The organism is Bacillus cereus group sp. N11 (assembly GCF_016483605.1).
GTDB lineage: Bacteria > Bacillota > Bacilli > Bacillales > Bacillaceae_G > Bacillus_A > Bacillus_A toyonensis.
Map to the genome: position 1 here is coordinate 345,419 of NZ_JAEHBN010000001.1, position 115,343 is coordinate 460,761.

The window sequence follows — 115,343 nt, forward strand, 5'->3', positions numbered from 1 at the left end:
CTATAGTTGCCTAGTCATCTTCTCTACATCCATTATAAGTGGAAGAGCATTACGAAAAGAACCCTCTAAAAACTTTCTCAAATACGTTTAGCTACAAAAATATCAATTCTTCACGTATATTAATTACCAGTTATCACATCTATTATTTATTTTGTCGTTTTATTGTTAACTACTTACAATTACATATCACAGTGTAGCGCTTAAAAAAGTTTGATTACATTAACTCTATAAACCTAGATAAAATAATAAATAGAAAAAGTGGGTTTTGAAAAAGATTGATTATTACTTGATCCTTGTGCCATTAAAGCGTGCAATTACGAATTTGGCAAAGGTAGTCTAGTTATCAAATAGCCCTCTCCCTCTCAGATTTGCGGAAACTGGCTCCTTTCCTATCTCACGTGCCCATATAGATAACTGGCCGATATGATGGATTTCGTGGACAATGACATGGCGTATTAACTCTCCGTGTGTACATTCAATGACTCGGCGCCTAATTGGTGCGTCTCTTGAGTTAATCGGCTCTTCCTTGAAGTCAGCTTTTGAAAGTTTCCGAGAATCCATTTCATTTGTCCAAGAAGTCACAAACGGCTTCACTTTCTCGCGGTATTGAGCTGAAAGATTTTTCACTTTTTGTAAGCTGGCATACTCTTCAAACACTGGTTCCTCAGGGACTGATTCGCCGCGCAACCCTAAGATCCACATATATTCCACATCTACAATGTGAAATAGGGTATGTAGTATACTGCCGAACCCACCGACCCGTTTCTTTACTAGTTCTTCAGCCGACATGTCTTCGCACCATGTAAACCAATCATCACGAACTTGCCAGTTATATTGAAACAGTTTCAACATCACAGCAACCTCCATCTTTTAGATTAATATTTACTATTCACCAAATGGCTTCAAAATCCCTATTTTAATACTACCTCTTAAAAACCTGTTAAACTCTTATATAAACTGGACTTCAAATTGAACGTTCAATTTGAAGTTAAAGAATGAAAAGAAAAAACTAAATCATTTTATAATAAATAACCGTTGCATCTAACTCACCATCCGGAGAAATTGCATACCCCGGTATTTTACCGGATTCTTGAAAGCCTAATGACTTGTACAATCTATTGGAATGATCTCCTTGTCTAGTATCTAATACTAAAAGAGATCTGTTTTCTAGTTTCGCTCTTTCCTCTGCTTTTTGCATAAGTGAACGTCCAATACCGTTACGTCTAAAATTCGGATGAGTCATTAACTTGCAAATCTCAGCTCTATGGGTCCCGTTAGGCTTTGTAACTAAATGTAATTGAACACTTCCTGCCACTTCATTGTTTATTTTAGCAACATACAATATTACTTCTGGTGCTAATACCGTTTGCCAATAATTTGTTGCTTCTTTTTGTTCCAGTGGAGGTAAAAAACCAATTGATGCCCCATCATCTACAACCGTTGTCAAAAGTTTAGAAAGATCTTCAATCTCATTTTCTAGTTGCTTCATTTCTTCAATTACTAAATTTCGCATTACTTTTCCCCCTTTTGTTTTCATTTTAACAATTTTTATAGCAGGAATAATTAAATATTAAGATGAAATTAATTAAGATACGATTTTTTAGAGAAAGGATCACTATATGAAATATATATTAGACAGGAAATACGCAAGAAAATTACTGGATTGGGCATATGAACAAAACCCAGGTCCTTGGTTCGAACATTCAATTCATGTTGCCAATGCAACTGAAAAAATAATTGTAGAACTTATAAAAAACGGGTATGACTTAGATGTTGATATAGCATACAATGCCGCTCTCCTGCATGATATAGGAAGATATAAAGGTTTTACTAAATCTGTTATTCATTCCTATGATGGTTACATGTATATGAATGATTTAGGGTATACAGGAAACGCCGTTATATGTGTGACGCATTCATTTCCTTGCAAAAATGAGCATATAGATATCGCAGCAGAGTGGATCCTTGTTCCCGATTATATGAAAAGCCGGTTAATTGAAATATTGAATGAACATTGTGACTATGACTTATACAATAAAGTAATTACTCTTTGCGACGCTCTTGCTGATGCAGATGGTTTTACTACGCTTGAAAGAAGATTGGTTTCTGTTGGTTTACGTCATGGCACAACCTCTCATACTTCTTTACATTGGAAAGGATTCTATACAATTAAGAATGAATTAGAATCTTTAATTGGGAAGAGCATATACACCCTTCTCCCTGATGTAGAGAAATCAATTTATAAGAATACAGAATATTAAAACAATCATAACTTAAAAACGATACAATTTGTAAGTATGCTTCTAAAAAACTCATTTAAAAGTGGAGGGATTACTTATTAGTAAAATAGGATTTGACTTAATAAATCATGAAGGTAACTTAAATATTGGATATGAAGATATAGTTGATATCTCTAGGAAATGTAAATTTTCTAACTGTTCACATACAAATGAACCACAATGCGCGGTTAAAAAAGCCATGTCTGATGGAATTCTTTCTGAAGAAATATTTAAAAATTATTATAGACATTTAAACGAGGCACAATATGTTTCTAAGCAAAGAAATAAAACAAAAGCTATCGACTATATGAAGCAATTGAAACTTTTTCAAAAAAATTAGGATAAACTAGAAAACCCTCCTTAAAATAATATTTTAAGGAGGGTTTTCTAGTTTAATGACTTTGATTTTTTAATTCCACCATACACTCTTGTACTAAAGTTACTGCTTGACTCATTGCAGCTCCGCCAGCAAACGCGGTCGAAACACCACAAGCTTCTAAAATTTCTTTATCAGAACATCCTTGGTCAATACATCCCTTTGTATGATAAATCGTACAATATTCGTCTTGTGTTGCTAAACTAATCCCTAATGCAATAAGCTGTTTTTCTCTTTTAGTTAATGCACCCTCCTGAAAACACGCTTGTGTAAAAGCGTTATAGGTTTCTGCAATTTCAGGAATTTGTTGTGTGAAATTCCCAATACCTTCTTTGTAATGAAGTAATACATCATTTATAGAGCCAAATTGTTGATTTTCCATCGTATATCCTCCATTCATTTTATTTACACTTACTTTAGTATGAGATAAAATGAATGATATATACAAATACTCACTTTAAAAATAGAAAGAATTTTCAGTTTATTAAACTTTTAAATTTACACGTTTACAGTTTCAGCCCATCATCCACCGACATTTTTTCTTTAGAACTTTTCCTTTCTCCCTCTTTACTTCGCTCTTCCCAAATCGTTAAACCTTCCATTCCTACTTTTTTAGGATCAAATACTGGATCTTTCCCTTCTTTTTTCTGCGCCTCATAATCTTTTAACACTTTTAATGCGGTTTTGCTTAATAATAGGATTGCAATAAGGTTTAACCATGCCATACTACCGATTCCTAAATCTCCAAGATTCCATAAAAGTGAAGCTGATTCTACGCTACCGATGTATACCATAATTAAAAATCCAATTTTTAAAACTGGTTTTAACCATCCATATTTCAATCCACGATCTAAATAAGTGAGAGTCGTTTCTGCGATATAGTAATAAGCAAGCAAAGTTGTAAATGCGAAGAAGAAGATTGCGATTGAAATAAATATTGGACCAAATCCAGTCATAACAGTTTCAACTGCTTGTTGTGTATAAATAGGACCTGCTTCTACCTTGCCTATATTTTGTACAATTGCACTTTTCCCTTCAGGTATAACATTGTACATACCTGTTATTAATATCATAAGCGCTGTCGCTGTACAAACTACAATCGTATCGATATATACAGAAAACGCTTGAACTAACCCTTGTTTTGCAGGATGCGATACTTCTGCAGCAGCCGAACTATATGTTGCCTCTCCAACACCTGCAACGTTTGAAAACACCGCTCGCTTTACACCCCATGCAATTGCTGCACCAACGATCCCGCCAAACATTTCATTTACACCAAATGCACTTGAGAAAATTAAAGCAAACATACTTGGAATTTCTGTTACATTTGCAATTAAAATGATGCATGTAACAATTACATAGCCAATTGCCATAAAAGGTACTAACATTTGTGACACACCAGCAATTCTTTTTACTCCCCCAAAAATAATCGCTGCTAGTAACACAACTAAAAATATACCTGTTACATATTTACTAATACCGTTAGAGTTTTCAAATCCAACAGCGATACTACTCGATTGAATACCTGGTAATAAAACGCCGTATGAAAGTGTTACAACTACCGCTACAATGACTGCAAACCATTTCATTTTTAAACCTTTCTCAATGAAATATGGTGTACCACCACGATATTCATTTCCTACTTTACTTTTATATACTTGAGATAATGTTGATTCAACAAATGCGCTAGCGGCTCCTAAAAGTGCCATCACCCACATCCAAAATACAGCGCCCGGTCCCCCAAAAGCTATTGCTGTTGCTACCCCTGCGATATTACCTATTCCAACCCTTCCTGATAGAGCCAAACAAAATGCTTGGAAGGATGATATTCCAGTCTCTGAACTTTTCCCTTCAAAAAGTAGCTTAATCATCTCTTTAAAATAACGAATCTGTAAAAAACGAGTCGCAATGGTAAAATACACTCCTGCTCCTAATGCGAAAACAACTAAACCTATACTCCATACTTGCCCCACTAACCACTCTACTAACTTTTCCATCCAAATCCCCCTTATCATTCTTTTGAAAAAGTAATTTTCATATAAGAAAACGGACAACCTTTATCCCACATTCCAGTTGTCCGCTTCTCATACTATTTCATCATTCTTTTATCTCACTATTCATCGTCTGCAAGACTCTCACAAACTAGTTTTTCACTTAATATTTACCCAAACGCTCTTCACTTCTGTATAATTATCAAGCGCATAGGAACCTAGTTCGCGCCCAATACCAGATTGCTTATATCCACCAAATGGTGCAGCTGCATTTTCTAAGTTATAATCATTAATCCATACTGTTCCTGCCTTTAATTTATTGGCAACTTGATGTCCTGTTTTAATATTTTGTGTCCATACGCCTGCTGCAAGTCCATATGAAGAGTGATTTGCCCTTTCGATTACCTCTTCTGTTGAATCGAATGGAAGTACAACGACAACCGGTCCAAAGATTTCTTCCTTAACAATTGTCATATCATCAGTAACATTTGTGAATACGGTTGGCTGAACAAAATAGCCTTTTTCAAATGCACGTTCACCACCAGCTGCAACAGTAGCACCTTCCTTCTTTCCTTGTTCAATATAATGCAGCACACGCTCTTGTTGTTTTTTAGATACGAGTGGCCCCATTTCTGTATCAGTTTCCATCCCAGCTCCAAGTTTAATATTATTTGCCCTTTTTACTAACTCTTCTACTACCGTTTCATAATGCTTCCGATGAACGAATACGCGGGATCCCGCACTACAATTTTGGCCATGATTATACATAATCCCTTGGAATGCACCATTAATCGCTTCTTCTAAATCAGCATCTTCTAAAATGATATTTGGTGACTTACCACCAAGCTCTAACGTTACATGTTTAATTGTTTCTGCAGATTGACGCATAATATATTTTCCCGTAACAGTGGATCCTGTAAAAGCAACTTTATTAATATCATGATGATTCACTATCGCAGCTCCTGCTTCAGGGCCAAAACCTGGTACAAAGTTTACAACACCGTTTGGAAAACCAGCTTCTTTAAAAAGTTTTGCTGTATATAGCAACGATAAAGGTGTTTGTTCTGCAGGTTTTAATACAATCGTACAACCAGTTGCAAGTGCAGCTCCCATTTTCCAAGAAGACATAACGAGCGGAAAATTCCACGGAATAATTTGACCTACAACACCAACTGGTTCATGGCGTGTGTAATTTAAGTAATCTTTTGAAATCGGAATTGTTTGTCCGATAATTTTTGTAGCCCAACCTGCATAATAACGGTAGTTTTCAACCGTCGCTGCAATATCATCTTCAAGTGCTACTTGATATGGTTTTCCATTATCTAATGCTTCTAGCTGTGCTAATTCTTCTTTATGTTCTTCAATTAAATCCGCTAGTTTATATATAAGATGTGCTCTTTCAGCAGTAGTCATTTCTGTCCAAGGGCCTGATTCAAAGGCCAATCTCGCAGCTTTTACTGCGACATCAATATCTTCTTCTTGTGCTTCACATACGACAGCTAGAACATCCTCTGTTGCTGGATTATATGTTTCAAACGTCTTCCCGCTAATAGAAGGAACAAATTCACCATTAATAAACATTCTAATCTCTTCATTTAAAAACGCTTTTACTTTTGGTTTTAGCTCAATGTTTGTCGTTAACATATATACACGCCTCCCTATTTAAACAGCTGCATGAGCTGCGATTTCGGATAATATCGTTTGAAGCTTTTGATCTTCTACTTCAGTTAATCCTAATCTCGGATAACGAGAAGGTCCTCCAACTTGCCCGTGTAATTCCATTGACCGTTTAACAATTTGTACATATTTCCCTGATCCTTCAAGAAATTCACAAAGAGGTAAAATCGCATCGTTTATCTCCCATGCTTTTTCTAATTCACCATTTTGAAAATGCTCATACATTTTCGTAACGAGTCCTGGTACGATATTTCCTGCAACTGAAACCCATCCCGAGGCACCAACTAGATAAGACTCCATAACTAAATCTTCAGATCCGCAGAAAACTTGAAAAGCACCTTCGCCTTGTCTTACTAAATCTCTTGCTTTACGAATATCTCCACTAGACTCTTTAATATGTGTAACATTTTCACACTCTTTTCCAATTCGAAGCATTAACTCTGTACTCATATCAACACCAGAAGTAAATGGATTATTGTATAACATAATTGGTATATTTACAGCGTTTGAGATTTCTTTAAAATGAAAATAAATTTCCTCTTCCTTCGGTTTACAATAGTAAGAGTTTATAATTAATGCGCAATCCGCTCCGTGTGCTTCTGCATGTTTCGTATATTCAATCGTTTCTTTCGTCGTTTCTGCTGCAGTTCCAACAATGACTGGAATACGGCCATCGACTTCTTTTAATACTGTTTCTACCATGTTAAATCGTTCTTCTTTTGATAAACTAACAAACTCCCCTGTACTTCCATTAATAATAATTCCAGCTATCTTTTGCTCAATAAAGTAGTTTACGTTTTGTTTTACACCTTTCCAATCAATCTCTTGAAATTCATCCATTGGTGTTATTAATACTGGAAATGCCCCTTTAATTTTTTGCATATTTATCTCTCCCTTTAACATTTTATTTTAATAAAAAACCTGTTGGAAATGGATCAGTAGGGTCTAATAGAAACGTCTGCATCCCTGTAATAAAACCTCTACTCTCAAAACGGAAAATATATCCTAGTTCTTCTTTCTTCACTTTTTCTACTGTTATAAAGCTATTAAATATGCTTTCATTTTTAAAAGGTTTATCCGTTATATACTCATTATTAAATAACGCATGTACATAGGACACAATAGTAGAAACAAAGCCCGGAGAACGGACAATAAAGTTATCTTCATGAAATGTAATCGACTTTATATGTTTCTCTTCTGTTTGCGAAGAATCTACTAAAATAAGTCTTTTTATAAGCGACTGTTTTTGTATCGCTTGAAGTGTAGCTTCCCCCCATTTCTTTAATTCAGAAATATTTTTAATACCAATTTCTGGTGAATACGTATCCTTTTCTACAACTGCATATACTTTATCAGCCTGTATAAGAGAGTAACGTATATTACCAATCTTCAAATCTTTCTCAACCATATAACATAGTTTACTTTCAAACGACACCGATATCACTTCATCATCCACTACATAGGCATGGACTGAAAATATTCCAGATAGTGTTTCAATTTTGTATTGATTAGACTCTCTCTTTTTTAAATATCCACTTTCTAGTAACATCGTTATTACTGCGACAATACCTCCATAATGAAGAGGAATGGTTCCTTCATGATTAAAAAATAACACAGCTGCATCCACTTCCTTATGAATAGAAGGAACGACAATACATCCATTTAACCCAATAAAACCACGTGGTTCATTTAATAAAAGCTGCATTTCTTCTGCTAATTCGCCTGAAAATTGTTCATTTAAATGTTCTAAACTGTAGTAGTATTTGCATGGTACGTCCTTTATTACACGAAACGCTTCGCCAGCTACGTGCACATCTACTGCTGTATACATTTTTTGAATGTTCATTTTACATCCTCCGTTTCATGTTCCATCGGCGGAATTAGCAAAAAGCCTTCTTTCAGTGGATCCTTTTCATTGTAGAAAAATCTATGCATCCCCATAAGCCAAGCTGAGCCGGTAATCTTTGTTACTACCGCTTCAATATTTTCTACATATGTTGTATTCATGACACATCCTTTAAATAGTGAACCTACAATACTCTCATGAACAAATTCTTCATCGATGTCGATTTTTTTATGAGCGTATAATACAGCTAACTTCGCTGATGTTCCTGTACCACATGGAGATCGATCAATTCCTCCTGGCGGAACAACAACTGTATTTTTCACATGCGCACTTTTATGAGTAGGATCTGTATAAAATTCAACATGTGTTAATCCTTTTATAAACGAATACTCTGGATGAATAATTTCAAACTTCTCATTTATTGTGTTTCGAATATGAATCGCCTTATCAATAATTATGGATGCATTTTCTGGTACTAACTCTAAACCTACTGACTTCGCATCGATAATGGCATAAAAATTCCCTCCATACGCAATGTCAGCCTCTACAGTTCCAATTCCTTCGACTTGTACAGTAATATTTTTCAGTAAAAAAGCTGGTATGTTACAGAATGAAACTTCTTTCGCCTTTCCATTTTGAACAGTAATATCCACTTCAACTAAGCCGGCTGGTGTATCAAGCTTTAAAGAAGTAATCGGTTCAACTATTGGAATTAAACCTGATTCAATTAAAGCTGTACACACACCAATTGTATCGTGACCACACATCGGTAAATATCCACCTGTCTCTATGTATATAACGCCTATATCAGCTTCAGGATGACACGGATCTGTTAACAATGCTCCAGACATTACATCATGACCACGCGGCTCATTCATTAACAATTTGCGAATCCAGTCATATTCCTTTTTCATATGTAACATCTTCTCTGCCATCGTCTCTCCAATTAACTTAGGAAGTCCGCTAATTAATGTCCTCGTTGGATTCCCGCCCGTATGTGTATCAATCGTCGTAAAGACTTTTTGTGACCTCATCCGTTTAACACCCTTTCTGTAAAACGACTCAAACGAAGTGGTTCAATAGGAATAATTGTTTCTTTTTCATTTAATAACTCTTCAATCACTTTCCCAGTAACTGCCGCAAGACTAATTCCATCACCTTCATGTCCAGCTGCAATATAATAATTTGGAATATGATCCACTCGTGAAATAATTGGCAAATGATCTTCTGTCCACGGACGTAAGCCGGCATATGAACGAATCACCATCATATCTGCCATTTTCGGATAAAAACGAATTGCTCTGTTCGCAATGCATTTAATAACCTCGTTGTTAATTCTCGTATGAAATCCTACAAACTCTCGACTACTACCAATTAAAAAATTTTGGCTTTCTGTCGGTTCAAATACAAGAGCTACCCCGTATTTTTCAGTTAAAGCATCCACTTTTCGTTTTCCGCCAAATTTAGAAATTAAATAACCAAATTCCATTACTTTACGGCAACCTACATGTTGTTGCCTTGAGGCTACAATAATATGCCCTTTTCTCGGTTCGATTGGAATATTTACATCTAACATCTGCCCGATTTTAGGAGCCCACACACCGGCTGCGTTCACAATTTGCTTCGCAGTAAACGTCCCATTTGTCGTTTCTACAATAAAGGAGCCGTCTATATCTCTTTTCATTTCTTTTACTTCTGTATGATTAATCGCTTTCGTACCCATTTTTTTCGACTCTGCTAAAAGTGAAAATGCAAGGAGATATGGATTTACAGTAGAATCAGTTGCGCATTCTAAACCACCCAATAAATCATCCGCAAAAAATGGTGATTCCTCTCTTATATCTTGCCTATCAAGCATTCGAAACGGTAACCCAGCATCTTTTTGACGATTCACCCATTGCTGCGCTGCCTCCATCTCTTCGTCTGATTCACAGACTAGAATACTTCCTGGCGCCCTATATTCAAATGAGTGCTCCAACTCCTCACTTAAATCTGTTACTAATTTTTGACTTACTAATGACATTTGACTATCAAACCCTGGGTCTTTATCAATCGCCAAAATGTTTCCGTCACACCGTGAAGACGTCCCACTGACAAACTCACCTTTTTCAATGATTGTTACGTCTCTTCCGTATTTTGAAGTGTAATATGCAATAGAACATCCTATAATTCCACCACCTATTATTAAAACGTCACAGTGCCTCACAAAACACCCCTCCTTTCACTTACATCTCTCATTTTCTTTTATGCAATTGACGTGCCAACTCTACATATATACACTTTTTATAAATAATATTTTTATTTGTAAAAATATTTTAAATTTATCGTAAATAGGTGTATTATTTTTTTATCACTGTCTAAATTTTTATACATATCAGGAGGACGCTATGACATTTTCATTTCCAACAATCAAAGAGTTTATGAAAATTTTGTCTATCGATTGTACAAGTAGCATGAAACACATTAACAAAGTAGATGGGACATTTTATTACCTCCCTTCTACTACAGAAGAATATAGTTGCGGCTATATATATGAGGACGACTCGTTCACTACTTTAATTGATGCACTTTCACATGCATTAGCCGTTGTCATCATTAACAAAAACGAAGAGCCAATATGTTGTATAACGGCTCAGCAAATGATTCCGTTTCTTTATAAGTCTTACACTGAGCTACAATCTTTTTATAACACTGTAATTCAAACGACTGATTCTTCTGTTACAGTCATTGATGAAAAAGAATGTGTCCGTACGTGGACAGATGGTGCTGAAAAAATCTTTTCGGTTAATCATAATGAAATTATTGGACAACCAATTACTCGTTTTTTTGATTATAAAGACTTGGAAATCTTGCAATCATTGCATGACGGAAAAAGTATAATCGCTCAATTCCATCAGCCTCGTCCTGATTTGTTCGTATTAATAAATTCAAACCCCGTTTACTGTAACGATGAAATTATAGGAGCAGTCGTTTCAGAAACAGATGTGACAAATCAAGTTGTATTGAATGAAAAACTATTTAATATGTCACATGAAATGCACCGATTAGAGCAAGAAGTAGCAAAATATAAAGATACATCCGATCCTTTCCTCGCGATGAATGGAAAAAGCCCTGTTATACAAAGGACTATTCAATTAGCTAGAAAGGTCTGTTCAGTGAAATCAACCGTTTTAATACTCGGCGAAAGCGGTGTCGGAAAAGAAGTATTTGCGAAAGCAATACATGAAGCAAGTGAGGTAGCAAAGGCGCCTTTCATTTCAATTAACTGCGGCGCAATTCCAGAAGCTTTATTTGAAAGTGAATTATTCGGATATGAACGTGGGGCGTTTTCTGGAGCGAATAGTAAAGGAAAAAAAGGTAAAATAGAGCTCGCTCAAGGTGGTACTTTGTTCCTTGATGAAATAGGTGAAATGCCTCTCGATATGCAAGTGAAACTTTTACGTGTATTGCAAGAAAGAAAGTATTATCGAGTTGGTGGAGAGAAAGAAATAAATATTGATTTCCGTATTATCGCTGCTACAAATCGTGATTTACAAGAAGAAATGCGAAAAGGAACTTTCCGAGAAGATTTATACTATCGTTTAAATGTAGTTAGCTTACAGATTCCACCGCTGCGAGAAAGACGAGAAGATATTATTGAATTAACATACTCTTTCTTAAACGATTTTTCGATTAACTATAACAGACCTATTCGTGACTTACCTTCAAGCATTATGCATGAACTACTTCATTACGATTGGCCTGGTAATATTCGTGAACTTCGAAATGTAGTTGAGAGACTCGTAGTATTTGCGACAGACGGTATTATAAAACAAGAATATTTACCATTTCATACAAATGATACTATAGACAATCATACGTCTCATTCCCTATTACTCAGCAATAATCATACGATTCTTTCTTTACAAGAAGAGATGGATGAGCATGAGAAAAAAGTAATTGAAAGAGCTTTACACATTTTAAAGGGGAATAAATTAGAATGTGCGAAACAACTTGGGGTAACGCGAGCCACTTTATATAATCGTTTAAAAAAACTTGGGTTACAATAAAGTGAAGCATTAATCAGTGGTGGTTTTGTTCATCCCCACTTGATTATCAGCCCTCACCAATCAGGCTTTTACGGACAGTTGATCCCCCTCCTAACTTCTTTACTTTCGCTGGATTTTGCGGTGGGGTCTTACTGCCCGTTAATGCGGGATAATTCTTAACTCCTCTATATTGGCATAGTTTTTGCATTATAATTTGTGCAAACCGAACTAGAGGAGGAATACATATGACGAATAAAGAGAACTTAATTGTTTGTCGTTGTGAAGAGGTTACATACGGACAACTTCAATCGACAATTGCTGAATATAAATGCTCGGCAAGAGAATTAAAACTAAGAACACGTGCCGGTATGGGATTTTGCGGTGGCCGCACATGTAGAATGATGTTAGATCGAATGATTGAAAGTGCAAATCCTGACGTAACTCCTAATGAAATACCGTTAAAATATCAACCACCAATACGTGCTGTTACCTTTGGAGCGGTGGGTGATAATAAATGAGTAGAATTACACATCACCCTATTTTAGGTAGTTTACATAATAGTCAGCGCATCACTTTTCAATTTAACGGGCAACAATATGAAGCATATGAGCATGAAACAATTGCTGCTGCCCTGCTAGCAAATGGAATACGAACGCTACGCGTACATGAAGATAGCGGGAACCCGCGAGGTATTTATTGTAATATCGGTCATTGTTCAGAATGCCGTGTGACAGTAAATAATCAAACGAATGTACGCGCATGCTTAACAGTTGTAGAAAACGATATGATTGTTGAAAGCGGAAAACAGCATCCAAATATCGTGAGAGAGATGGTGAAAAAGCGATGATCGATGTAATTATTATTGGTGCAGGGCCGGCAGGATTATCAGCTTCCATCTCTTGTGCACGTTTTGGACTTAACGTACTTGTTATTGATGAATTTATGAAACCTGGCGGGAGATTGTTAGGACAGTTACATCAAGAGCCTACTGGAGAATGGTGGAACGGAATTAAAGAAGCAAAACGTCTTTACGAAGAAGCCGAATCACTGTCAGTCGATATTCGGTGCGGTGTTTCCGTCTATAATTTAGATAAAGATGATAGTTCTTGGTTCGTACATACAAATATCGGTACGTTAGAAGCTCCGTTCGTATTAATTGCTACTGGCGCTGCGGAGTATTCTATCCCCCTTCCTGGCTGGACACTTCCAGGAGTTATGTCAATTGGAGCGGCTCAAGTTATGACAAATGTTCATCGCGTGCAAGTCGGAAAAAAAGGAATCATTATTGGTGCTAACATTTTATCATTCGCCATTTTAAATGAATTGCAATTAGCTGGAATTAAAGTGGATCATATCGTACTTCCTGAAAAAAGTGAGTTAAGCCAAAAAGCTGGTGAACCAGAAGAAGTTTTGAACTCCCTTTTAAATGCAGCTCATCTCGCTCCTTCTGCTTTTTTGCGTATAGGTAGCCGTTTTATGAAATATGATTGGATTCGAAAAGCCAGCTTAAACTTCTATCCAAATAACGGAATGAAAATAAACGGGACACCACTTCATCTTCGGAAAGCTGCACTTGAAATTATTGGAACAGATCAAGTTGAAGGTGTTCGTGTTGCTACTATTGATTCTAAAGGAAACATTATGAATGGATCAGAGAAGATATATGAGGCAGATTTCGTTTGTATCGCTGGAGGTTTATATCCGCTTGCTGAGCTTGCTGCTGTAGCTGGATGCCCTTTCCATTACATCCCAGAATTAGGTGGACACGTCCCTCTTCATTCCGAAACAATGGAAACCTCTCTTCCAGGTTTATTTGTAGCCGGAAATATTACTGGGATTGAAAGTGGGAAAATCGCGATGGCGCAAGGGAGTGTCGCTGGATATTCAATCGTAAAACAAGCTAATATAAAATCAAATTCAGTTGAACAACACTTACAACAAGCAATCCAACATGTTCACACCGTACGCCATCATGCTGCGATTCAGTTTAATCCAATGATTGATGCTGGTAGACGAAAGATGAATGAAATTTGGCGTGATTATTCCACCACATATGCACATACTAAAAAGAGCTGCTGAGATTACTCTCAACAGCTCTTTTCACTACTCATCCGAGTTATTAAATTTCGCTAATGCATAAATGCCTTCTTCATCATCTAATTCAAGTTGTAATCTTGCTGCGAATGAATTGACATTGTATTCTCTGTCAAGTAATAAGCGTAGTGCCTCGATTAAGTTCGCTTGAATTAAAATTTGTTGACGACCATTTACCTCTACTTCAGCAGAGAAACCATACTCATCATCATACATTAGTTCAACTAATACTTCTTCTGGACCCACTTGTCTTTTTTCAGCGATATATACGCAAAGCGCATTTATAAGCTCTTGCTCAGAAATTTTTATTGTTTCCATGCTACTTCATCTGCCTTTTTCTTACGTTGATCTTTGAAGTATTTAAATGCACGAACTGCTAACATTACGATACCAGCCATTACTAACATATTTACCATAAACGCTAATACAGAACCAAGAGCTCCCATATTTGCAAATAAGCTACCCATTAGTAAACCACCAAGACCACCTAGTAATAAACCTTTCATAAAGCTTCCTTTATTACTTTTTGGCGCTGTGTTTGCTGCTTTTGTTTTTGAATCTGGATTCGTTTTTTGAGAATTCACGTTTGAGTCTTTTTTGTTTAAATCAACTTTTGACTTTTGACCTGAACTTGGTGTAAATGATTTTTTACCAGATTTGTAACTCTTCGCTGCTGCGTGATCTACAAACATGAAGCTACTAGCTCCAAAGATAACCATGAATGCTGTCATTACTGCTACAAGTTTTTTCAACATATTATATCCATTCTCCTTTTATATAGATATATGTGAAATCTATCTTTCTTGTAAATTTAGAATGATAGATTTGTTTTTAAGAACATTTTAAAGGTTCTTATGAACTTATTATATGAACTTTTGTCTAAATATGCAAGTATTATTTACTTCTTACAGTTTCATGACAAAGGAAAAATTAAGCAAAAACAGAATTGACTTTAAATGAAACAAAACATATTATAAGTTCATAAGAACTTTTTATTATTTTGGAGGTGAAAAGATGGAAACATTTCATCTCACACGAAACGAAATGGCAACCCTCCTTCTATCACTTAGAGGATGGAATACGAAAAAACCTCTCGGTATTTTACAAGAAGCTTGGGCAAAGTCGCATAAAAAAGATATTGAAAGCGGACAAAGCGTAACTGCTTTTATTACTACCGCACTTTCACCTATTTTCGAAAAACTAATTAAGATTGACGATACGGACGTTGGTTTTTCTTTAAATGAAATTGTTGCACTTGGTAATCAGATTGAAAACACAAGTTTCTCTGTAACTGCGATGCAAAACTGGGTGAAACGAGATATAAAAGAAATGATTGGCTCTCCTCAAAAAGGGAAAAAATATTCAATTGAACAAGCAGCCTTACTATTTATTGTCGAAGATTTAAAAACAGCACTTGATTTTGAATCCATTCGTAAGCTATTACGCCTTATTGTAAATGACCCAGCCGATCGAAGTGATGATTTAATCAATCCTGTTCATTTATATGTAGCATACTCTTCTCTATTTGAAGAACTCAATCAAGGGAATTGCTTACAATTAAATGCAACAGATACCGTTCATACAATTGAAAATATCGTAAAAGAAAAAGCTGATAAAATCGCAAGCAAGTTCGATCAAATTAATAACGAACAACGCGAAGCAATTCGTAACGCTATTATTATTGCGACCCTTTCTGTACATACCGCATATGTACAAATGTTAGCGAAACGTTACGTAACAGCAACGTTATTTTTACAAAACTTAGATGTGAAACCGTAAAAAACAAGCATCCCCCTGTCCTACGTATATGACAGGGGGATGCTTGTTTTCAATCAATATAAACTACACAAATCATTTTACATTTAAGTTTCGTTCTACAATAGCTCTTGATTATGTAAAAATCATTACTAACCTAACATTCAACAATGTTCATTTCTTTCTATTAAATTCCTATCAGATTTTCTCGATAAACTTAATTACTTCATTTTTATAATTATATTTATCATTAATTTCTTGTAATAATTCAATATCATGCGTATGAGTTTTTCCTGTCTCTAGCAGCTCACGGTATAAATCAATATAAGGAAGATTTTTATTAGTGGCATTTTTATATTCCTTTTCTACATCGTAAAAAACCTTTTTAAACCTCACATCAGTAATCCCTGCCTCATCAATTTCAAGAATTGCATACTGAGCACGTAAGTCAGAGTTTAGCTTATTCCACTTGTAAAAAGGTTGTCCAACTGTTCCTGGGTTAATAATTAATTGATCATTGCTACTATAGCGCAACAATTGATGGTGGGTATGAGCGTAAATCGCAATATCATAATCACAATCAAATAACCGATCAAACTGTTCTTGATTATTAGTGGGCCATAAATCCCCTCCGTAATTTTTATTTTGTAGATTATGACTAATACTTATTGATAAATCATTAACCTGTTTTGTTATATGTAATGGTAAATTTTTAATATGATTAATATAGTTTTTATCCAAGTTTTCACATTGATACTGAACTAATCTAGAAACATAAATATCGGTTGCGTTATCAATATCAATGTTTTTATTAAGAACGTCAAGAAAGCTATCTTCCCAGTTTCCTTGTACATAAGTATCAACGTTAACACTATCTAACATTTCAAATAAATCATTCGATCCAGGACCAGGCATAATTAAATCTCCTAAAAACCAATAATCAGTCACACCTTCTTTCAAAGAATCTTCGATAACTGCTTTTAAAGCAGTTGCATTTCCATGTACATCTGCCAGTACAGCAATTTTATGTTTCATGTATTTCATCCCCCTAAATTAACATTATATTCCGAATTAACTGCGTGTATTTTTCTATATTGTTTCTTCTTTCTTAACTCTGTGCATATCATACACTTTCACTTGATTCTCTATATACGATTTTTCTTTTTTAAATCCAGCTTTCTCATAACAACGAATGGCCCTCTTATTATCTTCCCTAACTTGTAATACAACAGCTTCTATATCAGGATTTAAAAATGATTTACTAATAAAATACTTTGTAATCTCCGTTCCAAGCCCTTTTGAATATAAATTCGAAACACCAATGAGGATAGAGTATTCCATCACGTACGCATCTTCATATTTCTTCTTTTTTAATCCGACTCTCCCTATTACTTCATCTTCTACTACTATTACATGATAGCTCGCATAAGACCGCGACAATTTTTCAGTCCAATACTGCCGAAGCTCTTCAATTGTATATCGCTTAAATGATTTCACATCTGCTATATTATGTAACTCTTCATTGTTATACCATTCTAATATAATTGATAAATCATCTATTTGTAATAAACGTTCATGCCAATCCATATTTTCACCTCATCTACATTTCAAATTACTACACCTAATTAAAAAAAATACGCATATTCTTTTTTAGGCAATTTTACTATCTCTTGAATAAAATTCGATTTTTCTAAAATGTCATCTAGCTGCCCCTCACTATACACATAAATACCACCTACGTATGAACTGTAAGCCTTTTTCTCAGTTATTACCACTGCGGTGCTATTTTCCTTTTTATAATCGCCCTCTTTTCCTTTTTCAAATGACAAACTTTTAGTTGCTGAGAAATAAAGATAGATTAATGCTGCTATTTCTATGTCATCTGATTTTGCAAAGCACTTTATTTCATTTATAATCATTTCATCTTGTAATGGAAGAAAGTCCTCTATCTTCTTTCTTTTATAAAAGAAATTTTGTAGCTCAGGAGTATGGAACGAAAGATTTTTCTCCTTTATCTTTTGAAATATGGATTGCAACAATAAATCTTTCCCTACTACAAACGGATGGCCAAAGCCATTATTGTAAAGCCCTTCTTTCATTTTCATTAGTTGTTCAATGTATGGGATTCCTTGTTCTGCAATAACAAGTTTACCGTTAATAAAACGCATACTAGCAATCAATCCTTCTATTCGTAAGCACTCGAATTCAAGCGAGGAATAATATAAATCTCTATTCCAAAAATCTAATTGATCCATTCCTAATGAATTAAATAATAGTTCATCTATAATTGGAAAAACTCCATCTTCTGTTAAAGCTTTCGTTACATCATCTAATAATCCAGGAGTTTGGTTTAAAATCGCGCGTATTTTTTCATCCTCCTGAATGATTCGTATCGTCCACTCACCATGATCTTCACCTGATATTTGCTGAAAACAATGTGAATACGGACCATGTCCAAAATCATGTAGAAGAGCTACAGTAGATACTAGCTTTCGTTCATATTTCGATAAATGTATATCACCAATCTCAGTAAGGTGTTCGATCACTTTATTTACTAGTACATATACACCTATCGAATGTTCTTCCCTCGTATGTATTGCGTTCTCATGTAAAAAATAAGTATGTCCTTGTTGTTTAATATAGGCCAACCTTTGAAATGCTTTTGTATCTATCAATTGAAGGATATCTATATCATGAATAGAGATTGGGCCATAAATTGGATCTGCAACATGCATACATTCTCCTCCTATTTTGTAAATTAAAACCTATATTATTATACTTAATTTTCAGTCTATTTTCATTAATATATGAGAAATTTTTAATGAACTTTTCATTATTTCCGCATGAAAATTTGGCTTATATCCTTTTCTATAATACTTATACGAGACATAAAAGAATTGAAATAGCAATCCCTTATATAAATAAGGTATAATCTACATATAGTGAACCTTTTATATCATTAAGTAAAAGGACATACATTCAAAAATCCATACATTAGAAGGTGCAACAATGTTAAGTAGTTTTATTCACTCAGTATTAACGTTTTTTGAAGGATTAGGTTATTGGGGCATTATGCTTGGACTAATGATCGAGATTATTCCAAGCGAAATTGTTCTCGCTTATGCAGGATACTTAGTATTCAATGGTAGCATCTCATTTATAGGTGCAGTTGTATTTGGTACTATTGGCGGCGTTATTGCTCAAATCTTTATTTATTGGATTGGACGATATGGTGGACGCCCTATATTAGAACGTTACGGAAAATATATTTTCATTCATAAAAAACAAATCGATGCTGCCGAAGATTGGTTTAATCGTTACGGAACTGGCGTAATTTTCACAGCTCGCTTCATTCCGGTAGTGCGTCATGCGATTTCAATCCCTGCTGGTATTACAAAAATGCCATTACTACGTTTCACTACGTTAACGGCACTTGCAATCATCCCTTGGTCTATTATTTTTATTTATTTAGGTGAAAAACTAGGTGAAAACTGGGAGAATATTAATGATATTGCTGGACCGTATGTGAAATCATTCGCTATCGGTGGCGTCGTACTTATTCTTTTATATTTCGTAATAAAAAAGTGGACAAAAAAACGTAAAAAACTTGCTTAAGATAATAAAAAAACCGCTAAAAATTCATTCAGAATTATAGCGGTTTTTATTATAGGCTTGATTATGTATTAAAAATTGTATTATTTCCTCTTTATGCTTCAAGTCTGCCATTTATAACCCACTCCTAATAACACCTTCTAGAAATTGTATGAAAAGCCCCCATATTTACATGGATAAGCAACAATTTAGGCATTCCTTTCGTATATTATCCCAAAAAGGAGTGATTTCCCCAATGCACTGGCAACAAAAAATACCATACTTAATTGGACGCCCTATCGGCATTTCCTTCATGAATGGGCAAGGAACTACTGGGGTATTATGTTCAGCACATGATGGCCAATTATATGTGTATGAATACCTTTACCAATCTCAGTTCGCGATGAAACATTATGATTTCAGACAAATTCAAGATATACACGCATTTCCGAATTGCCCACATCAAAATCCTCTTTATTAAAAAACAGGAACAGCTCATAGCCGTTCCTGTTTCTAAGTTGTTATTTCTCAGAGTAAAACTTCTGCACAGCTTCATCAAAATAGATCCAGCCTTTCCAGCCTAGATGAATCGTATCTTTTAAGAAATACTTATCATATTCATGGCTAGAGAAATCGACTACTGGATACCCTGCTTTCTCAACTTGCTCTCTAACCTTTGTATAATACACTTCACGGCGTTCTTTCGGGAAACCAGCGTAATCATACCAAGGTCCATTTACAGGTACAGAGATAAAGAGTGGCTTAACATTTTTTTCTTTGAAAAGATCTAAAACAATTTGTAAGTCATCATATTCTGGTGATTCATCATACGATTCATTTGCTCTAAAATTTTTTAGGCCTTTTAATTTTTTCTTTAAATTATGTTTATAGTAATACGGGTTTTCAATTCCAAATGTATTTGTAGTAGACTCCGCTTGCCCTTCTTGTTCCGCATGTTTACGTGCATTCTCCCAAGAAATTGAACGTAGTCCCATATTTATTTTCTCTTTCATCGGTTCAATCTTAAATAAAGAATTAAATAAATCTCTATGATCTAAAATGTTTCGGTACATATAAGCAAGTGGTTTGGCTAGACCTGCTTTTATGTTATGTTTCGTATCATTATAAACAATACCTTCTAATGAATTTTTTAATATATCATCCTTTTGAACAACTTTATAATCTAATAGTCGTTTCGCGATCTGCTTCTTCATTTCAGGTTTAATGTCATCATTAAAAATAAAATGATATGCTTGTTGTTTGGAGAAATTATTAGTAAAATCTCCTTGTGATACACCCGTTTTTGTAAACCATTGTGGCGAAAGAACAAAGACGACTTTTTTACCTTCCAAATCATCCATTGTAGACGTCATATTTAAAATGTGAGCTAAACTTTGCGTACCGCCAGTTCCAATTAAAAATGGTGTAAAACCTGCTGGATTTACTTTGAAATAGTTAGATGGATGGTATGCATCCATTCGTAAAAATTCAGATGAACCGTACATCGGTAAATACTGCGAATTCTCTAACATTTTCTGTTGTAAGAAAACACTTTGTAGTTTTTCTTTTTGTAAGGACGTTGCCGCATCTTCTATTTTTTTATCACTAATTAGCGATACTAAACTTTTAGACGGAATAAGCAATACAATGAAAAAAAGTACACAGGCTAAAATAATTGGTCCGAAAGCATGCTTCATCTTCATTAAATATTCCTCATTCCATTACTATTAAATTGTAACCCTTGTTTTTGACACGTCATCTTTTCTCTCCTTTTTCTCTATACATGTTCCATTCTATTTATCTATTATATACATGTATGTATTTCCTTCCTTGTTCTATTAAGTCCTATACAAATAGCGCAAGCAAATGTTTCCATAGAAACACGTTAATTATACAAGATTCTACATAAATTTCACACTGGAATTTTAGTAATAATTTTATTTTTAAACGTCGAAAAAACAAATGAAATGTCTATAATTCATCCGATTATGTATTACATAAAAAAAAACAGACCACCACATACGTGAAGTCTGTTTCTCCATCACTTTATTTTTGTACATCTGCCCATTTTAAGCTTGTAGCTGGACCGAATTGATGCACATATAAGTCTTTCACATATGGTTTTTGTAAGTAAGATAGACCGCGCTGGAATACCGGTGCAATTACTGCATCATCCAGAAGCATTTTTTCAGTATCTTGCAGTGCTTTCCAACGTGCTTTTTCATCGTTACCTAATTCAGTTTTAATCTTCTTAATTAACGCATCATATTCTGGATTTGCATACCCTGTATTATTTACAGTACTTCCTGAAAGGAATACTTCTAAATAAGTCATTGGATCTGGATAATCAGGTAACCAGCGTGATAACGACATTTCATATTCTTTTTTCTTCTCTAACGCTAGTTTTTGCGTATGTGGTTGTAATTTCACATTTACTTTAAGCCCAGGTAAGTTTTTCTCAAGCTGTTCTTTAATATATTCGCCTACTTTTTTAAAGTTTTCTAAGTCATAGTTTAATAACTCAAGCGTTACTTCATTCGTTCCTGTTTCTTGCTTTGCCTTTTCCCAATATTCTTTTGCCAGTTTTACGTCTGTCTTATTAAATTCGCCTGCTGTACTTCTAAAGTCTTTCTTGTCTGGACCTTTTAAAAAACCTTTTGGTACATAGTAGTTTGCAGCAACAGAACCATCATTTAAAAATGAAGTCGCAAGGCCCTTCTTATCAAACACTGTACTTAGTGCCAGACGCGCATTTTTATTTTTAAGAATCGGTACATTTTCATTGAAACGGAAGAAATACATGACTGGATCTGTATATTGTTTCAGTTCCTTATTCGTTTTATATTTATCTACAAATTCTGTAGAAATGACCGCTCTATCAACCTTATTTGTTTCATATAAATTTACCGCAGTCGAAATTTCTTTAACAATTTGATAGTTTACTTCATCTAGCTTCACTTCTTGTTTATCCCAATACTTATCATTTTTCTTCATTGTAAAGCTAGCTTCATGTTTCCATTCTGATAATGTAAACGGTCCATTATATACCGTTTTATTTGCTTCTAATCCGTATTTATCACCTTGCTCTTTCGCATATTTTTCATTAATCGGATAGAAAGATGGCAAAATGAGTAGTTTCGTAAAATATGGTACAGGATGTTCCAGCTCTACGACAAATGTTTTATCATCCTTTGCTTTTACTCCTAATTCATCTAATCCTAGTTGTTTCTTATTTATTTTCTCCGCATTTTTCACATCATACGCAATATATGCATATTGAGAAGCTGTATCTGGATTAATAAGCTGCTTCCAAGCATATACGTAATCGTGAGCCGTTACTGGATCTCCGTTAGACCATTTCGCATCACGTAAATGAAATGTATAAGTCTTTCCATCCTTACTAACCTCATATTTTTGCGCTCCGGCTTCAATTACTTCATCATTTTTCGATAATCGGAATAGCCCTTCCATTACGTTATTCAAAACGTTAAATGATACCGCATCTGTTACTTTCCCTGAATGTAATGATGGAATTTCACCCGTTTCTAGTAGCTGCAATACTTTTTTCTCATCTTTCGGCTTTGTAGCTGTTTTTTCTTTTGCGCAACCAACTAAAAATGAAGAAACTAATAGAGTACTAACTAACGAGTAGCGAACTACCTTTTTCATTTCCAAACCCCCTCTATTTTTTACGGTAAGTAACGGCGAGCACCAGCGTATTCTTCTATATATCCTGGTGTATTTAACGGGATTATTTCAACTGATCTTTCAGCTCTTGGTGAGTGAATCATATTACCATCACCAATATACATTCCAACGTGATGGACACTACCTTTCCCTTGATCATGCGCAAAGAAGATTAAGTCTCCTTTTTGTAAGTTTTCTTTATCAACGGCAACCCCTGCTCTTGATTGCGGTCCAGAATCGCGCGGTATTGTAATACCGTGCGATTTATAAATCGTATGTGTGAATCCAGAGCAATCAAATCCAAACCCACTTGTACCAGCCCATATATATGGTAAACCTAAAAACATTTTCCCTGTGTTGATTAAATCATCGGCTGTCGGTGTTGGAATATCATCTTGAGAACGGTAAACCGCTCCATCATTTTTTCGTAGCCATGCTTTCTGTCCATTTGGCAACAATACGCGGTATGAAATGGTATCTTCACTTAGTAGCGGCAGTCGCGTATTATAGCTAACTTCAAATGCTTTTTGTTTTTCAGAAGGATTTATATATAAAATTGCGGTCGGTTTCGTTACTAATACGAACGGTTCGTTTGTTTTATCTGCAAACTCTTGATTATACGTTAATTGTTTTTCCGGCATCCATCCCGGGTAACCTTCTTCATTTCGCGGTGTCGGTTGTCCGTGTACTAACACTTTTACCCAGTCACCTTTCTTTTCAACAACCGTTACTTCTTGACCGAGTAGTGTTTGCGTTTCTAATTTATTTGCATTTGTTAACCATAGTTTTTCATCGAGCGTCATTGATTTCGTCCATTTCCATAAATCAACTGGATTTGTTGCACTCGGTGCATCAATTGGCCGTAACGAATCAGGTGCAGTCCATAACGTTGCGGCAGATACATCTATAAACGCTTTGCTATCTTTCTTCTCTTCAGCATTTGCCGATGTAAACGATGAAAATATAAATAAAGTTGTTAATAATGCAGTTCCTACTTTTTTCATATATATCCTCCTTAAAAGGTAAGTTACTAGTCATTTTTTCTAAGATTACATATTCACTTTAGAATGAAGGTTTACCTTTGAGCCGGAGTAAGTCATTCCTTCCGGTTCTTCCACTAACCATAGCGGTGCATCAAGATCGAAATAATGAATATTTGGATGTGCAGCAGCTAAGTGTGCTACAGCACTAACGGAAAGTGAAGATTCCATCATACTGCCAACCATACATTTCACACCTGCCGCTTCTGCAATATCTGCAATACGCCACGCTTCACGTATACCACCGCATTTCATTAATTTAATATTAATTAAGTCCGCGTAGCTTCCTTGCACGAGTTTTAATGCGTCACTTGCTGAAAATATACTTTCATCAGCCATAATAGGCGTTTGTACATTTTCTTTCACGTACTTTAATCCATCCCAATCTTTCGCGTGAACTGGTTGTTCAATGAATTCTATATTTAAATTACGATTTTCCATCTCTTTCACAATAGAAACCGCTTCTTTTGGATTCCATCCTTGATTTGCATCTAATCGTAACGTTGTATTTTTTGGTACACTATTTCGAATCGCCTCAATACGCTCTAAATCTAAATGCACAGATTTACCAACTTTAATTTTTAAAGTTTGAAATCCTTTTTCTACATGTTGCTTTGCCTCTTTTGCCATAATAATAGGATCATCTACACTTACTGTAATATCTGTATAGATTTCTTTCTTACCGCCTAATAATGCGTAAAGTGGAACGTTTTGATATTGGCAATACACATCATATAAAGCGATATCAACCGCTGCTTTCGCACTTGTATTTCCTATACAACTCATTTGGATATGCTGTAATAACTGCTGAAATTGAATTATATCTTGACCAATTAAGCATGAACGCAGCGGCCCTAATATAGCTTCCTCAATCCCACTAGCGAAATCTCCCGTAATAACCGGTGTTGCGGCCGCAGCTCCTTTACCAACAATTCCTTCATCTGTATGAATAAACACATCAATACTTTCAATTTCAGTTACGGTACGAAGTGCGGTTTTAAATGGAGTATGAAGCTTTACACAACGACGCTTCACCTTTATATCCGTAATTTTCATTTCGCTCATCCTTTCGTTGTCCAATAAAAAAATCCAGCCGCAAGAACTTCCTTACGGCTGGATTTTGTCTATGATTGAGTAGACAAAGCAGCAATCTGATTATATTTTTTTTGCGCATCTTTTAGCGCTACTAATAATGCCTTTTGAGATGAACCGAAATAACGATCTTTTATTTCTGTTACTAGCGCTGGATCATTAATATTTTTATGTAGAAATAAATATTTAACGAATTGAGATGTTAATGCAATTGTCGCTGAGCAATCTGCATCTACAATTTCCCCTGTCTCCTTCACAAGTACAAATGCTACAAAATAGCTTTTAAACTTTTCCGTAATGGGATTATTTTGAGGCGCTTTCGCATCCCCTACGACATAAATTGTATTTGAAGCATACACAGCTATCTTCCTTTCTTATACGAGGATAACGGGTTTCTTAATAGTCGTACGAGCGATAAACTTAACGTTCATTAAAAAATGTATCCGCTTATGAATATTATATAAAATTATCAGAATTTTAACAACATTTATCTTTACACATATTCCATAATTATGGATAATTGTGAATTCCATTGATGTAATGGCTTCAACTGTACATCTTACATTATGTTAGAACTCCTTGTACCATGCAAAAATTTAGCTTTTCTGTTTTCGTACTTCATTTACAAATAAAAAACAGTTAGCCAACGCTAACTGTTTCATTACTTTGGTAATACGAAAATCGTTTCATTTGACTTAGAAAATTGGTACTCTTTTCTCGCAAACTTCAAAATTTCCTCTTCATTATCCGTTAAATTCTCAATGTTAGTCTTTAGAAACGATTGATCCTTCTTTAATGTAACTAATTGTTTCTTTTGATTTGTAATCGTATCTTTTTTATTCATTATTATCTCTTGCTGTTTCGTTAAAATATATTGAACATATAAAGTAGTCACTGCAATAAAAAGAACCATTAAAATAAGTCGTCTTAACTTCTTTTTATTTATAGTACGATTGTCACTAGGTTGTGATAGTTGCTCTGGTATATTAGGAACATTTACTCTTTTGAGTTTCCTCATTTCAAGTCCCCCTAACCCATATTTTTCACTACCATAGGCACGTTTTCTTACTAAACTAAATTCTATTCTTATAAAATAAGTTCCTTCACAAAAATATCTCACAAATTAACCAATTAAAGATAGCATTCGACGACATTTCCATATTTACATCGAGATTTTTTATGTATGCTGCAATAAAATAGTAGTTTATGTTATTCTTTTTCTACTATTGTAGAAGAGTTTTTTTACTTAGCACTTTACTTTATCTCCTCAACATAAGGATTCACATATAAATCAATATCAAAATCAGCTTTAATACTGTTAGCAAAATCAATTACTGGATTATCTAAATGAAAAGCTGGTGTATGACCTTCATTTATTTTAATTACAATAGTGAATCTACATTCTAATCCAAATTCTCTTTTTAGTTCATTAATAATGGCTGACTTATCTTTTAGTTTTAGAATTAATTGCTCCATTACATCTCCTACATCTAATGATTCCTGATATCCTGTACTTAGTTGCCAAGATGTATAGTTTCTTGTTATGTTTTCAGTTTCGTTTGTTTTTCTAATTATGTCCCCTTTTTTATAACTTTTAGTTGGGCTTACTTGCAATCTTTCAGAAACAACCTCTACTGGAAATTCATCTCCAGACAGATTGAAATAAACCATTACTTGCGTTTCATCCATTAATCTCACACCTTTATTAAAAATAAATTATTATTTAATTCAATCGTTCCATTTTACTACAGACTACAAGTTGAATTTTATGCCAACCTATAACTACTTTTAATATTAATATGAATCATTCTACAATTACATCTTTTTATCAATATATAATGTTTTTATTTTTATAAAGTAATACTTTAATCAATGTGGGTTATGTTCATCCCCACTGATTATCAGCCCTCACCAATCGGTCCAGCCCCACTCCCACCTAACTTCTTTGCCCCAGCCGAGTTTTGAGGTGGGAGTTTTACTTCCCGGCAAATAGCGGGATAAACTCTATTACTAACGGCGCATTACTTCACCATTTAAATTGTTTACATAATACTATTATTTTTATAATTTATTATCCCAATAAAAAAACAATCCATCTAACAAATGGATTGTTTTTACGTTTCATTTTTATAATTCTTTAAATAATTTAATCGTTTTTACCTTAACTGAATTGGATTTATAATAATGAAATAAAAATATATATTAAAAAACCGAGCACACTATGCATATCAAAAAATAGCTGCCTAATAAACATTTATCATTTGAAAGGTTAAAATGTATTTTAACCTTTCATTTGAAAAAAATACGTATAAACCCTCTAAAATGAGCAGACTTATCATACTAATCTATAACAATTTTGTCTTCTCCCCTTACCTGTTTCCTTTAACACATATGATTTTAAAACAAGGGCAGTTAATGAATCCGTTAATGTTTTATATGATAAATTAGACAATGCCAATAGATCGTTTGTATATAACATTCTATGCTTCTCTAATAATAATAGTACTAATCGTTCTGACGGTTTTAATGTCTCATCACTTTCTAGTATAAAGTCTATATTTTTCATTTCTCTAATTATTGCTCCTTATATAAAAAAATACTTTAAATGATTATTTAATATAAAAATAATACATAACAAAATTTGAAGTATACTAAAATAACATCATTTTAAAACACTATTATACTATAACATAGAAAAAGCATTTCCCAAAATAGGAAATGCTTTTCTTAATTCACTTTCTTATATTGCTTATATGATTGTTCCAAACCTATATTATATTTCGTGTTTTTATCCGTCCAGTCTTCTCCTAAATTACCTGGCCATCCTGATGTATTAGCGACATATTTTAATAACTCCCAATCTTTTAATCCTTTTTTCACAACGCGCTCATATGATTTGACCATATTAGTGATTGCTATTTTTGCATTGATTTGTGAATCCATTAAACTTTCTTCAGATAAAGAGGCTGGTGCTAATCCGCCCCGATGCAATTGGAATAATCCAAATGATGTGCCATTATCCCCTATTGCTTTTCGATTCAATTTTGTTTCATGGTCTGCGATAGATAGTGGAATCCAATCTGGAATATCATACCTCTTAGCAACTTCACCAATTATTTTCTTATTATTTTGAATCTCTTTATACTTCTCATATTTTGAATAAAGAGCATTCGTTCTGTTACTAACGTAAGTAATATGAATATATATTGTAACGCTTTTTTCATCATTTCATCTCCTGCTTTGTGTATGTTTCACTTCCTACTCACACTATAAAGCCTTTATGTGACATTCATTTGACGAAATGATATGAATGATGCATAAGTTAATAATAAATTAAGTTTTTCTAAAATCACTTAAACAAATAAAAACGGTTAGCCACCCATGTTCTAAACATGAGTGGCTAACCGTTTTCGAGTGTCTTTTTAATAAACACGTTCTACCTTATATATTTCTTGCAATATGTGGTTTACTGTAATGACTCGTTCCGCCGCCACCTACTACTACTTTACCGCCTTTTCCAAAGATTAATAATTTACTTGAACCATCTGCAAGAAGTACTATTACTTCCGCATGATCACTTGTAGCTACATAGATTACATAACCGCTTTTTGAAATACACGTTTCCCAATTCTCATCAAATTCTGATCTAACTACCCGATTAGAATACACTTGATTTTCAATTCTTCCTTGTTCTTCGTTTTCCAAATTTATTCTCCCCTCTTCCTTGAATAGTTGTATATATTAAAATAGCAGTCCTGTTTAAAATAGTGACCGATTTTAACATAAATAGTATATGTAGGTAGTAGGAGAATGCTTGGACAATGAAAACGTATCAGCATTTAAAAATTTTACAATCGAAACTTCTCTTTAATCATTTCCGCTACTTCTTTTGCACTCAAGTAAGTATTATTAATTTTTATATACTCTTCTTTTTCAATTTCACCATGAAAAGAGTTTAATCTATGCTTTTTCATCGTTTCTTTTAAATTATTTTCAGACCATTCAATATCTCTTTTTTTCGGTTTATGTTCTAATCTATGCGGACTTTTATTCCGTTCTAATCTTTCATCTAATTCCGCTTCCAGCTCTACAAAATATACCGTCCCACCTTTTGATTCAAAAATACTTACTACATGATGTATATAATCCCAATCGGATTGGAGGTCAAATGCCCATACATAAGTAAAAATCATTCAGATAAATCACTTTTAGATACTTCTTCAAATATTTCATTACGAAATAAACTTACTAGTCTTTTTGCTTCTTTCGTACTGTAATCAAAAATTGGACTTACTAAATCAATTGTCATATGGTTATGAAAAAGTTTTAAACCGGTTAATGTTGCTAATTCTTGCCCCACTGTCATTTTCCCAACTGCTTGTGGGCCAAATATTAATATGAATTTCATTTATTTCCCTCCTATCTTTCTCTATAAACAATTACACAAAATAGAAAATAAGGCAGTCGATTTCGTATCGATTGCCTTATTTTTATTAATAGTTTCTGTACTATTTTTTTCGTACAGCTTCAAACGTAATCATTTGATCTGCATTTGACGGCTCTTTTTCATATACATAGTCAGCAGAGCAAGTAATGTTAGAAAAACCAATACTTTCTAAAAGGAGTTTAAACTCTTCTATACCATACCACCGCATTGCAAAACGTTGTAGTTCTGTTTGTACTAACTGTCCTTTACTCCACTTTTCATATTTTAAATATGATACAGCAATTTGGTTCAGCCAATCCATTTCAATTGATTTCTTTTCTAACGTAATTCCGTCTCCGTTTGGCAGAGAAAAAGTCGATGTGTGAATTTCACCTACCTTCCAGTCATACGGAAGTATAAGATCTACAATTAAGCGCCCACCTGTATTAAGATGTTCATACAAACATTTCAAAGCATTTATAGAATCCTCACGATTTTCAATTAAGCAAAAGGATCCAGTAGGAATGATAATCGCCTCATACTTATGTGGTAGTGAAAATTGTTGTAAGCTTCCTTCATATAAATTAGGATGTAAGCCTCTCTCTTTACACCGCTTACGGCAAGAATCTAGCATTTCAGGTGAATAATCTATCCCATCAATGTTAAAACCAGCTTCAAGAAATGGAATAATGACACGTCCTGATCCTACAGCTGCTTCAAGAATTCTTCCTTTACAATTTTTCAAACGTTCTTTGTAATACTCAATATCACCATGTAAAGAATAACCGACAGGCTTTGTGTAATCATAAAGTTCTGCGCAAAGTGTACTATAAAAACTAAACATTTATTTTCTCCTCCGTTTTATACGTACGGAAGATTTCAATTCAATTAATCTTCCTGTACCTTTAATTTTAATGAAAATTCGAAAGAGCTGACTGTCATACTATATCACTCGCTTTCCATAGAATATAATCACATTGTATAATATTTCCTTCAAAATGAATATATAGAAATCGAAAATTCAGACTTATTTCGAAAGGATGATATGATGAATTCATTAATTGGATTTCTTTTTCTTCTTATCACTTTTAATGCTCTAATTTTCTTTATTGCAAAGAAGTATAGGCGAATATGGAAAATTGCCAGTGGCATTTTCATCCTTTCTTCCCCCATCATTTTCTTCGCGACTATGCATGTAATTGGTGAAAAAGTTGGAGATGGTTTCGCTGGAGGTGTTGCTGGGCTTACCTTTAGTGGAATTTTAATCCTAAATGCAATTGTTTTATTTGTTGTAAGTATTTTTAATAGAAATTCATAATTGCCTCCTCGTATTGATAAACAATTACACCCCAAAATTTAAAGAGCTTACTATATAGTAAGCTCTTCATTAAAAATCATTTATTTCACAATCGGTAATATTACTTCGCTTAATTTTACTGTAAGCTTCGTACCCGCTTTCGGTCTAATTGTATAATCATAGTCACTAGCAATTAAAACGATCCCAATTTGATGTCCTGCTTTAAATACATAATCATCTGGCTGCATGTCCCATGTAAATGTATAATCTTTTCCAGGTTGAAGCGCTGTTGAATTTTTTATACTATTTAAGTTTTGCGGGTCCATCCAACCTCTCGTAACGATTTCAGGCTTTGCTCCACCGTAATCAACAAGTAAAGCTGTTAAATTTGCTACAGAACGGTCAATATTTCCTTTGAATGAAACTTGCGGTGTACCGCTTATTCGTATATCTTTTTGCAACACCGGCATTGTATACACTAGTCGATTTGCTACTTCTAATTCCGGGTTTGCTACTAATTGGTTTGATTTCATTTTTGCATCATCTACGAATGAGAAAACCTTATTAGCAGATCCCATACTTAATGGCAAATTGACTGCTTTATTACTTAAATACATTCGGATTTTTGACGGCACAGCCGCTGGATCTGGCCAATTTTTTAACCTTTCCCATGTTTTATTTTCTCGTTGTACATCAACCATTGGTTCATCCATAATTCCATTTTCAATTCCGTACAACCAATAATCTAACCATTTATTTTGTGTTTGCTGCCAGTTATTACTTGATGTTCCGCCGTGTCCACCTTGATGTAACCACATTTTACGAGGTACATCATTTTCTCCAAGCGCATCCCACCATTGCGCGAACTGCTTCGTTTTTACGTTCCAATCGTTTAAACCGTGAACGACAAATACGCTCGCTTTTACATTTTTAGCATCTTTCACATAGTTACGTTTATCCCAAAAATCATTATAATTACCAGTTTTCCGGTCTTGTCCATCAGTGAGCTCTTTTATAACTTGTCCGCAAACTTCAGGGTTTTCCCTTGTTAGTACTGCTTCTGCCATATTATCTGTATCTTCCCCTTGATACCCACCTGGTGCAATGACTGCGCCATTTGCACGATAATAATCATACCAACTACTAATCGCTGCGATTGGAATAATTGTTTTTAACCCTTCAACTCCAGTCGTCGCAACAGCATTTGGTAACGTACCATTATAAGAAACCCCTGTCATACCTACATTTCCAGTAGACCAATTTGCATTTACTTCTTTTCCATCTTCTGTATATGCTTTCGCACGCCCATTTACCCAATCAATGACAGACTTTGTCCCCAATATTTCCTGTTCGTCTCCAGTCGTAGGACAGCCATCTGATTTTCCAGTACCGATACTTTCTCCTAAAATAACTGCATAACCTCTTGGCACGTAATAGTTTCCGTACGAACCAAGATTAACCGCTCCATACGGTTTTCCTTCATACGCATACAATTCTTCATCTACATTATATACAGGAACATCTTTTAATCCAGCTCGATATGGACTCATTTCATAAATAACAGGAACTTTCACATTCGGATCAGTTTTTGGACGCATAACCTTTACTGATACACGATCCTTTTTACCATCGCGATCACTATCAACTTCTGTTTCTACAAACAAATTTTCAATAATCGCTTCATCAAGTGAGTAAATAGGTTTTGTCATCCCATTTTCTAATTCAATTTTTGTGTTCGAATGTAATGCTTCTGAAACTTTTCCATTTAACTTAACGCCATTTTCATTTCTAGTGTTTGTTTCCTTATTTTCTGCATACGCAGTGATAGTAGAAACTCCTGATGTAATTGATAAAGATAAAATAGCTGATAGTGTAATTGCAATTTTCTTTTTCTCCATGCCCTTCCCTCCCCAATACTTCTCTTCTTACTATACAACAAAATTACTGAAAATTCAGTTTATATTTTATACAATAACTTGAGAAATTTGTAGAACATTCTCCCTACGAGCTTTCAAAATTATATAGTTCCACTTAATACTGTCTTATAATCATAAAAAAGCATCGTCTCCTATTGAAAATAGACGATGTTTTTTAGTTTTTAATTAGCCCTTCTTCATATAAATATCAAACTGTATCTCTCCATCTATAGTAGAGACTCCATATTCAAAACCATGTCTTTCTAAAATACTTTTCACTATCGCTAATCCTAATCCTGTACCTGATTTTTCTTTACTACGAGAAGATTCTAATACATAAAATGGTTCCCAAATTTTATCGATATCTTTAATTTGTTCAGCATGAATACCATTTTGAATTTGAAAATATATACCATCGTTTCTATTTTGTAAATAAATTTCCACATTTTGATTCGTTGTATATTTAATCGCATTAGAAATTAAATTTTGAAACACCATTCCCATTTTATTTAAATCTGCATAAATGATTGTATCACCAACAGTATTGTTCACTTGCAAATTGATTTCTTTCGATTCCAGTTCAATCTTATGTTTATCTATTATACTTTGGACTAGTGGCTCAATAGGGAATTCTTCTTTTTGTAATATATCTCTTTCTAGTTTAGAAAATCGTAATAACTCTTCAACTAGATTTGAAATTTGATCAGTTTGTTTAATAATTGTATCTACGTACGTACCATCATCTAACCCATCTTTTATTCCCATAGAATATGCTTTTACTAATGCTATAGGTGTTTTTAATTCATGAGTGATATCACCCATAAATTGTTTTAAATGTTCATTACGATCTGTTAAATCTTGATGTGCTTCATGCAATTTATCACTCATAATATTGATACTATTGGCTAAGTCTCCTATTTCATCGTTCGTTTTCACTTTCGTTCTTTTAAACTTCAAACGTGAAATTTCTTCTGCGACATCACTTAATTCTTTCAATGGTGTCGTGATTGTTTTTGAAAGTATCCACACAAGTAAAATAATGAGAAGGAGTGAGAAACACAAAATGTATAAGTAAAATGTATTTAACGTATTAATAATTTCATTTGAATTTGCAATAGAAGTCCCAATTAAAATTATCGTATCATCTTTCGCAATATACTTAGCAAAAAAGCTTGCTTTTACCTTTCCTTGATCATATAGTTTATTCGATTGCCCTTCCGTTTTCACTTTTATGACTTCGTCTTTCGTAATCCACAGTTTATTTAATGTTACCTTCTTTCTCATAAGTTTTGTGTGTAGTGCTTCGTTCATATCAACTATTGACTGGTTGATTGGCGTATACACAATTGAAACATTACTTTCATTTTCAATTGTATGGACAACATCTTCTAAATCTTTTACTGATGTATTTTGTATTTGCATTGTAAATTTATTTAAGTTTTCACGTGTTTTATAAATATTATATTTCGGTAAAAGATAATTAATTAATAATAAAGAGATCATAAAAATAAGAATAACCGTTAAAGAAATGCTGAAAAATAGCTTTTTTCCAAGTTTATTCACTTTGTTCCTCCAGACTATAACCTAAACCACGATGCGTCTTTATAATATTCTCTCCGATTTTTTTACGCAATCTCCTCACATGTGTATCAACCGTTCTCTCTTCTCCAAAATAGTCAAATCCCCATACGATATCTAACAATTTTTTACGCGTTAAAATCATTCCTTTATGATTTAAAAAGCACTTTATTAATTCTAGTTCTGTTTTTGTAATATCTAATTCTATATCATTTTTATATACTTTATTTTTGGCGAAATTTATCTTTACATCTTGCACTTGAATTACATCATCCTGTTGTACAAGCTTTTTCGCTCGGGTAATTAGTACTCCTGGATGAAATGGTTTTTTCACATATTCATCTGCCCCGCTTTGAAGCGCTGCTAATTCATCTTCACTTTCACTTTTCGCCGTAAGCATTAACACTCTTACACTTGAATTCTTTTTTATTCCCTGACAGACTGTAATACCACTATGTTTCGGCATCATCCAATCTAAAATAGCTAAATCTATTTTCTCATCATAAAAAATTTGAAGTGCTTCCTCTCCATCTTTTGCTAATAAAACTTCGAAACCTTCTTTTTCAAAATAAGCTTTTAAAATTTTCAACATATCTTGTTCATCATCTGCAATCAATACTTTCATAATTTATCCTCCATTGCTTTTAAACAAAAACCAATTGTATCATACAACTTCTTTGTTACATGTATGTGACAGAAAAATATTTAAACCTTTTGAGGGTATAGTAAAGATGAGGTGTTGTATTATGAAAAAAAAAATCGGGGTCATTTCTCTTCTTTTCTTCCTATTATCAACAAATGTGCTCGCAAATACAAATCAACAAATTGAAGTGTTTGATTGCAAAAAAGAAATGGTCATTCAAAAACAATCTTTAGATCCAGCAATCGAAAAAGAAGCTGTTCAATACGCTAAAGCAATAACTGGACCATTTAAAAACTTAAATGTCGTTCCGAAAGATGGACATATGATAAAAATCCCTTTATCTAAACCTGTTTCTATTGCCAATCAATGGTTACATACTACAATAGACGAAGTACTTATACTGCTCCCACAAAATGAAAAACCTTATATTATGCTATATGATGATGAGAATAATCCGCATTTTTATTATGTGAAAGGTGATCCAAATAGATTATTGAAACAAATGAATGTTACATTATAATTTAAGAAAGATCCCACAAATATCATTTGCGGGATCTTTCTTTATCGGTTAACAACTTGATTTTCATTTAAAAAATGCATAACCTGTCTTTTATGATGGTTATCATGATCTACAAATTCTTTAATAATATATATAAGAGAATACGGCGTTCCAGTATGAGGACAATGTGATACTCCATTGGCAGTTACAGGTTTCTTTAGATTTCCAGCAGGCAATAATCTAATTTCTTTTACGAGTAACTCTCTTTTTGTTTTTGCTTCTTCAAGAAGTTTCATCTTAGATATACCTGATTTGGCATAACTAGATGCTATTTTATTATATGTATTAAAGTCAGGGAACTCCACTCCCTGTCCTTCTCTCACTGATGGTAAGACCTTACTTAAAAGACATTCATCCCAATTCATAATATGAGATACAATCTCACCAATAGTCCATTTCCCCTCTGATATTGGTGCCACCCACAATTCTTCTTTCATACCTTTCAATGTATTTAACCAAATTGAATATTCATTGAAATCATGAATAATTTTATTTTCTCCCATCATCCAATTCCCCATTCTAATAATAGATTCAAATAAATTATATCATCAATCCACATAAAAATAGAACAAAAGTTCTGTCAGAGTGGATAAATAATAATTCACTACATCCTTTTATATAAGTTCAAATAATGGCTCGCTCCTACATATTTTTTCCCTTTCACAAATCCACCCGAAGTATAAAATTTGTCACCCTGTTCCGTATCTGTATTTTAGACAACGATATTAAAATATTTTTTAGCATCACTTAAAATTCGCACTAACAGTAACCTTCCTAATCCTTTCCTTCGGTATTCTTTTGCAATATAAAATCTCCTTACCCTACCAATCTTATTATTTTCTGTATATGGATCCTCATTTAGCCCTCCTATTCCAATTAACTTTTCCCCTTGAAAAATACCATATAAACATTCTCCAGTTTTATTAAATACATTTATTTTGTTTTCATATTCATTTATTAATTTTATTAGGAAGTTAAAACCTCCTTCCTTACTGTCCTGAACGAGATGACTAATTTCATATTTCATTAAATTTTCTATTTGTTGAATATGTATATCTTTCAAGTAAATTCCCTCCCTTAATATAAAAATATATAAAAATGCTCAAGAATCATTTATTCTGAGCATTTTTATGGTTGTTACCTTATTCAATTCGTAGCATGCGTATTCTGCACTTCAGACAATATCCCCTTCAACTCCATTAAATCATCAATTACTATATCCGCACGAGCCAGTTCATCTTCTTGTGCAAAATCAAAATTGCATCCAATCGCAATTAAACCGTTATCTTTCGCTGCATTTATATCAGATAGTCGGTCTCCAACTACGGCTGCTTCTTTTATATCATATTTGTTCAAAATATTTTTGACTAAGTCACTTTTATTTAGCGATTGTATTTGTTCAATACTACATGTTTCAGTAACCCACTGATCCAAAGCATAATAAGATACGATTGCTTGTAAGTATTCTTTTAAGCCATTACTAGCAATGTATATTGAACAATTATTTTCTTTTATGTGCATAAATACTTCTTTTACATTTGGATATAAAGCACCTTTTCCGCTCTTTATGTTTTCAATTAATCTTTCCAAAAAATATGCGTCTGTTTGTTCTCTCGCTTCAATAGAATGGTCTGGTAATAACGTCTCCCAAACTTTCGGTAACGGCACACCCATAATTTCACGATACTTATCAATTGGCGTTACTGCATCCCATAATTGTAGTGACCGTAAATGATTAAAAGTATCATCTAGCGATACTTCTAAAATTTTATCTGTTTGAAATAACGTTCCGTCCATATCGAAAATTAGTGCTTGAAACATGTCATCCTCTCCTTACATAAGCTGCAAATATTCATCAATATCTTTAGAAATTTGTATAAAAGCTTTATCCCAAAATTCATAGCTTGTTATATCTATTTGAAAATGTTTTTTCATCAGCTCTTCTACTGGAGCTTTTCCTGTTTCTCGTAGAAATTCTTTATACTTTAAATGGAATGTACTTGAGTTTTGCTTCGCTATTTCTACTAAACTAAAACTTGCTAAATATCCAAATGTGTACGGATAATTGTAAAAAGGAACATCCGCAATATAAAATTGAATATATTTCATCCACACGAACGGCTGATATTCACTTAAAGCATGTCCATATACTTCTTCTTGTGCCAATATAGATAACTTCTCAATTTCGTCAGCACTTATGGGACCTTCTTTACATTTTTCATAAAAATTCTTCTCAAATTGAAATGATGCTCGAATGGCCATAACATAATTAAAAGTATTTCTTATTTTCCAGCTAAGTAATGACTTTTTCATATCTATACACTTTGTTGTTTCAATTAAATAGTTTATGAGTACTGTTTCAAAGAAAATAGACGCGGATTCAGCCGTACTCATTGGCAAATAATCATCTAAGAAAGAAGTAGTTTGTTCAAAACTCATATTATAAAAATGCCAAGCATGTCCTAGTTCGTGGACAAGTATCCTTACACTATCGATACTTCCGTCATAACGCATTGAAATACGGGATTCTTTCTCACTGAAAAAAGGAGCGCAAAACCCACCTGGTGGTTTATTCTCTCTCGGTTCACCATCTACCCATCCACTTTCTATCGCATTACGTGCAAATTCTGCTAATTCTTCATCAATAGCTTTTAATGCATCATATATGTTTTGTACTGCTAGTGAAAAAGGAATAATAGCCTCATTATTTTCCTTTATTGTCATAAGTTCATGCCATGTAATGGAATCTTTCCCTATTTTATACATGTTTAAAGCACTAACTAATTTATCAAGATTTTCTTCTGTCGCATTCCACATTTGTAATAATACAGTTTCAGAAATACCATTCACATGAAGAGATTGTGTTAAAATCTCTCTATCTTCTTTTTCATTACTCTTTGTATTACGCAATCTCCCTATTTGATTTAATACAGTAGCAAAGACTTCTTTTTCCTTATGTAATGCATTTATTAGTAGCACAAATACTTCTAATCTTTCCTTTTCATTATCACTATTCATTGCAATATGATTTGCTTGACCAAATGATAATTGTTTATTATTGTGCTCTATTTCTATCTTATTTCTTAATTGTATGTACATATTTTCCCACGCATTAAGTTCATCTTTTATGAACCTAGTATTAATATTATCAGAAATTTCCACCTCACTTTGTTGTATTACTTGCTGTACTTCACTTTTTAGTTCCTTTACTTTCACAGTCAATATAGTATTATCAGATGAGACACTTTCTTCAGCCGATCGGCAATACAAATAGTTTTCTGCCTTTTCAATAGCCTGTATAAGTTTTGAAAGGATTTCCACATCCTTTGTCACTATATATTGTTCTTTCAACTCTAATATCGGAAATATAATATCTTCACACGAATATAATCGATCTAAATCCCACCTAGCAATTTCATGCATTTTTATAGCCGCCTCCTATTTTTACAAATAGTTACAGATATTTCTCCCTACCCAATTATATATGAAACTACAATTTTTTAATATCTTTAAATATTTCGTTTTTTGATGAGCAGGACTAGATTTATATTCGTTTCTTTCACCACTCAATCACAAATAGCATAAACACATGAATGATACGATGTGTAAAAAAGACAATAAAGTTATTTACTTTTAAACCTAAAACAAGCATAACCCCGTTCTAAATTTAGGACGGGGTTAAAATATAGTTGTATAATTTTCGATATAAGATACTTCACTGTACTTAAAAATATAACAATAAAGTCGTTTGAAAATCTAAGTTTTATTCAACAATAGCGCCTATTGTTGAATAATGTTCAATTTTAAACGAATAAAGCCATTAATATTAAATTTTGATAGCCGTCATCCAATTTTACACTCTTTGCTTTTCTACCCTCTTCAAAAAATCCTAGATTCTTATATAACTGGATTGCACCTAGATTATCTTCCATTACCTCAAGACAAACTTTTTCAATCTTACTGTTATTTTTAGCCCAATTGATTAACGTTTCTAGAAGAGCTCTTCCAATACCATAATTTCGATATTCAGGTAGTATGGTCATCGCAAAAGCCCCTTGATGACTAATTTTTTCTTTGTTTCCATTCTTAAAATCGATTGCACCGACTAACTTACCATCAACTTCAGCAATAAACTGTACATAATTTGGATTTTCATAATAAGCTTTTAACGTTTTTTGAATAGCATCAACACTCATCTTTTTTACACCCTCAACCGTACTTAGCATGTATGGAGCATTTATTAAAGCTTTTGAAGCAGCATTTAGCATTCTTTCTGCATCCTGTTCTTTAGCTTCTCTAATTATTACTGTTTTTCCATCCTTAGATTTATAAGTAAAAACATTAGTTGATAATATATTACACACACCCTTTCGGAATATAATTAATCGGATTTTTTAAATATTCCACAATTCTTAAGTAAGAGAAAGTCGTATCACCTTTTTCTGTAATCGCCCTCCTTTAACTTAATAACAATTATTTCAAATATTTTTAATTTTGACAAGAAATCGTTCGTTATATAGCTCGATTGTTGAATAGAATGACTAGCATTTTTTAAACGACTTTATTATTTCTTTACACGATGACTGATATAAGTATCACTTCACCAATACCATATCGACCAATTATCACAGATTAAAAATAAAAAAGGATTGATCAAAAGATCAATCCTTTACTCTACTTCATTTAAGAAAAATAATGTTATAACACCAGGTCCTGTATGTGCACCGATTGCTGCACCAATTGTATTTACGATAAATACTTCGCAGCCGAATCTTTCCGTAATTAATGCTTTTAACGCTTCAGCTGTTTCTAAATCGTCGCCATGAGTCATACCGATTGTTTGAGCTTTAAGGTCTTTTCCGCGCTCTTCCATAATATCTACAATTCGGCCAAGTACTTTCTTTTTCCCTCTTACCTTTTCAAGTGGTACAAGTTTTCCTTCTTCCACGTTTAAGATCGGCTTAATGTTTAATAAACCGCCGATAAAACCTGCTACTTTACTTAAACGTCCACCTCTAACAAGGTACTGTAAGTCAGCTACAGTGAAGATATGTTCCATATGGTTCATTAAAAAAGCGACACGTTTTAAAATATCTTCTTTTGATGCGCCGTCTTTCGCCATTTTAGCAGCTTCTAAAACGACAAGCCCTTGACCAAGCGAAGCACATTTCGTATCGATAATTTCTAAATCTAAATCTGCATATGTTTCTTTTACTTCCTCTTTAATGACAATTGACGATTGATATGTACCAGACAGTTCAGATGAAAAAGCTAAATATATACAAGGATTACCTTCTTTTGCATAAGAAATAAATTTTTCTTGGAAAGTTTCAAGTGAAGGCAATGATGTTCTATAAACAGCGCCTTCTCTCATTTTTTGCAATAATGTAACTGACTCTAATGTAACTCCATCTAAATACTCTGTTTCTGCTTCATCATATACACGGAGTGGAATTAAATCAATATCATATGCTTGCAGCAATTCTACCGGTAAATCCGCCGCACTATCCGTAATGATTTTAACACCCATTTTTAAACCTCTATTCTGTTATAAATATAAAATAATAAAATAAAAATAGTACTTTTAAATTATATACGTAAAACTTAAATGAAGAAAGGAAAACACTTTATATTGTATGCACTATTCTTCAAAACTTGAACTGTTAATAAAAATCATGCAATTTTAACCACTTTTTCCTGAAATTATATTATGTATAATGAAAATAGTAAAAGTTTTCTGAAGGAGGAGGCATATGAGTATTCAACTGGCTACATATAATGATCTAGAATGGATTAATAATCAATACGAATCAATAGGATTTGTACGGAGCGATTTAAAGCGAGATAAAGTTGCAATCATTACATACAACAATGAGTACGCAGGTGTTGGACGACTAGTCAAAATAGATGATAATACTATAGAAATGGGTGGGATTTTTATTCTCCCAAAATTTAGAGGTCTACAATTAGCTGGGGAACTTGTTTCATTTTTAGTAGAAACTGCGAAAAAATTACAAATACAAAATGTGTATTGTCTTCCTTTTGAGGAACTAGAAAACTTTTATAAGAAATATGGCTATACTGAGGTCGATACTACGAAAGAAGTTGTCCATCCAATTATTCTAAAAAAATATAATTGGTGTTTAAAACATTATGATAAACATGTATTACTGTTTAAATTGTAAGTTTTCTATAATGGGGGTGGATACACTTTGTGTTACACCTCATGTTTTAACAAAGATTTATCCATTTCATCTATTAAAAGAATTAGTTTTTTAAAGCGATCCATCAATTGTATTTCATATCTTTCCCAAACGCTTATTAGCAAGCTCATTTACAAACTTGCTAGCATTATTTTTAAGTTTCTCTAATACATTTTCCTGAAGAAATTTTTAACTAATTGATGTAGAGATGATTAATTATCTAATCCGCACCCAAACTTCCTGTTCTTGTAACAATTGCACAGTTAATTCCAATACAAGGTTTTGTATTAACTGATACGCGTTATCATGCGGTGTACTTCGTTCCGATATAAATTCAATACATTGAAAAATATAACCTTCTACGAGTAAGCTCCCTTTTTCAATTTTAGATGGATTATTTCCTTTCCTTATTATTTTTGGTAATAAAAACTCTTTTTTTGTTAAAATAATTTCCTGTGACACCTCTTTTATTTCTATAACTTTTTCTTTAAATACCACTTTTTCTCGTAAATTAATTTCACCTTTATACTTCCCTATTTCTATTGGGAATTTCGCAGGTATATAATTATTTACTCCTCCTTCATCTTCCTTATCTAAAATTATTCCGTGTATAGGAATCCACGAAGATGTTCCTACCCAATTCTCTTCCATATTACTTTTTATTTTTTGATTAGAAAGTTCTAAAAGCACTCTCTTTTCATAAAGGTTTGAAGAAACTAAATTACAATTAACTTCTCCTTGATAATGTTGCACTGTAGTTAATAACTTAGTATCCAATTCACGACCCCTTTCATCTTTTTGATTCCGAAATACAAATACTTCTTGATTTTTCACATTCATATTAGGGAATTTTATAAAACTAGTCACATCTGAAATAATAGAAAATGGGGTTTTTACTACTTTTGAACGTACTAAGGTCTCTATTTTTGATTCTGAATCTTGACGTTTTTTCTGTGACTCTGTTTCTTTACTCTTTTTCTCGGATTTAACTGCTTCTTCTTTTTTTGACTTTGTTTTTTTACTTTCTTTCTCTGATTCAATTGTTTCTTCTTCTTTTTTCGACTCAGTTTCTTTACTTTCTTTCTCTGATTCAATTGTTTCTTCTTCTTTTTTCGACTCAGTTTCTTTACTTTCTTTCTCTAATTCAATTGTTTCTTCTTCTTTTTTCGACTCAGTTTCTTTACTTTCTTTCTCTAATTCAATTGTTTCTTCTCCTTTTTTCGACTCAGTTTCTTTACTTTCTTTCTCTAATTCAATCGCTTTATCTCCCTTTTTTGATTCTGTTTCTTTATTTTCTTTCTCTAATTCAATTGTTTCTTCTTCTTTTTTCGACTCAGTTTCTTTACTTTCTTTCTTTAATTCAATTGCTTTATCTTCTTTCTCTGATTCTGTTTCTTCAATTTTTTCCTTTTTTCTTATTTCGCGTGCATCATCTTGAACATTCAGCTTTTTCCCTTTATAAACTTTGTTCCATATTTCCTGACCAACCCATGGATTTTTCATCACCATCCCCCCGTCTAATGAAATTCATAAAAATATGTTTTTTGTACGCGACCATTTCATCATTATATATGTTTTATAATAATAAAAAAGACATTGTCTTTTTATCAAAGACAATGCTTTTTTAGTTTTATACTTGTACTTGTTGTACTTGTAAAACTTTTAAAGTAAGATCTAGTACAATTTTTTCACGAAGAGTATCAAATGGTTCGTTTAGGTCTGTTGGACAAGGTGAAAAGTCTAATTCAAAAAATTGAGCACTGACTAATTCGCAATACGGTTGTTCATTATAAAAAACTGTATTTTCGAAGAAGTATTTGTCTAAACGTGGTAGATCACCATTTTTAGGATTAATAAAGTGAGAAGTAGTATCTGAGGAAGCAGCCACTATAGCTAGTGATAGAAAATCACCAGCTGTTAAATCAGCAAAACCAGAAAATGGAACATTAGCAATGCGGTCATATAGCACTCCATTACACTCGTCATTTGCATATTCAATATTTTTACGAATATATCCTTGTACAAATAACTTTGCTCTTGTAACTCGACGGTAAGGTGTACCTGGTACTGGTTCGAATGCTACAGGAACTAACTTACATTGTGTTAAAAATGCATTTTTTAAGATACGTTTAATTTCAACCGCTGGAGGATCTAATGAAATATCAGATTCTACAACAATTTGAATTGTTCTTTCTGCTAATACAACCGGTATTTTTACAATTGGTGCTCCCGGAGTAGTAATTGGCGTTGCAGGTGCATCACTTAATGGTGTTTGGGTTTGTCCTACTACCTGACATGGTACATTAATTGGACATTGTTCACTCATATTTTATAATCTCCTTTATAATAAAATTTAGAGTTTTTTAACTCTCTTTACTGTATATGTACTTTTTCTATTAATGCGTGGGTTTGTATCATAGTCACTTTTATCAATTGCATAGTAAAAGCTTCAATTCCTCTTGATAGTTAAAAATACATAAATTAATATATGGAGCCTATACTGATATCTACCTATATAAAATAGAATTTCTCGACTTTTTTATGATAGAGCTAATAGGTGTTCCAAAATTAATTTTTCAAGAGTCTTTTATTCTATCTAACAAAGAATACATTTAATAAGAACCATCTGCCAACTTAATACTATCCACAAAACAGAACATCACGACTATTGTCCCCTTTATAAAAAATAAAAACCGGCTAAAAAAGCCAGTTTTTGTACTCAATAGATTATAAAATCTCCTTATTATTGAAATAATCATTTTATTCCCTAATATTTCCATAGGAGTTTTTAACAATGCTATCGAAACATTCCAGTCATTTGTCTTTCCCTTTTTAAATTCTTTATTTTGTACAACTCTTACAATCTCTGCTCATTCATCTATTATCCACAAAATAAGTATCATACGCCTTATCAAAAACATATCCTAGCTTTTCTGCTAGTTTGGCAGATGTCGTATTCGCTGCATCCCAGTTTGGGTATTTCCCCTTTTCTAAACAATCCAATATTAACGCTGCACTCACTACGGTCGCCAAACCTTTTCTTCTATGGTTCAGATCCGTCGCAACTTCAATTTCTATCCCCTTATCGTAAATACTATACGAGGATGCACCACATATAACTTCTCCGTTATACAAAATGCTATAACCTATACCTCGATTTAAATAATCTTCTACCGATTGAAATTGACTTGTAAAGTCTTCAGAAAGCTTATGTAGTGTAGAATCATTTGCAATATGCACATCTATTCTTCTTAACTCATATCCTTTTGGAAGTGTTGACATAAAAGATTGTAATTTTGAACGGTCAAAAACTTCCGAATTACGTTTGAATTTATAGCGTAAAAACTTATCTATTTTTCTTTCATAAAATATTTCTAAACGCTTTTTCCATTCTTCACTATTTACGATTACTAACATTTTTTCAGGAATATTACGTAATAACTCTTCTGTTTCTTTCACATTTGGATCTCCAGTATAAAATGTGAAAATCCCTACTGTAACTTGTGCTACTGTCGGATTTTCTAGATCGTTTACCCAGGCTCTTCCCATATGTCCTTGTAAATAAGAAAGTAATATAACATTATTAAAATCTTCGAACATGGAAACTAATTTTCTTCTAGTATGTATATTCGCTTCATATATCATTTACATTCCTGCTTTCTACAAATCAATATAACTCTACATTTTCATGAGGTAACTTATACCCTTTTTACACATCCATTTATTCGGCATATAAGCAAACACCCATTAGACTTAACTTTCATATAATTATAAATTATTCACAAATACAAAATCATTATAACATCAAATCAAAAAATATAAATTCACTTTTTCAATTTTAAAATATACATCTTATTATCCAAATGAAAACTATTTGTTGATAAAATTTTAACCATATACCAATCCAGTTGAATCGCTGTAAGATTGATTAATAAATAAGCTTTTTAAGGGGGATTATAAAATGACTGATTTCTATTCTCGCCTTTCAAAAAGTGACGCCGCTCTTATGCGTATGGCTCATGGCGGGGTTCAACTAATGAACTGGTTTAGCGTTGCAGCAGAATTACAGCGTGACTGGCGAAATGATGTTGAAGGCTTTGGAGCTTTACTTGCTAAACACCTTCCAAGTTATCAAAATATTATAGGAAGCTATATGGGAGCTCAAAAGGAATTTAGTAAATAAATTACTCAATTTTGGATAACTATGTAAACATAATAAAAATAGCAACAGCTATGTACATAATTAAGAAAAGGGCTGCTTCAATAGCCCTTTTCTTAATTGCTTTATCAATATTGTATGCTCTTCCGTCACTTTATTTAAATCAATTACATACTATTCCCCTAGCTTTTCTGTAATGGCTTCTTTCATATTTTGCTGCAAAAGACCGCATTATAGGAGATTATCCATAACAAATCATAGTACAACTAACCACTCTATTTACTTCTAACACCGTACATACGACAAAAGTGATTTTCCCGCCACTATAACGCTCCCATTATATGTAAAAACCCTCCTGTATTTTAAGAGGGTTAATCAATAGATACGTTATAACTCCTTCTTAGAAATAAAGGATTCCGTCTCACCATTTTTATATACTTTAGTCAATTTAACAACTGATTTGTACGTGTTATCATCATCGTTTATCATTTTTTTCAGCTCTTCTATTTCAGCATTACCAGTTCCACTCTCTATTTTTAAGCAGTTCGAAATGGAAAGGTATCCGCTTGATGCCAATATAAAAATAAAAATCGTATCAGGAAAATTAATAAATAACAATCCGTAGTTTAAAGGATCTCCAGCTGGATGCGATAAAAGCAGTCGAAAACCTACCAGTTCAGGCACTTGAACGAAATCTTTAGAAACAATTGCCTCACCTACTATAGTAATTTGCTTTACTACATTCCCGAGTTCATCTGTAAATTCAGTACATCTAGGTGGATTAATTGTGGTTGCTTGGAAAGACACATTTAATTCAGGATTGTTAAAATCAAAAAAGATTGTACTACCCTCCGTTAAACATTGCGGGCAAACATTTCCTAGCAAGCTAAAGTCCTCTTCAATATATTTAACTTTCGATTTACAACTACACACTTTTCCTATTCGAATTGCATCAATCTTTGAACAGTCTACAAATATTACCTCATTGTCTTGTTGTACAAATGATACAATGCCCTTCCTCTTGTTAAATGAAAGAAAATAAGATACATCGATTTCGTTTCCAGCTATTACGATACTTTCAACTTGAGTAAAAGGTTCTAGACTTTGTAAAAATTCACATATACTATTTTGACAACACCCACAATTTCCTTTCGGCTCGCAATCCACTTACATTCAATCCCTTCCCTATATGTTTTTATCTAATACATATAATATGAGCGGAAGATAAGAAAAGCTTGGACAATATAATATTAACGTAAGGAGATAGTTAACTACTCATTAGATTAATAAGGGAATTACACCAATTATAAGTAATAACACATATTTTTTACTATAAATACGTATAACAATTTCATCTTTCATGAAAAAAACGTTATAATAAGGTGTAGCCTCTACGATTACGTTATAAAGGAGATTAAAACAATGGCTAAAATTAAAGTATATCAAGCAAAAGAAGAAAATATGGACGCAGTAAAAAACATCATTGATGTTGAGGAACAAAACCCAACTGCTGAAAACTTACAAAATCTATACGCATGTGTATTAGAAACTGAAGATATGGCATTGCCTGAATCATACATTGAAGAAGATATCTTAATTGATTCTATGGAAGTTATGGTTAATGCTTCTCAAAGCAAACTAAGAGACTTAGGTACATATGATGTAATCGAAGTTCAAAACAAAGGTAAGAAAACACAAATTTTATTATTAGCAGACGAAGAATACGAAATCATCGAAGGCTAATTTAACACCGTACATACGACAAAAGCTCCTTTCAAATTTGAAAGGAGCTTTTTCATTAAGATTTTGATGTTTCACTCTTTATATTCTTTTGTTCTTTCTGCAACACCATGCGCTCATTTCCCATAAAGAAAATGAATACGAATGCTAAACCAGCTGGTACCAATGCCCACATGAATGTTTGAACTATTGAACTAGAAAGAGCGTCAATAATTTTATCTAATATTTGTGGCGGAATTTGAGTTCTAGCCGATTCTGATAAAATGGCTCTTGAATCTCCTAAAGCGTTTGAATTCATTCCCCCGCCCATACCTTTAAATGCTTCTTCTAATTGTTCTTGGAAACCTGTTCTTTGGATCATTCCGAAGATTGTAATACCAAGTGTCATACCTAATGAACGAATAAAGTTACTCGTTGAAGTCGCAGATCCGCGCTGTTCCATACCAAAGTTGTGAATTGAAGCCATGCTTAGTACCGAGAATGAGAAACCAACTCCGAATCCGATAATAATCATGTAAACCGTTAATATTGCCCGACTTGTTTCAGGCGTTAACGTGCTTAATAAGAATAATCCGATTAGCATAATAACAGCAGAAATAATCATAATGTTTCGGTAGCTAAGCTTTGTCGTTAAAAATCCGCCTAACTGTGCTGTTACGACTGACCCTAACATCATCGGTAAAAGTAACAATCCTGAGTTTGTTGCAGTCCCACCATATACACCTTGAATAAATAACGGAATGTACACAGTTGCTGACATAAATGCAGCTCCGTAACATAATGCAATAATTGTACTCATTCCAAACAGACGTTGTTTAAACATCTCAAATGAAATGATTGGCTCTTCTACTTTTCGTTCGATATAAATAAATGCGATTATTAAAATAGCGAATCCAGCAAATAAACTTAAAATAAAGCTAGAATTCCAATCATATTTTTGTCCGCCAAGTTCAAGTGCAAACATTAAAGAAACTACTGCACCAACTAAAGTAATTGCGCCGAACCAATCAATTTTTTGTTTTTTATGAACTCGTGATTCTTTATAAAAGAATGTAATAAAAATAAGTGCTAAAATGCCAAGCGGTAAGTTAATATAAAATACCCAGTGCCAACTAATATAATCTGTAATATATGCGCCAAGTAATGGCCCGAAAATACTTGATAATCCAAATACTGCTCCGAATAATCCACCCATTTTCCCGCGCTTTTCAGGTGGGAAAATATCAAACACGATAGTAAACGCGATCGGCACTAATGCCCCGCCGCCAATACCTTGAATGGCACGATAAATGCCTAATTGTGTAATATTTTCAGCAGTCCCACAAAGTGCCGAACCAATCATAAAGACGATTAAACCGAAAATAAAGAATCTCTTTCTTCCATACATATCTGATAGTTTACCGAAAATCGGCATACCTGCCATTTCTGCGACCATATAGGCAGAAACGACCCATACAAAGTTTTCAAGACCTCCTAAGTCACCAACGATCGTTCCCATCGCTGTTACGACAATGGTATTATCCATTGATGCCATTAAAATACCTAGCAATAAGCCCGCCACAATAAAGCCAAGCTTATTATTCTTCTCAACCATATCTCTTGCTCTCCCTCGCATTACTTATATTTGTTTATGTTCTTTTACGACTGCATTACCTTTTTGATTAAAACTAGTATGATATTCTACAACACTAATTTCACATCCAGAACCAATGGTAACGTTGTTTCCTCTTACTACTTCAGCAATTGTATGTTCTAAATAAATATCATCCCCTTCAACAATTGAAGTTTGGAGGTTTCCAGCATGACTAGTAAAAGGAATAAATCTTGATTTCTTACGCACTGTAATCTTTTTGCCACCGATTTCTCTTACTTTACTTCCTTCATAACGAAGTGAGATTTCAATATGTTCAGCATTAAGCAAACCATCACTTTCAAGACCACCAGTTAGTGATAATTCTTCTACTTCAATATCTCCCTTCACATTTAAAGCACCTTTCACATCTACGAAATCACCTGAAAACTTCCCTGTAACATCAATCATACCTCTAATTTTTGTTTTTTCAATATGAGCATCACCATGCATTTGTGTATTACCATATACTTTTACATATGCTGCATCTACATTTCCTTGTACTTCACTATCTCCATACACGACATAGTTTTTAACTTTCATATTGCCACGCACATCACTTGTGCCATATGTTTTAAACTCATTACAACTCATATCATTCGCAATTGTCCCTTCACCGCGAATCTTCACTTTGTTATAATCTCCGCCCGCTGAATTACCAGAACCATTTACTGTGAGACTATGTTGATGTTCCATACTGATTTCCCCCCTCCGTTAAACTTGCTTAATTTCTTTTACATTTGCGCTTTTATCAACAGTAATAACACCGCTATATTCAATCAGTTCAATCTCACAGTTCGGTCCTACTGTTACATTGTTTCCTCTTACTGTTTTTATGTGAGCATAATCAATATCGATATTGTCACCTTCTAACAATTCAGCTTCTAACTGCAAGCCAAATACTGATTTAAATAGTCTACTAAATGTACTCAATCTATGTCTTACTTTAATCATTTGGCCGCCAATTTCTTTCGCTCTACATGTACCGTGAATATTTATATTAATCTCATCTGCGCTTAATAAACCACCGATTGTAAATTGTCCTTCTGAAGAAAAAATATCAACTTCACAATTCCCATCAATCGTCGCTTGACCGTTGATTTTAAATTCTTCACCCTTAACGTTTCCACCTATCGTACCTTTTCCTGCAATTTTTAAACTATTCGCCTTTACATCTTGTGTAATTGTTGCTTTCCCATCAATTCGCATCGTTTCTGTATTAACTGTACCATCGACTTTACCTGATCCACTAATTCTTGCGTTGCTACTGTTCAAATCACCAGTTACTGCACCATAACCATTACATTGAAATTCATCACATTCAACATTTCCGTTTACAGTGCCTTTTCCATTTAGTTGTACTTTATGAAATTCACCGCCATTGGATGAACCGTAACCATTTATAATTAAATTTTCTGTACGCATTATTTCTCCTCCACTACAACAGTTTAGTTTTTAATACTTCGGTATACTTCATAATCGCTTCTCGTAAAATAATCTTCGTTCCCTTTTCAAAAATTAAATCCTCAATATTTGATACTAAGAAACATGTAGAAATCCCTATTTTTCGAATCATAACTAAATCACAATTTTTATGTTTGATTGCTTCATAATTTTCTCGTAAAACTTGCAGAACCATTTTTCCTTCTTCTAAACTAACTTCTCCTGATTGTAGTAACTCTTCTAACATATACACATAAAGAATATCTACAAATCGAAAGTCTGTCGTTTTGTTCGTTTGCTCAATAAAAAATTGTAAAACAGGTTCTGATGTAATCCCTTTACGGATGAGATCTTCTTTCGTTAAAAGGATTTCTGTCACACTCGGTGAAAACATATTTGCTAATTCATCTAGTGATAAATCTTCTTTCATCGTTTGGATTTTATCAATACGCTCTAAAATCTTTTCTTTCGGAAAAAATGTCTCTTGACCAGTGAATGTTGACTTTCGTACAAACCAATCTTCCGGAATTAAATTTTTTCTCTTCCACCTGTATAACTGTCCGTATGAAATACCTGTAAGCTCTAATAAATCTTTTTTTGAAATTAAATCTGTACTCAACTGTATAACACTCCTTCCTAACAACAATGTAACATAACACTGTTACGTTGTAAATGGAATTATACTACAAGTAGCGTAACAATGTGTAAAACAAACTTGTTTCACATAGAAAAAAGGCTCTGACACATCTTCTGAAAAATGCGTAAGAACCTATATATATCAAGACTTAAACCATATTTCATAAAAATCAATCCAACCTTGCGAATTAATCATTATATTTTGTACTTTTTCATGTGTACTTACCTCTTGTTTGTTACGATATAAAGGAATAATATGAATTTGACGTAACAATGTGTCCTCAAGATCGCGTAACAGTGCAACTCTTTTCTCTACTTGTTCTTGTTTAAAATAAGGGGACAACATTTCATGAAAGTTCATGCTGCTATGCCCATGAATAAAACTGTTTTTTGTCAGAAACATATATAGCAAACTATCTTCTATTCGTTCACTAATTGTTGCGCTATCATGCATGATATCAGCTTTTTGTATCGTACTTATTTGCAATAGTTCTTCTATTTCAAGAAAATTAATCTCTACACAAATTCCATATTTCGCACACTCTTTTTGTATCCATTTTGCATCTTCAACGTGATCTCGTCCTTTAAATGTATACAGTTGTAGCACTTCATTATGATAAATACTTCTTTTCATTAAACTTTCTATATCTTCCTCTATCTCTACTATGCTGGCCTTTGCTGATATTAGTTCCTTTGCCACTTCTCCACGTTCTCCACCGAGTTCTTGAACGATTATATCGCCATGAATGATTTTATATAACGCTTTCCGAAATAACTTATCTTGCATTGGTCCTTCTTTCGTAAGATTGCATGTTACATAAGTCACGTTCGACTCAAGTCGAGACAGTTCTTTATTATGTTTCTCTTTATCTTTATACTGTGCCTTTACTAAAACATCATATGTATCTACACTTTGTTCTACATTCCACAACTCAACGCGATCTAGAAAAGGTCTCTCACGAAAATATAAATGATGCGCTTCCAGTATAAACAGATCTTCATTACTTTTGTATAACTGAAAAGGTCCTGTCCCTATTAATTTTCCTGCTTCATCTTCACTTACGATAGAACACTGTTCTAAACTTAGCATATGTAAAAACATCATATTTTCCGTATGTAATTTAATTTCTAAAACATATTCACCAACTGCATGAAAACTTTCCACATGCTGTAACATCCATGCGTGCGGGTTGTCTACAGCTGTCATGAATCGATTCAATGAATATATAACATCATGTGCAGTAAGGCGTTTTCCATTATGAAAGTGAACTCCTTTTCGTAAATAAAATGTCCATATTTTTTCTTCATCATTATATTCCCAGTGAAAAGCAAGTCTCGGCTCAATAGCAGTTCTTTCTTCATTGATATATACGAGTGTATCAAAAATATGTTTAACCATATGACATTCCGAGCGCATTGTAGCGTAAACTGGATCTAAAGCGATGTCCAGATTCATTTGTACTTGTAAACGGAGTACATCTTTTCTCCCTTCAGAAGTCATTTCAATTTTATGACCAAATATAGAATCAACCCAAGACTGGTATTCTCTCTTTACTGATGGAAAATGTGCGCTATAGCGTTCCACAAATGAGATCCCGCTTTTCACATCCCCTTTTTTCGTTATTTCTTTTCCTCTATCTAAAATCAATGGTGCCGGATTCTTTTTAAATATTAATTTAGAACGATTTCCTCTCCCGCGACCTGGAAACCAAGCGATCCAATGTAACTCTTCTAATTTTTTTATAATTAATTTACTATTACGCTCTGTACAAAATAAAGTTTCAGATATATTTTGCACTGTTATCTCTAATTGTTCTCCTTCTCGTTTCCCTTTCCCATAGGCAAACCATAATTCAATGTATTGATCTAAAATAAACATCATAATCCCCCTAAAAGGTGAAAAATACTCCCTTTTATTTCTACCCTTTTTCCATTTCTCCTTTCATCTTATCATTTCAATATAGAAAGGAGGAAATCAAATTGAACCATCTCTTACTACGTTACAATAAACCTATTATCATTAGACTGTGTGGTGAATTATTAACCCGAACAACGGAATCAATGTTAGCCCTCATTATGATTATATACGTTAATAAGATGTTAAACGGCAATATAATGATGACTATGCTTATTTTCGGACTACAACCACTTTCAGACATTGTCTTTACACTTATTGCTGGGGGCGTTACTGATAAATATGGGAGAAAAAAAATTATGTTACTCGGCCTATTGCTGCAAGGTGTTGCAATCGGTAGTTTTATTTTTGCTCAATCCATTTTTATATTTGCACTGTTATACGTCATTAATGGTATTGGTCGTTCTTTATACATTCCAGCTCAACGTGCGCAAATTGCCGATTTAACAAAACAAAAGCAGCAAGCAGAAATTTTTGCTCTCCTGCAAACGATGGGAGCAATTGGATCCGTAATCGGTCCTTTAATTGGTGCTATCTTTTATACTACTCACCCTGAATATTTATTTATGATGCAAAGTATTACACTTATGATATATGCAATAGTTGTTTGGACGCAGCTCCCAGAAACTGCTCCAGCAATTACAACGCCAAAACAAACACTTGAAGTAGCATCATCTCCAAAACAATTTGTACACAAACATTACGCTGTATTTGGACTTATGGCTTCTACACTTCCTATTAGCTTTTTCTATGCACAAACGGAAACAAATTATCGTATTTTCGCAGAACATGTATTTCCAAATTTCGTATTCATACTCGCATTTATTTCAACTTGTAAAGCCATTTTGGAAATCATTCTACAAATTTTCCTCGTAAAATGGTCTGAACGATTTTCCATGACGAAAATCATCCTTATTTCTTACGCCTGCTATACGATAGCCGCAATTGGCTACGGGCTTTCATCAACAATCTCGTCACTATTTTTCACATTACTCTTTTTAGTCATTGGAGAAAGTATTGCTTTAAACCATTTATTGCGATTCGTTTCAGAGATCGCTCCTACAGATAAACGTGGATTGTATTTTTCGATTTATGGCATACACTGGGATATATCTCGAACGTGCGGTCCTGTTATTGGTGCAGTATTATTAAGTAAACTAAACGGTAATATGCTATTTTATATTTGTGCATGTTTCTTAATAGTTGGAGGTATTGTTCAGGCACTTTTTGTTCAAAATTTAGAACGTAAAAAAATAAAGGGAAATGTCCAAAAAGATAATTCGCAACATACCCCTCAAGTTTTATAGGATGCTACTTTTTTAATAGATCGATATCTCTTATTAGATGAATTATAAAAAACGTTATCCTTCCCTATAAATCTATAGGTAGATAGCGTTTTTTTACTTGCTTTGTATTTTTTTCAAAAATATAATTGAATTATTTCGCCATATGAAAGTATGTATCATAAGGTCGGAAACATACCTTGTTTACAATTGAATACACCTCACTTTTAAAATAAGTGAGGTGTTCTGGAGATTATTTGATTTTTTATCCTGCCATTTTATTAATACTATCCTCTGGCGAAAATACCGAAATATGATATACCTTACCGATCGATTTTGGAATGATGAATTTTAACTCGAACTGATTGTTTACTTTATATACATATATTTGATCTTCACCATTTACTTTAACTGAAGTTGGTTTTCCTAACGCCTTTTCAATTTCTTTTAATGTAATTGACTTTAGTTCTGTTTGATATGAACGTACATCAAAAACTTGTGATCCTTTATTAAAACCGAAGACAACATTTTTATTTGTAAAGGTTGCGTACATTCCGCTCCCTGCTTGTTCTGTTTTATCTGCTTTCCCCCATGCTTTTTCTATTTCTTCGATATCTCCTGTATGAGCAGCAAATGGAACATTAGGTACTTTCCCTTCTTTCGCTAGTTCAAATAATTCTTTAACATAGTTAATTGATTTTTGGTTAAGAGTTGGACTTTTTGAATCTGGCCCTGTTGAAGGTTTTGTTGAATCTTGATTTTTGGGGTTATTCGCTGACTCGTTCTCTTTTTGAGGTGCAGTTCCTTCATTCTTTTGTTCCGTATTTTTTTCAGATGTTGGGTTCGTCTGTTTCTTTTCCTCATTATTCGTACAAGCCATCAATGTTAATACACATGTTAAAGTGAACAATATTCTCAAATGCGCTTTCATATTTTACTACCTCCCATTCGTAAACACTCTATAACATGATTTTTATCTTACATTGATTTCAAACAGGTTGAGATGTGTTGTTTTTCCTTACTATACACCTTCTCTTCTTACATGCTTTATCCTTCTTCTGTCACCTTGAATAAAGTACGTCACAAAAACGCAAAAAACCAACAGAAACTACGTAACATTTCCCTGCTGGTCTCATATTTTTAAGGTTTGAAATTTAATTACATCATTTCTTATTAGTAAACATATGATTCTCTCTACTCTTGTTTTAATGAAGTTGTATAATTTTTCTTTATAATATCTTTTATATGTATGATAAACGATATAAGGAATATCACTGCTAATACACCATTTATCCAATAATATGTATTTTCTTCTGTGTATTTATTATAAAACGATTGAACATTAAATAATAACAGAAACAGAGAAAACAAAGCAGAGCTTGCTAGCATGCCAAAACTTTTCACGAAATTCACCTCTTTTCTAAAATTTATGACCTTTATAATAATACATTTATATAAAAAGATTTTCAAATAGCAGATGAACTTATCTATACTTTAGTATAAATTAAAAAGAACCTGAAATAATACAGATTCTTTCCAAAATAACATATGTAGATAAGCTTTAAAAGCAAAACTAAGAGGTAAGTTTTACTTTCTTTACGTATGTAGAAATCGTACTTTTTACAGTTTCAAAATTATGAGCAAATGTATTATCTCCACTCAGTGCCGTTATACATGTTAAACTTGCCGCTTTAATAAAATGTTTTACATCTACAAGCATTGAATTAGCCCCCATGAATTTAATTATGCTCATTATAACAGATGTATTCCGATTGAAACATGGAAGAAATAAACAACCCTTCGGAAAATTCCATTTCCCCTCAACTTTTTAGCATACAACATACATGTACCTTTATTATATAATTAAAAAGCTGTCCAATATTGGACAGCTTCAAATATGTATATTACACTTCGATTGACTTACCATCTTCTACAATATGATAAAGTAAGTGCGCTAAATGATGAATTGGACCATATTCTTCCTCTTCTTCATTTGTTTCACCTTGGAATTCAAGATCATTTAAGTATAATGCTAAAAATTGATAGTATAATTTCAAATCAAATCCGTAGCAAGCACTTGGCTCTTCGTGATCTCCTTCATATTGTAACATTAAGTATTGATCATTTCCTTCTGCATCTTCTGCGTCAAAGAATACGAAGAAACCAACGTTTGTATCTAAATCAAATAGATGACGAGTACCTTTTTCTGTTGCTTTATTGAAGTCCTCTTCACTTAATTTATGTACTGTTGTCGCTTTTGCATTATCTTCTTGATGGAAATTTACTGTATATGATTTCAATGCTGACACCTCCTGATTGTATAACAGTAGCATATCAGATTAGGCCATATAATTCAAAGGGACTGCTTACAAATGTAAACAGCCCCCTGTATTCATTTTCGCATCGCCCGGAATATAAAGCTTACGATGAAAATCAAAATAATCGCACCTATTAAGGCTGGAACAATCGCATATCCACCTATAATAGGTCCAAATTTACCAAGTAACGCTGTACCAAGCCAAGAACCGACAATACCAGCAATAATATTACCAATTACACCGCCAGGTACATCCCTTCCAGTAATTAAGCTTGCAAACCAACCTAATATACCACCGACAATTAAAGACCAAATCATATGATAACCTCCTTTATAATTCACCAATCAAACTATAATCAGAAACAATTGCTTACCATTAGTTATGTTTCATTTTTCATAAGTTATTCATACAGCTCAACTATTAGATTATTTGAGAACGAAGCTCACTGGACAAATGATTTTACAACTTCACATTTTACATATTAGGGACAATCAGGCTTTAATATCGTCCTCATAAATTCTTCTTTAAAAACTGGATAATTAAAACCAACCGCAATTTTTTGTACAGGCCTATTATCAAACGTCGTTGGCTCAGCTATTTTTCTAAAATCCGCAACACTTTGTCCTCTCGTTACATCATTCGTCGTACTAATCCAAACTGCTGATTTTTTATATTCGAAAATATCATCATTTATAAACGAAATAAACGGCAGTAAATCATGAATAGGACTCCCAGTAATACCCGGGTATTCCTTTTTATAAAAGTTCTCATAATAAAAATCGATCATTGGTTTAATGAGTTTCGCCTGTCCCGTTCCTTCTTTATTAATAATATCAAGCATTTCAGGAGTAATAAGCGCAGCCTGTGTTACATTTAACGGATATATAGTAGCGTTCTGCGCATACTTCATAACAATATTCGCCGCAATTGGATCGCCATAAAAATTCGCTTCAGACACGGGTGTAACATTACCTGGAAATAAGAAAGCGCCTCCCATAATATAATAAGAACAAATACGATTCATTACATTTGGATATAATAAAAATAACGTTGCAAGTGTTGTTAATCTTCCTGTCGCCACAATAACTATATCTTCTGGACAAGGCTCAATTAATTTAATTAATTCACAAAAATTTTCCCGTTTACAAATTCTCATTTCAGGTGGAATAATTGGCCCTAAACCGTGATCCCCATGAATTTCCGGGAAGAATAAAGGCTCTTCAGCTGTCATTGGTCTAGCAGCACCTTCGATGATTTTCACTTCTGTAGCATAGTATTTTTCTAAAAAATATACATTCTCTGTAACGATTTCTCGCGATACATTCCCATACTCTGCGACAATTCCTATAATATCTAATTTACAAGTTTTATTTGCATAAATTAACGCAACTGCATCGTCAATACCAAAGTCTCCAAAAAAGATAATTTTCTTATTAACAATCCTCACCTCTCTTCAGCATAATCTACTATTATTATTATGTGAAAAAGACAAGGCGGTGAAACGCTGCAAACTAAAAAAGCCGCCTATTTATTGGCGACTTCAATCTTTTTATAAGACAAATATGCTAATACATTCTTACTTGAATCGTATTTTGGATTGTTTCCTTTTCTCGGTTCTCTCATATGCGTTTTTTCAAATCCAGGAATGTCCGGGATTTTCTCCATAAATTCAAGCATTTCTTCTTCAGTTCCTTCAATACGTACGCGAATCATTATTGCAATTCCTCAATTCTCATTTTCTCAGTACTAAGTATAACGCACTTTGAAAAGACTTCAAGAAATTTATCTTTTTAATGTTGTACTTTTTTTACAAATAAACATAGCCATTTCAGTATAGAATGACTTTACTTTATTATTTTCAAATAGAATATGAAAGTATTCCTTCATTTCGTTTGGTGTTTTCATCATACACTCTGTTAATTTTTCACGCTTTTGCATAGGTACTTCCAGCATGTCACACCACCAGTCGAAATCAAACTTTTTATCGAAAGTGAAGCATGACTGCATTTGCAAACCATTTTTTTCTAATAAAGTAATCCATTCTGTCTTTTTCAAAGCTCTTTCATGACTCGGATCACGCTTTTTTTCTATAAAATTATAAAATGTATCATATTCATTATTTTCTGGCGAAACATTATCTATTAAAATAAATAATCCATCTTCTTCTAACGTTCGATTTACTTCATAAATAAATCGCGTCGGATTTGTAAAATGATGTGCTGCAATCCTGCATGTAATTGTATCAAATGCTTTATCAGCAAATGGCAATTTTTCAGCATGTCCAACGATAAAAGATACATTGTCATGCCCATTACCTAAAATGAATTTTTTCGCATTCTCTAACATTTTTTCAGTTAAATCTAATGCAACTACTTCTTTAAACAATGGTGCTAATAAATTTGCAACATGTCCACCACCAGTAGCAATATCAAGAAGACGATTATTATGACGAGGTTCAACTTGTTGAACTACATATTGTAAATCCAGTCCTTTTGCATGAATTTTACTTTTTACATACTTTTCTGCATTATTACCAAACTGTTGTTTCATAAGCTCTTCCTTACTCATTTTATCATCTTCCTTCTATTGTTATTAACATATATGATTCATATAATAATTAAAGTTCTCTTTATGTATTTTCAAATCCTCTTTTCAGCTCACCTCTTGTAATACAGACAGACCATCGTCAAAATGATATGAATATTACTTTAAAACAAAAAAGGTTATGGGAACTAATCCCCTAACCCAACTAAATATCTATTACATCTTTATTTCCTCATATATATCTATGTAATATAAATCCTCTTTCAACTTCATAATAACTTCTACTTCATTATAAGTAGCCTCTCGAGCATGTAAACCAAATTGATTCATGCCAATCCATATCCACCCAGGTGTATGATGAAGTATATCGATATTAAAACCATCTAACTTAGTAAGCTCCGATTTAATAAATGTATCTTTAATAGCGATTTGTTTGTCTATTAATCCATATTCTTTTCCATTTTCAAATAGCGATATAATTTTCCCTAAAATCGGATGTTCCCGAACAATAAAATGATAGTCCCTTTCATCTACATTCGCCACAATCAAACGAAAATCAGATACATCAGTCCCAAAATTCGGCATATTCATTTTTTCACCCCCTTAATTAGCTTCAATAATATCATAACAAATGAATATTTAAATAAAGTTAATAAAATGTAAAAAATAAAAAAGCTGACTTCCCTTTAGGAATCAGCCTTTATATTTTAGTTACCTTTATACTTTTACAACCTATTACAATGTTTCCTTTTCCTCATCATTTCCAGAAACTAAATTTCCTATAGCATCTGCCGTTACTTCTACCACAAATTCACAAATACCTGCTACAACTTCTCCAATTACTTCATCCATCTTTTTCCCTCCTTATTTTATGTAACTTATTTGTAGTATAGAAGAGATTGGTTATTTTTAACTATCGGAAAAGGTGACAAAAACATTACAGATTTGTAAGCTATTTCAACATGCTAACATTTTTACTTCTACCTTTTGAAACCCAAAGTATGATTAACAGGTATATAGGCCACCATAATATAAAGCAAGTAATACATTCGATAGAGGAGGCGTGCAAAATCTATTACGTAAAATTAATTAAAGGAAAATCATTCTATGCGTTTGATCATCGTTACTTAGTGTCTGAAGAAGAAGAGGTTTCAGAAAAAATTTATAATTACTTACGACGTAATGAATTTTTCGAAGTTCGTAAAGAAGAATATTCTGCTTAATGTAGGAAGGGCATCAAGAAATACACCACCTACTCTTGGTGCTTTTATATTATTCCCCTATATTCAACCCTATTCTATTACTATCTTCTAATATACGTCCAATCTAATCCGTCATTACCTTCATATTTTAATATATGAGGAGGTGACAACCATAACTCATATCATTGATTACCAAGCTATTCAGCCAATAAATAAAACTGACGCAACTACTTTTACAATTCCCGATTCCCCAAACAAAGCAATTCTAGCAAATATTGAATTAAAAATTCCAATAAAAGATTCACGTGATAATCGAGTAGAATTAATTGCTACAGTTGGAGTTAAAGGTATAACTGATATATCACAAATATTGTTTAGGGTTTTCCGTAACAACATTGAAATTTTCAACACACAAGTAAGTATTAGATCTACAGATTCTGAACAATATTACGTTGAAACATTTCAAACAATTAATAAAAATATAAGCTGTGGGATTCACGAATACACTTTAACTGTGGAAAATTTAACAAGTGCTGCAAGTGCAGATGTTATTGGCCCCCTCACCTTTAGTGCATTAGCAATTGGACAAGGTCATAATAGTTATTAAGCAACTCTATTTACAAAGTGTATTTTAGAAAAGTGAGACGTACTATTACGCTCTTGCTTTTTTTATTTTTTATATGTAATTAATTCAAAGTTCATTTTATTTTTAATGCTTATTTTATCAACTCATAAATCCAATTTTCGCCAAATCAAAAAGATTGAAATCCACTAATGAAACACGTAATATAGACTCTGACTCGAAAAAAGTTCGTAAAAAAATACTACATAAATAAGGAGGTTTTATATACGAGTTTTTCACTTTAAAAGACGGAGAGGTTTTACATTATGTGGCGTAATAAAAATGTTTGGATCGTTTTAATTGGGGAGTTTATTGCTGGTCTAGGTTTATGGCTTGGTATTCTTGGCAACCTAGAATTTATGCAAAAATATGTCCCTTCTGATTTTATGAAATCAGTTATATTATTTATCGGACTATTAGCAGGTGTTCTTGTTGGTCCAATGGCTGGTCGGGTCATCGATCAGTATGATAAGAAAAAAGTTCTTCTTTATGCTGGGTTTGGTCGGGTTTTAAGTGTTATTTTTATGTTTTTCGCTATTCAATTTGAAAGTATAGCCTTTATGATCGCCTTTATGGTTGCACTTCAAATTTCAGCCGCATTTTATTTCCCTGCATTACAATCTGTAATTCCACTCATCGTACGTGAACATGAGTTATTACAAATGAACGGTGTACATATGAATGTTGGTACAATCGCTCGTATTGCAGGTACTTCACTAGGTGGAATTCTTTTAGTTGTAATGAGTTTACAATATATGTATGCCTTCTCAATGGCTGCATATGCTCTATTGTTCCTTTCAACTTTCTTTCTACAATTTGAAGATAAAAAATCAACAGTGCCAAGTAAACAGGCTGCAAAAGATAATAGTTTTATGGAAGTATTTCGTATTTTAAAAGGAATTCCTATTGCTTTCACAGCACTTATATTAAGTATCATCCCACTATTATTTATTGCTGGTTTTAATTTAATGGTTATTAACATTAGTGAAATGCAACATGATCCAACGATTAAAGGATTCATATATACAATTGAAGGTGTTGCATTTATGTTAGGTGCCTTCGTTATTAAACGTTTATCTGATCATTTTAAACCTGAAAAATTACTATATTTCTTCGCAGTTTGTACCGCTTTTGCACACCTTTCATTGTTCTTTAGCGATATAAAATGGATGGCTCTTACATCATTTGGTTTGTTTGGCTTTAGTGTCGGCTGTTTCTTCCCTATTATGTCGACAATTTTCCAAACGAAAGTAGAAAAAAGCTATCACGGCCGCCTCTTCTCATTCCGTAATATGTTTGAGAGAGTTATGTTCCAAATTGTCTTACTTGGAACTGGCTTCTTCTTAGATACGATTGGGTTGCAATATATGGTTCTCATCTTCGGAGTCGTTTCGTTGTTGATTATTTCTATTTCCCTTTCTAAACAGAAACATTATGAAAAACAACCTTCGCAATCTGCGAATTTATAACGTAAACATTATTGGGCATGGATTCAGTTTTATACTGGGCCATGCCTTTTTGTTTTATAAAAAACCATTTAATATGTTAAGTGAAACGATTTAAAGGAGTCCCCCTTTCGCTTTCGAATATAGTATATAAATAATAAATAAAGGAGTTGCAAAAATGTATGATGGCATGCAGTTATTTATTATCTTTATTTTTGTAATAATTATATTTAGCATCCTAAACTTTTTAACCATTTCCCTTTCTCAACATAGCTTTAAAAGGCGAATTGTGGCAGGTTTCGTTTTCTTATTGTTAACTCCCATTGTCTTTTTGACTACTACAGCATTCGCTTCTTTATTCGATAAAAGTGGATTTAGCGTAGGTACGTTAGCCTTTATTATTGCAAGTGTATATATTTTAAATGGAATAGTCATCCTACTTTCCTCCTCATTTATCCTCAAAAAGGCATAGCCAAAATTATACTGATAGGCATGAATAACTAGTAATACGCTAAATTCATGTCTTTTATTTTTGCTATGCTTTTCCCAATTTTTATGTGAAATTAAGTAATTCTTTAAAAAAATTTAAACTTTATTTATTACAATATTTCTATCGTATTCGCACGTTTATTAGCCATAATAAGAAAGGAGCACAAAATGAAAAAATATCTACTTATATTTCCTATACTGATCGTTTTACTTAGTGGCTGCAACAAGAATGATATATACGGTTCTTGGGAAGTCGTTGACAATAAAAACGGTGAATGTCCTGTATATTATAAATTTGAAACAGTTGTCAAAAAAGAAAATAAAGAGGAAATTGTTCAAAATTTAGTAGAAATGCAAACTACAAATAAAAAAGAAGATTTATATAAAGGTTCATTTGTCAAAAATTCTAATGTATATCACATTGATTATGGCAACTCATTTACATCAGATCAAACTTTAAAGGTTGTCGATGATACATTAAATGTATATTTTTTGACAGCTGAAAAATTATGTACATATAAAAAGAAATGATTACATTTCAGATGAGACGCAGGAAATATTTTCTGCGTTATTTCACTTTAGAAAGCTTTCTCAAAAACATTTCCCTCTTTTTAATCTTTTAATTTGAATGTATAATTGCTTAATAATCTAAATAATTTCACTGTGAGGTGCTTATTATGAGAAGTTTAAGTCCCTTACTTATATCAACAATTTGTCCCGTCATCCTAATCCGCGTAGAAAGATATAATAGACATTTCAATTAACCATTCTAGCCTATATACAGCTTCCTCTTTCAAAATAGACTAACCCTTCCTCTAAATTTCTCAATCGTTTTAATTTTCATAAAAAAGTGATAAAATGTAAACATGTGTTTTCAGAATAATTAAATACGTAGAAAGAAAGCACTGTTTTTAGGAGGGGTTTTGATGACTTACACGTTAGCAACTAGAATGAAAGCATTCCAATCTTCTATATTTAGTGAATTAGGGGCCTATAAAAAAGAGAAAATTGCAGCAGGTCATAAAATGATTGATTTAAGTATCGGAAATCCTGATATGCCTCCTGCTGATTTCGTAAGAGAAGCAATGGTACATACAGCAAGTGAAAAAGAAAGCTATGGATACACATTAACAGGTATTCAAGAATTTCACGAAGCTGTAACTGAATATTACAATAACACTCATAACGTTTTATTAAATGCTGAAAAAGAGATTTTATTATTAATGGGTTCACAGGATGGACTCGTTCATTTACCGATGGTTTATGCAAATCCAGGAGATATTATATTAGTTCCTGATCCAGGATATACAGCTTATGAAACAGGTATTCAAATGGCTGGTGCAACATCGTACTACATGCCATTAAAGAAAGAGAATGATTTCTTACCTAACTTACAAGTTATCCCTGAAGAGATCGCCGATAAAGCAAAGATGATGATTTTGAACTTCCCAGGGAATCCAGTTCCAGCAATGGCACATGAAGATTTCTTTATAGAAGTAATCGCATTCGCGAAAAAACATAATATTATTGTTGTCCATGATTTTGCTTATGCTGAATTTTATTTCGATGGCAATAAACCAATTAGCTTCCTCTCTGTACCCGGTGCAAAAGAAGTTGGCGTAGAAATAAACTCTTTATCAAAAAGTTATAGTTTAGCAGGTAGCCGCATTGGTTATATGATTGGAAATGAGGAAATTGTCGGAGCGCTTACGCAATTTAAGTCTAATACAGATTACGGTGTATTTTTGCCTATTCAAAAAGCAGCATCTACAGCACTAAGAAATGGTGCGGAGTTTTGCGAGAAAAACCGCACCATTTATCAAGAACGTAGAGATACTTTAGTCAATGGGTTCCGAACGTTTGGCTGGAATGTCGATAAGCCAGCTGGCAGTATGTTCGTATGGGCTGAAATACCGAATGGATGGACTTCTCTAGAATTCGCTTATGCATTAATGGATCGTGCAAATGTCGTTGTAACACCAGGTCATGCATTCGGACCTCACGGAGAAGGCTTTGTACGTATTGCTCTTGTTCAAGATAAAGCGGTATTACAACAAGTTGTTGAAAACATTAGAAATAGCGGCATTTTTTCTCTTGAAAAAATAGAGGAATTAGTTAAAAATTAGTTACTACTCCCCTGCTTAACTTTAGCAGGGGTATTATTTATTGGAGGTACTTTCATATGCACATTAAAGATACACTACCCCATCGTTATCCATTTTTAATGATTGATAAAGTAACAAGTATAAAACAAGGTGAATCCGTGACAGGATACAAACTCATTACAAATAACGAATGGTTTATAAATGATACGCAAAAACATATGCCTCATATGTTAATTGTAGAAGCACTTGCTCAGCTTAGTGCATTTGTAAATACAAGTGACTCTGAAGGATTAGGCTTTCTCTCCTCATTAGATGGAGTTGAGTTCCATGAGAAAGCATACCCTGGTGATAAACTTGATTTACATTATGAGCTAACACGTAACCGTCGAGGGTTTGTTCTCGGTACAGGTACGGCAACAGTTAACAGCCACCCTATTGTAACTATAAAAAAACTATTAATATATCAAGCAGATTAATCACTATTTGATCCGCCCGGGATATCTATCCCACGCCAATTGGGCTTATAAGATAAATATATTACGTAGTTAGGAGTAGGAAAATGGAAAGAACTATCGGTATCGATGCTGGAGGAACATTAACGAAAATTGCTTATATTAATGAAAAAAAGGAATTAGCTTTTGAAAAGTTTTATTCACATGAACAAAATAAAATTATAGATTGGCTTCAGAGCAATAATAGAATGAAACAAATATGTATTACAGGGGGTAAAGCGAAACTATTACAACAACTACTTTCAGATGCATATACACTAGTAGAGCTAAACGAATTTGAAGCTACTCTTGCAGGTGTACGATACATATTAAAAGAAGAAAAACATTCTATAAACAACTTTATTTTAACCAATATCGGTACAGGTACTTCTATCCATTACGTTTATAATGACCATTATATTCGCGCTGGAGGAACTGGAGTTGGCGGAGGTACTATTATGGGACTTTCAAAATTATTAACAAATATTGATCATTTTGAAGATGTAATCCCTCTTACAAACATAGGTTCTAGAAAAGAACTAGATATTACGGTGGGAGATATTTATGGTGGTATTCTCTCTCCTATTGATAATAGTTTAACTGCAAGCAATTTTGGTAAAGCCGCTATTACAGACTCAAATTATAGTAGCTCAGATATAATCGCTACTGTACAAGGACTTGTCGGTGAAGTCGTTACTGCATTAAGCCTTCAATTCGCCGAAGCAAAAAACATTGACCATATTATTTATATTGGTTCGACTCTATGTAATAATGTACACCTTCAAAATATTATTAGTAGCTACACAAAATATCAAAATAAAACACCAATCTTTTTACAAGATGATGGTTATAGTGGTGCAATTGGCGCTTTACTTCATGCTACAAAATAAAGAGGCTGACTTTTGTCAGCTTTTTTTGCAATGGTACTTCAAATTCAATAATTGACTCTTCGTTCTCTCCAATTCGCTCCACACTAATTCTATTAATCACACAATTTAATTTCTCATGAAAACTAGGAATACTTTTAACTACTTCAGCAGCTAGCTCAGCACTTTCTTTTCTCCCGACTGTTACATGTGGGATATACGGAATGTCTTCTTTCAAAAACTGTAATAAAGGTCCTGTATACAGGATATTACGTAGATCTTCTATTTGTTCTTTCCCTTTTTCAACTCGTAAAAACAAATATGCTCCTTCACTCGTTATTTGATTCGCAAATTCAATTTCTATATTATATATCTTTTTTGATACATTCAAAATATGTAATTTCAACTCATCATTTGAAATAGGACTTTCAAACGGAAATACAATTGTAACATGCGGTGGGATTAATCCGAATAAAGGATCATGCTCTAGTCTAATGTCCTCTATTTCATGGATGGACATGTTCTTTAGAAAAAGTAAAATGGTACGCATTTTTATATCCCCTACTTCCCCTTAATTTTTTATATTTATCATATTGTATGGCAGCCTGTACTTCAACAAATTGTTTTGCTTACATCTAAAAATAAAAAACTTCTCAAATGAGAAGTTTTCATATAGCAGGATTATTATTTTCCCGCCAAACTTTCCTAAATTTTATATAACAAGCAATTCTCCATGGAATAATATACGAAACGGCAACGACATAAAATAATAAACCAATCGTTTGTGGATCCAAATCAACAATATATTGCCTTGAACCGTATCTTAAAACAACAAGTGCAATAAAAGTAATTAGAAAAGCTGTGCTTTTTTTCGTATAAATATTCCCATCATCTCTTCGTTCGTAATTTGTTAAAATTATAAGTGGTACGGCGAAAAGAATCCCAATGCATGCTGCTAAAACTACTTGTAAAATAGCTGGATGTACGGGACCAAAAAACCATATTATCCCTGGCGTTAAAAATAGTAATGGCCACAAAATTCGTTTTCCTGTTCCTTTTATCGGTTTGTACATAGAACGGTAACGACGCCAAAATATTAGTAGTGCAATGCATACAAAGACGGTTATTAGTGAAGAAGTGTCTCCCATTTGTTTTTCCTACTCTCCCAAAATATATACTTAATTACACTTTAAATGGTTTGCTCAAATGATACTTTTCGAATAAATATACCGCTAGTCACGATATAGACGATAGTTAAAACAATTGAAATGACAATAAAGTATGGGATATCTATTAAAGATAGATTAGATGTAGAATTTAAATCCTGTATTCCTACTTCTGCATAAAGTACACTATTCAATGATATAAAAAATGTTCCGCCTATCATAAGACCAATCCACTTAAAACGTTTCTTAATCACTACTGCTACTTGAAAAAAAGTTGCAATTGTAACATACAATAATAGTTGTACAATAAACTGTTTAACTGATTGTTCTCCTAAACTAATATTTACTGTTCTATACAATGTATTTTGTAAAATAATCACTTGAAGGAATGAGAAAACCGCAGCTTGTAATATGATATAGCAAACTGATCCAATGAAAAACTGTAATCTCGTTACTCCAAATGAAACTGCTAAACGAAACACATCATCCTGTATAATAAAAGTACTTACTACTATAAACAATGTAATTACAATCGAAGGATTATTTAATATATGTTGTAAAAATCCTTCTCTTATTTCTTTTAACTCCATTACACTTGTGATCCCTTTTATAAGTAAAGCTGTAATCCAAAATATTAAAATTGCTTTATAATGAAATTTTATATGTAACTTTAACTGCTTCATTATCATCGTCATTTCACTTCACCACCAGTTATGTGAATAAATAATTTTTGTAATGTAATTCTATCAACTACTAACCCTTCTATTTCAAGAGAGTAATAATCTTCATTAGAAAGTTTTTCCCATATAATAGTAATCCCCTTATTTCCATAAACTTCTCGATTTAAAACTTTTTTATTAATTAAGAACTCATCCACTTTATCTTTTTTCCCCGAAATAATATGTCCTTGTTGTAATAAATCTTCCACTGATGATTGAACAACTAACCTTCCTTCTTTTATGATGATTACCTCTTCAATTACATGAGTTACTTCTTCTACTAAATGTGTTGATAATATAATTGTTCGAGGATGCTCACCATAATCTTCTAATAGTAAACTATAAAACAACTCACGATGCGCTGCGTCTAAACCTGTAGTTGGTTCATCAAAAATAGTAATTGGTGCTCTACTTGCTAGTCCTTGTATTATTCCAACGACTGTTTGCATGCCATGTGATAGTTTATGGTATTTCTCTGTCATATTAAGCTGAAATTTATCAGCAAGTTTTTCAGCGTACTCTCCATCCCAATTTTTATAAAACATGCTACACATCTTAAAAATTTCTCTTACTTTATAACTTAAATGAGCTTCTTCTTTCACTCTAACGAAACAAATATTTTGCATCGCTTTACTATTTTCAAATACATTTTCACCTAATATTGATACACTTCCACTACTTGAAATAATTTGTCCTGCGAGTAAATTTAATAGTGTCGTTTTCCCTGCTCCGTTCCTTCCAAGCAAACCATATATTTTATGCTCTTCCAATGAAATAGTTACTTCATTTACAGCTATTTTCTTTTTATATTTTTTCGTTAAATCTTTCGTTTCAAGTGCAAACATTACTCTTTCCCCTCCTTCGTAATTTTTTGTATCATATCCATCAATTCGCCTTTTGATATTTCTAGTACTTTTGCTTCTTCCCACACTTTAGGTAAATACTCTGTCATAAAAGTATTTTGTCTTTTTTTTAGTACGACTTCTTTTGCTCCCTTTGCAACAAACATCCCGATCCCTCTCTTTTTATATAGAATCCCCTCATCTACTAATACATTTACCCCTTTAGCTGCAGTAGCTGGATTTATTTGTAACATCTTTGCAAATTGATTTGTCGATGGAACTTGTTCTTCTTCAAGCAATATATCTTTTAAAATATCAGATTCAATAGTTTCCGCAATTTGTAAGTATATTAACTTATTTTGTTCTAGAGTAGGTTTCACAATTTCACCCCTTAGGTTCATAGGTTCATTACTTATGTAATTAACCATATCACATAGCAATTATTTTTTCCATAAATTTCTTATATATAAAAAGAGAATCATTCGTTTAAGAATGACTCTCTTAAAAAAACCGTAGTTTCAACAATTATTTCAACTGCTGCACTGGATATTTAGTGAAATAAGATTTACGAAAATCTTTATCATTCACAAGCATTTTAATGTTTTCGTTATTATCCCTAAGGAACTTTACTACTTTATTTTTATCCCATATATCTTTTTCTTTTAGGAAATCATCAAATTTCCCATAGAGGATTGATAGTATATCTTCCCTCTTTATCGTAAACATTTTATTTTCTACTTGAAACTCGTAACCTTTTGCATTTGGTACTAAAACTGCAAGATAAATCACGTTAAAGAGAAAGTTCTTTTTCATCGTATCTTTCCCATCAAACCAATATGTCTCAATCATATCCTCTGTCAGATTTTCATGCTCTTTTGCGCCATAGTTCACTTTTATACTTTCATTTTCTAAACTTATACTTTGAACTGTTCCACCACCGGGTAAATTTTTAACAATTGCAACCACATCTGAATTATTACCAACGTACGTTCCAGTATATTTCTTAAAATCATCTGACCTAACATCAGATATATCTTTTATTCTTTCTCCGTTAGAACAAGCCGTCATAAATAAAAAAATTGTTAGCATAACGAGCACATTACGATGCATATATTTCATTTAGCACCCCCCATTTTTATCGATATTTCGTTACTTACTATACTGCTTTTCAAATCCCTTTTAAATATAAGCATTTTAATCAAAATTAAAAATTTTCAATTTTTAGGTTTACAATTATCCATTAATTGTATATACTTACTAACGTAAGAAAAAAATTCTAAAAGGAGGTCGAAGAAAATGATGAAATTACAATTACATGCATTAACTTTTGCGTTAGCTGCACCTTTGTTTTTCGGACAATTGAATATGAATTCGACCACCCTAATGGAGAATTGAAGAACGTACATTATTTCTTTTAATTCATAAATTCGCCACAGGAGGTCGTATATTTTCCTGTGGCTTTTTCACGCCCAGCCGTAGGAGAACTGTATCTTCCTGTGGTTTTTTTGTGCGGTTTTTTAGTCTCTTACATTATTTTTTAAAGAAAGGAGCAACATTCAATGACTATTAGCGTATTGTTTTTAAGTATTACGATTCAAAGAAATAGACGTTCCAATACGGAACTGCTTCATAATGAGCGAATTGAAAAAGCTATGGATGATGTTAAGGAGCGCCAAGTGCTTTATTGTGATCACCTGTAATTCCTTTTCGAAAGGAGGAATTCATTTATGACTTTTCATATTTTCTTTTTTACGACTGCACTTCAGAAAAACACTTTATCTGAAGATGAAATCATTCGTAAACAACAAGTAAAACAAACAACTGATAAAATAACTGACATTAAAATTTCATACTATACACAAATGTATTAAAAATATATTTTAAAGGAGCAATATCTTCATGAAATTTAAAGCATTCTTTTTAACCATTACCATTCAAAAGCGTAAACTTTCACAAAATGAGGTTTTACACGATCAACACGTTCAAACTACTATGGACGAAGTAAAAGAGCTTCAATCTTCTTTTTACAATCGTCTGTTCTAAATAAATCCTAAAGGGGTAATAATTCAATGAAATTTAAAGCATTCTTTTTAACCATTACCATTCAAAAACATACTTTTTCTGAAACTGAAATGCTTCACGAACGTCAAATTAATCAAGCTATGGATTATGTAAAAGAAAGACAGAGTCATTACTGTAGTCATTTGTAATTCCCATTTGAAAGGAGGAATTCACATATGAAGTTTCACCTTTTCTTTTTAACTATTACGATTCAAAAAGAAACGATTTCTCAAAATGAATTAAAACAAGAGCAACAGTATAAACAAATTATTGATGAAATTCGTGATTGTAAAAGTAAATATTACACTCACCTATAATTTATATGAATTAACTTGAAAGGAGTCGATTATGATGTTGATAGTACGGTGTAAAGAAATGATTTGGATAGTTCAGAGGGATTCCACATAGTTTTATAGACCTTAAATCCCACAAGTTTACCGTTAAATGTGATATATAAAAAACATATAATAAAATCGCATTAATACACTTTTTTATATTGATTAACAAACGAAAGATACACCACTTAAAAAGCGGTGAATCTTCCTCAACATATACTATTTTCGATTATTTCGTTTCGTTTTAAACAATCTTACTAAGTTTGAAACAACTGTTTTTGTTACTGCATAAACTGGTACTGCTAAAATCATTCCGATAATTCCCGCGAAATTACCTACCCCTAAAATTAAGATAATAATTGTTAACGGGTGAATATTTAATTTCGAACTCATAATACGTGGTGAAATAATATTACTTTCAAACTGTTGTACTATTGTAACAATAATAATTACGTACAATGCTTGCATCGGAGATACGAACAAACCTACAATAACAGCTGGTGCCGCACCGATAAATGGACCTAAGTTAGGAATGATATTTGTAAATGCTGCAATAATTCCTAAAACAAAAGCGTACGGTAAATCGATAATTAAATAACCGATGAAAGTAAAAGCACCAACAAATATACAAACGAGCGCTTGCCCTTGAATATATGCAGATAACGTTTCATTCGTTTCCTTTATGATACGAAGTCCTTCTTCACGGTAAGACTCTGGTAATAAGCTAACCGCTTTTCCTGGAAAGGCATGCCCATCTTTAAACATGTAAAATAAAATGAACGGTACTGTAAAGATAACTAACGCAACGTTCGTGATGATACCAAATAAAGCCGTTGCACTCGACGTAATTGTATTTGGTATATCCTTTAAGTATTCAATTGCATTTTTTTCAATTGTTTCAATGGAAACGTAATTTTGTGTAGATAACCATTCAAACAATCTGTGATGTGATAAATCTTGTATGTATACTTTTCCCTCTTTTATATACCCTGGCATATTTTTCACTAAATCCATTAACTGTTGTGAAATCGTCGGAACAACTACTCCAACGCCAACCGCAGTTAATGTGATGATAAAAAGATATAACAGTAGAATCGCTAAATTTCTAGGTACTTTTTTATTCTCCAAAAAGACTAATACAGGATTAAATATGAAGTATAAAAAAAGCGCGATTAAGATTGGGAAAAACAATGTTGATATGAAGATACCAATTGGTTGAAATAGAAACGATATTTTTGTGCAAATAAATATGATTCCTACAACCATTAGCACTTCTAATGTCCAAAAGTGCACTTTCGATTTCAAACAAACGTCCTCCTTTAAACTAGCACTTCTCTTTATTGTACCAAATTAAACTTTAATTTCACATAATATTTTCCTTTACAATATTCCAAAATACCAATAAATACACTACAATGAGAATACATACAAATTTGCAGGTAAAGGTGATAAAAATGACACAATGCATCATTTGCAGAAAAGATACGAAAGAACTGAGTGAACAATATGTCATCCCAGAAATATTATGTGGCTATTATTTCACAAACTCAATTTGTGATACTTGTCATGAACAAATGACAACAAATATTGATCGCCCTTTAATTAGGCATAAATTAAGTCAATTTAAGATTGAGCAAATGAAAAAACAAATCGACTCGCCTCTCTATACAAATGAGCATGGTGAGGAACTTGCGGCGGCTGAGACAGATGTTGTTGAAGTAAGTGATGAAATACTTTATTCCAATGCATTAATTATGAAACTATGTAAAAAGCACGATATTTCTCTACATAATGAAATTTGGAAAGAAGAACGTGTAACGAAAGTAGCTAGCTCTATTCAACGTGAATTACTTTTAGATAACCGTAAATACAAAATGAGCGTATTAAAAATGGCTTACGCTTTCGCTGTACAAACAATTGATGGCTACTTTGAAGATCCAGATGCAATTGATATTTCTAATATTCTATCAAATGCCGATTTCATGGAATTAAAAGAAAAGAGTATTGTTCGTGACTTAAGCAAAAGTTCATTATGGAATACATTAAATACAAATAGTGAAAACCATTACTTTATTTTACTTAGCGATAAAGACGGCCTATTCTGCTTCATTCGTTTGTTTGACATCTTTGATGTTGTCGTTCATTTATCAGAAAAGCGATATGAACTTGCATCGCCAATTGTAGGCGTAAATAATGTGAATAAGCAAGAATTTTATGTCCAAACTTTAAAACAGTATATGGATGGGTTATTTAAAGAAACACCATCTACTATTTAATCAAAATCAGAACATACGGTCTCCTTTCTTCATGAAAAGACACTGTGTTATAATGAGTATGAAAAGAACAATACAATCACATAAACTAATTATAAATTGTATATAAATAAAAAAGACTAGTGTGCGGCTACACACTAGTCCACGTAACTTAGCAGATTGGATTGTTCACTTATCCTATTTGTTTCTTACAAACAAAACAACCCACATTCTATTGGCTTAGGTGGGTTGTTATTTTTTGAGCTTGTCTATTAAAACGACGACGAACGTTAACAATGCAACGAGAAACAGTCCACCCTGCAGTAGCAACGCTATTTCACTCATGTATTATCACCCCCCTCCTATTCGGAGAAGTGATAATTGAACAACCAACCGTACCTTAAGTTACTATTTAATTTTACCATATTTTCTGATAGTTTACGATGAAAACCCGCATGCGAATCGCCTGCGGGTTTTTTCTCATTATTTTTTTAATGCAAATGCATCAGCTATCATTTCACCAACAATTTTATTTTCTTGTTTCTTCTCATCTTTCAATAAAGGGAATAACAGTTCTGCCACTTCATATGCCTCTTCTAAATGAGGATATCCCGATAAAACAAATGTATCAATTCCTAACGCTTCATATTCTTTTATTCTTTCCGCTACCGTTTGCGGATCTCCTACAAGCGCAGTGCCTGCACCACCTCTTACAAGTCCGATTCCAGCCCATAAGTTTGGGCTTATCTCTAACGACTCCCTTGTTCCTTTATTTAAATATGTCATCCGTTTTTGGCCAACTGAATCATATCTTGCAAATGTCTTTTGAGCAAGCTCAATCGTTTGATTATCTACATATTGAATTAAACGTTCTGCCTCTTCCCATGCTTCTTCTTCTGTTTCTCTTACAATTACGTGCAACCTGATACCGAATCGTACCGTACGCCCCTTCTCTTCTGCAAGTTTTCTTACTTCCTCTATTTTCTCTTTTACTTGCTGAGGTGGCTCTCCCCACGTTAAATATACATCACTATGTTCAGCTGCAACTTCTTTTCCAGCAGCTGATGACCCTCCGAAATATATAGGAGGATACGGTGTTTGGACTGGCGGGAACACGACTTTACTTTCTGTAACTTTAATATGTTTTCCTTCTAATGAGATCGTTTCACCTTGCAAGGTCGATTTCCAAACTTTTAAAAATTCATCCGCTGCTTCATACCTTTCGTCATGTTTAAGATACAATCCATCTCCTTGTAGTTCAACGGGATCTCCTCCAGCTACTACATTAATAAGTAATCGACCATCTGAAATTCTATCAAATGTAGATGCCATCCTCGCTGCAACTGTAGGTGACATTAATCCTGGTCTCACTGCTACTAAAAATTTTAGTTTTTCTGTTTCAGCAGCAAGAGCTGAAGCTAACACCCAAGGGTCTTCACATCCTTGACCAGTTGGAAGTAAAACACCTGTATATCCTAAATAATCAGCTGCCGCAGCAACCTGCTTATAATAACCATATTCAGCTGCTCTTCCTCGTTTTGTCGTTCCTAAATATCGACCATCTCCATAAGCCGGAATAAACCATAATATTTCCATACTCTTGCACACCCCTTATTTATTTTGAAACGCAAACTAAAAATATGTATATAAATTACCCCTAATAATTTACATATTAATTCCCTGTCTCACCTTTAAAACTATCTCGCCACCTTAAAAACTTCACTTCTAGTAAGCGGACGAGTGAATCAGAAAACTTCCCGACGAATGCAAAGATTATAATACCGACAAATACGATATCTGTATTTGAAAATTGCCTTGCATCCATAATCATATAACCGATACCTTCTGTAGATCCCATAAGTTCTGCTACTACTAAACTCACCCATGCAACACCTAACGATAACCTTGCTCCTAGTAAAAGGTTAGGCAATGCAGCTGGTAAAATTAGTTTCGTAATTAATTTTCGTTTATTAAACTCTAATACTCTCGCAACATCAAATAACTTTGAGTCTACACCTCGTATCCCTAAAAACGCATTTACGTATAAAGGAAAAAATGCACCGTCCGCAATTAATAATACTTTCGATGTTTCGCCAAAACCAAACCATAATACGAAAAGTGGCGCAACAGCTAAATGAGGTACAGTTCTTAACATTTGCACAGATGGATCTAAATATTGCTCACTTCTCGTTGAAAATCCAACAATCGTTCCTAAAATAACCCCTAAGCCCCCGCCAATAAAGAAACCAGCTGCGGCCCTGAATACACTAATACTTAAATGGCCGAATAACTCTCCTGTTTTAATAAGCTCTTGGAAAGCTAGAAAAATATCTAATGGTGTTGGTAAAACTGTTTTAGTGACAAGACCGAATACGCCAGCCAACTGCCAAATTATTAATATAATAACCGGTATAGTAATCGCCCTTACTAAAACTTTTATATTTAACTTCCGCACCTTCTTTACGCTGTTTTTCTCAATCATTATACTCGCTGGTTTCATAACAGCTTTCGTATTTTCCACTTTACAAAACCTCTTTTCACTTCGCTTTCAACGCTTTTTCTACGAAAGAATTATCTACAACTTTTTCCGTCTTAATTTCTTTCTTTATAGAACCGAGCTTATATTGAAATTTCGCTGTCTTTTGTTGTTCTGCTATTATTTCCTTCGTTACCGGAACTAAAATTGGTTTGTCGTGATTAAAAACTTCTTTTACGATTTCCGCATCTATCTTTTTTACAGAAGTGTATACTTTTATTGCTTCATTTAAGTTAGCATCTTGCCATACACGTGCTTTCTCATAAACTTTGAGAAATTTCTCAACTAATTCTGGATGTTCTTTCGCAAATTTTGTTCTCGTAATTAAAAATTCTGGTGAAGAGACATCTAATGTTTCACCATCTGCAATCACTTTCGCGCCCTTATTTACCGTATGTAACGAAATAAATGGATCCCAAATCGCCCATGCATCCACTGATCCTGATTCGAATGCAGGCTGTGCTTCATCTGGTTGTAATTGAATGACATTTACATCTTTTGCATCAATACCTTCTTTATCAAGTGCTCGATATAATAAATTAAAGGCACTACTTCCTTTTGCTACTGCAATTTTTTTACCTTTTAAATCTTTTATACTCGCAATCTTGCTATCTTTTTGAACGAGAATTCCAGTTCCTTTTCTCGCATAACTTGTATTGGCGATTTCGGTAAATCCAATACCTGCTGCTTGCGCTGAAATGACTGGAGAATTCCCTACTTCACCAAAATCTAATCGGTTTGATGCGATTGCTTCAAAATAAGGAGGTCCACTTTGGAACTCTGTCCATTTCACTTTAACTCCTTCTTTTTTAAACTCCTCTTCAAACCACCCCTTTTTCTTTGCTAGTAATAGTGGACTTAATCCTTGCTGTATACCAATTTGTATTGTTACATCTTCTTTCTTACTACTTGCTGTACTTTTTTCGCATCCTAATAAAAATACTGATATAGCTAAAGCAAAAGAAAGAACTTTAAATTTTTTATACATATAAAATCACCCTTTTCCTATATACTTGTTTGAATCAATCCTCCATATTCAAACTGCTCTAATACTTTCGTTCGAAGTTGTTGGAACGATTGTGAAGTTTTATTTCGCGGATAAGGCAACTTATTTTCAATCACTTTATGTATTTCCCCTGGTTTTGCACTCATAATGATGATTCGGTTTGAAAGATATATCGCTTCATCTATATCATGTGTAACGAATATCATTGTTGTTTTCTTCTGCTCCCAAATATTTAGCAATACTTCTTGTAAATGACTTCGAGTAAACGCATCCAGCGCTCCAAAAGGTTCATCAAGTAATAATACATTCGGATCTCTTAACAAAGCTCTTGCTATCGCAACACGTTGTGACATCCCACCTGAAATTTCTTTCGGATACGATTTTTCAAAGCCATCTAACCGAACGATTTCAACCCATTCTCTCACTTTATCTTTCACATACTTATCTTTTAACGACAAATCTGCCGCTATATTTTCTTCAACTGTTAACCATGGAAAAAGCCTATGTTCTTGAAAAATAAAACCTTGTTTCTTACTTGGTTTTACGATGCGCTCGCCATCAATAGCAACTTCCCCTTCAAAATCATTATCTAAACCTGCAACAATTTTTAATAATGTACTTTTTCCGCACCCACTCGGACCAATTATTGTAACAAAATCCCCTTTCTCTAATTGAAATTGAATATTTTTTAAAACTTGAACACTACCTGCTGCTTTCGCAAATTTCTTAGATACCCCTTTAATTGAAACTGTCACACGCTCACCCTCCCTACTATGAATCATTTGGATTAATTGATTATGCTGTTATGTAACTAATAAAAAAACCAAAGGCATTTTATCAATAGATAAAATGCCTTTGGTTTCTCCAATCAGCCACTTGTTATAGAATTAACTACATATTATACAAATATTTCCGATAAGTCAACTAGGTTTTAATGAACATTATTTATTTTTAAAGATAGTAGCAGTTTCTATTATAATTTTAGGAAGCAACTCTTGAATGGTATCCGTCAATGTATGAAGAGCTTCTTTTACAAATCCATCTTCAAAGTTTTCTATCGGCTCCGGTAATTCATCCTCATCTAATATGAAATATTCTCCATTTGGAAGTACCATAATATCGATAATTAAATCTTCGAAGGAAACTACTTCTTCTGTTATTTGTGTATTTTTTACGATATTAAAATAGGCGCCTACATAATTCCCTTCCTTATCTCTCCATACGTATAAATTGTAAGGACGATCTTCCCAGTAGTATGCAATTGTGTAACTTCCTTTTTGAATAGTTAACTTTGTATCGTGTGCCGTCATTGTAAATGAATACTGGACCTCGTGAAATAACACGATACTTTCCGATTGTTTTTTCAGCAATAAGCAATCGTAATCCACTATTGTCGAATCATACCGAATTTTTCTTTCTGTAATTTCAATTTTTGATGTACGTAATTGATTCATTATTTTGTTCCCCTTATGCTATTTCTATCCTTAATTATATCCATTTATATAGCAATTAAGAAGTATATAGTTGTTTATATTGTTGTCTACAATTACACAATAAAACTCCCTCTTATTTTAGAAGGAGTTTTTCACTATTCATGACTTATAAGTTTTAACCTTTCAGAAATCGCATTATAAAATTTCCGTTCCTCATCAACATTTAAGTGCACACGATTTACTGTTTTAGAAAAACCATATAACACCTGCGCTTTTACTGGCTCTTTTAACGTTATTTCAAAAGTAGCAGGTTCTTTTATGAACTCCATAACAGTTGCATCCAATACCTCTTTCTCTTCTTTTGCTGTTAGTGATTCCCCCTTGTAGAACGTAATATTATCAATTTGTGTAAATGGCAAAACGATTTTCTTTCCTAATCCGATTTGAATCATTACTTGTTTTTCTGTTATGATAATTGGACTTTTACGTATCGCTTGTATTTCAGCTATAAAATAAATCATCGCATATACGTTTAAAATAAGTAAAATCCAAGCTATTACTGGATTCCATTGATGAAGTAAATAATGAAAACCGATACTTTCAATTGCTGTTGCGTGAATTATCATGATATAAACACCTATAGCACCGGTGTTTTTATGGTAGGAATAGGTAAATTCGTCATCTGGTACTTTTGCACGCCAAGATAATAACGCATAATAGATTAGCTTACACTCAGTAAGCATGATATTTATAACTTTACTTCTTTTCATAGTGTCATCAAATGCTGCATCAATTGAATAAGAGAATGAAGAATACTCTTTTTTATGTGCTTTATATTTATTAATTATTTTAGGAAGCATTGTCACGATTTTATATAGAAGGAACAATTGTAAAGCTACAAATGCAATTTCCCCCGTCACTACTATATAAGAAACGAATGAAAAAGCTTGTAAATAGTCGCTTGGAATTATAAATCTCGCAAATATATATCCAGCTATTACGACAGGAAAGATATACGTTAACGAGTATCTTTTTCGAATAATAAAGAAATACGTAATGACTGGAATTACAAACATACAATCTAATAATGACCCAAGCACTACTTCTTTTGGAGCAGCTGGTACAATGGGAAGGGCATACAATAAATAGTTGGATAACATAATGCAAGATACGAGTCCAATCCAAATGCCTTTTCGCCTTCGCGATAGTGTGACACTCATACGTTCACTCCTTTATTTAAACACCTCGTTTAAGTGGTCTTTATAAAATGAAATAGCACGTTCAAATTCTTTTACTTCATCTACTTTCACGACTGTTTCAAGTAATAATTTCATTGCGGATTCATGTTCGTTTACATTATACTTTGCTAATGATAAAAATACTCTCATCGGATCGTTCTCAGGGAATTTCTTTACTCCAGCTTCTAGTACCACAATTGCCTTTTCATACTCTCCAATGCAACGATATGTACTCCCTAAACCGATATAGGCACCGCAAAGGGATTCACCATCAAGTCCATGTGCGATCGCCTGCTCATAATACGGAACTGCTTCTGTTTCTAATCCCATGACATCGTGTATCCATGCACATTGGTACAGTACTTCTGCATCTTTTGTAAAGTTTGTTAATCCTATAAGTATTTCTCTAGACTGCGCATATTTCTTTTCATTTCTAAGTTTAATAGCTTGCTTTAATAAATGTTCCATAGAATCCACTCCTCACCAATTATTCTGCGTATAGCTCTTGATTGGTTTATGCTTCACATTCGTGTAAAAGTAAAATTCCCACTAATTAAAGTTTCGCTTACCCATATACTATGCGGATTCATTCTTATCTAAAAACTTAATTTTACAAAGCAGTAATACGATTACATAATATCTCTAAGCTTTTGACAATTTCTTTCGCTGTTTCATCTTTCCCTTTACATAACTTTCCTTTACCATCTTGTCCAATTACATAGTGTACAGCCCCGCGCGAATATAAAGAATGTGGTGAATTTGCTATCATTACATTCGCCTTTGCTTCTTTCATTCTATTTTTCGCTCTCTCAAACAGTTCTTCTTCACTTAAATCACTTTCAAGCTTAAAACCAACGAGTACTGTTTCCGGATCCCATTGTTTTATTTGCTTCAAAACTTTTGGAGCTTTTTGAAAATGTATAATTGGTGCTATATCACTTGAAATTTTCCCATTCATATTAAGAACATTGCCATCTTGATCACAAATCTTTTCCACAACCCAATCTGATCCAGCCGCTGCCATAATAACCGCATCGACTTTTTCATGCGTAATGATACTTTTCATTTTATCTTGCAAATCAACAATTCCCTCAAATGGATGTAATTCTAATCCTCTATTTACATCGTTCGGTTTCTCAGCGAAATAACCGTGTAAATATATAACGTGTGCCCCTTTAGCTATAAGTTCTTCTGCGATTATTCTTCCAATCGTACCTTTAGCCATATTCGTATGTCCGCGTACTTGATCCCATTTTTCTAAACAACCACCGCTTGTAATTAATACCTTTTTCCCCTTCATTGTAACCATCCCTTACTGATTTTTCTTAAGAAACCATTCTGTTCCAAAGTCAACTATATCACGTTGCTTCATAAGACGGCTCGTTGCATTACCTATTTTCCCCATTGTTACAGTTCCTTTTCGCTCAAACTCTACACCAATTTCTACAAACGTATCTGATTCGTAATCCATTTCAACAAATTCTTTCCATACTCTTTCACCGTTTTCTATAATTGGTGCTCCTACTTTTATTAATTCACATGCACCAGAACGTACTTCAGATAAATGAACAGACGTATTCGAGTCATAGCCAACACCAATTAATAATATGTACCCATCAAAATCGTATATTTTTTTTAATGGTGATTCCTCTCCCAAACTCATCGATAGCGAATGATTCATTGTTATTTCCTCTGCATGTTTCCCCCATGCAGCAAAACTTCCTAATGGATGATTACTTCGTACTACATTCGGGTATGTACGAAAACATTCAACTATTTTCCCCATTCCTCTTGTTGGTGTTATACGTGGATCAAATGCTGGGACGCTATCACGTATAATTTGCCACCAATCTTCAGGTACAGGCGGTCTTGACCAATGTTTCGGATCAGATAAATCCGAAGATTGTGTTGGCATTATAATTGTTCCTTCTTCTGTAACGACTTTCATTAAAGCTTCTACTACTGCAACCACTCCGCCAGATATCCAGCCGATAGAACTTAATGATGAATGAACAATAATTGTCATTCCTTTTTCGACTCCTAGTGCTTTTAAATCGTTTGTAATTGTTTGAATTGTATTCGGAAATTGTGTACTCTCAACTATTTCATTCATTTTCATAACGGTTCCCCCACTAACCACGTATATTAAAATTTAAACTTTTATATAAATATATTATCATATTTTTCTTAATTTTTAACTTGATCGTATTCAATACTACAAAAAAATGGTAGTATTATTACGTAAAAAATAGTTAAATTATGGTATATTCATTTGAATTAATAAAAGAAGGTGAACAAATGAAAAAAATTCTATTTCCTTTTCTACTATTTGGGCTCATTTCTTTACATGCATGTGTTTCTATTAACAATGACTATGAGGGGTATTGGGTATTAGAAAAATCCAGATATAATGAAGGCGGATATGGGCCATTAAATTTATATGAAAAAGCACAAAAAGATCCAACTATGATTCATTACTCAAATGGTAGTATTAGTGAAGGAAAAAGAATGGTGTATGTAGCATTTGGAAAAAAGTATAAAAACGATAAAATTACAGTAAAAGAAGTACAAGACGAAAAAGACACATCTGTTATCGTATTACATATTGAAAAAGATAAAGGGCAAGATGAAAATCCCGTTTTATATATTGGTGCACCAAAACTTAGAAATACTATTAAAATTGTAGATGAAGATGGAAAGAAAATCTTTGAAATGAAGAAAGATGAAAGTGTTACATCACAGCAATAAAAAGTTACCATTTCAATTTACACTTTATAGATAGACGAAAAAGCCCATCAAAAATGATGGGCTTTTCTTTTCATTTTATCCTTCAATCGTAACCCCAGTAAACATCGATAAGTTTCCCGTTATTTTCTCACCAACTCGTAAAAATAACCCTGCCGCTCTCCCACTAATACAATGTGAGCCAATTAATAATTTACCAGTATACGGACCATCCCATGTATCAATGGTATAGTCAGGCATTTCTATGTATTGCTGATATATTTTCCGTTGTTCAAAGTAATATTCCGTTTTATCTTCAGCTAATAGTTCATCATTTTCGTATATAGATACGCCCCCACCTTCACGTCCATATAAAGGTTTAGAAACAAATGATTCATTTCTTTCTTTAAATGGCTTATTTGTAAAATATGTTGGTAAGAAGTATTTATTAATAATAACACGCTCTTCTTCTTCAAAGAAAACCGCTTTTTCATAAAGCTTCCAAATTAATGCAAGCACATTTTTATTTTGCATTACGAATGCGGCTGGTGGATTAATAATTTTCACTCTTCCTTGCGCTATATGATTTAAAAACTGCAGACCAATTCTTTTTCCATTTTTATCAACATCTGTAACTAAATATTCAATTGGATACAGTCGATATAAATAATGAATTCGCTTGCCATTTGGCGTATATATTCCATCATCTGTAACTACAATATCTTGAATTCCTATATATTCCGTGGGCTGATTTAGGCAATAACTTCTTAAAAACTGGACTGTTTGATGGTCTTCATCGTGCCAATCATAGCTACTAAAATATATCGTTTCTTCAGGATCAATATTATAGTCATGTTTAATTTGTTCCCATGCCTGTACAATATGCTCCTCAATATGATTCGGGTGATTCACATCGTGATAACGGCACAACACTTCATTTGCAACAGAAGGTTCTAAATATCCTGTTGGTGTATCACAATTCACTTCTATTAATTTAATAACATCACCATTTACGATAAAGTCGAGCCTTGTAAAATAAGAAAACAAACCAGTATGTTTCATTCTCGCAATCTCCCACGTTTCAGGCGGGAATCCGAGTTTTTGAAAATCTTCTGTCGTATGTACAATATATTGATACGTTCTATATAACACATACATTATTTCTTCTGTCGCTTTCGAAATAGCGGTATATGTGTTTACCGACATACGAAACATCCCTGTTGCCATATACTGATTCCACTCTTCATTCTCTAATAGACTCGGCCACGTAAAACCATTCCTACCAGCCTCTTCCGCAAGTGAAAACCATATTTTCATATACTCTTTCTGTTCTTGTTCTGTATACATGACTCTATTATCCTTTCTCTTTATGATCCGGCCGGCGCTTTTGCGTTCCCAATTCCACTTGAACCAGGATTTACTTTCGGCGTTTGTGTCGTAGATGATTTAGATGTATTTGTATCTGGCGTCACTTTATTTGATGGATTGGGCTGTTGTTTATTTAAATCCACTTTCTTTGAAGAATCGTTGTTGCTAGTAGTTCCGCCGTAATAACCTCCGCCACCGCTGCCACCAGTTCTCCGTTCATCTTTTTCACGATAAGAAAGAACATTGTTTGTATATGGTTTCTTCATTACATTTGGTTTGACTGTATAGTTCATATTTGAGGTTTTACTTGCTAATAAATATCCTGCTACGAACGGTAATATCGGTAAGTGAGAGTTTTCTTGATACGATGAAAATGATGGATTATTTTCCTTGCATAACTCATCTTTTTCTACATTTTCAGTAGTTGGGGCTTTATCATCACAATTTAATGGTTCTTGTTCGCTCCCTTGCTTCCCACCATCCGTTTTAACAGCGGTATTTTCTTGTTGTACATTTTCTTCTTCATAGTCACCACAACCTGTTAATAAAAAAGATGACACGCCAATTGAAGCAGCGACTTTCAAAAATTTATTTTTTTCCATTCTCATGTGCTATACACCTAATTTCTTTTATCTATATTTTTCCATTTAACTATATTATATAATGCAAATATCACTTTTTACAAACTATACTCAATATGCATATTTACATATTTTCATGCTATTTATTCCCTAAATGAAAATGAAATATTATAATAGCCGAATTGTCTATCTGTACACCTAAATAAAGTGAAAGACGATTTTGTATTATGTCGTCTTTCACTTTATTTATTTTTTATATACTAAACGTCTCAATAAAATTTCTAATGGTCCATTAAGATTATTTTTTTCCATTATTAAAGCTACTATGACAGACAATATCCAAATACATATTGCTATCAATGCAGCAAAAGCGTTACTTACATGCCCTCCTAAATCAAATGCTACTGGTGATAAAAATATAACAAGCAGTGCTTCATTTAAAACAAAAAATGTTAATGAACGTTTTCCTAGAGCGATTAATGCAAGGCTAAAGTACCCTGGATTTTTCAATCTACTCCCTATTATCCCGAAACCTGTTGCATATGCTAATCCTCCAGCAATTCCAGTTAAAATATGGATTCCATTTATCATTCCAGCTGTAAATACAGTTGGATACCATATAGTCCCTATAAAAGATAAAGGCAAAGCACCTATTAAAGAAATTGCTAATCCTATAGTTGTTATAAAATATAATTTTTTTAACTGTTGCTCTGGTTTTATTAATAACTTATATCTAGCAATCCACAAACCAAGAATTATAGAAGGAAGAATTGGGAACATAAAATGGATGAGTACAGGTATAATAGGAAAGAAAAGTAATCGTATCATTGTAGTACTAAGATACGTGTCTTTTGCCGAAACATCTGGTGAAAAACCATAATCACCTATTGATTGCATATTAAGTCCCCATATTATTGGAATAAAAATGGTATACAATATAGCGATAATTATAAACGTTCGAATTAATGTTTTCATTTTACACTTTAATAGTGGACTAACAAAAATACCCGCTAAACCATAGGCCATAAGAATATCTTGCCCTCCAATTAAGACCGCTAACACAATCCCAAACAGTATTAAATACAAGGAGCGTTTTCTTACTATTTTTACAGCCTGAATTTCATTTTTCCCTTTTGATATTTGCCCTTCAAATGCTAGAACTAAACCGTAGCCTAATAATACGGCAAACATTGCTCTTGCACGGTTATCAATTATGAATATACCAAAAAGATTTACAATTTGATCAAAGAAACTACTGCTTTCCACTCTATGCATAATTCCAGGATCTGCAGCGTACAAATACAGCGGTGCATGAGCAAGTACGATTAACAGCAACATAGTACCCCTTGCTAAATCTAATGAGACTGCACGCTTCTTTTCAAGTGTTCCATCACATATTGAACTGCTCATATTTCACTTCCTTATTATCAAATAAACATCCCAAGCTTTCTTACATATTTGCTATTACAATTAGAACGGATAAATACAAAACAGACTATCTCTTCAAACCCTATTCCGGATATTATATTCTAAGATTATTTCAATATGTTTTTTTTTAAAAATACAAATGAAATCTTTCTATCCCCGGATATTTTTCTCCTAAACTTTTAATCTGAAAACCTATTCTCTTATAAAATTCAACTGCCTCATTGTCTGTTTCTGCTTCTACATAAGTCAACTGATGCATCGTTACTACTTTCTTTATCATTTGCAATGCAATTCCCTTATGACGATATTGTGGAGCGACTGCTATATGGCATATTCGTGCTTTCGTTGCGCCAATTACTTCAATACCTATACAAGCCTTTTCTTCATATTTATATAATCTACCTTTTTTACCTTGATAAAATAATACTGCTTTCTTTAAGCTTGTTTCACTTGGACCGACTGCATACTGTAATACGTTTAATACTGAATCCCTTCCAATTTGTTCAACACGTTGCAAATTCATATCTTCATCCCTTTCTAAGAAAAAAGATTAGCTCTTTATAAAAAAGAGCTAATCTCATTACGCTGTTATTTTTTCTTCTTTTTTCACAACGACCGCCACATAACTATGGAGTATCATTCCGACAATAACGAGACTCATTCCAACCCAAGATAAAGATGATGGAATTGGAGCAGAAAGCCAAATAAGCTCTCCTACTAAAGCAAATAAAACTTCACCGGATTGTGTCGCTTCAACCGTTGCTAGCTTTTGCGGATCATCTTTCACAAGATCTGTCGCAAAGAAAAATAATACTGTCGCGATTAAACCTGAACTAACTGCTACAATAAAACATTGAAAAACTTGACTACTTGACGGTAATCCACCTGTTGATACTTCGTAACCAGATAGTAAAAACCAAAATGGTAAACTTGCTAATGTCATCCCGAGAACTCGCTGGAATACATCTAATTCCCCTTTACATACTTGCATCATTTTTCGATTTCCAAGAGGGTACGCAAACGCCGCAATGAGAACAGGAACTACACATAAAATGGTTTCACGAATTCCTAAAGAAGAAGCATGTTCTACTTGCATGAGTACAACACCGAATAAAATAATACCCGACATTACTAATTCTTTCATCGGAAGTTTTTTATGTAATGGGTCTACCGCAAAAAATGGTGTTAACAAAATCCCTGCGACTATCGTAATTTGCCATGTTGATGCAACAAGCCACCCTGGTCCAAATGCGCCAGCAAAACTAAGTGGTGCATAAAAAAGACCAAAACCTACAATACTCCATACCAACCATTCTTTCGGATTGTTTTTCATATATTGAAAGAGTTGCTTTAAGTTGCCTCTATACATGACAATAAGTAGTAGCATTGGTACCATAAAGTAATACCGTAATGATGCACTCCAAATCCAACTTCCACCTTCTAAGTCCATCGCCCGGTTTAAAACAAAGGTAAAGGCAAAGAAAAATGATGCCAATATCCCTATTGCAATTGCTTTCATTATAAAACCCCTTGTTTAGTTTCTTCTTAATACTATACAACAAAATGAATATAATTAAAATTCACGCACTTTAACTTACATGTAATCTAGCTCTATATAATTTTCTTAACTGACCAATATGCGCTTGATGATACCGATTATGATCAGCTACATGCCATATGCCCCATCTTATTGTCGCATTTTCGCCCTTTTCATAAAAAACTTCCCGTGTTAAATCATTTTCTGTTAGTTTCATACATTCTTCATAAAGTGAAACTTTAATCAGTGGGGGTTTTGTTCATCCCCCACTGATTATTAGTTTAACCAATCGGGCTGCCCGTTAATGCGGGATAAAACAATTGTTGCACTGCTTCATAATCTTGCATTAACTCTTGTAACGTGTGTTTTCTTAAAACTGGCAGTTCTCCCACTTCATTCAACATAGGCCCATATTTATTTTTTAGTGCAGTGGAACTTCTTCTCCCTTTAAGTGATACACCCAATGTAAATCGACAACTGCTAAATGCTGAAGTAGCTGTCCGATGCTATTTTCATTATTTTCAGACCCTTTAAAAGATAATTCCTTCTCTTCAGTACTTTCTACTAAATTTTGCAATCGTATATATGTATCTCGAACCGTTGCATACAAAATTGCTACTTGCGGATTCATGTTTTTTTCTAAATAAAGATCTTTCATGATAAACTCCGTCCTTTAAAGGAACAGCACCATATGTTCATCATCACTGTACGCACCATTAATCTTTATAGCCCTTTTTTCAATTCCATATGTTTTAAAGCCCATTGATTCGTACAAATTTTTTGCTGGTTCGTTTGTAGATACAACACCTAATGTCAATTGCTCTAGTTGTATATCCCGCGCTCTTTGAATTGCATTTGCAATTAGCTCACGTGCCAACCCGTTTCGTCTGTTTTGTGCGTCTACATACATCGCAACGATATGGCCTTTATGCTTATATGCTACTTTCTCTTCCGTTAGTAAAGTGACTACACCAATTAATTTTTCTTCATTAAACGCGCCAAGTGTACAACTAATAGTAGATGTTAAATTCCCTTCAACTCGCTCAATAGGATTTTCCTGACGAATCGCCTCTTCATAAGTTGTTATAAACGCCTCTGGGTTTACTTGTAATGCTTGTAAACGTAAATCCCAATATTTTTTTGCATCTTCTTTCGTAAGTAATCGAATCATGTATCTCTACCCCTTTTTAATTTACATAATATTTTTATAAACCACTAATTATAGATTGATATTCTTCTATTAACATACTATAACGATAGCGATGAATGAACTTCTTTTGACGTAACCGATCATTTCTCATTAGTCCTTCACAAACAAAGCCAGCCTTTTCATAACTCTTTCTAGCTTGTAAATTATCCTCATCTACACGTAGCCAAACTTTCTCCAATTCGAAATCAAAGAATCCCAGTTGTAATATACTATATAGAGATGCTATTCCATACCCTTTTTCCCAATACTCTTTATCCCCAATCGTAATTCCTAGTTCCGCATTTTTATTTGTTTTGTCAAAATTTTTAAGGTCTACCCAGCCAATGTGTATATCGTTTTCTGTAACGATAGCCCTTTGTTCATAACCATTCTTTCGACTTATGCATGCTTCAATCCATTTTCTCGTATCTTCACGAGTAAACGGAGGATATTGATCTGGTACGACTAAGTGTTTTGTCACTTCTGTATCTAATGACCATTGATATCGATCTTCTACATCCTCTAGTGTCAATTCCCTTAATTGAACGAATGGTATTTTCATTTTACTATCCCCTTTTTATTTGCCAATAGAAAATCCTTCGAACACTCTTCCTCCGTATAGTTCTAACGTCTTTTCTGTAAAATTAATTAATACATTTTTATCACCGTTTTTATAAAAATGATCAAAAGCCGCTACAAATTGTTCTGCATAATGGTCATCATATCTTCTTAAAACTCTAATAAACCATTTTGAATTTCCAAGCCATTGGCCATTTACTCTTAATACATATTCATGTATTAATTCCGCTAATAAATTAGCAATGAATAGTTCTTCTTCTCTTTTTGATGCACCAATGAAGTCATCCAAAGTATCCGAAATAAAATAGCGCTTCTGTTTCATCGTTTCTTCGGTCCATTTATCTGGTCCTTTAATTAGTAAATCGTTCGCTTCTTTTTTTAATTTCTCAACAATTTCACTTTCCCCTTTTAATACAATTCCTTCTGAAACTAATTGAGGTAGAGAAGGTCGCCCGCGATCACAATCCATTTTAAAAAAGGTTTTATACGTTACAAAATTATGTACAAATACTTCAACGGGCCATCCATTACTATAGAAGGATTCTCTATAACAAGATGACAAACTTTGATCGACTATAACAATATCAAGGTCAGATGTTTTTGTCGCTTCTCCTCGTACAACGCTTCCTCCCAGTAAAGCTACATTACAATTCGGAAATTGTGATGTAATTATGCTTTGTGCCGCTTCAATTGGTTTCATTTTCTTTTCTCCTTCGCTTATTTTACTTTCTTTTTTCTGCTCTTTCTCGAGCCTTTTTTATATATGGTTCTGCATCTGGTGTTTTACATGACGTTGCACCGTGATCAATTTTTACTTTTCCAATTTCACGAGCAATTTCAATTGCTTGTTGCGCTAAAGCTTCATTTCGAATCCCTATCGCAATTAAAGCGCTATTCATTGCTTCTCTTTTTCTATTTTTTTCATTATGTATATGAACTTTAATCTCTTCTAAATACGGCATGAAGAAGTTATCGTCTAACTTTTTATTTTTTATTGCGATATTCGCTAATAATGACCAACCTGCTCTCCCGATCCATTCATCATCAGATTTCGTCCATTCGTCCATTCTTTCTATTGCGATTGGCGACGTACATATAGCTGTCATAAGAACGTCCATTAAACAATAATAATCAACATCCCTAATCCAACTATTCAGCTGTTCTGATGTTACATTCTTCGGTTCTAAAATATACGTTGCTAAAGTCATTGCATCCATGTTTTTTGTTTCCCATAATGAAATTGCTAAATCATGATCTTTTTTTATCTTCTTTTTTAATAATTTTAAATTTGCAAAACTGACTCCGAATAGCGGCTCTTTCGCCCCATGATTTTTATACGTTTTTCGATTTTGTTCCGTTCCATATTTCTCTAGTTGCTGCATGACCTCTTCAAGTAGCATTTGTCCACCTCTTTTATGTTTTCTGTTGACTTCATATAGGTATGTACGATATATTCTACATTATTTTTTGATTTTCCTATATTTATTTTTAAAATACGGTATGTGAAATTTTAAATATACTACGCAATCACACCATGAAAAACCTACACATTGTAAACATGCAGGTTTTTCATGGTATCAAATTTCCATAAAATAAGAAATAAACGAAGGAACCACCTTTGGTTCGTTCTCTCAATAATTTATCTCCGCTATATTTTGGCTAAACTCTTTACATCTGACCACTCTTCTATAGAACCTGCATCCGGAAAAACGGTAACTACATTAAAATTCGCACCTTTTTCTTTTCCTAATTGTTTTGCAGCTAATAAGTTTGCTGCCGCAGACGTTCCTATTTTCATACCAGTAGCCTTATAAAAACGGGCCATTTCATACAAGGTTTCTTCATATGAATAAGTCCATTGCTTTTCTATCAAATTGTCTTCCTTTTCTATGAAATGTTGTTTCCGTCCTAGACCGAATCCACCTGATCCTGCATATTTCTTTAAAGCATTTGGCGGTTGTTCAGATCCATATGGTAATTCGGCAGGCATTACTAAATGTAGCTCAACATTTTTTGTATACTTCTTTACTGCTTTATAGACCCCAATTAGAGTTCCACCAGTACCAGCGGATGCTACCCATGCGTGTATTGGTTTTCCGTTCATTTGTGCAATAATTTCTCGGCCTGTTCCTTCTATATGACTTAATAAATTTGCATTATTATAATGTTGGAACAAAAAGTATAACTCTTGTTTTTGTTTGCTAATCTCTATTGTCTTCTCAATTACAGCGTAAAATCCCTTACATTTATCAACTAAGATTACGTTAGCACCATAATATTCGAGTTCATTTAATAGAGATTGACCAGTTGCAGAACTTAACACTAACGTGCATTCAATCCCTAAATAATAACAAAGATAGCCAATTGACCTCGCTAAGCTTCCACCACTATACTCTAAAATATGTTGTTTTTTGTTAGCTTCTTGTAAATATTTATTGATCATTCCAAGTGCTGCTCTATCCTTAATCGATCCTGTAGGGTTGTGCCATTCACATTTAGCATAGATTGAAAGATTCTTCGTTTCTTCGCATTCTAATTTAATGAGAGGGGTATTTCCAACATTTTTAGAAAACTCTTCAAAATGGTTTACTATCATACTTTTATACCTCCGTCATACATCATATTTATAACATTTGTTCTTAGTCAAAATACTTTCTATATTTCAATTACGCTATTAACTATATTTTCCTATAAAAAATCCCTACAAACGTTGTAGGGATTTTTGTCTAAATCATTTTGTTGCACTCTATTACATACGAAAAGAACTTCTTTATTCAAATGCATTCATAAGCACAATTCTCCAGCCATCTGGATCCTCTATTGTAGTACCTTTCTCTATCCAATACGGATTTTCCGGTTCCACCTCATGGTAGCCCATTTCACTTAACCGATTCGCGATTATTTCAATTTCATCTTTATTCGGCATATAAAAAACTAGTAAATTATCTTTTGTCGGTGCTGGGCATGGGCTTCCATTTACATGCGTAGTAAACTCCAAATGGTACTCTTCACCCGGTAATCCAAACATAACCCCGTCATATCCTTCATGATTGTGAAATTCCCCTATACGTTTTAACCCTAATCCTGTTTCGTAAAAACTTATAACTTCTTCAAATTTATCTGTTGGTCTTGCAATTCTAAATTGAACCCAATTCTTCATGCAAATCTCCTCCTTTTCATTTTCCAAAGCTTTATAGTAGCCATTATAAGTTACATATATTTAGTTTAATATCCCTCATTAGTGTGAGAACTGCTTAAGTTGAAAGACCTATTCGTTCATACATAGTAGGACTTTAGTATAAAATTCATATAAACTTAGTTATACAAATATGGAGATAAAATAACGATTTCTTCCATATATATTATTACGTATGAAATAATTCTCCTTGTAGGGCCTTTATATATCGATCAGCAGATCTTTGTACAGCCCTATTCGCACCTTCCATCACAACACCATGAAACGCATTATACAGTCGACTAAATTGGATTCCTTTTACTTTCTCTGCCATTTTTCTAACTTTATTCGCTGGCAATGGGATAAGATTGGGATAACTATACATAAAACTTACCCATTTTCGATCCGAAACTACTTGTATAATATCACCTGATAACAAAATACCTTTCCCTTCATTACCGTCTTTCCAGTGCATAACAGTTCCACCTTTAAAATGGCCTCCTAACCGATGCAATGTAAGTTCTTCCGATAATATCAAATGTTCCCCAGACCAAAATTTAATTTGCTTACTCGGGTGAACCACCCATTCTTTATCATCTTCATGAATATAGATAGGTATATGAAATGTTTCCGCCCATTTTACTTGTGTAGAGTAATAATGTGGATGAGAAAGTGCTATTGCTTGAATACCACCTAAATCATATATACGTTGTATCGTTTTATCATCTAAATAACTAATACAATCCCACAAAACATTTAGAGTTTTACTTTGTATTAAAAATGCTGTTTGTCCAATTGCAAACTTAGGTTTAGTAGTAATGCTATACAAACCAGTTTCTTCTTTTATTATTTCATTTTTGTATAAATTGCTATGTTGCATTGTTTCTAATGTTGTCCATGACTGCCCCATTGGATTCATATATTGCCTTTCCTCATTACAAATTTTACAACGAGAAGGTGCCTCTTTATTTTCGGGATACTGAACTCCACATGTCGTGCAAATATAATGAACCATATTCCCACTCCCTTTTTAAATGTAATTGATTCTTTACCAATATTTTAATAAAAAACGAAAATAATTAAATCAATAATTGTGACTAAAATGAAGTCATACGAAAGTACGATTATTCCCCTTCTATTTAAGAATTTAGTCTAAGTACTATATTTTATATTTCTTCTTTCTGGGAAGTTAAATTTTTCAATCATTACATGAAAGAGTAACTCTATACGAAATAAATGAACCTATTCATAGTTTTTGTCACAAGTTTGACACAGTAGTATAAACTAATACACATCTGGGGTATAGTATATTTAAAGTAACGATAAAAAAGAATATTGAATAAATTCTTTTTTAATCGTCACTAGATTACATTTGTAATAACTTAAGGGGAGATTATAATGGAAATCGTTATTATGCTCTATGAAGGGATTACTGCATTAGATGCTATTGGTCCGTACGAAGTATTTGCAGCAGAAAGCAATAACAACATAAAGTTTGTTGCTAAAACTACGGGCTTAATTAAATTAGATTCAAAAATGGGCTATTTACATGCCGATTATAATTTTACTGAAGTTAATTCAGCTGATATCCTTATTATTCCTGGATGTCGCCCGCCTAACTTTAAACAACTTATGGAGGACGAAGAAACTCTCAATTGGATTCTCCAAATACATGAAACTACTAAATGGACTACAACTGTATGTACAGGTTCTTTAATCTTAGGTGCTACTGGCCTACTAAATGGTGTTAAAGCCACTAGTCATTGGAGCTCTTTTGACTTACTTCGTTCTCTCGGGGCTATTCCAACTGAAGAGAGAGTCGTTCGTCATGAAAAAATCATAACAGCAGCTGGTGTATCTGCAGGTATTGATATGGCTCTCCAGTTGATGGCTTGGGAATTCGGAGATGAAAAGAGTAAAGCAGTTCAGCTCATGTTAGAATACGACCCACAGCCTCCTTTTGATACAGGTTCACCAAAAAAAGCATCCGCATCATTATTAGAAGAATTAAATTTGATGCTTGAAGATTTTCATAATAAAGTTTAAAAGCATCCAATTTTTCAAGCATGCAGTTGATACAAAATCTTGCATATTTTTGACCAAACTTTTTTACAGTTGTAAAAAAGTTTTTTTGCATTTCCCTACCTATAATTGCTAATATAGTAGAGTAGATCTTTTATAGAGAGAAGGAAAATTATGCACAATGGAATTCGAATGACAACTTTAGTAAAAAGGGCTATGTTGATTTGCGCTGGGGTATTATTTACATATGAGGCCGCTTTAGGATCAGTACATACTGCTCTAGCAAGTACAGAAGATGAAGCAAAGTCTGTTCAATTTGTAAGTGAAATTCAAACATCTCTTGCACCGAAAGAAGCTCCAAAACACTATAATGGGCAAGTTAGAAAAGTCGCTTACTTAACATTTGATGACGGTCCTGGAAAATACACAGCTGAGCTTTTAGATATGTTAAAGAAAGAAAATGCAAAAGCAACATTCTTCCTAATTGGTTCAAACGTGAAAGCTTTCCCTGATCTTGTGAAACGTGAAGATGCTGAAGGCCACTATGTTGGGATGCACAGTATGACTCATAACTATAAGAAACTTTACACAGAAGGACATTACGTAGATGAAATGAAAGAAGATCAAGGCTTAATCGCTGGCGTTCTAGGCAAATCACCCGTATTAACTCGTCCATCATACGGCTCAATGCCAGGATTAAACGAAGCACTTCGCAACAAAGTGGTGGAAAACGGGTTGAAAGTTTGGGATTGGACAATTGATTCTTTAGACTGGAGATACAACAAAATGCAAGTTGATGCTGCATCAGCTAAAATTGTAGAAAACGTTCTACATGGTGCTACAAATCCAACAGAAGTTATCCTTATGCACGATATTCACCCACAATCAGTTAAAGCAGTACCTGGAATTATAAAAGGACTGAAAGAAAAAGGATATGAATTAGAAGCCTATAATGAGAACGAACACTTCCCATTAAACTTCTGGCATGATAATCGTATGTAATGAAAAGACTTGATTCCCTCTAGTAGGATATCAAGTCTTTTTTTAACGTTTTGGAAAGTTTCTTTGTTGCTCTTCAATAAAACGAATAATCTTTTCTCTGTCCTCATGCGTAATACTTATAGAAAATTCGTACTCCTCTTCCTTACACCATGAAGGGGTAAGTTCCTGAGATAATCGGACTACAATTTGAAACTCACCTTCATTTTTCCCCATTAATTCAAACGCTATATTAGGCTCTATGAAATCTAGTTCGGTATATGTAGGATTCGGTAATGATTGAAACCATTTTTTCATATGCTGTAAGTCGAAAGTTTGTAGAAAAGGATCCATCGTTTCAAAAACTTTATTTCCTTCTGACAGTTTCGCTTTTACTATAAGCCAATTTCTATCACACTCCTCTTTTGCATCTTTAAATTGGTATCTCACCACCTCTAAATGTAATGCTACTTTTTCATTTTGAAAATCCATAAATTGCTCCCCTTCTTGCTATAAAACTTTTACTTTATAAATTTGAAATATATAAGCCTTTACTTGCAAGACAATTATTTTTCTATCTCCTGTTAATTTCAATTCTTAAATATAATGATTTTCGTTTATTAATACACATGACTGATTCTAACATATCATCCTTTATACATTAAATATATTTGATTTGCTATATAATCTGAACTAAAGTGAAGTCCATTCCTTATCCACCACATGATAATACCTACCAAAGAGGCTGTTTTAATATCAACTGCAACATAATCATCAGGTAATTTATTTTTCGTATTCTCTCTTCTCGTTTCTATTAATTGCTTTAAAAATAAAAATAATTGCTCTTCAAATTGATTCATTTTAAATAATATAAATAAAAAATTCCGGTGGATATATAAATAATCTAGCAATTGTGTTAGCTTTTGTTTTTCTGATAAATCTTTTGCATGTATTAAATCAACAATTTTATTAGAAAGCTCATTTAAAATCTCGATATTGATTTGGTCTAGTAAATCTTGAATATCTTGATAATGTAAGTAAAATGTTGTTCGATTTAATCCTGCTTTTGTTGCGATTTTCTGAACCGTTAAGCTTGAAATAGTAGGATTCTCACATAAAAGAGAAAAAACAGCATTTTTAAACATTTCTCTTGAACGAACTGTACGAGGGTCCTCTTTTTTAAGTGTAGACATTTTGAAACTCCTTTATAGATTTTCTCTTTACTTTCTCGACAGTACATATCTTCTCTGTCGAGTAGTGAACATTTTCAACAAAACTGTTCATGGTCAGAGAAAACGTATTTTGTTACCATTAATTTTATCGACACGAGGTCGATAAATCAAGGTAACAATGAAGGAGATTACCAATGCAAAAGGAAATATCAGAAAGCAATAAAAAAATTATATTAGTTGTCCTCATTACCGGCTGTTTTTTATCAACCTTAAATCAGACACTATTAAATGTGGCAATGAGTAATTTAATGAAGGTATTTGATGTAACAGCTGCAACAGTGCAATGGCTATCAACAGGCTTTATGCTCATAAATGGTGTTCTAGTTCCAATTACTGCATTTTTAATGAAACGATTTACAACAAGGCAGCTATTTATTAGCTCAATGCTCTCTTTGTTTATTGGGACCGTTCTCTGTGCATGCGCCATGAATTTTAGCATTTTGTTAACAGGAAGAATGATTCAAGCAGTTGGAGCAGGAATTATTATGCCACTCATGATGACTATTATTTTATATTTGTACCCTAGTGAAAAACGCGGAAGTATTATGGGGACCATCGGATTCGCTATAATTTTTGCGCCAGCTATCGCTCCAACTTTATCTGGCTTTATTATTGAATATGTATCATGGAGATGGCTATTTATTGGATTAGCTCCATTTATATTCATCGTAATTATTCTCGCGCTTAAATATTTAATGAATGTTGCAAATACAACAAAAGCGAAATTAGATATCGTAAGTGTCATTTTATCAACGATTGGCTTTGGTTGTGTTATATACGGATTCAGTAGTGCAGGAAGTAAAGGATGGAATCATCCCGTTGTTATTATAACAATTACTATCGGTATCATCGTTACAGCTTTATTCTGTTTACGTCAAATAAAGTCTAATGATCCATTATTGAATTTATCAGTATTTAAATATAAAGTTTTCACTCTTACTTCCGTCATTAACGTACTCATTACGATGATTATGTATGCAGATTTAATTCTATTACCAATTTTCTTACAAAACGGACGAGGTTTTACTGCATTTGAATCAGGTTTACTTCTATTACCTGGAGCTGTCATTAACGCCTTCTTATCACCTATCACAGGCAAAATGTTTGATAAATATGGAGCGAAACCACTCTTTATTACCGGTTTAATCTGTGTCATTATTTCGATGTGGGGTGTAATTGATTTGACCGACTCCACAACTTATATGTATTTAATGGTTCGTACCATTATTTTACGAATTGGGTTAAGTTTCATTTCAATGCCTTTAAATACAGCCGGCTTAAACGCTTTGCCAATAGAACTAGGTTCACATGGTTCAGCAGTAAATAATACAATTCGCCAATTAGCAGGTTCGATTGGGACAGCAGTTATCATCACGGTGTATACAATTCAATCTACTTCACACATATCACAGTTATCTAGTGGGAATGGAAATATAACAGCTACGCAAGTAACAAAATTATCTTCTATCTTCAGCTCAAGTGATGCATACGTGTTTATGTTAGTCTTATCTTTTATAGCTTTGATTATTGCAAGTTTCATGCCAAAAAAAGTAGTAATCAAAAGATGCGAAAGTAAATCTTCAAACATAAAATGATTGTTAAAAATTAAGCACTTAAAAGATGGCTCCGGAATTGTACCGAAGCCATCTTTTTGAGTGCTTACGACTATAATTATAATCCTCGATTACTATTTGAAGAGATTATATTTTACAGTTATGCTTTTAAATAATCGTTAGAATTCTTAATACAGAATAGCTTATAAGTACATATTAATCATAAGGAGTGATATGTATATGGATTTTCTTTCATCTGAATATTTGTCTGCCTTGCTTGCCATTATTGTAATTGATTTAGTGTTAGCTGGAGATAATGCCATCGTAATTGGATTAGCAGCAAGGCGATTACCGAAAGATCAGCAAAAGAAAGTTATTATATGGGGAACTGTCGGGGCTATCGCTATTAGAGCCCTCGCCACCTTAATTGTCGTTTGGTTATTAAAAATACCAGGATTACTTCTAATTGGTGGTGTACTCCTCATATGGATTGCTTACAAATTAATTGCTGAGGGCAAAAATCATGATATTAAAGCTGAAGAAGGATTTTGGTCTGCTATTAAAACCATTATTATAGCTGATGCGTTAATGGGAATTGATAACGTACTCGCTGTTGCGGGAGCTGCCCATGGTAACTTTTCTTTAGTAATCATCGGATTATTAGTGTCTATTCCAGTAGTTGTATGGGGCAGTACATTAATTTTAAAATGGGTTGACCGTTTCCCTGTCATCATTACGATTGGAGCAGCTGTTTTAGCTTATACTGCCGCAAAAATGATTGTAGATGAGAAATGGTTCGCTGGATTTTTCGAAAGTAACCCTTTCATGAAATGGGCATTCATCATTATTATCATCATCGGTGTGGTATTCTTCGGAAAGATGAAACAAAAAACTAAAGATGATACTATATAATGTCAATGTAATTATAGTTACAAACAAAAGCGCTACTCATATGAGTAGCGCTTTTTAATATTTATTTAGCTTCCCCGTCTTCAGTCGTTTTTACCTTCGCTTTATTTTTATCACGATGGTTATAGTTATACTTTGAACGATCTACTGGAGTGAAGCCTTCTGGTGTGTAGAATCGTAATAAGTCACCATTTACGACTTGGTCAGAGTATTTTAATGAGTTTTGAACCATTTGTTCATTTTGTTTTATTTCATCTGTTAATTCTACAGGTTTTCCAGTTGTTGTATCATAATATTTTCCGTTCAATGCCGTAACTGTTGGGCTTACATAATTACCGTTACGGAATGGAACGACTTGTTTATGATCTGGTGATAATAAATCTGAACCGAATTGAACATAATTTTTCGTATCTGTACCTAGTAAGTGTAATAACGTTGGAAGAACGTCAATTTCACCGCCATATTGATGTTGTACGCCACCTTTCACTCCTGGTACACGAACGATTAATGGTACACGTTGTAACTGTGCATTTTCAAATGAGTTCATTTCTTTACCCATTACTTGTGACATTGCTGCATTATGATTATCTGAAATACCGTAATGGTCACCGTACATAACGATAATTGAGTTATCGTATAAGCCAGATTGTTTCAAGTAATCGATGAACCCTTTTACAGATTCATCTAAATATCTTGCTGTTTGGAAATACGTATCTACTGATGAGTCACCTGTTTTCGCCGGTTCAATCGTTGCTTCCGCTTTATCAATAGGATAAGGGAAATGGTTTGATAACGTAATGAACTTCGTATAGAACGGTTGTTTTAACGTTTGTAATAATGGAATTGATTCATTAAAGAACGGTTTATCTTTTAAGCCATAGTTTACAACGTCTTTTTCGTTCATATCATAGTATGACGCATCAAAGAATTTATTAAAACCAAATGATTTATAAATATCATCACGGTTCCAGAACGTTTTGTAGTTACCGTGGAACACTGCTGAAGTGTATCCTTGTTGCCCTAAAATAGCTGGTGCCGATTGATACGTGTTATGAGCTTTATTTGTAAATACAGATCCTTGCGGTAATCCGTACATTGAGTTTTCTAACATGAACTCCGCATCAGATGTTTTACCTTGTCCTGTTTGATGGAAGAAGTTATCAAAGTATAACGTATTCGCATCTTTTGTAAATGAATTTAGAAATGGTGTAACTTCTTGACCATTTAATTGATAATCGATTAAAAAGTTTTGGAATGACTCCAAATGAATATAAATTACGTTCATTCCTTTTCCTTTACCGAAGTACTCAGGATTTGGACTTGCATATGTTGATGCAAGATAATTTCTAACTTCTGTCATATTATCTCCATCAGCTAATGCTCGTTCTGTTGATGCTTTCGCACTTTGAATACCATCATAAATCGTATAATTGTATGCCCCTAAATATTTCACGATATAATTACGGTCAAACGTTCTTGTTAACAATTCAGGACGGTCAGATTCTGCAAGCCCTAGGTTCACACTGAATAATAAAATACCCGCTACAAATACTAGTGATAGTTTATGTTTCGCAACACGAATAGGTTTTGGATTTGCAAATTTTGTTGCGACTAAAACAATTAAAATAATTGTATCTAAGAAATATAGTGGATCATATAAGTGTAGTAAAGCGAAAATACTACCACCTAAATCTCCAAAGTTATTCGTTTGTGTTAATGTCGGGAACGTAATAAAATCACTGAAAAAGCGATAATATACTACGTTTGCGTATAAAAGTATCGACAATAACAAATTAATAATAATTACCCAAATATAAGATCGTTTCCCTTTTGCAAATAATGCAAGTCCTAAAAATAGAACTGCTGAACTAAGCGGGTTAAAAAACAGCAAGAATTTTTGGATTGTGTTTGAAATTCCTAAATTAAATTCCGTTACATAAGCTGCATATGTTTTGAGCCATAATAAAATAACGGCAAACAGAAAGAATCCAAAATGATTACTTAACACACTTTTGCTCTTTAATAAGAATTGTTTCATTTCTCCACCTCTTTTGATCATCCAAGGCTTATTTTTTATAAGTCTGTCTCTCTATTCATTTTTTCTTCTTCAAATAGATTATTTTTATTTAACTATATGAAGAATATTAGTAATTATAATTTGAAGCTAGTATTTATTCAACTATTTCTTTCTAGACATTTTGACCTTGGTTTCTATTTAACAAAATACATTTGTAACATTTCCTGTTTTCTCCCAAGTTTCATCCACTAATTATGACACCACATACTATAAACCTTTATTCACTACTTCGCAAACTAATCTATCTCCATTTTTGGTACATTTTTCACATAAAAAAATAGTGTATTTTAATCTTATTACTCAAAATACACTTCTCCTGTTACAATTAACTCCTTCAATTCTATACACATTACATGTCATCTATATGTCAAAAATCTATGCAATCATAACATTACAACTTCTTACCACCATAAATGTTATATTTGAATAATTATTCATTTCGTACCTTGGTCTTCATATCTTTTCAACAAAACCCCCGCTCTAACAAAGAGCGGGGGTTTTCATCATATATTATTGACCTTTATACATTGCATCTACTTGTTTTTGAAGTTCTTCATTTTCTAAGTACTCATCGTAAGTTGCCTCTTTATCGATTACACCGTTTGGTGTTACTTCGATAATGCGGTTTGCAATTGTTTGTACGAACTGATGGTCATGAGATGTGAATAACATTGTACCTTTGAATGCAATTAAACCGTTGTTTAATGCAGTGATAGACTCAAGATCTAAATGGTTCGTCGGATCGTCAAGTGTGATTACGTTCGCACCACTTAACATCATTTTAGATAGCATACAACGAACTTTTTCGCCTCCAGATAATACAGAAACGTTCTTCTTAACTTCTTCACCTGAGAATAACATACGGCCTAAGAAACCACGTAAGAAGCTCTCTGACTCATCTTGTGGAGAGAATTGGCGTAACCAATCAACTAAGTTGAAGTCACTGTTCTCAAAGTATTTAGAGTTATCTCTTGGGAAATACGATTGAGATGTTGTAACACCCCATTTGAATGAACCGCTATCTGGCTCCATTTCACCCATAAGGATTTTAAATAATGTTGTCATCGCAATATCGTTACGACCGATAAATGCAACTTTATCACCTTTATTTAAAGTGAAGTACACATTATCTAACACTTTTTCGCCATCAATTGTTTTAGAAAGTCCTTCAACAGTTAATAAGTCATTTCCTATTTCACGCTCAGGTGTGAAACCAACGAATGGATAACGACGTGATGATGGTCTAATATCATCTAATGTAATTTTATCTAATAATTTTTTACGAGAAGTTGCTTGTTTCGCTTTAGATGCGTTTGAGCTAAAGCGTGCAATGAAGTTTTGTAACTCTTTTACTTTCTCTTCTTTTTTCTTATTAGCATCTTGTGTTAATTTTAAAGCTAATTGGCTTGACTCATACCAGAAGTCATAGTTACCAACATAAAGTTGAATTTTACCGAAATCAAGATCAGCCATGTGCGTACAAACTTTATTTAAGAAGTGACGGTCATGGGATACAACGATTACTGTATTTTCAAAGTTCATTAAGAAGTTCTCTAACCATTGAATCGCTTTTAAGTCCAAGTGGTTGGTAGGCTCATCTAGTAATAGAATGTCAGGTTTACCGAATAAAGCTTGAGCAAGTAATACTTTTACTTTCTCTGCCCCAGTTAATTCTGACAATTTCTTATCATGAAGATCTTCACCAATACCAAGTCCTTTTAGTAAGATTGCAGCTTCTGACTCAGCTTCCCAACCGTTAAGCTCAGCGAACTCACCTTCAAGTTCAGCAGCACGCATACCATCTTCATCACTAAAGTCTTCTTTCATGTAAATAGCATTTTTCTCTTGCATTACTTTATAAAGTTGCGTGTGACCCATAATTACTGTTTCTAATACTGGGAACTCTTCATATTCGAAGTGGTTCTGTTTTAATACTGCTAGACGCTCACCTGGCGTAATATGTATGTCACCTGTTGATGGTTCGATTTCTCCAGATAAAATCTTTAGAAATGTTGATTTACCAGCACCGTTTGCTCCAATTAAACCGTAGCAATTACCTGGCGTGAATTTTATGTTAACATCTTCAAACAATTTGCGATCCGCGAAACGCAAACTAACGTTACTTACTGTAATCATTTGTGTCCTCCTACTAATACCGCTTATTTCAGCGTTTTCTCACCGATTGTCTTAAAAAATCGCATATTACGACTCAATTATTGTAGACTATAGCTATTATATAGTAGAAGCTGGATGAATAGCAACGGTTGATTACCTTTCTACAATGAAATCGGATAGTTTTTATCGATTCTCACTCTGTAATACATTGGATTAATTTCCTATTTTTAATTTTTATATACAGAAAAAACTGTAGAGAAAACATTCCCTACAGTTTTTTCTTATTTCGTATTTATTATTTTCTCTTTATAACTCTTCAATTTACTCGTTAACCCTATTAAAGCAGGTAACAATATCGGCATCACGGTTAAAGCTAATAGTAATAGTGCAACGCCAACAACTGATGCTACTTGTATAAGTGTCAATACACCTGACGGAATTAATGCAGCAAATGTCCCGCCTAAAATTAGCGCCGCTGATAATACAACTCCTCCTATATGACGAGATGCAGTTACAATTTTCGTTACCGAATCCCCTTCTATCTCGTTATAGCGCATCATTACGAAAATACTATAATCCACTCCTAAAGCGACAATCATAATGAAGCTAAAGAATGGAACATTCCAGCTTAATGAATCTACATGTAATACATGTGCACTAATTTGTTCGCTTATACCAAGTGATGCAAAGTACGCTAATAGTAATGAGCCAATAATAAATATTGTGTTTAGTAATGAGCGTGTAATTACGATTAATACAATCGCAATTCCAATCAACATAATTGTAGCTGTACGTAAGAAATCTTGCCCGGTTACTTCTTTTAAATCAACATTTCTAGCTGTTGTCCCGCCGATCGCTTTTTTCGCCGTTTTTAATTCAGTACCATTTAGCGTACCATCTATCGTTTTATTAATTTCTTGAATGATTGGCATCGCTTCTTTTGAATACGGATTTACGTCTAAAATGATTGTCATTTTAGCAGTCTTTCTATCATGTGACATGTACGTATTCAATGATTTTTGGAAATCTTCTCCCGCTAACACTTCTTTAGGAATATAAAATTTCTCAGAGCTTTTTGACTCATTAAGCTCGCCTAAATATTTCTGAGCATCCCCTAGGCCGTTACTTACTTTTCCAAGCCCTTCTGTACTTTTAGATAAGCCGGATTGTAATTGTCCCATCTTTTCTTGCAGGTCTTTCAATCCAGTTAAAAGCTGCCCTTGCCCATCATTTATTTTTGTTAAGCCGGATTGTAGCTCAGATGATTTGTTTGCAATTTGTTTTGAACCTGTAGCTCCTTCGTTTAATCCAGTTTTTAGTCCGGCAGCTCCTTTTTGTAACTCGGTAACGCCATTATTCATTTCCTTTAAGCCGTTATCTACTTTCAGTAATGATTGATTCGCTTCTTTAAATGAATTCACCGCAGCTTTATGTTGCACTGCTAATTGATTTAATTCTTTTGAAAGTCCACTTAATTGCTTTTGAGCTTCCTTCGCAATTCCTATCGTTTGCTGTACATTAGGATCATTTGCTACTTCTGGTTTCGTTTGAATGAAATTAGTCATTAACACTTCAATTTGTTCATATCCTTTTTTCGCACCGTCAATCGCTTGAGAAATACTTCCGAAGTATTTCTCGTAAGAACTTAAACCCTTTTCTAACTGTGCATAACCAGCATGAAGCTGTGACGTTGCACCCGATAGGACATTTATATTTTCATTTACTGAAGTTAACCCACTCTCAATTTGCTGCGCTCCTTGTGCACCTTCGTTTATGCCAGTGGATAATTGATTTAAAGCTGTTCCTAATGCTGATACTCCATTTTTCGCTTCGTTCGTTCCATCAATTAACTTTTGAACATTTGCAAGACTATTTGAGTCATTACTACCCATTTTATCTTTCGCATCCGTTAAGCCATCATTAATTTCCTTTATGCCACCATTGGCATCGCCTAAACCAGTATTTAGTTCTCCCGCTTGTTTATTTAAATATAATTCTTTTATCTTATCACCAGTTGGACGCGTCGGTGCATATACTTCTGAAACACCTTTAACTTTCGAAATTTTATCAGTTAATTCATCTAAAGTTTGTAGAGACGTTCCTTCATCTAATTTTTTGTTAGATTGAATCACTAACGTACTTGGTGAAGAAAATCCTGGTGGAAAATGTTCTTCTATCACATTAATACCCATTTTTGATTCATACTTATTATCCACTTCAAACAAATCATTGTAATTCAGTGTATTAGAGTATTTTAATACGAAAGGAATCGATATCACGAATACGATGATTAAAGCAACAAATGGTCTTGCTACTGAATTTTTAGCAAAGAATCCCCATAAACGGCTATCCTCATGACCTTTAAATGTTTTAACTGGATAAAACATTCCTTTTCCTAAAAGCACCATAAAAAATGGATTTAAAGTGGTTATTACGAGTAGTAATACTAAAACACCAATTGCTACCGCTGAAGTGGATTGATATAATTTAAAACTCGCTAAAGCAAGTGATGCAAAACCAATTAGCACCGCTATCCCGCTATATAAAACGGTTTTACCTGCCGATTTAAATGTTTCTTTCGTGGCCAAAAATGCATTTTCTTGTTTACTTAATTCTTCTTTAAACCTCGTATATAATAAAATGTTGTAATCTGTTCCTACTCCAAACAGTACGACAACTACAAACACTTGCGTAAAGTTAGAAAACGGAAAATTAAATTGATCTACAAGATGAGCAATAATACCCATTGAAACTAAATACGATATACCAACTGTAAGAAGAGAAACAATTGGAACAATTGGTGAACGGAATACAATGATTAATACTATAAGAATGAAAATGATTGAAATAACTTCAGTCTTTTTCACTCCCTCTTGAGAGGATGTAAGAAAATCACCCGCTATTAAGTCACTTCCTGTTAAGTACGTTTTCACTCCTTTCGTTTGCACTTTTTTATGAAGATTATTTGCAACTTTTGATATTTCACCATGCTTTTTATCTATTGATATTTGCGTTAAAATAGTCGTATTATCTTTAGAAACTAATTGTTTCTCCAATTCTTTATTATCTAAATGTGAAACAACTTCCTTAATTCCTAATTGCTCTTTTTCATTTTGCAAAGCGTTGATTGTTTTTGTTATTTCCTCTTTTTGCTCAGTAGTTAAAGCTGCTTTATTGCCACTATTAAATACGGCGATAACTTCGTATTTTTCAACCCCTTCTTTATCCATTTCTTTGATCATTTTGTCAGCAATACTGCTTTGTTCTGTATTAGGAATTGTAATTTTCCCTTTTTCCTTCACTAATTTATCCATATTAGGCATCGTTACGACCATTGTAATAGTAATAACTATCCATAATAGAAAAGATAAACTTCTCCAACTTTTTAACTTGCTCATTTGAATCATCTCCCGTTTTTAGCGTTTCATGTTAAATTCGGAATGAACATTCATTCCTATCCTTTTAAAACTATCATTACGGAATGAACGTTCATTCCTATCACTCTATTAAATTATTTTTAAAACTCTTTTAAATTACCTTTCACGGAATGAATATTCATTCCTGTCCTTATAAAGCTATAGAATCAAATGATTCTAATAGCATTCCAACAACTTTCTTCCAGTTCTTTTACCAATTCTTCTGTATATTCTAATTGCCCTGTTTCCATTACTTTAATTAATTTTTCAATTGGTTGATATACAATGATAATTAAAGCAATTGGTGGTAATGGACGAAGAAAACCTTTTTCGATTCCATCTTCAATTAAGTTCATAAAGAAACCCATAAAGTCCTCGAATATTTCATTACTATGCTTATCGAGAAAATAACTATCACAGTGAGAATTTGTAAAAAGAAAAGCATCTGCATTTTGTCTCGCAAATTCAAATAAACGGTTGTACGTATGGCTAAACTGTTCACGAATATTTGCATTGACTGGAAAATCGGTTTTTATTAATTCTGATAGTTGTAAAACGCTTTTCGTAAATAAAGAATTAACTAACGACTCTTTATTTTCAAAATAACGATAAATGGTACCTGCACCTACTTTTGCTTTTTCAGCAATCATCGGAATTGTTGTACCATCATAACCTCGCTCTGCAAAAAGTTGTATTGCAGCATCAAAAATGTCTTCTTGTTTGTTTTTAGCCATTTTTCTCACCTCAATTTTCAGGAATGAAAATTCATTCCGTTTTTAATTATAAATTACATGGATTAAAAGTCAAGTGCGCTACACAGTTCCGTTATGTTTTTTAATTCCATATCTGTCAGTGACATTATATCAGCAATTTCCAGAATATATCAGCGCAACTCACATTTTATCAGCGATTTTCAAGATATATCGACTTAACGACAAAAAACACCAAAATAAGAGTGAACTGTACCAAAACTTTATTTGGTACAGTTCACTTTCAAATATACAATTAAAAGAAATCATAAATAAACGCTTCACGCACCGGGACTACATTTTCAAATGTTCGTATCTCCTCTTTGCTTCCACTAATTAATTCCAGCTTACTTAGCTCTAACGGACGTTTGTAGCCAAGCATTATTGTAGATAGCGCATTAATGTCCAGCTTTATTCCTTTATCAATTGTTTCTTCTTTCATAATTGTTATTTCATGATTTGCAAGTCTCACTGTTATGTTATTCCACGGAGCAAATGAATCTGTAATATGTAAGATCACTTCTTGCTGTACATTGTTCCAGCTCAACTCATATTGTTTTAAGAACTGCTCTACATCTACAATTCTGCCCATAAAATATGGTTTCACTTCTGTCTTCACGCGTGGCTCTTGCAATGTATATAACAACGGTTCGTTTTCACTTACTGTCATTTCAAGTTCTTTAATCATAGAATCATGCTGGCAAATAAAGTTCCACAGACCATTTCGTGCTTCATTATGCAGTGGTACAAATTCTTCTACTGTCATTTTATAGTTTTCTATTTTATATAACATGTAACCAGCTGCCGTTTTATTTTCATCATAGTAAATCGCTAATGCTAAATCATCATAAACCACTTGTAACCACCAGTTTTTCTCTCGAACTAACATACCTGAAAAACGTTCTGCAAAGATTTCATATAGCTTCTCGACTTCTTCTGGATGATTTTCTTTATTGAAACGTTTCACGGTGCCATTTACTTGTTTTTTCATAACTAAATCGCTCTTAGTCATATGACATACGAGAAGATTCGCACAAAGTTCCCAGCCGTATTTACGGTAAAATGAAACAGAAAATGGATGTAACATCGATACTGTATATCCATCTTTTTTCATCGTTTGAAGAGAATGCTGAAGTAGCTCTTTTACATACCCACTTCTTCTATACTCAGGATACGTTGCTACCCCTGCAACGCCGCCCATTTTAAATGTTTCTTTTCCTATGTATATATGAAATGGAATAAGATGTAGTTTTGCTGCTAAGTCTTCCCCTTCCATAATGCCGTATATTTCATGACTTTCTTTCATTCGAGTGATTTGCCGCTGCAATCGTTCCTCATTTACTTTATATTGAAAAGCGTATTCTGATAAACGTAATGCTTCTCTAAATTTATCTTCTTGTAATTGTATGACATTCATATAATTCTCCTCCATTCCCTGATTGAATTGTATCATAATTCTTACTATTGTAGTTCGGTAAGTGAAATTACACAGACGTTTCAACAAAAAATATCGAATTTACAACAACCTAACATAAAAAAGCAGATACATAATGTATCTGCTTCTCATCACCTTATTTTGCTAACTTTTGAAGTTCTTCAAAGAATGTAGGATATGATACGCCTACTGCTTCTGCATCTTCAATTGTTGTTTTTCCCTCTGCTAGACAGCCAGCAATCGCAAGCATCATTCCGATGCGGTGATCACCGTAACTATTTACTGTACTGCCTTTTAGAGCTGATTTTCCGTATATAATCATGCCATCATCAGTTGCTTCTATGCGAGCTCCTAGTTTCGTTAACTCCGCAACGACTGTATCAATACGGTTCGTTTCTTTTACTTTTAACTCGTGTGCATCTTTAATAACTGTAATACCTTCTGCTTGTGTTGCCGCTAAAGCGATAACTGGAATTTCATCGATTAGTCTTGGAATAATATCCCCACCAATTTCAATTCCTTTTAATGAAGATGTTTCAATCGTAATGTTTGCAGCTGGTTCTGATGCCCCTTCGTTAATCGGCTCTACAGTAAATGTAGCACCCATTGTCTCTAAAACATCAATAATACCTGTACGAGTTGGATTCATTCCTACATTTTGTAATACTAGTTTACTATTTGGAATAATTGCTCCCGCTACTAAGAAAAATGCTGCTGATGATACGTCACCTGGTACTTGAACGTCTGTCGCTGTTAACTTCTGTCCACCTGCAAGTTTCACTGTTTTTCCCTCACGAGTTACGTTAACACCGAATGCTTCAAGCATTCTTTCCGTGTGATCACGCGAAACATGTGGTTCTGTAACAGCTGTTACACCTTCTGCCCGAAGACCTGCAAGTAAAATAGCTGACTTTACTTGTGCACTTGCAACAGGAGAAATATACTCAATTGCTTTTAAATCTCCGCCACGTATTGTGAGCGGCGTAAACGTTCCTTCTTCTCGGCCATCAATTTTTGCGCCCATTTGTTTTAATGGATTTGTAACACGTTTCATCGGTCTTTTTGCGATAGACGCATCACCTTGTACGCAAGAGAAAAATGGTGTATTTGCTAATATTCCTGACATTAATCGTATCGTTGTACCAGAATTACCAACATCTAATACAGCTTTCGGTTCTTGTAAGCCTTCAATTCCTTTTCCGACTACAGTTACTTCATCACCATTTTGCGTGATTTCTACTCCCATTTCCTTAAAGCACGAAATCGTACTTAAACAGTCTGCACCGGGCAAGAAACCTTTAATTGTCGTTTTTCCTTCTGCAATTGCGCCGAACATAACAGCACGATGTGAAATGGACTTATCACCTGGAATTGTAATGTTGCCGTTCAATCCGCTATTTATAGGTTGTATCGTTCTTTCTTTCATGTTTTCACCTTCTCATTTAAATTGTTTCATAAGTTTGGTATTCTTCTTCTCCAAGCGCTAGTTTCGCTTTCATACGATCTTCTTCTCTTTGGAAGCTAATGCGTAATACGCCAAGCAATCCTTCTCGCGCTTCTAATATTTGCAAGTTCGTAATACTAATTTCTTCACGCGCCAAAATACTCGTAATATGAGCCAATGCCCCTACTTTATCTAAAACATCGACGTATAAGTCGTGATAGGCAGGAATTGCCCCTCTTTTTCGTACTGGTAAAGAATCACGGTATTCTTTCGCATCTGCAAAATAGTTTTGAATCTCGCCTGCATCTCCAGTAGAAACAGTATCATATAATTCTTCCATTTCAGAGATCCACTCTTTTAATAATACCATTAAATGCTCACGATTTTGCTTTACAATATCACTCCACATTTTCGGGCTACTAGATGCAATGCGTGTAATGTCTTTAAATCCGCCAGCAGCTAGCTGATGAATGAGCGGATTATCTCCTGCATGTTTCTCCACTTGCTTGACTAACCCTGCTGCGATAAGATGCGGAAAATGACTAACGATCCCTGTTACATAATCATGCTCTTCTGTATTTAAAACGAGAAAATGAGACCCCGTTCCCTTTAACCAACCTTTTAGTTCTTCCACTTGTTCATTTGGCACATGGTTCATCGGTGTTAAAATGTAAAATGCATTTTCAAATAAATGTGCTTTTGCACTTTCAACCCCAGTTTTATGAGAACCTGCCATCGGATGTCCACCAATGAAAGAAATTTCCTTTGAAAATAAAGCTTCCGCTTCGTTCATAATTGTTCCTTTTGTACTACCAACATCGGTCACTATCACATCTTCTCGTAAACGAAATGACGCTAATTTGTGTAATAACTTCTTCGTTTCTTCAACTGGAGAAGCAAAAACAATTAAATGTGCCTCTTCACATGCACGCTGTAAATCTACTGCTACTTCATCTACTACGTGTAATTCTTTCGCACGCTCTACTTGTTCTTGAAATATGTCATAACCTGTTATCGTTACATCGTGCTCTTTCTTAATTGCTAATGCGAGAGAACCTCCTATTAAGCCTGTTCCAATTAATACTACCTTTTTACACATTTGCCTCATCTCGAGACTTATTTTTCTTATTTTCAAAGTGTTGTTTTAACACTGAAATCACTCCTTCATTTTGCTCCCTTGTGCCGACTGTAATACGGACACCATTCGGGAACGGACGAATAATAAACCCTGCGTGTGCACAAGCTTCATAAATCTCTCCACCATTCTCTACCGGTAAGAAGATGAAGTTTGTTTGTGACGGATAAAATGGAAATTCGTTTTCCTTACAAAAACTTTCGTATTGTTGTATTCCCTCTGTATTAACACGTACAATTTCTTCAATAAACGCTTCATCGTTAAAAGCAATCGTTGCTGCTTTTTGCGCTAATGAAGATACGTTAAATGGCAAACGTACGACATTTAATTTCTCGATTAACTCTTCCTGTCCAATCGCATAACCAACGCGGAAAGATGCTAATCCGTACGCTTTAGAAAACGTTCTAAGTACAAGAATGTTGTTATGTTTTTCTAGAAGCGGTAATGTCTCAGGGAAATCTTTTGCTGTTACGTATTCATAGTACGCTTCATCAATGACAATTAACGTATTTTCACTAATGCTTTCAATGAACTGAGTCAATTTTTGCTCATTCACATATGTGCCTGTAGGGTTGTTCGGATTACAAAGCCAAATGATTTTCGTATTGTTATCAACTGCTGACGAAATTTCATCTAAGTCGTATACACCGTTATTTAAAGCAACTTCTTTCACTTCACAACCTTCAATAATTGCATGATGACGGTACTGTGGGAATGTTGCACCTGCCGTTACGATGTTATCTCCAGCTCGAAGTACGGCGCGACTTATTATTTGAATGACCTCATCTAAACCACTACCGCAAAGTATTTGTTCCATTTGAACTTGTAATTTCTCTGCAATTGTTTGACGGAGCGTTGTAGCACCTCCGTCAGGATATAAAGCATGTTCCAACCACGATTTTTGTAACTCTTCTAACACTCGTGGCGAACAACCGAATGGATTTTCATTCGATGCTAATTTCACAAACGAATGATCTCCGTACACTTCTTTCATTTGTTCTGGTGATTTACCTGGTTTATATGGTTGTAAGGATGATAGTTGATCTTTTACTTGCATGTTAAACCCACCTTTTTTAAAATTCTTTTGCGTATTTGTTATGTTGTGTAATGTTTTGCTTTAATAATTCTATACGATCTTTTCCGAATTGTTCGACTAGTGCATCTGCAAGTTCCCATGCCACAACAGATTCAGCTACTACACCTGCTGCTGGTACTGCGCAACTATCAGATCTTTCAATACTCGCTTGGAATGCTTCTTTCGTATCAATATCGACGCTTGCTAACGGTTTGTATAATGTAGGAATCGGCTTCATAACACCTCTTACAACAATCGGCATTCCCGTTGTCATACCACCTTCTAAACCGCCGGCATTATTCGTTTTTCTCGTGTACCCTTTTTCTTCATCCCAAAGGATTTCATCGTGCACTTTACTTCCTGGCTGTCTTGCCGCTTCAAAACCAACACCAATTTCAGCACCTTTAAATGCATTAATACTCATAATAGCACCAGCGAGTTTTGCATCTAATTTACGATCGTAATGAACGTAACTACCAACACCAATTGGCATACCTTCTGCAATGACTTCGACAATACCACCGATTGAATCTCCACTACTTTTTGCATTATCGATCGCATCCATCATCTCTTGTTCTACTTCTTTATCTAAACATCGAACAGGTGAATTTTCAGTTATCGTTTGAATCTCTTCAATTGATAAGTTGGAAATATGCTTCGCTTGCACCCCACCAATTTCAAGCACATGCCCTGCAATTTCCACACCTAACTCTTTCAAAATTTGTTTCGCAACTGCTCCAGCAGCTACACGAACTGTCGTTTCTCTTGCAGATGAGCGCTCTAATACGTTTCTTATATCACGATGACCGTATTTAATAGCTCCGTTTAAATCTGCATGTCCTGGACGTGGTTTTGTAATTGTGCGTTTCATTTCTTTACTTTCTTGCTCTGAAATTGGGTCTGCACCCATTACTTTCGTCCAATGTTTGAAATCATCATTTTTTACGATTAACGTAATCGGTGAGCCAAGTGTCATCCCGTGACGAACACCACTTACAATTTCAACTGTATCTGTTTCAATTTGCATGCGTCTTCCGCGCCCATGTCCTTTTTGTCTTCTTAATAATTCCTTATTAATATGTTCCGCTGTTAATGTTAAACCTGCCGGTACACCTTCTAAAATAACTGTTAACTGCGGACCATGTGATTCTCCAGCTGTAATGTATCTCATTTCTCTTGCCCCTTTACTATTTTTTTGTACAAAAAAGTCCCTACTGAGCGCTCAGTAGGGACGATATTTATCGCGGTACCACCCTAGTTGTAGACAACTATCGTCTACCTCTCTTCTTCTTTAACGATCGTTTGACCGTCTTACCCTCCAAAAGTTATCGGGAAAGATGCTCCAAGGCTGTAATTCATGCTTATCTTTGTACTGATTCACACCGACCATCAGCTCTCTTTAACAGTGAGATAAGCACTACTGTTTCCTCTTCAGCGCATATATGATATGGAATTAAGATAATTTATTTTTGAAACCTTTTAACTCATCCATGAATCTATGGAATTCTGGAATGTCCATTTGTTGTGCAGAATCTGATAATGCAACTGCTGGATCTGGATGAACTTCAGCCATTACTGCATCAGCTCCAATAGCAAGTGCCGCTTTCGCTGTTGGTAATAATAAATCTCTACGTCCAGTTGAATGTGTTACGTCAACGATAACTGGTAAATGTGTTTCTTTCTTTAAAATCGGTACTGCAGAAATGTCTAATGTGTTACGTGTTGCTCTTTCGTATGTGCGGATACCTCGCTCACAAAGAATAATTTGGTCATTACCTTGCGCAATAATGTATTCTGCTGCATTAATGAACTCATCAATTGTTGCTGCTAATCCACGTTTTAGTAATACTGGCTTATTAACTTTACCTACAGCTCGTAGTAAATCGAAGTTTTGCATGTTACGTGCACCAACTTGAATTACATCAACGTATTCTAATGCCATTTCAACATCGTTCGGATTTAAAATTTCACTAATAATCGCTAAGTCGAACTCATCTGCTACTTGGCGTAAAATTTGTAACCCTTCTACTCCTAAACCTTGGAAATCATATGGAGATGTTCTCGGTTT

124 protein-coding genes, 5 pseudogenes and 1 other annotated feature (1 of these 130 cut by a window edge) are annotated in these 115,343 nt (G+C 33.6%); of the genes and pseudogenes, 34 read left to right on the forward strand and 95 right to left on the reverse strand.

Annotated elements, in window-relative coordinates; translation table 11 throughout:
- Window positions 1-336: 336 nt before the first annotated feature.
- Both JDS98_RS01810 and JDS98_RS01815 read right to left on the reverse strand, forming a co-directional pair.
- Complete coding sequence (locus JDS98_RS01810) at window positions 337-852, reverse strand: DinB family protein (RefSeq protein WP_087969892.1); 516 nt, start codon at window positions 850-852, stop codon at window positions 337-339.
- 157 nt (window positions 853-1,009) lie between these two features.
- The gene (locus JDS98_RS01815; RefSeq protein ID WP_199633482.1) at window positions 1,010-1,513 is read right to left on the reverse strand and encodes a GNAT family N-acetyltransferase; all 504 of its coding nucleotides are present in this window, start codon (window positions 1,511-1,513) and stop codon (window positions 1,010-1,012) included.
- Between the two features lie 106 nt (window positions 1,514-1,619).
- On the opposite strand from JDS98_RS01815, the gene JDS98_RS01820 reads away from it, so the two are divergent.
- Complete coding sequence (locus JDS98_RS01820) at window positions 1,620-2,261, forward strand: HD domain-containing protein (RefSeq protein WP_199632170.1); 642 nt, start codon at window positions 1,620-1,622, stop codon at window positions 2,259-2,261.
- Window positions 2,262-2,322: 61 nt separating this feature from the next.
- Window positions 2,323-2,619, forward strand: a complete 297-nt coding sequence (locus JDS98_RS01825) for a ribosome small subunit-dependent GTPase A (protein WP_000398687.1) — start codon at window positions 2,323-2,325, stop codon at window positions 2,617-2,619.
- Window positions 2,620-2,671: 52 nt separating this feature from the next.
- Here JDS98_RS01825 and JDS98_RS01830 read toward each other — a convergent pair whose 3' ends face one another.
- From JDS98_RS01830 to JDS98_RS01860, 7 genes are all read right to left on the reverse strand, one after another.
- On the reverse strand, window positions 2,672-3,037 hold the full coding sequence (locus tag JDS98_RS01830) for a carboxymuconolactone decarboxylase family protein (protein ID WP_000431413.1): 366 nt from the start codon (window positions 3,035-3,037) through the stop codon (window positions 2,672-2,674).
- Between the two features lie 124 nt (window positions 3,038-3,161).
- Window positions 3,162-4,652: an alanine/glycine:cation symporter family protein gene (locus JDS98_RS01835; RefSeq protein ID WP_199632169.1), complete on the reverse strand. Its 1,491-nt coding sequence runs from the start codon at window positions 4,650-4,652 to the stop codon at window positions 3,162-3,164.
- Window positions 4,653-4,805: 153 nt separating this feature from the next.
- The gene (locus JDS98_RS01840) at window positions 4,806-6,290 is read right to left on the reverse strand and encodes an aldehyde dehydrogenase family protein (RefSeq protein ID WP_098711345.1); all 1,485 of its coding nucleotides are present in this window, start codon (window positions 6,288-6,290) and stop codon (window positions 4,806-4,808) included.
- An 18-nt stretch (window positions 6,291-6,308) separates the two neighbouring features.
- Window positions 6,309-7,205 carry a 4-hydroxy-tetrahydrodipicolinate synthase gene (gene dapA / locus JDS98_RS01845; RefSeq protein WP_098711346.1) on the reverse strand — a complete coding sequence of 299 codons (897 nt, stop codon included), beginning with the start codon at window positions 7,203-7,205 and terminating at the stop codon, window positions 6,309-6,311.
- A gap of 22 nt (window positions 7,206-7,227) precedes the next feature.
- Window positions 7,228-8,169, reverse strand: coding sequence for a proline racemase family protein (locus tag JDS98_RS01850; RefSeq protein ID WP_087969898.1), 942 nt, complete (start codon window positions 8,167-8,169; stop codon window positions 7,228-7,230).
- Window positions 8,166-9,203 (reverse strand): proline racemase family protein, encoded by a 1,038-nt coding sequence (locus JDS98_RS01855; protein WP_016108577.1) that lies wholly within the window; start codon window positions 9,201-9,203, stop codon window positions 8,166-8,168. Before JDS98_RS01855 ends, JDS98_RS01850 begins: the two co-directional genes overlap by 4 nt.
- Window positions 9,200-10,375: an NAD(P)/FAD-dependent oxidoreductase gene (locus JDS98_RS01860; RefSeq protein ID WP_199633483.1), complete on the reverse strand. Its 1,176-nt coding sequence runs from the start codon at window positions 10,373-10,375 to the stop codon at window positions 9,200-9,202. Before JDS98_RS01860 ends, JDS98_RS01855 begins: the two co-directional genes overlap by 4 nt.
- A gap of 181 nt (window positions 10,376-10,556) precedes the next feature.
- Here JDS98_RS01860 and JDS98_RS01865 point away from each other — a divergent pair, with 181 nt between their 5' ends.
- From JDS98_RS01865 to JDS98_RS01880, 4 genes are all read left to right on the forward strand, one after another.
- Complete coding sequence (locus JDS98_RS01865) at window positions 10,557-12,218, forward strand: sigma-54 interaction domain-containing protein (protein ID WP_199632168.1); 1,662 nt, start codon at window positions 10,557-10,559, stop codon at window positions 12,216-12,218.
- Between the two features lie 224 nt (window positions 12,219-12,442).
- Window positions 12,443-12,715 carry a (2Fe-2S)-binding protein gene (locus tag JDS98_RS01870; protein ID WP_000182286.1) on the forward strand — a complete coding sequence of 91 codons (273 nt, stop codon included), beginning with the start codon at window positions 12,443-12,445 and terminating at the stop codon, window positions 12,713-12,715.
- Window positions 12,712-13,044, forward strand: coding sequence for a (2Fe-2S)-binding protein (locus JDS98_RS01875; protein ID WP_000087053.1), 333 nt, complete (start codon window positions 12,712-12,714; stop codon window positions 13,042-13,044). The genes JDS98_RS01870 and JDS98_RS01875 overlap by 4 nt, the downstream gene beginning before the upstream one ends.
- Window positions 13,041-14,276: an NAD(P)/FAD-dependent oxidoreductase gene (locus tag JDS98_RS01880; RefSeq protein WP_000567616.1), complete on the forward strand. Its 1,236-nt coding sequence runs from the start codon at window positions 13,041-13,043 to the stop codon at window positions 14,274-14,276. Before JDS98_RS01875 ends, JDS98_RS01880 begins: the two co-directional genes overlap by 4 nt.
- A 24-nt stretch (window positions 14,277-14,300) precedes the next feature.
- On the opposite strand, the gene JDS98_RS01885 is transcribed toward JDS98_RS01880, so the two are convergent.
- Together JDS98_RS01885 and JDS98_RS01890 are read right to left on the reverse strand one after the other, a co-directional pair.
- Window positions 14,301-14,609 carry a YxcD family protein gene (locus JDS98_RS01885; protein ID WP_000447764.1) on the reverse strand — a complete coding sequence of 103 codons (309 nt, stop codon included), beginning with the start codon at window positions 14,607-14,609 and terminating at the stop codon, window positions 14,301-14,303.
- Complete coding sequence (locus tag JDS98_RS01890) at window positions 14,597-15,046, reverse strand: hypothetical protein (RefSeq protein ID WP_000914475.1); 450 nt, start codon at window positions 15,044-15,046, stop codon at window positions 14,597-14,599. Before JDS98_RS01890 ends, JDS98_RS01885 begins: the two co-directional genes overlap by 13 nt.
- A gap of 259 nt (window positions 15,047-15,305) precedes the next feature.
- Here JDS98_RS01890 and JDS98_RS01895 point away from each other — a divergent pair, with 259 nt between their 5' ends.
- The gene (locus JDS98_RS01895) at window positions 15,306-16,070 is read left to right on the forward strand and encodes a DUF1836 domain-containing protein (protein WP_000447231.1); all 765 of its coding nucleotides are present in this window, start codon (window positions 15,306-15,308) and stop codon (window positions 16,068-16,070) included.
- 174 nt (window positions 16,071-16,244) lie between these two features.
- Here the strand turns inward: JDS98_RS01895 and JDS98_RS01900 are convergent, their stop codons facing one another.
- Genes JDS98_RS01900 through JDS98_RS01910 form a run of 3 tightly spaced genes read right to left on the reverse strand, consistent with a single transcriptional unit; the run spans window position 16,245 to window position 18,781 of the window.
- On the reverse strand, window positions 16,245-17,081 hold the full coding sequence (locus JDS98_RS01900) for a metallophosphoesterase family protein (RefSeq protein ID WP_000680864.1): 837 nt from the start codon (window positions 17,079-17,081) through the stop codon (window positions 16,245-16,247).
- A gap of 54 nt (window positions 17,082-17,135) precedes the next feature.
- Window positions 17,136-17,633 (reverse strand): GNAT family N-acetyltransferase, encoded by a 498-nt coding sequence (locus tag JDS98_RS01905; protein WP_199632165.1) that lies wholly within the window; start codon window positions 17,631-17,633, stop codon window positions 17,136-17,138.
- Window positions 17,634-17,671: 38 nt separating this feature from the next.
- Entirely contained in the window at window positions 17,672-18,781 is a 1,110-nt protein-coding gene (locus JDS98_RS01910) for an HD domain-containing protein (RefSeq protein WP_199633484.1), read from the reverse strand.
- A gap of 274 nt (window positions 18,782-19,055) precedes the next feature.
- On the opposite strand from JDS98_RS01910, the gene uptA reads away from it, so the two are divergent.
- On the forward strand, window positions 19,056-19,661 hold the full coding sequence (gene uptA / locus JDS98_RS01915; RefSeq protein WP_000952907.1) for an undecaprenyl phosphate transporter UptA: 606 nt from the start codon (window positions 19,056-19,058) through the stop codon (window positions 19,659-19,661).
- Window positions 19,662-19,893: 232 nt separating this feature from the next.
- Window positions 19,894-20,118, forward strand: coding sequence for a hypothetical protein (locus JDS98_RS01920; protein WP_000558696.1), 225 nt, complete (start codon window positions 19,894-19,896; stop codon window positions 20,116-20,118).
- 40 nt (window positions 20,119-20,158) lie between these two features.
- On the opposite strand, the gene dltD is transcribed toward JDS98_RS01920, so the two are convergent.
- From dltD to JDS98_RS01980, 12 genes and pseudogenes are all read right to left on the reverse strand, one after another.
- On the reverse strand, window positions 20,159-21,340 hold the full coding sequence (gene dltD, locus JDS98_RS01925) for a D-alanyl-lipoteichoic acid biosynthesis protein DltD (RefSeq protein WP_098711350.1): 1,182 nt from the start codon (window positions 21,338-21,340) through the stop codon (window positions 20,159-20,161).
- Between the two features lie 343 nt (window positions 21,341-21,683).
- Window positions 21,684-23,306, reverse strand: coding sequence for a peptide ABC transporter substrate-binding protein (locus JDS98_RS01930; RefSeq protein ID WP_199633485.1), 1,623 nt, complete (start codon window positions 23,304-23,306; stop codon window positions 21,684-21,686).
- 20 nt (window positions 23,307-23,326) lie between these two features.
- Entirely contained in the window at window positions 23,327-24,328 is a 1,002-nt protein-coding gene (locus tag JDS98_RS01935) for a C40 family peptidase (protein WP_199633486.1), read from the reverse strand.
- A gap of 45 nt (window positions 24,329-24,373) precedes the next feature.
- A complete protein-coding gene (locus tag JDS98_RS01940) occupies window positions 24,374-25,420 on the reverse strand; it encodes a dipeptide epimerase (protein WP_097957328.1) in 1,047 nt (348 codons plus the stop codon).
- A 68-nt stretch (window positions 25,421-25,488) separates the two neighbouring features.
- Entirely contained in the window at window positions 25,489-25,815 is a 327-nt protein-coding gene (locus tag JDS98_RS01945; RefSeq protein ID WP_000271326.1) for a DUF3870 domain-containing protein, read from the reverse strand.
- Between the two features lie 302 nt (window positions 25,816-26,117).
- Window positions 26,118-26,474, reverse strand: coding sequence for an FtsB family cell division protein (locus JDS98_RS01950; protein ID WP_087969910.1), 357 nt, complete (start codon window positions 26,472-26,474; stop codon window positions 26,118-26,120).
- 236 nt (window positions 26,475-26,710) lie between these two features.
- On the reverse strand, window positions 26,711-27,145 hold the full coding sequence (locus JDS98_RS01955; RefSeq protein ID WP_097957330.1) for a DUF4279 domain-containing protein: 435 nt from the start codon (window positions 27,143-27,145) through the stop codon (window positions 26,711-26,713).
- A gap of 646 nt (window positions 27,146-27,791) precedes the next feature.
- Window positions 27,792-28,022, reverse strand: a complete 231-nt coding sequence (locus tag JDS98_RS01960) for a hypothetical protein (RefSeq protein ID WP_000789036.1) — start codon at window positions 28,020-28,022, stop codon at window positions 27,792-27,794.
- Between the two features lie 161 nt (window positions 28,023-28,183).
- A pseudogene (locus tag JDS98_RS01965) lies at window positions 28,184-28,683 on the reverse strand (invasion protein).
- A gap of 214 nt (window positions 28,684-28,897) precedes the next feature.
- Complete coding sequence (locus JDS98_RS01970) at window positions 28,898-29,161, reverse strand: hypothetical protein (protein ID WP_000426647.1); 264 nt, start codon at window positions 29,159-29,161, stop codon at window positions 28,898-28,900.
- A gap of 143 nt (window positions 29,162-29,304) precedes the next feature.
- Window positions 29,305-29,864: pseudogene (locus JDS98_RS01975) on the reverse strand (AAA family ATPase).
- A gap of 100 nt (window positions 29,865-29,964) precedes the next feature.
- A complete protein-coding gene (locus tag JDS98_RS01980) occupies window positions 29,965-30,726 on the reverse strand; it encodes a class I SAM-dependent DNA methyltransferase (RefSeq protein ID WP_199633487.1) in 762 nt (253 codons plus the stop codon).
- A gap of 204 nt (window positions 30,727-30,930) precedes the next feature.
- Between JDS98_RS01980 and JDS98_RS01985 the strand changes: the two genes are divergently transcribed.
- Entirely contained in the window at window positions 30,931-31,200 is a 270-nt protein-coding gene (locus JDS98_RS01985; RefSeq protein WP_001086639.1) for a hypothetical protein, read from the forward strand.
- An 80-nt stretch (window positions 31,201-31,280) separates the two neighbouring features.
- Here JDS98_RS01985 and JDS98_RS01990 read toward each other — a convergent pair whose 3' ends face one another.
- The 3 genes from JDS98_RS01990 to JDS98_RS02000 all read right to left on the reverse strand — a co-directional run bounded on the left by JDS98_RS01990 (window position 31,281) and on the right by JDS98_RS02000 (window position 35,298).
- Window positions 31,281-33,077 carry a Xaa-Pro dipeptidyl-peptidase gene (locus tag JDS98_RS01990; RefSeq protein ID WP_199633488.1) on the reverse strand — a complete coding sequence of 599 codons (1,797 nt, stop codon included), beginning with the start codon at window positions 33,075-33,077 and terminating at the stop codon, window positions 31,281-31,283.
- 204 nt (window positions 33,078-33,281) lie between these two features.
- Complete coding sequence (locus JDS98_RS01995) at window positions 33,282-34,658, reverse strand: HAMP domain-containing sensor histidine kinase (protein WP_199633489.1); 1,377 nt, start codon at window positions 34,656-34,658, stop codon at window positions 33,282-33,284.
- Window positions 34,651-35,298 (reverse strand): response regulator transcription factor, encoded by a 648-nt coding sequence (locus tag JDS98_RS02000; RefSeq protein ID WP_199633490.1) that lies wholly within the window; start codon window positions 35,296-35,298, stop codon window positions 34,651-34,653. The genes JDS98_RS01995 and JDS98_RS02000 overlap by 8 nt, the downstream gene beginning before the upstream one ends.
- 121 nt (window positions 35,299-35,419) lie before the next feature.
- Between JDS98_RS02000 and JDS98_RS02005 the strand changes: the two genes are divergently transcribed.
- A complete protein-coding gene (locus JDS98_RS02005) occupies window positions 35,420-35,836 on the forward strand; it encodes a hypothetical protein (RefSeq protein ID WP_087969918.1) in 417 nt (138 codons plus the stop codon).
- Window positions 35,837-35,877: 41 nt separating this feature from the next.
- Here the strand turns inward: JDS98_RS02005 and JDS98_RS02010 are convergent, their stop codons facing one another.
- The 6 genes and pseudogenes from JDS98_RS02010 to JDS98_RS02035 form a co-directional block, all read right to left on the reverse strand.
- On the reverse strand, window positions 35,878-36,378 hold the full coding sequence (locus JDS98_RS02010) for a DinB family protein (protein ID WP_098711355.1): 501 nt from the start codon (window positions 36,376-36,378) through the stop codon (window positions 35,878-35,880).
- 101 nt (window positions 36,379-36,479) lie between these two features.
- Window positions 36,480-36,938 (reverse strand): annotated as a pseudogene (locus JDS98_RS02015) (GNAT family N-acetyltransferase).
- Between the two features lie 83 nt (window positions 36,939-37,021).
- Complete coding sequence (locus JDS98_RS02020; protein WP_098711356.1) at window positions 37,022-37,696, reverse strand: HAD family hydrolase; 675 nt, start codon at window positions 37,694-37,696, stop codon at window positions 37,022-37,024.
- 12 nt (window positions 37,697-37,708) lie between these two features.
- Complete coding sequence (locus JDS98_RS02025) at window positions 37,709-39,298, reverse strand: M3 family metallopeptidase (protein WP_199633491.1); 1,590 nt, start codon at window positions 39,296-39,298, stop codon at window positions 37,709-37,711.
- 380 nt (window positions 39,299-39,678) lie between these two features.
- Window positions 39,679-40,239, reverse strand: coding sequence for a GNAT family N-acetyltransferase (locus JDS98_RS02030; RefSeq protein WP_199633492.1), 561 nt, complete (start codon window positions 40,237-40,239; stop codon window positions 39,679-39,681).
- Window positions 40,240-40,544: 305 nt separating this feature from the next.
- Window positions 40,545-41,405 carry a DegV family protein gene (locus JDS98_RS02035; protein ID WP_098820412.1) on the reverse strand — a complete coding sequence of 287 codons (861 nt, stop codon included), beginning with the start codon at window positions 41,403-41,405 and terminating at the stop codon, window positions 40,545-40,547.
- A gap of 223 nt (window positions 41,406-41,628) precedes the next feature.
- Here JDS98_RS02035 and JDS98_RS02040 point away from each other — a divergent pair, with 223 nt between their 5' ends.
- Window positions 41,629-42,060, forward strand: a complete 432-nt coding sequence (locus JDS98_RS02040) for a GNAT family N-acetyltransferase (RefSeq protein WP_098820414.1) — start codon at window positions 41,629-41,631, stop codon at window positions 42,058-42,060.
- A 234-nt stretch (window positions 42,061-42,294) separates the two neighbouring features.
- Here the strand turns inward: JDS98_RS02040 and JDS98_RS02045 are convergent, their stop codons facing one another.
- The 3 genes from JDS98_RS02045 to JDS98_RS02055 form a co-directional block, all read right to left on the reverse strand.
- Window positions 42,295-43,581, reverse strand: a complete 1,287-nt coding sequence (locus JDS98_RS02045; RefSeq protein WP_199633493.1) for a BC_2427 family protein — start codon at window positions 43,579-43,581, stop codon at window positions 42,295-42,297.
- A gap of 127 nt (window positions 43,582-43,708) precedes the next feature.
- Window positions 43,709-44,404 (reverse strand): CsxC family protein, encoded by a 696-nt coding sequence (locus JDS98_RS02050; protein WP_001294998.1) that lies wholly within the window; start codon window positions 44,402-44,404, stop codon window positions 43,709-43,711.
- Between the two features lie 548 nt (window positions 44,405-44,952).
- Window positions 44,953-45,723 carry a GNAT family N-acetyltransferase gene (locus JDS98_RS02055; protein WP_098711981.1) on the reverse strand — a complete coding sequence of 257 codons (771 nt, stop codon included), beginning with the start codon at window positions 45,721-45,723 and terminating at the stop codon, window positions 44,953-44,955.
- 340 nt (window positions 45,724-46,063) lie between these two features.
- Between JDS98_RS02055 and JDS98_RS02060 the strand changes: the two are divergent.
- A pseudogene (locus JDS98_RS02060) lies at window positions 46,064-46,261 on the forward strand (isochorismatase hydrolase); the annotation flags it as partial.
- A 363-nt stretch (window positions 46,262-46,624) separates the two neighbouring features.
- On the opposite strand, the gene JDS98_RS02065 reads toward JDS98_RS02060, so the two are convergent.
- A complete protein-coding gene (locus JDS98_RS02065) occupies window positions 46,625-47,404 on the reverse strand; it encodes a BC_2878 family exosporium-associated protein (RefSeq protein ID WP_199633494.1) in 780 nt (259 codons plus the stop codon).
- Between the two features lie 255 nt (window positions 47,405-47,659).
- Here JDS98_RS02065 and JDS98_RS02070 point away from each other — a divergent pair, with 255 nt between their 5' ends.
- On the forward strand, window positions 47,660-47,980 hold the full coding sequence (locus JDS98_RS02070) for a hypothetical protein (protein ID WP_001062729.1): 321 nt from the start codon (window positions 47,660-47,662) through the stop codon (window positions 47,978-47,980).
- A 55-nt stretch (window positions 47,981-48,035) separates the two neighbouring features.
- On the opposite strand, the gene JDS98_RS02075 is transcribed toward JDS98_RS02070, so the two are convergent.
- The 5 genes from JDS98_RS02075 to JDS98_RS02095 form a co-directional block, all read right to left on the reverse strand.
- The gene (locus JDS98_RS02075; RefSeq protein ID WP_106080553.1) at window positions 48,036-49,571 is read right to left on the reverse strand and encodes an MDR family MFS transporter; all 1,536 of its coding nucleotides are present in this window, start codon (window positions 49,569-49,571) and stop codon (window positions 48,036-48,038) included.
- Window positions 49,572-49,595: 24 nt separating this feature from the next.
- Window positions 49,596-50,303, reverse strand: a complete 708-nt coding sequence (locus tag JDS98_RS02080) for a cytoplasmic protein (RefSeq protein WP_199633495.1) — start codon at window positions 50,301-50,303, stop codon at window positions 49,596-49,598.
- 18 nt (window positions 50,304-50,321) lie between these two features.
- Complete coding sequence (locus JDS98_RS02085) at window positions 50,322-51,032, reverse strand: polymer-forming cytoskeletal protein (protein ID WP_199633496.1); 711 nt, start codon at window positions 51,030-51,032, stop codon at window positions 50,322-50,324.
- A gap of 13 nt (window positions 51,033-51,045) precedes the next feature.
- Window positions 51,046-51,669: a YhbD family protein gene (locus JDS98_RS02090; protein ID WP_098711977.1), complete on the reverse strand. Its 624-nt coding sequence runs from the start codon at window positions 51,667-51,669 to the stop codon at window positions 51,046-51,048.
- 159 nt (window positions 51,670-51,828) lie between these two features.
- Window positions 51,829-53,565, reverse strand: coding sequence for an ABC transporter substrate-binding protein (locus tag JDS98_RS02095; RefSeq protein ID WP_098711976.1), 1,737 nt, complete (start codon window positions 53,563-53,565; stop codon window positions 51,829-51,831).
- A 101-nt stretch (window positions 53,566-53,666) separates the two neighbouring features.
- Between JDS98_RS02095 and JDS98_RS02100 the strand changes: the two genes are divergently transcribed.
- Window positions 53,667-54,908, forward strand: coding sequence for an MDR family MFS transporter (locus tag JDS98_RS02100; RefSeq protein WP_098912152.1), 1,242 nt, complete (start codon window positions 53,667-53,669; stop codon window positions 54,906-54,908).
- Between the two features lie 241 nt (window positions 54,909-55,149).
- Here the strand turns inward: JDS98_RS02100 and JDS98_RS02105 are convergent, their stop codons facing one another.
- The 9 genes from JDS98_RS02105 to JDS98_RS02145 all read right to left on the reverse strand — a co-directional run bounded on the left by JDS98_RS02105 (window position 55,150) and on the right by JDS98_RS02145 (window position 60,331).
- Window positions 55,150-55,815: a YjgB family protein gene (locus JDS98_RS02105; RefSeq protein ID WP_098106678.1), complete on the reverse strand. Its 666-nt coding sequence runs from the start codon at window positions 55,813-55,815 to the stop codon at window positions 55,150-55,152.
- Window positions 55,816-56,078: 263 nt separating this feature from the next.
- A complete protein-coding gene (locus JDS98_RS02110; protein ID WP_000834516.1) occupies window positions 56,079-56,288 on the reverse strand; it encodes a hypothetical protein in 210 nt (69 codons plus the stop codon).
- A 169-nt stretch (window positions 56,289-56,457) separates the two neighbouring features.
- Complete coding sequence (locus JDS98_RS02115; RefSeq protein ID WP_098711973.1) at window positions 56,458-56,604, reverse strand: chorismate mutase; 147 nt, start codon at window positions 56,602-56,604, stop codon at window positions 56,458-56,460.
- 184 nt (window positions 56,605-56,788) lie between these two features.
- Window positions 56,789-57,184, reverse strand: coding sequence for a hypothetical protein (locus JDS98_RS02120; RefSeq protein WP_000844593.1), 396 nt, complete (start codon window positions 57,182-57,184; stop codon window positions 56,789-56,791).
- 92 nt (window positions 57,185-57,276) lie between these two features.
- On the reverse strand, window positions 57,277-57,519 hold the full coding sequence (locus JDS98_RS02125) for a GlsB/YeaQ/YmgE family stress response membrane protein (protein WP_000638302.1): 243 nt from the start codon (window positions 57,517-57,519) through the stop codon (window positions 57,277-57,279).
- A 164-nt stretch (window positions 57,520-57,683) separates the two neighbouring features.
- Complete coding sequence (locus JDS98_RS02130; protein WP_016108598.1) at window positions 57,684-58,649, reverse strand: nucleoside hydrolase; 966 nt, start codon at window positions 58,647-58,649, stop codon at window positions 57,684-57,686.
- Between the two features lie 77 nt (window positions 58,650-58,726).
- Entirely contained in the window at window positions 58,727-58,915 is a 189-nt protein-coding gene (locus JDS98_RS02135; protein WP_064475559.1) for a DUF3970 family protein, read from the reverse strand.
- A 69-nt stretch (window positions 58,916-58,984) separates the two neighbouring features.
- Window positions 58,985-59,770 carry a class I SAM-dependent methyltransferase gene (locus JDS98_RS02140; RefSeq protein ID WP_098711971.1) on the reverse strand — a complete coding sequence of 262 codons (786 nt, stop codon included), beginning with the start codon at window positions 59,768-59,770 and terminating at the stop codon, window positions 58,985-58,987.
- Between the two features lie 192 nt (window positions 59,771-59,962).
- On the reverse strand, window positions 59,963-60,331 hold the full coding sequence (locus JDS98_RS02145) for a hypothetical protein (protein ID WP_199633573.1): 369 nt from the start codon (window positions 60,329-60,331) through the stop codon (window positions 59,963-59,965).
- 485 nt (window positions 60,332-60,816) lie between these two features.
- Between JDS98_RS02145 and JDS98_RS30060 the strand changes: the two genes are divergently transcribed.
- The 8 genes from JDS98_RS30060 to coaW all read left to right on the forward strand — a co-directional run bounded on the left by JDS98_RS30060 (window position 60,817) and on the right by coaW (window position 66,990).
- Entirely contained in the window at window positions 60,817-60,969 is a 153-nt protein-coding gene (locus tag JDS98_RS30060; protein ID WP_079996667.1) for a YqbF domain-containing protein, read from the forward strand.
- A 151-nt stretch (window positions 60,970-61,120) separates the two neighbouring features.
- Window positions 61,121-61,555 carry a hypothetical protein gene (locus JDS98_RS02155; protein WP_033657360.1) on the forward strand — a complete coding sequence of 145 codons (435 nt, stop codon included), beginning with the start codon at window positions 61,121-61,123 and terminating at the stop codon, window positions 61,553-61,555.
- 281 nt (window positions 61,556-61,836) lie between these two features.
- Window positions 61,837-63,039 (forward strand): MFS transporter, encoded by a 1,203-nt coding sequence (locus JDS98_RS02160; protein ID WP_199633497.1) that lies wholly within the window; start codon window positions 61,837-61,839, stop codon window positions 63,037-63,039.
- Window positions 63,040-63,193: 154 nt separating this feature from the next.
- Window positions 63,194-63,487: a hypothetical protein gene (locus tag JDS98_RS02165; RefSeq protein ID WP_199633498.1), complete on the forward strand. Its 294-nt coding sequence runs from the start codon at window positions 63,194-63,196 to the stop codon at window positions 63,485-63,487.
- Between the two features lie 185 nt (window positions 63,488-63,672).
- Entirely contained in the window at window positions 63,673-64,035 is a 363-nt protein-coding gene (locus tag JDS98_RS02170; RefSeq protein ID WP_000760384.1) for a hypothetical protein, read from the forward strand.
- 395 nt (window positions 64,036-64,430) lie between these two features.
- Window positions 64,431-65,630 (forward strand): LL-diaminopimelate aminotransferase, encoded by a 1,200-nt coding sequence (locus JDS98_RS02175; RefSeq protein ID WP_199633499.1) that lies wholly within the window; start codon window positions 64,431-64,433, stop codon window positions 65,628-65,630.
- Window positions 65,631-65,686: 56 nt separating this feature from the next.
- Complete coding sequence (locus tag JDS98_RS02180; protein WP_000547668.1) at window positions 65,687-66,085, forward strand: 3-hydroxyacyl-ACP dehydratase FabZ family protein; 399 nt, start codon at window positions 65,687-65,689, stop codon at window positions 66,083-66,085.
- A gap of 83 nt (window positions 66,086-66,168) precedes the next feature.
- A complete protein-coding gene (gene coaW, locus JDS98_RS02185; RefSeq protein ID WP_199633500.1) occupies window positions 66,169-66,990 on the forward strand; it encodes a type II pantothenate kinase in 822 nt (273 codons plus the stop codon).
- Here coaW and JDS98_RS02190 read toward each other — a convergent pair.
- The 6 genes from JDS98_RS02190 to JDS98_RS02215 form a co-directional block, all read right to left on the reverse strand.
- Window positions 66,980-67,516: a 2'-5' RNA ligase family protein gene (locus JDS98_RS02190; protein WP_199633501.1), complete on the reverse strand. Its 537-nt coding sequence runs from the start codon at window positions 67,514-67,516 to the stop codon at window positions 66,980-66,982. The genes coaW and JDS98_RS02190 overlap by 11 nt on opposite strands.
- Before the next feature lie 118 nt (window positions 67,517-67,634).
- Complete coding sequence (locus tag JDS98_RS02195; RefSeq protein ID WP_000502991.1) at window positions 67,635-68,114, reverse strand: CcdC family protein; 480 nt, start codon at window positions 68,112-68,114, stop codon at window positions 67,635-67,637.
- A gap of 41 nt (window positions 68,115-68,155) precedes the next feature.
- The gene (locus JDS98_RS02200; RefSeq protein ID WP_199633502.1) at window positions 68,156-68,827 is read right to left on the reverse strand and encodes a DUF4052 family protein; all 672 of its coding nucleotides are present in this window, start codon (window positions 68,825-68,827) and stop codon (window positions 68,156-68,158) included.
- Entirely contained in the window at window positions 68,824-69,696 is an 873-nt protein-coding gene (locus JDS98_RS02205; protein ID WP_199633503.1) for an ATP-binding cassette domain-containing protein, read from the reverse strand. The genes JDS98_RS02200 and JDS98_RS02205 overlap by 4 nt, the downstream gene beginning before the upstream one ends.
- Window positions 69,696-70,073, reverse strand: a complete 378-nt coding sequence (locus tag JDS98_RS02210) for a GntR family transcriptional regulator (RefSeq protein ID WP_097838119.1) — start codon at window positions 70,071-70,073, stop codon at window positions 69,696-69,698. Before JDS98_RS02210 ends, JDS98_RS02205 begins: the two co-directional genes overlap by 1 nt.
- 145 nt (window positions 70,074-70,218) lie before the next feature.
- Window positions 70,219-70,812 carry a DUF4825 domain-containing protein gene (locus tag JDS98_RS02215; RefSeq protein ID WP_016108606.1) on the reverse strand — a complete coding sequence of 198 codons (594 nt, stop codon included), beginning with the start codon at window positions 70,810-70,812 and terminating at the stop codon, window positions 70,219-70,221.
- Window positions 70,813-71,252: 440 nt separating this feature from the next.
- Between JDS98_RS02215 and JDS98_RS02220 the strand changes: the two genes are divergently transcribed.
- Genes JDS98_RS02220 through JDS98_RS02240 form a run of 5 tightly spaced genes read left to right on the forward strand, consistent with a single transcriptional unit; the run spans window position 71,253 to window position 72,071 of the window.
- Window positions 71,253-71,393: a YrzI family small protein gene (locus JDS98_RS02220; protein WP_000156183.1), complete on the forward strand. Its 141-nt coding sequence runs from the start codon at window positions 71,253-71,255 to the stop codon at window positions 71,391-71,393.
- Window positions 71,394-71,420: 27 nt separating this feature from the next.
- Window positions 71,421-71,564, forward strand: coding sequence for a YrzI family small protein (locus tag JDS98_RS02225; RefSeq protein ID WP_000142707.1), 144 nt, complete (start codon window positions 71,421-71,423; stop codon window positions 71,562-71,564).
- A 28-nt stretch (window positions 71,565-71,592) separates the two neighbouring features.
- Complete coding sequence (locus tag JDS98_RS02230) at window positions 71,593-71,736, forward strand: YrzI family small protein (RefSeq protein ID WP_000668979.1); 144 nt, start codon at window positions 71,593-71,595, stop codon at window positions 71,734-71,736.
- Between the two features lie 26 nt (window positions 71,737-71,762).
- A complete protein-coding gene (locus JDS98_RS02235; RefSeq protein WP_097958282.1) occupies window positions 71,763-71,903 on the forward strand; it encodes a YrzI family small protein in 141 nt (46 codons plus the stop codon).
- A 27-nt stretch (window positions 71,904-71,930) separates the two neighbouring features.
- Window positions 71,931-72,071, forward strand: coding sequence for a YrzI family small protein (locus JDS98_RS02240; RefSeq protein ID WP_000668494.1), 141 nt, complete (start codon window positions 71,931-71,933; stop codon window positions 72,069-72,071).
- A 237-nt stretch (window positions 72,072-72,308) separates the two neighbouring features.
- On the opposite strand, the gene JDS98_RS02245 is transcribed toward JDS98_RS02240, so the two are convergent.
- The gene (locus tag JDS98_RS02245; RefSeq protein ID WP_000837897.1) at window positions 72,309-73,394 is read right to left on the reverse strand and encodes an AI-2E family transporter; all 1,086 of its coding nucleotides are present in this window, start codon (window positions 73,392-73,394) and stop codon (window positions 72,309-72,311) included.
- Between the two features lie 149 nt (window positions 73,395-73,543).
- Here JDS98_RS02245 and JDS98_RS02250 point away from each other — a divergent pair, with 149 nt between their 5' ends.
- Window positions 73,544-74,365: an HNH endonuclease gene (locus JDS98_RS02250; protein ID WP_000189689.1), complete on the forward strand. Its 822-nt coding sequence runs from the start codon at window positions 73,544-73,546 to the stop codon at window positions 74,363-74,365.
- A 228-nt stretch (window positions 74,366-74,593) separates the two neighbouring features.
- On the opposite strand, the gene JDS98_RS30065 is transcribed toward JDS98_RS02250, so the two are convergent.
- The 10 genes from JDS98_RS30065 to JDS98_RS02295 form a co-directional block, all read right to left on the reverse strand.
- Window positions 74,594-74,686 carry a putative holin-like toxin gene (locus JDS98_RS30065; protein WP_001289320.1) on the reverse strand — a complete coding sequence of 31 codons (93 nt, stop codon included), beginning with the start codon at window positions 74,684-74,686 and terminating at the stop codon, window positions 74,594-74,596.
- 138 nt (window positions 74,687-74,824) lie between these two features.
- Complete coding sequence (ssuD, locus tag JDS98_RS02255; RefSeq protein ID WP_199633504.1) at window positions 74,825-75,937, reverse strand: FMNH2-dependent alkanesulfonate monooxygenase; 1,113 nt, start codon at window positions 75,935-75,937, stop codon at window positions 74,825-74,827.
- 76 nt (window positions 75,938-76,013) lie between these two features.
- Window positions 76,014-76,862 (reverse strand): ABC transporter permease, encoded by an 849-nt coding sequence (locus JDS98_RS02260; RefSeq protein WP_087951058.1) that lies wholly within the window; start codon window positions 76,860-76,862, stop codon window positions 76,014-76,016.
- A 16-nt stretch (window positions 76,863-76,878) separates the two neighbouring features.
- Window positions 76,879-77,865, reverse strand: coding sequence for an aliphatic sulfonate ABC transporter substrate-binding protein (locus JDS98_RS02265; RefSeq protein WP_199633505.1), 987 nt, complete (start codon window positions 77,863-77,865; stop codon window positions 76,879-76,881).
- Window positions 77,866-77,882: 17 nt separating this feature from the next.
- Window positions 77,883-78,638 (reverse strand): ABC transporter ATP-binding protein, encoded by a 756-nt coding sequence (locus JDS98_RS02270; RefSeq protein ID WP_199633506.1) that lies wholly within the window; start codon window positions 78,636-78,638, stop codon window positions 77,883-77,885.
- Window positions 78,639-78,824: 186 nt separating this feature from the next.
- The gene (locus tag JDS98_RS02275; RefSeq protein ID WP_001072802.1) at window positions 78,825-79,337 is read right to left on the reverse strand and encodes a ribonuclease FAU-1 family protein; all 513 of its coding nucleotides are present in this window, start codon (window positions 79,335-79,337) and stop codon (window positions 78,825-78,827) included.
- Window positions 79,338-79,471: 134 nt separating this feature from the next.
- Window positions 79,472-80,536, reverse strand: a complete 1,065-nt coding sequence (locus JDS98_RS02280) for a hypothetical protein (protein ID WP_199633507.1) — start codon at window positions 80,534-80,536, stop codon at window positions 79,472-79,474.
- Window positions 80,537-80,548: 12 nt separating this feature from the next.
- The gene (locus JDS98_RS02285) at window positions 80,549-81,022 is read right to left on the reverse strand and encodes a tetratricopeptide repeat protein (RefSeq protein ID WP_141555946.1); all 474 of its coding nucleotides are present in this window, start codon (window positions 81,020-81,022) and stop codon (window positions 80,549-80,551) included.
- A gap of 142 nt (window positions 81,023-81,164) precedes the next feature.
- A complete protein-coding gene (locus tag JDS98_RS02290; protein ID WP_000676697.1) occupies window positions 81,165-81,854 on the reverse strand; it encodes a phosphopantothenoylcysteine decarboxylase domain-containing protein in 690 nt (229 codons plus the stop codon).
- 12 nt (window positions 81,855-81,866) lie between these two features.
- The gene (locus JDS98_RS02295; RefSeq protein WP_131202461.1) at window positions 81,867-82,667 is read right to left on the reverse strand and encodes an AAC(3) family N-acetyltransferase; all 801 of its coding nucleotides are present in this window, start codon (window positions 82,665-82,667) and stop codon (window positions 81,867-81,869) included.
- Window positions 82,668-82,852: 185 nt separating this feature from the next.
- Between JDS98_RS02295 and JDS98_RS02300 the strand changes: the two genes are divergently transcribed.
- A complete protein-coding gene (locus JDS98_RS02300) occupies window positions 82,853-83,302 on the forward strand; it encodes a hypothetical protein (protein ID WP_000721816.1) in 450 nt (149 codons plus the stop codon).
- 75 nt (window positions 83,303-83,377) lie between these two features.
- Here JDS98_RS02300 and JDS98_RS02305 read toward each other — a convergent pair whose 3' ends face one another.
- From JDS98_RS02305 to JDS98_RS02365, 13 genes and pseudogenes are all read right to left on the reverse strand, one after another.
- Window positions 83,378-84,625: a glutathionylspermidine synthase family protein gene (locus JDS98_RS02305; protein WP_000287859.1), complete on the reverse strand. Its 1,248-nt coding sequence runs from the start codon at window positions 84,623-84,625 to the stop codon at window positions 83,378-83,380.
- A 20-nt stretch (window positions 84,626-84,645) separates the two neighbouring features.
- Window positions 84,646-85,254, reverse strand: coding sequence for a hypothetical protein (locus JDS98_RS02310; RefSeq protein ID WP_199633508.1), 609 nt, complete (start codon window positions 85,252-85,254; stop codon window positions 84,646-84,648).
- A 219-nt stretch (window positions 85,255-85,473) separates the two neighbouring features.
- On the reverse strand, window positions 85,474-86,637 hold the full coding sequence (locus tag JDS98_RS02315; protein ID WP_098227604.1) for a DUF418 domain-containing protein: 1,164 nt from the start codon (window positions 86,635-86,637) through the stop codon (window positions 85,474-85,476).
- Between the two features lie 145 nt (window positions 86,638-86,782).
- Window positions 86,783-87,178, reverse strand: a complete 396-nt coding sequence (locus JDS98_RS02320; protein WP_199633509.1) for a GNAT family N-acetyltransferase — start codon at window positions 87,176-87,178, stop codon at window positions 86,783-86,785.
- 57 nt (window positions 87,179-87,235) lie between these two features.
- Window positions 87,236-88,174, reverse strand: a complete 939-nt coding sequence (locus JDS98_RS02325) for a DMT family transporter (RefSeq protein ID WP_000643649.1) — start codon at window positions 88,172-88,174, stop codon at window positions 87,236-87,238.
- 70 nt (window positions 88,175-88,244) lie between these two features.
- Window positions 88,245-88,850: pseudogene (locus JDS98_RS02330) on the reverse strand (DinB family protein).
- 15 nt (window positions 88,851-88,865) lie between these two features.
- Window positions 88,866-89,363 carry a GNAT family N-acetyltransferase gene (locus JDS98_RS02335; protein WP_000620331.1) on the reverse strand — a complete coding sequence of 166 codons (498 nt, stop codon included), beginning with the start codon at window positions 89,361-89,363 and terminating at the stop codon, window positions 88,866-88,868.
- A gap of 34 nt (window positions 89,364-89,397) precedes the next feature.
- Complete coding sequence (locus tag JDS98_RS02340) at window positions 89,398-89,943, reverse strand: GNAT family N-acetyltransferase (RefSeq protein WP_098711959.1); 546 nt, start codon at window positions 89,941-89,943, stop codon at window positions 89,398-89,400.
- Between the two features lie 15 nt (window positions 89,944-89,958).
- A complete protein-coding gene (locus JDS98_RS02345) occupies window positions 89,959-90,681 on the reverse strand; it encodes a nucleotidyltransferase domain-containing protein (RefSeq protein ID WP_374191385.1) in 723 nt (240 codons plus the stop codon).
- Window position 90,682: 1 nt separating this feature from the next.
- Entirely contained in the window at window positions 90,683-91,360 is a 678-nt protein-coding gene (locus JDS98_RS02350) for a DNA alkylation repair protein (protein ID WP_199633511.1), read from the reverse strand.
- A 248-nt stretch (window positions 91,361-91,608) separates the two neighbouring features.
- A complete protein-coding gene (locus tag JDS98_RS02355; RefSeq protein ID WP_000636772.1) occupies window positions 91,609-92,556 on the reverse strand; it encodes a PLP-dependent cysteine synthase family protein in 948 nt (315 codons plus the stop codon).
- A 174-nt stretch (window positions 92,557-92,730) separates the two neighbouring features.
- Window positions 92,731-93,120: a VOC family protein gene (locus JDS98_RS02360; RefSeq protein ID WP_000800673.1), complete on the reverse strand. Its 390-nt coding sequence runs from the start codon at window positions 93,118-93,120 to the stop codon at window positions 92,731-92,733.
- Window positions 93,121-93,325: 205 nt separating this feature from the next.
- The gene (locus tag JDS98_RS02365) at window positions 93,326-94,150 is read right to left on the reverse strand and encodes an MBL fold metallo-hydrolase (RefSeq protein ID WP_199633512.1); all 825 of its coding nucleotides are present in this window, start codon (window positions 94,148-94,150) and stop codon (window positions 93,326-93,328) included.
- 383 nt (window positions 94,151-94,533) lie between these two features.
- Here JDS98_RS02365 and JDS98_RS02370 point away from each other — a divergent pair, with 383 nt between their 5' ends.
- Window positions 94,534-95,181, forward strand: coding sequence for a DJ-1/PfpI family protein (locus tag JDS98_RS02370; RefSeq protein ID WP_000407027.1), 648 nt, complete (start codon window positions 94,534-94,536; stop codon window positions 95,179-95,181).
- 150 nt (window positions 95,182-95,331) lie between these two features.
- Window positions 95,332-96,159: a peptidoglycan-N-acetylglucosamine deacetylase gene (locus JDS98_RS02375; RefSeq protein WP_000551438.1), complete on the forward strand. Its 828-nt coding sequence runs from the start codon at window positions 95,332-95,334 to the stop codon at window positions 96,157-96,159.
- Between the two features lie 42 nt (window positions 96,160-96,201).
- Here JDS98_RS02375 and JDS98_RS02380 read toward each other — a convergent pair whose 3' ends face one another.
- Both JDS98_RS02380 and JDS98_RS02385 read right to left on the reverse strand, forming a co-directional pair.
- A complete protein-coding gene (locus JDS98_RS02380; RefSeq protein WP_000347502.1) occupies window positions 96,202-96,627 on the reverse strand; it encodes a WapI family immunity protein in 426 nt (141 codons plus the stop codon).
- A 155-nt stretch (window positions 96,628-96,782) separates the two neighbouring features.
- A complete protein-coding gene (locus tag JDS98_RS02385; protein WP_088054793.1) occupies window positions 96,783-97,328 on the reverse strand; it encodes a TetR/AcrR family transcriptional regulator in 546 nt (181 codons plus the stop codon).
- 173 nt (window positions 97,329-97,501) lie between these two features.
- Between JDS98_RS02385 and JDS98_RS02390 the strand changes: the two genes are divergently transcribed.
- Entirely contained in the window at window positions 97,502-98,962 is a 1,461-nt protein-coding gene (locus JDS98_RS02390; RefSeq protein ID WP_199633513.1) for a DHA2 family efflux MFS transporter permease subunit, read from the forward strand.
- 198 nt (window positions 98,963-99,160) lie between these two features.
- Window positions 99,161-99,832 (forward strand): TerC family protein, encoded by a 672-nt coding sequence (locus JDS98_RS02395; RefSeq protein ID WP_000346961.1) that lies wholly within the window; start codon window positions 99,161-99,163, stop codon window positions 99,830-99,832.
- A gap of 61 nt (window positions 99,833-99,893) precedes the next feature.
- On the opposite strand, the gene ltaS is transcribed toward JDS98_RS02395, so the two are convergent.
- The 10 genes from ltaS to JDS98_RS02445 all read right to left on the reverse strand — a co-directional run.
- On the reverse strand, window positions 99,894-101,867 hold the full coding sequence (gene ltaS, locus JDS98_RS02400; RefSeq protein WP_199633514.1) for a lipoteichoic acid synthase: 1,974 nt from the start codon (window positions 101,865-101,867) through the stop codon (window positions 99,894-99,896).
- A gap of 549 nt (window positions 101,868-102,416) precedes the next feature.
- Window positions 102,417-104,042 (reverse strand): ABC-F family ATP-binding cassette domain-containing protein, encoded by a 1,626-nt coding sequence (locus JDS98_RS02405; protein WP_000633859.1) that lies wholly within the window; start codon window positions 104,040-104,042, stop codon window positions 102,417-102,419.
- 260 nt (window positions 104,043-104,302) lie between these two features.
- On the reverse strand, window positions 104,303-107,419 hold the full coding sequence (locus tag JDS98_RS02410; protein WP_242480959.1) for an MMPL family transporter: 3,117 nt from the start codon (window positions 107,417-107,419) through the stop codon (window positions 104,303-104,305).
- A gap of 185 nt (window positions 107,420-107,604) precedes the next feature.
- Window positions 107,605-108,171 carry a TetR/AcrR family transcriptional regulator gene (locus JDS98_RS02415; RefSeq protein ID WP_001107297.1) on the reverse strand — a complete coding sequence of 189 codons (567 nt, stop codon included), beginning with the start codon at window positions 108,169-108,171 and terminating at the stop codon, window positions 107,605-107,607.
- Window positions 108,172-108,442: 271 nt separating this feature from the next.
- Window positions 108,443-109,603 (reverse strand): GNAT family N-acetyltransferase, encoded by a 1,161-nt coding sequence (locus tag JDS98_RS02420; protein WP_199633516.1) that lies wholly within the window; start codon window positions 109,601-109,603, stop codon window positions 108,443-108,445.
- Window positions 109,604-109,757: 154 nt separating this feature from the next.
- Window positions 109,758-111,047, reverse strand: coding sequence for a 3-phosphoshikimate 1-carboxyvinyltransferase (gene aroA / locus JDS98_RS02425; RefSeq protein WP_097959420.1), 1,290 nt, complete (start codon window positions 111,045-111,047; stop codon window positions 109,758-109,760).
- Between the two features lie 16 nt (window positions 111,048-111,063).
- Window positions 111,064-112,164 (reverse strand): prephenate dehydrogenase, encoded by a 1,101-nt coding sequence (tyrA, locus tag JDS98_RS02430; RefSeq protein ID WP_000335164.1) that lies wholly within the window; start codon window positions 112,162-112,164, stop codon window positions 111,064-111,066.
- Window positions 112,157-113,257 (reverse strand): histidinol-phosphate transaminase, encoded by a 1,101-nt coding sequence (gene hisC, locus JDS98_RS02435; protein WP_001197267.1) that lies wholly within the window; start codon window positions 113,255-113,257, stop codon window positions 112,157-112,159. Before hisC ends, tyrA begins: the two co-directional genes overlap by 8 nt.
- 16 nt (window positions 113,258-113,273) lie before the next feature.
- Window positions 113,274-114,446 carry a chorismate synthase gene (aroC, locus tag JDS98_RS02440; RefSeq protein WP_097959418.1) on the reverse strand — a complete coding sequence of 391 codons (1,173 nt, stop codon included), beginning with the start codon at window positions 114,444-114,446 and terminating at the stop codon, window positions 113,274-113,276.
- 53 nt (window positions 114,447-114,499) lie between these two features.
- Window positions 114,500-114,719: a binding site (T-box leader), on the reverse strand.
- Window positions 114,720-114,728: 9 nt separating this feature from the next.
- Window positions 114,729-115,343 carry the 3' portion of a bifunctional 3-deoxy-7-phosphoheptulonate synthase/chorismate mutase gene (locus tag JDS98_RS02445; RefSeq protein ID WP_001273577.1) on the reverse strand. The gene runs 462 nt beyond the window's last position, so 615 of the gene's 1,077 nt are visible here — the last part of the coding sequence; its start codon lies beyond the right edge, outside the window; it ends in the stop codon at window positions 114,729-114,731.

Coding starts and splice junctions, on each gene's coding strand:
- JDS98_RS01810 (WP_087969892.1), bottom strand. CDS start 852: ATGTTGAAACTGTTTCAATATAACTGGCAAGTTCGTGATGATTGGTTT.
- JDS98_RS01815 (WP_199633482.1), bottom strand. CDS start 1,513: ATGCGAAATTTAGTAATTGAAGAAATGAAGCAACTAGAAAATGAGATT.
- JDS98_RS01820 (WP_199632170.1), top strand. CDS start 1,620: ATGAAATATATATTAGACAGGAAATACGCAAGAAAATTACTGGATTGG.
- JDS98_RS01830 (WP_000431413.1), bottom strand. CDS start 3,037: ATGGAAAATCAACAATTTGGCTCTATAAATGATGTATTACTTCATTAC.
- JDS98_RS01835 (WP_199632169.1), bottom strand. CDS start 4,652: ATGGAAAAGTTAGTAGAGTGGTTAGTGGGGCAAGTATGGAGTATAGGT.
- JDS98_RS01840 (WP_098711345.1), bottom strand. CDS start 6,290: ATGTTAACGACAAACATTGAGCTAAAACCAAAAGTAAAAGCGTTTTTA.
- dapA (WP_098711346.1), bottom strand. CDS start 7,205: ATGCAAAAAATTAAAGGGGCATTTCCAGTATTAATAACACCAATGGAT.
- JDS98_RS01850 (WP_087969898.1), bottom strand. CDS start 8,169: ATGAACATTCAAAAAATGTATACAGCAGTAGATGTGCACGTAGCTGGC.
- JDS98_RS01855 (WP_016108577.1), bottom strand. CDS start 9,203: ATGAGGTCACAAAAAGTCTTTACGACGATTGATACACATACGGGCGGG.
- JDS98_RS01865 (WP_199632168.1), top strand. CDS start 10,557: ATGACATTTTCATTTCCAACAATCAAAGAGTTTATGAAAATTTTGTCT.
- JDS98_RS01870 (WP_000182286.1), top strand. CDS start 12,443: ATGACGAATAAAGAGAACTTAATTGTTTGTCGTTGTGAAGAGGTTACA.
- JDS98_RS01875 (WP_000087053.1), top strand. CDS start 12,712: ATGAGTAGAATTACACATCACCCTATTTTAGGTAGTTTACATAATAGT.
- JDS98_RS01880 (WP_000567616.1), top strand. CDS start 13,041: ATGATCGATGTAATTATTATTGGTGCAGGGCCGGCAGGATTATCAGCT.
- JDS98_RS01885 (WP_000447764.1), bottom strand. CDS start 14,609: ATGGAAACAATAAAAATTTCTGAGCAAGAGCTTATAAATGCGCTTTGC.
- JDS98_RS01890 (WP_000914475.1), bottom strand. CDS start 15,046: ATGTTGAAAAAACTTGTAGCAGTAATGACAGCATTCATGGTTATCTTT.
- JDS98_RS01895 (WP_000447231.1), top strand. CDS start 15,306: ATGGAAACATTTCATCTCACACGAAACGAAATGGCAACCCTCCTTCTA.
- JDS98_RS01900 (WP_000680864.1), bottom strand. CDS start 17,081: ATGAAACATAAAATTGCTGTACTGGCAGATGTACATGGAAATGCAACT.
- JDS98_RS01905 (WP_199632165.1), bottom strand. CDS start 17,633: ATGGATTGGCATGAACGTTTATTACAAATAGATGATTTATCAATTATA.
- JDS98_RS01910 (WP_199633484.1), bottom strand. CDS start 18,781: ATGCATGTTGCAGATCCAATTTATGGCCCAATCTCTATTCATGATATA.
- uptA (WP_000952907.1), top strand. CDS start 19,056: ATGTTAAGTAGTTTTATTCACTCAGTATTAACGTTTTTTGAAGGATTA.
- JDS98_RS01920 (WP_000558696.1), top strand. CDS start 19,894: ATGCACTGGCAACAAAAAATACCATACTTAATTGGACGCCCTATCGGC.
- dltD (WP_098711350.1), bottom strand. CDS start 21,340: ATGAAGATGAAGCATGCTTTCGGACCAATTATTTTAGCCTGTGTACTT.
- JDS98_RS01930 (WP_199633485.1), bottom strand. CDS start 23,306: ATGAAAAAGGTAGTTCGCTACTCGTTAGTTAGTACTCTATTAGTTTCT.
- JDS98_RS01935 (WP_199633486.1), bottom strand. CDS start 24,328: ATGAAAAAAGTAGGAACTGCATTATTAACAACTTTATTTATATTTTCA.
- JDS98_RS01940 (WP_097957328.1), bottom strand. CDS start 25,420: ATGAAAATTACGGATATAAAGGTGAAGCGTCGTTGTGTAAAGCTTCAT.
- JDS98_RS01950 (WP_087969910.1), bottom strand. CDS start 26,474: ATGAGGAAACTCAAAAGAGTAAATGTTCCTAATATACCAGAGCAACTA.
- JDS98_RS01955 (WP_097957330.1), bottom strand. CDS start 27,145: ATGGATGAAACGCAAGTAATGGTTTATTTCAATCTGTCTGGAGATGAA.
- JDS98_RS01960 (WP_000789036.1), bottom strand. CDS start 28,022: ATGAAAAATATAGACTTTATACTAGAAAGTGATGAGACATTAAAACCG.
- JDS98_RS01980 (WP_199633487.1), bottom strand. CDS start 30,726: ATGTTTAGTTTTTATAGTACACTTTGCGCAGAACTTTATGATTACACA.
- JDS98_RS01985 (WP_001086639.1), top strand. CDS start 30,931: ATGAATTCATTAATTGGATTTCTTTTTCTTCTTATCACTTTTAATGCT.
- JDS98_RS01990 (WP_199633488.1), bottom strand. CDS start 33,077: ATGGAGAAAAAGAAAATTGCAATTACACTATCAGCTATTTTATCTTTA.
- JDS98_RS02000 (WP_199633490.1), bottom strand. CDS start 35,298: ATGAAAGTATTGATTGCAGATGATGAACAAGATATGTTGAAAATTTTA.
- JDS98_RS02005 (WP_087969918.1), top strand. CDS start 35,420: ATGAAAAAAAAAATCGGGGTCATTTCTCTTCTTTTCTTCCTATTATCA.
- JDS98_RS02010 (WP_098711355.1), bottom strand. CDS start 36,378: ATGGGAGAAAATAAAATTATTCATGATTTCAATGAATATTCAATTTGG.
- JDS98_RS02020 (WP_098711356.1), bottom strand. CDS start 37,696: ATGTTTCAAGCACTAATTTTCGATATGGACGGAACGTTATTTCAAACA.
- JDS98_RS02025 (WP_199633491.1), bottom strand. CDS start 39,298: ATGCATGAAATTGCTAGGTGGGATTTAGATCGATTATATTCGTGTGAA.
- JDS98_RS02035 (WP_098820412.1), bottom strand. CDS start 41,405: ATGGGTGTTAAAATCATTACGGATAGTGCGGCGGATTTACCGGTAGAA.
- JDS98_RS02040 (WP_098820414.1), top strand. CDS start 41,629: ATGAGTATTCAACTGGCTACATATAATGATCTAGAATGGATTAATAAT.
- JDS98_RS02045 (WP_199633493.1), bottom strand. CDS start 43,581: ATGAAAAATCCATGGGTTGGTCAGGAAATATGGAACAAAGTTTATAAA.
- JDS98_RS02050 (WP_001294998.1), bottom strand. CDS start 44,404: ATGAGTGAACAATGTCCAATTAATGTACCATGTCAGGTAGTAGGACAA.
- JDS98_RS02055 (WP_098711981.1), bottom strand. CDS start 45,723: ATGATATATGAAGCGAATATACATACTAGAAGAAAATTAGTTTCCATG.
- JDS98_RS02070 (WP_001062729.1), top strand. CDS start 47,660: ATGGCTAAAATTAAAGTATATCAAGCAAAAGAAGAAAATATGGACGCA.
- JDS98_RS02075 (WP_106080553.1), bottom strand. CDS start 49,571: ATGGTTGAGAAGAATAATAAGCTTGGCTTTATTGTGGCGGGCTTATTG.
- JDS98_RS02080 (WP_199633495.1), bottom strand. CDS start 50,303: ATGGAACATCAACATAGTCTCACAGTAAATGGTTCTGGTAATTCAGCG.
- JDS98_RS02085 (WP_199633496.1), bottom strand. CDS start 51,032: ATGCGTACAGAAAATTTAATTATAAATGGTTACGGTTCATCCAATGGC.
- JDS98_RS02095 (WP_098711976.1), bottom strand. CDS start 53,565: ATGTTTATTTTAGATCAATACATTGAATTATGGTTTGCCTATGGGAAA.
- JDS98_RS02105 (WP_098106678.1), bottom strand. CDS start 55,815: ATGAAAGCGCATTTGAGAATATTGTTCACTTTAACATGTGTATTAACA.
- JDS98_RS02115 (WP_098711973.1), bottom strand. CDS start 56,604: ATGCTTGTAGATGTAAAACATTTTATTAAAGCGGCAAGTTTAACATGT.
- JDS98_RS02125 (WP_000638302.1), bottom strand. CDS start 57,519: ATGATTTGGTCTTTAATTGTCGGTGGTATATTAGGTTGGTTTGCAAGC.
- JDS98_RS02135 (WP_064475559.1), bottom strand. CDS start 58,915: ATGATTCGCGTACGTATTGAAGGAACTGAAGAAGAAATGCTTGAATTT.
- JDS98_RS02140 (WP_098711971.1), bottom strand. CDS start 59,770: ATGAGTAAGGAAGAGCTTATGAAACAACAGTTTGGTAATAATGCAGAA.
- JDS98_RS02145 (WP_199633573.1), bottom strand. CDS start 60,331: ATGCCGAATTTTGGGACTGATGTATCTGATTTTCGTTTGATTGTGGCG.
- JDS98_RS02160 (WP_199633497.1), top strand. CDS start 61,837: ATGTGGCGTAATAAAAATGTTTGGATCGTTTTAATTGGGGAGTTTATT.
- JDS98_RS02165 (WP_199633498.1), top strand. CDS start 63,194: ATGTATGATGGCATGCAGTTATTTATTATCTTTATTTTTGTAATAATT.
- JDS98_RS02170 (WP_000760384.1), top strand. CDS start 63,673: ATGAAAAAATATCTACTTATATTTCCTATACTGATCGTTTTACTTAGT.
- JDS98_RS02175 (WP_199633499.1), top strand. CDS start 64,431: ATGACTTACACGTTAGCAACTAGAATGAAAGCATTCCAATCTTCTATA.
- JDS98_RS02180 (WP_000547668.1), top strand. CDS start 65,687: ATGCACATTAAAGATACACTACCCCATCGTTATCCATTTTTAATGATT.
- coaW (WP_199633500.1), top strand. CDS start 66,169: ATGGAAAGAACTATCGGTATCGATGCTGGAGGAACATTAACGAAAATT.
- JDS98_RS02190 (WP_199633501.1), bottom strand. CDS start 67,516: ATGCGTACCATTTTACTTTTTCTAAAGAACATGTCCATCCATGAAATA.
- JDS98_RS02195 (WP_000502991.1), bottom strand. CDS start 68,114: ATGGGAGACACTTCTTCACTAATAACCGTCTTTGTATGCATTGCACTA.
- JDS98_RS02200 (WP_199633502.1), bottom strand. CDS start 68,827: ATGACGATGATAATGAAGCAGTTAAAGTTACATATAAAATTTCATTAT.
- JDS98_RS02205 (WP_199633503.1), bottom strand. CDS start 69,696: ATGTTTGCACTTGAAACGAAAGATTTAACGAAAAAATATAAAAAGAAA.
- JDS98_RS02215 (WP_016108606.1), bottom strand. CDS start 70,812: ATGAAATATATGCATCGTAATGTGCTCGTTATGCTAACAATTTTTTTA.
- JDS98_RS02220 (WP_000156183.1), top strand. CDS start 71,253: ATGACTATTAGCGTATTGTTTTTAAGTATTACGATTCAAAGAAATAGA.
- JDS98_RS02225 (WP_000142707.1), top strand. CDS start 71,421: ATGACTTTTCATATTTTCTTTTTTACGACTGCACTTCAGAAAAACACT.
- JDS98_RS02230 (WP_000668979.1), top strand. CDS start 71,593: ATGAAATTTAAAGCATTCTTTTTAACCATTACCATTCAAAAGCGTAAA.
- JDS98_RS02235 (WP_097958282.1), top strand. CDS start 71,763: ATGAAATTTAAAGCATTCTTTTTAACCATTACCATTCAAAAACATACT.
- JDS98_RS02240 (WP_000668494.1), top strand. CDS start 71,931: ATGAAGTTTCACCTTTTCTTTTTAACTATTACGATTCAAAAAGAAACG.
- JDS98_RS02250 (WP_000189689.1), top strand. CDS start 73,544: ATGACACAATGCATCATTTGCAGAAAAGATACGAAAGAACTGAGTGAA.
- JDS98_RS30065 (WP_001289320.1), bottom strand. CDS start 74,686: ATGAGTGAAATAGCGTTGCTACTGCAGGGTGGACTGTTTCTCGTTGCA.
- ssuD (WP_199633504.1), bottom strand. CDS start 75,937: ATGGAAATATTATGGTTTATTCCGGCTTATGGAGATGGTCGATATTTA.
- JDS98_RS02265 (WP_199633505.1), bottom strand. CDS start 77,865: ATGTATAAAAAATTTAAAGTTCTTTCTTTTGCTTTAGCTATATCAGTA.
- JDS98_RS02275 (WP_001072802.1), bottom strand. CDS start 79,337: ATGAATCAATTACGTACATCAAAAATTGAAATTACAGAAAGAAAAATT.
- JDS98_RS02280 (WP_199633507.1), bottom strand. CDS start 80,536: ATGAGTGTCACACTATCGCGAAGGCGAAAAGGCATTTGGATTGGACTC.
- JDS98_RS02285 (WP_141555946.1), bottom strand. CDS start 81,022: ATGGAACATTTATTAAAGCAAGCTATTAAACTTAGAAATGAAAAGAAA.
- JDS98_RS02290 (WP_000676697.1), bottom strand. CDS start 81,854: ATGAAGGGGAAAAAGGTATTAATTACAAGCGGTGGTTGTTTAGAAAAA.
- JDS98_RS02295 (WP_131202461.1), bottom strand. CDS start 82,667: ATGAATGAAATAGTTGAGAGTACACAATTTCCGAATACAATTCAAACA.
- JDS98_RS02300 (WP_000721816.1), top strand. CDS start 82,853: ATGAAAAAAATTCTATTTCCTTTTCTACTATTTGGGCTCATTTCTTTA.
- JDS98_RS02305 (WP_000287859.1), bottom strand. CDS start 84,625: ATGTATACAGAACAAGAACAGAAAGAGTATATGAAAATATGGTTTTCA.
- JDS98_RS02310 (WP_199633508.1), bottom strand. CDS start 85,254: ATGAGAATGGAAAAAAATAAATTTTTGAAAGTCGCTGCTTCAATTGGC.
- JDS98_RS02315 (WP_098227604.1), bottom strand. CDS start 86,637: ATGAGCAGTTCAATATGTGATGGAACACTTGAAAAGAAGCGTGCAGTC.
- JDS98_RS02320 (WP_199633509.1), bottom strand. CDS start 87,178: ATGAATTTGCAACGTGTTGAACAAATTGGAAGGGATTCAGTATTAAAC.
- JDS98_RS02325 (WP_000643649.1), bottom strand. CDS start 88,174: ATGAAAGCAATTGCAATAGGGATATTGGCATCATTTTTCTTTGCCTTT.
- JDS98_RS02335 (WP_000620331.1), bottom strand. CDS start 89,363: ATGATTCGATTACTTACGAAAGAAGATGCAAAAAAATATTGGGATTTA.
- JDS98_RS02340 (WP_098711959.1), bottom strand. CDS start 89,943: ATGAAAATACCATTCGTTCAATTAAGGGAATTGACACTAGAGGATGTA.
- JDS98_RS02350 (WP_199633511.1), bottom strand. CDS start 91,360: ATGCTACTTGAAGAGGTCATGCAGCAACTAGAGAAATATGGAACGGAA.
- JDS98_RS02355 (WP_000636772.1), bottom strand. CDS start 92,556: ATGATAGTAAACCATTTTGAAGAGTTTTCTAAAAATGTTGGAAATACC.
- JDS98_RS02360 (WP_000800673.1), bottom strand. CDS start 93,120: ATGAAGAATTGGGTTCAATTTAGAATTGCAAGACCAACAGATAAATTT.
- JDS98_RS02365 (WP_199633512.1), bottom strand. CDS start 94,150: ATGGTTCATTATATTTGCACGACATGTGGAGTTCAGTATCCCGAAAAT.
- JDS98_RS02370 (WP_000407027.1), top strand. CDS start 94,534: ATGGAAATCGTTATTATGCTCTATGAAGGGATTACTGCATTAGATGCT.
- JDS98_RS02375 (WP_000551438.1), top strand. CDS start 95,332: ATGCACAATGGAATTCGAATGACAACTTTAGTAAAAAGGGCTATGTTG.
- JDS98_RS02380 (WP_000347502.1), bottom strand. CDS start 96,627: ATGGATTTTCAAAATGAAAAAGTAGCATTACATTTAGAGGTGGTGAGA.
- JDS98_RS02385 (WP_088054793.1), bottom strand. CDS start 97,328: ATGTCTACACTTAAAAAAGAGGACCCTCGTACAGTTCGTTCAAGAGAA.
- JDS98_RS02390 (WP_199633513.1), top strand. CDS start 97,502: ATGCAAAAGGAAATATCAGAAAGCAATAAAAAAATTATATTAGTTGTC.
- JDS98_RS02395 (WP_000346961.1), top strand. CDS start 99,161: ATGGATTTTCTTTCATCTGAATATTTGTCTGCCTTGCTTGCCATTATT.
- ltaS (WP_199633514.1), bottom strand. CDS start 101,867: ATGAAACAATTCTTATTAAAGAGCAAAAGTGTGTTAAGTAATCATTTT.
- JDS98_RS02405 (WP_000633859.1), bottom strand. CDS start 104,042: ATGATTACAGTAAGTAACGTTAGTTTGCGTTTCGCGGATCGCAAATTG.
- JDS98_RS02410 (WP_242480959.1), bottom strand. CDS start 107,419: ATGAGCAAGTTAAAAAGTTGGAGAAGTTTATCTTTTCTATTATGGATA.
- JDS98_RS02415 (WP_001107297.1), bottom strand. CDS start 108,171: ATGGCTAAAAACAAACAAGAAGACATTTTTGATGCTGCAATACAACTT.
- JDS98_RS02420 (WP_199633516.1), bottom strand. CDS start 109,603: ATGAATGTCATACAATTACAAGAAGATAAATTTAGAGAAGCATTACGT.
- aroA (WP_097959420.1), bottom strand. CDS start 111,047: ATGAAAGAAAGAACGATACAACCTATAAATAGCGGATTGAACGGCAAC.
- tyrA (WP_000335164.1), bottom strand. CDS start 112,164: ATGTGTAAAAAGGTAGTATTAATTGGAACAGGCTTAATAGGAGGTTCT.
- hisC (WP_001197267.1), bottom strand. CDS start 113,257: ATGCAAGTAAAAGATCAACTATCATCCTTACAACCATATAAACCAGGT.
- aroC (WP_097959418.1), bottom strand. CDS start 114,446: ATGAGATACATTACAGCTGGAGAATCACATGGTCCGCAGTTAACAGTT.